The sequence below is a fragment of the Shewanella ulleungensis genome (genome assembly GCF_014648315.1).
Lineage (GTDB): Bacteria > Pseudomonadota > Gammaproteobacteria > Enterobacterales > Shewanellaceae > Shewanella > Shewanella ulleungensis.
On sequence record NZ_BMQW01000015.1, the window covers coordinates 1 to 85,856 of the forward strand.

Sequence of the window (85,856 nt, forward strand, 5' to 3'; positions counted from 1 at the left end):
TTTTTGCCGTTATCTCTGCCACCTCAATGGTTTGATAACACTCACCGGCTTTTGCTTTCGCTGTCTGCCGTGTCAGTGGATGCGCATTATAGGCAGCTTAAGATTTAGTGCAAGCGCTTTTAAGTAAAAAAACGATCTTTTTACGATCTTTTATTACTTTAGGTACTTAACTACATGATACGCACTATTTACCCCCAAAGTTATCCACAAAAGGCTTATTTTGCTGGAGTTCTATCGAGCATGATAATAAAAAAGGCAGCGTATATACGCTGCCTTTTAATTGGTGAGATGGATTATTAACTTAATTTTCCATGACACTGTTTGTATTTTTGACCTGAACCACATGGACAAGGATCATTACGACCGACTTTTTCACCATCACGAATTACGGTGCGCGGTGCTTCTGGTACTTGCTCTTCTGATCCTGTTAATGATTCAGCTGCTGCGTGCTGATAAGCATGTTGGATTTTTGCTTCTTCATCACGACGACGTTGTTCCATTTCATCAACATCAGATTGAGCTTGCACCTGGACTTTAGACAGTACGCTAATAACATCATTCTTTAATGATTCTAGCATTTGCTGGAATAATTCAAATGATTCACGTTTATATTCCTGTTTAGGGTTCTTTTGAGCATAACCACGTAAGTGGATACCTTGGCGTAAATGGTCCATTGCGGCTAGATGTTCTTTCCACAATCCATCTAAAGTTTGCAGCATTACCGCTTTTTCAAATTGACGCAGTACTTGCGCACCGACCATTTGCTCTTTAACTTGGTAAGCTTCTGTCCATGAACCCAAAATACGTTCACGTAATGTTTCTTCGTGTAAGTCTTCTTCTTTATCTAACCATTCTTGAATAGTGAGTTTAAGATTGAATTCATTACTGAGACGTTGCTCTAAACCTTGAACATCCCACAACTCTTCAAGTGACTGTGGTGGAATATATTGGTCGACGATACCGGCAATAACATCTTGTTCGATATTTTTAATGGTATCTTCAATACTTTCAGCGTCCATTAACTCATTACGTTGTGCATAGACAACTTGACGTTGATCGTTGGCAACATCGTCATATTCTAGAAGTTGCTTACGAATATCAAAGTTACGTGCTTCTACTTTACGTTGAGCATTTTCAATTGCACGCGATACCCAAGGATGCTCAATAGCCTCACCCTCTTCCATACCAAGTTTTTTCATCATACCCGATACGCGGTCTGATGCGAATATACGCATTAAGCTGTCTTCCATCGATAGATAGAAACGTGAAGAACCAGCATCACCTTGGCGGCCTGCACGACCTCGCAACTGATTATCAATACGACGTGACTCGTGACGCTCTGTACCTAGGATGTGTAAACCACCGGCAGCAAGTACTTCGTCGTGACGGATTTTCCAATCAGCTTTAATCTTAGCTTTTTGCTCAGCAGTTGGATTATCTAATGCTTCAATTTCCATGTTCCAGTTACCGCCTAATACGATATCTGTACCACGACCAGCCATGTTTGTTGCAATAGTCACTGCGCCTAAACTACCGGCTTGAGCGACAATTTCAGCTTCTTTTTCATGGAATTTAGCATTCAGTACACTGTGCGGAATTTTAGCCTTTTTCAATAATGAATTAAGCAGTTCAGATTGTTCGATAGATACTGTACCGACTAATACTGGCTGACCACGTTCACGACAGCCTTCGATGTCTTTAATGATGGCTGCATATTTCTCTGGTGCAGTCAGATAGACTAAGTCGGCCATATCGTTACGAACCATAGGTCGGTTAGTTGGTACAACAACTGTGTCTAATCCATAGATATGCTGGAATTCGAATGCTTCGGTATCTGCGGTACCTGTCATACCAGCCAGCTTTTCATACTGACGGAAGTAGTTCTGGAAGGTAATAGACGCTAACGTTTGGTTTTCATTTTGAATATTGACACCTTCTTTAGCTTCAACAGCTTGGTGCAATCCTTCAGACCAACGACGACCAGGCATGGTACGGCCGGTATGTTCATCAACAATAATCACTTCATCGTCTTGAACAATATAGTCGACATCTTTTTCGAATAGTGTGTGTGCACGTAATGCCGCATTCACATGATGTAATAAAGAGATATTAGTGGCTGAGTAAAGCGAATCACCCTCAGCTAACATGCCTTTTTCGATAAGAAGAAGTTCAACTTTCTCTTGCCCACGTTCAGTTAAATGAACTTGCTTACCTTTTTCGTCAATGCTGTAATCGCCCTCACCGATTTCATCTTCGGTGTCTTCTTTATCTTGGCGAATCAAACTTGGAATTAACAAGTTAATTTTAGTGTATAGCTCTGAGCTATCCTCTGCAGCACCTGAAATAATTAATGGTGTACGCGCTTCATCAATTAGAATTGAATCGACTTCGTCAATCAGTGCGTAATGCAGTGGGCGTTGTACGCGCTCTTGCGGTGAAAACGCCATGTTGTCACGAAGGTAATCGAAACCAAACTCGTTGTTAGTACCATAGGTAATATCAGCGTTATAAGCTTCTTTCTTTTCATGTTGACCTAAACCGGCAACGTTAATGCCTACCGTTAAGCCTAAGAATTCAAATAATGGACGGTTGTTTTCAGCATCACGACGCGCTAAGTAATCGTTTACGGTAATAACGTGAACACCTTTACCTGATATTCCGTTGAGGTAAGCTGGTAATGTTGCCGTTAAGGTTTTACCTTCACCGGTTCTCATCTCTGCAATGCGGTTACTGTCTAACACCATACCGCCAAGAAGCTGTACGTCGAAGTGACGCATCTCAAATACACGCTTTGATGCTTCACGTACCACAGCAAATGCTTCGGCCATAATGCTGTCTAAGGTTTCGCCGCCGTCTAAACGCTGACGAAACTCTTCTGTTTTAGCTCTTAACTCTTCATCAGATAGCTTTTCATAGTCAGCCTCTAATGCGTTAATTTGATTTACGATTTTGCCTAGATTTTTCAGGGTGCGGTCGTTGCGACTTCCGAATACTTTTGTCAGTAGTTTGCCTAACATCTTAATCACTTATCTGTTGTAGGTTTGGCTCATTTGAGCGCATTAACCGTTAATATTATTAACTTGCTTTGCGGTAGACGTACTTTTGTGGATCTATTTGCTGCTTACCGCGCAACACTTCGTAATGCACATGGGGGCCGGTTGAACGGCCTGTGCTTCCCATACTGGCAATTTTATCGCCTTTGGCAACCACGTCACCTACGTTTACTGACAGAGATTTATTATGACCATATCGAGTGCGAAGACCATTTCCATGATCTATTTCGACTAACTCGCCATACCCAAGCATGCTTCCTGACCATGTTACAACGCCTGCTGCAGTTGCTGTAACATCCGCCCCTTCTTTACCGGCAAAATCAATGCCTTTATGCATTGTTCGTCGGCCGCTAAAAGGGTCATTTCGTAAACCATAGGGCGAAGATAACCAACCTTTATCGATTGGCCGCCCTGATATATAACGCTCTTCATCTATATGGAGATTAGATGCTACTGTTTCAAGTAGGGATAACTGAACATTATTATTATCAATTCTGGATGCCAGCTTACTCATTTCATCAATAAGCTGACTTAATTCGACGCCATTACCTATTTCGCTTAAACCACCGAGTCCAACTTCAGCTGAGAAATCAAATTGATCATCAAGAAGGTTATTTTGCGCAACTTGTTGGCCGAGGGCTTCAAGTCGGGTAATTTTGGCTTGCATCTTCGCCACGTGAGCAACAAGTGCTGCTAATTGGGTTTCCGTTGCGGTTTTGAGTTCAATCACTTGTTGTGTTTGCTGTTGACGTAATTGTTTGTTTTCATCAACTTTAGCTTGTTGGCTAGCAAAACGGTCAGTGTTGTATTGATATATTCCTGTGCCTGTGGCCATAAGAATAATAGGTAGGAGTAACCACCGTTTGCTAGGTTGCCAACGAGTTACGCCATTTCGACCTTGAATAAAAACTGTTACACTCATAGCCTAATTCAGCCATCTTATTATCATATGAAAAAGCCCCCTCAAGATCTCAGCAATTTGGTCCATTTGTCTGGGAGACTGCCTGAACTTGCCGAGAAAGCAGAACTACTCAATAATCTGAATCAATATGTAAAACAGACATTAAATGGTCCTGTAGCAGAGCAGCTTAAAGTTGCTAATCTCCGCCAGGGTGTTCTTGTTATTGAAACTACATCTGCAGCATGGGCTGCAAGAATAAACTTTCAAAAGCAGAAGCTATTGCAACAGCTTCAAATTGACACACTTCCGATGCTTACCGCTATTGAGGTTAAAGTCAATCCTGGGCTCGCATTAGTTAAACCACAAGTTAGCACAAATCAAAACGTTATTAGTACAACTGCAGCACAACATATTGAAGCATTAGCGGAACATGTCGATGGTACGCTAGGTGAAAAACTAAAACGGCTGGCTGCATTAGCCAGCCGTAATAGGCAATCTTAACGATTAAGCGTGCGCGAGCGCACCCGGAACCATGAAGCTAACGGGAACATCAGCCTCTTTGTCAAAGCTCACTAACTCCCAAGCATCTTGCTGGGCAAGAAGTGCACGTACGAGTTGGTTGTTTAACGCATGACCGGTTTTATAAGCAACAAACTCACCGACGATAGCATGACCTGCGACATACAAATCACCAAATGCATCGAGAATTTTGTGCTTAACGAATTCGTCTTCATAACGCAGACCATCAGGGTTTAATACACGATATTCGTCAAGTACAACGGCATTTTCCATGCTGCCACCTAGCGCAAGATTATTTGCACGTAGGTATTCAATATCACGCATAAAACCAAATGTTCTGGCACGACTAATGTCTTTAACAAACGCTGAAGTTGAAAAATCCATAATCATGTGTTGTTGACTACGAGCAATCTCTGGGTGAGCAAAGTCAATTTTAAAATTAACTCTAAAACCTTTAAAAGGTTTTAATTCAGCCCATTTATCACCATCTTCAACACGCACGGGTTTGGTAATTTTCAGGTATTTTTTCGGCGCCGCTTGTTCTTTGATACCTGCGCTTTGCAGTAAGAACACAAACGGACTTGCACTGCCATCCATAATCGGGATTTCTGGTGCATCGACTTCGATAATTGCATTATCAATGCCTAAGCCGGCAAGTGCCGCAAACAAATGCTCAATAGTTGATATTCTAATACCAGCATCGTTTACTAAGGCTGTACACATAGTGGTTTCACGCACCATATCTGCCTTGGCTGGAATAGACACAGCTGGGCTTAGATCAGTACGCTTAAGTACAATCCCTGTATTTACTGGTGCGGGCATAATGCATAGAGTCACTTTATTGCCAGAATGCAATCCGACTCCAGTGCTCTTCACCATTTTTTGAACAGTTCTTTGAAAAATCATTCAGTAACCCGTAAATATCAATATTAAACAAATAGTTGCAAAAATAGCCTTAGACTATCATGCAGAGCTGGTATGACATGCTACCATAAGTTTGGATTTTCACAAAAAAATCACTAACCCAGGAGCAAATCCGTGAACCGGCTTGCAAAATAACCTTTATTACAACAACGTACTCATTAATCACGCAAAAACATCACGTTTTATCCGAGTTTTAGTCAGCCTGCTTACGTAAAAATGCTGGAATATCAAGATAATCAGCATCAGGACGTTGAGATGGTTGTGGCTGTGGAACCGCGTTGCCTTTTGGTGCCGCATAGCTAGTTTGAGGAACAACTTCTTCAACTGGCTCTGGACGAGGCTCAATGGCTACTGGCTCTGGACGTGCAACTTGTTTAGAAACCAATTGAATGTCTGGCTTTTTCTCTGCGCCAATACCAGTAGCAACAACAGTAACACGTAACTCGTCACTCATTTCAGGATCAATCACGGCACCAACAACTACAGTAGCATTGTCTGATGCGTAAGCTTTTACGTGGTTACCCACAGTTTCAAGCTCTTCGATTGTTATATCCATACCTGCAGTAATGTTAACTAATACGCCGCGCGCACCAGCTAGATCAATATCTTCAAGTAATGGGCTGGCAACTGCAGCTTCTGCAGCTTCTTCAGCGCGATCATCACCACGTGCAACACCGGTACCCATCATGGCATTACCCATTTCAGACATAACAGTTTTCACATCGGCGAAATCGACGTTAATTAGACCTGGGCGCGTAATTAGCTCTGCGATACCTTGAACTGCACCGAGTAATACATTGTTAGCTGCAGCAAATGCATCAAGCAATGAAGTACCACGGCCAAGTACTTTAAGCAGCTTTTCATTTGGGATCGTAATTAACGAATCCACATGTTTAGCTAGCTCGGCAATACCAAGTTCTGCATAGGCCATACGCTTTTTACCTTCAAAAGGAAAAGGCTTGGTCACCACAGCAACAGTTAAAATACCTTCTTCGCGAGCAATTTCTGCAACAACAGGCGCGGCACCTGTACCTGTTCCACCGCCCATACCTGCAGCGATAAAGATCATATCCGACCCTTTAATTGCAGCACGAATATTTTCGCGATCTTCTTCAGCAGCTTGACGACCCACATCTGGATTTGCACCAGCACCTAGGCCTTTAGTCACATCCCGTCCAAGCTGGATTGTAGAACCCGCGCTTGATTTACGTAGTGCTTGAGCATCTGTATTTGTGACGATAAATTCAACACCTTCGATGCTGTGTTTTACCATATGTTCGACAGCGTTTCCGCCGCCACCACCGACGCCGATGACCTTAATCACCGCTTCGTCTGAATGAGTGTCCATGATCTCAAACATTGTCTGATCTCCGTATGTCTGCGTTATTAAAATTCACCTTTAAACCAACTTTTGACCCGATTCAAAAAGCTGGTAACCCCTTGACGCTCTGGTCGCTCGAACTGACGTTCGATGACTCGCCTAGCGCCATAATGAAGCAAGCCTATTCCTGTAGAGTAAATAGGTTGATCCACATATTCGTATAACCCTTTTACAGGCAACGGTGATGCCACACGAACTGGCATACCAAATGTTGCCTCAGCAATGTCAACTGCACCTGATATTGAGGACGTGCCTCCGGTGAGTACAATGCCTGCTGCAATTTGGTCTTCTAAACCACTGTCTTGCAGCTGCTTAAGCACGAGCTCAAACAATTCTTGGTATCTTGGCTCAACAACTTCAGCCAATGTATGCCTAGACATACTGCGCGAAGGACGGCCGCCTACTGACGGTACTTCAATGCTATCTTCGCGACTCACAGTTGAACTTCTTGCACTGGCAAATTGCACTTTAATTTGCTCAGCATGAGTTAACGGTGTTCTAAATATTTTAGCAATATCACTAGTCACTTGGTTACCCGCGACAGGGATAACTGCACAATGACGTAATGCGCCGTTGGTATATACAGCAATATCGGTCGTTCCACCACCAATATCGACGATACATACGCCTAAATCTTTCTCATCGTTAGTCAGTACAGAGTCTGCTGACGCAATCCCTGAAAACACTAAATCGTCGACTTTTAAACCACAGCGTTCAACACTTTTAGTTATGTTTTTGGCCATATCGTTGGCGCATGTCACGATGTGCGCTTTGGCTTCCATACGCATACCAGACATACCAATAGGGCTTTTAATGCCATCTTGCACATCGATTGAGTACTCTTGCGGCAACACATGTAAAATACGGCGCTCTGTGGGTATTTTTACCGAACGAGCGGTATGAATCACATTGTCAACGTCTTCTTGAGTCACTTCTTCGTCGTTAATCGACACCATGCCATTTTCGTTTTGACAAGCAATGTGCTTACCCGAAATACTTAAATACACTGACGACACTTGGCAATCTGCCATTAACTCCGCTTGATCTAATGCACGTTGTACGCTGCGCACAATAGAATCGAGATCGTTAACACCACCTTTATCCATACCACGTGAAGGATGGTTACCTAAACCAATGACACTAATCTCACCATCAGGTAATACTTCACCAATGATCACTGCGACCTTGGATGTCCCTATATCTAGCCCCACGATGAGGTTTCTTTCCTGATTTTTGGTCATTTATTGTCGACTCTCTGTTTTGAATCACCCCAGCCTACAGCAAACCCGGTATCGTAACGTAAATCAACGGTTGCAACTGGTTTATCACTTTGCTTCAACGTCGGATACACATTAATAAAGCGCTGTATCCGTGACATTTTATCTTCTCGCCCAAGCTCAATCTCAATCCCGTTGGCTAATACCGCATGCCAAGCATGACGAGGACTTAAACGTAAATTGACTAAGGTGAAGCCATTTATTGTTAGTAAATCATTTAACTGTTGAAAACTGGTTAACACCTCTTGTTCAGTGCCTTCTGGACCTGATAATAGAGGTAAATTAGCGTGTTCAGCATGCGCAAGTGCATTAAACACCTCACCATTTACATTCAACCACGCCGTGTTATTCCAATGTGCCACTGCTTGTTGTTCTTGCAGGGTCACTTTAAATTTTGCCGGCCACTCTCGTCTAACTGAAGCATGATAAACCCATGGTAAGGCTTCTAACGCTTTTTGCACATCCAGCACATCTGCGCTAAAGAAACTATTTTGCATTAAGGACTGCAGCGCATTTTTAATCTCGTCATCGGTGGTATAAAGCCTCTCACCTTTAACTGCTACCGCCTCTATGGGCAGAGCATCTGCATCATTAAGCAGGTTATGAAGCTGTATTCCACCCCAAACAACTGTGCCAAGCACACATAGTAAAAACAGTACGCCAGTGCAAAAATACCAATTTACACGTGCTAGATTCTGTTTTAATTGGCGCCCTTTATCGCTCCACGACACCTTAAATCCGCCTCTGACGTTGTTCCGGGGTTAGCCCCAAAAGATCGGCCATTATATCGACCAATCCTTTAGGATTAAAGCTCGATTTTTAAACGCAATAATTGATGAAAAATCAATCATTTCCTTGTTCTTCTTTCTGAGCTTTAAAACCTAATTCGCTAAGGGCTAATTCTTTCGATAACGCCCCTATATTTCCTGCTCCTTGGGTTAAAAGCAAATCACCTTGTTGCAATACATCTGGTAAAACGGCGGCTAACTGATCTGGGCTGGCAACAAAAATGGGATCGATCTGCCCACGCAAGCGAATTGAACGGCACAGCGCTCGCCCATCCGCACCAGGAATGGGTGCTTCACCTGCTGCATAAACATCAAGTAACAGTAAACAATCAACTTGCGATAACACATCGACAAAGTCTTCATATAAATCACGGGTACGGCTATAACGATGCGGTTGATACGCCATAACTAAACGTTTGTCTGGCCATCCAGCACGTGCAGCCTTAATTGTCGCTAAAACTTCACTAGGGTGATGACCATAATCGTCGACTAACATGACATTACCGTTTGGAGTAGCAAACTCACCTAAGTGCTGAAAACGACGACCAATACCTTCAAACTCTGCTAACGCTTGCACAATAGCGCTGTCGTCTATGTCGTCTTCACTTGCTACCGCTATCGCAGCTAAAGCATTCAACACGTTATGCTGCCCGGGTAAATTTAGTACAATGTCTAAGTCATCTTTACCATGGCGCTTTACAGTAAAACTTGATTGATGGCCATTTTGCGCAAAACTCATCGCTTGTACATCGGCATCTTCACTAAAGCCATAAGTCACAACTTGGCGGCCAATACGCGGCATAATTTCACGAATAACATCATCGTCGATACACATAACAGCAACACCATAAAACGGCAAGTTATGTAAAAAATCGACAAAGGTGGTTTTTAACTTTTCAAAGTCGCCACCATAAGTATCCATGTGATCCGCTTCGATATTGGTGATCACACTGACCATAGGCTGCAAGTGCAAAAAGCTTGCATCGCTCTCATCTGCTTCAGCAATCAAGTAACGGCTAGTGCCTAAACGTGCGTTAGTGCCTGCACTGTTTAACAGGCCACCGATGACAAATGTAGGGTCACGTTCTGCCTGACCATACACACTGGCAATTAAACTGGTGGTTGTAGTTTTGCCATGTGTGCCAGCAATAGCCACACCATGACGATAACGCATTAACTCTGCCAGCATTTCAGCACGGCGAACTATCGGAATGCGTAATTCTTTTGCGGCAATAATCTCAGGGTTTTGCTGGTTAATTGCGGTAGATACCACCACCACATCAACTTGCTCAACACTTTGGGCCTGATGGCCAATAATAATTTTTGCACCTAAGCTTTGTAGTCGTTCTGTTACGCTATTAACTGCAATGTCAGAACCACTGATTTGATAACCTTCGTTAACTAATACCTCGGCAATACCACCCATGCCAGCACCACCGATGCCAACAAAATGAATGCGCTTGATCCGTCTCATTTCAGGGATCATGCTACGAAGCTGTGCGTATCTTTCTGTCTTTGTCATTTCAACCCTTTGTTGCAACTGAGGCACAAATATCTGCTACTCGTTGAGTGGCATCTAACACTGCAACGCCTCTTGCTTTTCGGCCCATTTGGGCGAGTTCTTCTCTATGCTCAGCAAACAACTGCAATTTTTCAGCAAGGTTGTCTGCGTTTAAAATCGTTTGCGGTAATAAAAAGCCGGCACCTGCATCAACTAAAACTGATGCATTTACCGTTTGATGGTCGTCTACGGCATGCGGATAAGGCACTAAAATACTTGGAAGCCCCACAGCTGCAAGTTCAGATACTGTTAACGCACCTGAGCGGCAAACAACAACATCGGTCCAGCGGTAAGCGGCCTCCATATCATCAATAAATTCAGCAACATTAACCGTGTCTAATTGACCTAGTTGCTGATAACTTGCTTTAACCGCAGTGTGGTTATTTTTACCCACTTGATGCCATACAGTAATTGAATGATGTTTGCTTAAATGTGCTACCACTGCTGGCATCACATCATTAAGCACTTTGGCGCCTAAACTACCACCGACCACTAAAATGCGTAACGCATCAACTTGCGGTTTTTTGGTTTGTTCACCTAAGGCAATAAGCTCTTGGCGAATAGGGTTTCCGACCACTTCCACATTCGCGACGTTACTGTCAAAAGTATTGGGAAATGCACACAATACTTTTTTAGCAATTTTAGACAGCAACTTGTTAGTCATTCCAGGTATCGCATTTTGTTCATGCAAAACCACTGGCACACCCGATAACTTACCCGCTACACCACCAGGGCCGCTGGCAAATCCACCCATACCTAAAATGACATTAGGCTTAAAATCATCTATCACTGCTTTGGCTTGAATAATCGAGCGCACAATTTTAAACGGTGCAGCTAATTTTCGAATAAGGCCATTTCCACGCACACCTTTAATATCAATAAACTCAATATCAAAACCGTGCTGTGGTACTAAACGCGCCTCCATTCGGTCAGCCGTGCCTAACCAACGTACTTGCCAACCTTTTTCGGCCAAATATTTCGCCACAGCTAGCGCAGGAAAGACATGCCCACCTGTACCGCCGGCCATCACCAAAATACGTGGAGAACGACTTACATTACTATTCATTAACTTGTTCTCCCTTGGACGGCTTGCACCAAACTCAGTCGGCGTTCGTAATCAATTCTGACCAGTAACATCACCGCAGCAGTCATTACCCATAAACTACTGCCACCATAACTAATAAACGGCAGTGTTAACCCTTTAGTTGGCAGCATACCAATACTGGCACCAACGTTAACCACTGTTTGGAAACACACCCAAATACCCACGCCATATGCCACGTAGCTTTCAAATGGACGTTGCATCTTTAAACACAAGTTGCCTAACCTAATCGCACGGATAGCCACAAAAAATAACGCCAATAACACCATAATGATGCCAACAAAACCTAACTCTTCACCAATCACGGCAAAAATAAAGTCAGTATGTGCCTCAGGCAAATAAGCTAACTTTTGAATACTGTTGCCTAAGCCTTGGCCAAACCAATCACCACGGCCATATGCCATTAATGATTGTGTTAATTGATAACCGCTACCAAATGGGTCTTCCCATGGGTCCATAAACGAGGTGACTCGTCGCATACGGTAAGGCTCAAACAATACCAGCAGCACAAATGTTATAACCCCTAACAAAATCAGCGCCATAAAGTCGATGATTCTGGCGCCAGCTAAAAATAATAAGCTGACCGTACACACGAACAATACCACCACGGTACCCAAGTCTGGCTGCAATAGAATTAATAATGCAAATAAACCATATACACCAATAGGTTTAATAAAACCCTTACGGTTTTCGCGTAATTCACCATGACGTCTAACCAAATAGCCCGCCATGTAAACAATAAACACAAACTTCGCCATTTCAGCGACTTGAATACGTATTGGCCCAATAGACAACCAACGTCTTGCGCCGTTTACCGAAGTACCAATAAACAGCACGGCAATGAGCAATACCAGTACGCCTAACATCAGCATGCCACTGTTTTTTTCCCAGTAACTGACATCAAACTTCAGCACAAAAAACGCGATCACAACACAGCCAACTAAATACAATACATGGCGATACATAAAATAAAACGGATCGCCGGTTAGCTTAGTAGCTTCAGGCATAGAAGCCGACATAACCATCACAAAACCAAAGCACATCAAGCCGATAATCGCGACTAAAAAACTACGATCATACAGCGGCATTCCCGGCGCGCTGTTGTCAGACAACAATGACGGTAAAGCCCAATTCAAGCCTTGTTTAAACAAGCTGAGTTGCTGCTCGTTATTCGCCATCGGCTAACGACTCCACACATTGCTTAAAATCATCGCCACGAGCCACAAAGCTCTTATACATATCTAAACTGGCACATGCGGGCGACAATAAAACGATATCGCCTGAAGATGCTAACTCAGCAGCTTTAGCAACGGCCTCAGCCATGGTATTAACTGCGATTGAGTCCGCTTTTAACTTGGCAATTTTAGGCCCATCACGACCTAGAGTAATCAGTTGAGTAATGTTGGCCAAAGGCTCAGTAAGCGGACTAAAATCACTGCCTTTGCCGTCACCGCCAGCAATTAAATATAAATCACCAAGGTGTGAGCTTAACCCTTCTAGCGCAGCAACTGTGGCACCTACGTTAGTAGCTTTTGAGTCATTGATATAAGACACACCTTGTTTTATACCCACCAATTCACAGCGATGACTTAACCCAACAAAATGCTTTGCCACATCAACCATCGACTCTTTATCGACACCACAGGCATACGCAAGTGACATTGCCGCAAGTAAGTTGGCGTGGTTGTGACTGCCAATCAGTGACACTTCATTTAAATTAACAATCTCGCTGTCACCGTGAAAAATTTTACCGTCACTTAATCCCCAGGCATCACCTTCTGGCACACCAAGGCAAAAATGATTTTGATTCATTGGTTCTAATGGATAAGTGAGCTCATCATCTAAGTTGTACATCACAAATCGACTTTGTGGATACAAACGTAACTTAGCTTCGCGATACGAGTTTAAGTCACTGTAGCGATCCATATGATCTTCACTAATGTTCAAACAAGTCGCGGCAATACAATTTAACGAATGCGTGGTTTCCAGTTGAAAACTCGACAACTCAAGCACATAAAATTCAGCATCTTCACTGAGTAAATCCAATGCCGGTGTGCCAATATTGCCACCAATAGCGACAGACAAACCGGCTTTTTGTAGCATTTCGTAAACCAGTGTGGTTACGGTAGATTTACCATTTGACCCAGTAATACCGACAACGCAAGGTTTGCGGTCGGCAATTTCACGAGCAAATAACTCTACGTCGCCAATGACTTCAATACCCATGTCCAGTGCGGCACGCACTTCAGGTGTATCAACAGGTACGCCAGGGCTAATAATTATCTGACTAGATTGCACTAAGTAGCGACAATCAAATCCGCCCGCTATCAATTCGATATCAGCAAATTCTCGTGCCAGTGTCTCAGCCCCTGGAGGATTACGACGACTGTCCATCACCAAAGGCTTAATACCTTTAGAAACTAAAAAACGCACGACTGAAAGCCCAGTAGCTCCCAAGCCTAAAACAATGTGCGTGTACTTAGATTGCATAATATCTACCTTAATGATTGCTTAGCGTAGCTTCAAAGTCGCAAGACCCAATAACACTAAAAACAATGAGATAATCCAAAAGCGCACAATAACACGTGGCTCCGGCCATCCTTTTAATTCATAGTGATGATGAATAGGCGCCATACGGAAAATACGCTGACCACGCAACTTGTACGAGCCGACTTGTAAGATTACCGAAACGGTTTCCATTACAAATACGCCACCCATAATCACTAACAAAATCTCTTGACGAACAAGGATCGCGATTACACCTAATGCAGCCCCTAATGCCAATGAGCCTACATCGCCCATAAACACCTGTGCTGGGTAAGTGTTAAACCACAAAAAGCCTAAGCCAGCGCCGACCATTGCGGTACACACAATCACGAGCTCACCGGCTAACGGTAAGTGCGGTAAATGTAAATAACTGGCAAATTGCGCATGACCTGACAAGTAAGCAATTAACGCAAATGCTGCCGCGACCATCACCGTTGGCATAATAGCCAAACCATCTAAACCGTCAGTTAAATTCACCGCATTACTCGCACCAACAATAGTGAAGTAAGCTAATACAATAAACATCAACCCTAGTTGTGGCATCACGTCTTTAAAAAACGGCACGACTAACTGCGTTTCACCACCCATGGTCGATGAACTGTATAAAAATACCGCCACCACAATTGCAGCAATAGATTGCAGTGCATATTTCCAGCGAGCGATAAGACCTTTAGAGTCCTTTTTTACAACCTTACGATAATCATCAATAAAGCCAATTGCGCCAAAACTGCCTAATACAAACAGTGTGACTAATACGTAGCGATTAGATAAATCACCCCATAACAACACACTAATAAAAATGCCTGCAAGGATCAGTATGCCACCCATTGTTGGTGTGCCACGTTTGCTAAAATGCGATTCTGGACCGTCATCACGCACAACCTGACCAATTTGCAGCATTTGCAGACGTTTAATTAAAATCGGCCCCCACCACAAACTAAACACTAATGCAGTCAACAAGCCTAAAATAGCCCGGAACGTTACATACGAAAAAACGTTAAACCCGCTATAAAATTGGGTTAAATACTCGGCTAGATAAACCAGCATCTACACTAACTCCCCACGCCCATAGGCATTCAATAAACTGTCGACAACCCGCTCCATAGCGGCGCTGCGAGAACCTTTAACTAAAATAGTCACATTGCCTTCAACATCTTTGAGGTGTTGTTGTAATGCGACAATCAATTTGTCTTGTGCTGAAAAATGCTCACTACCAAATGCCTCACTGGTATGGCTCGAAAGTTTGCCGCAACAAAATAAACCCTCTATTGCTGCATTTTTCGCCTGCAATCCAACGCTGGCATGCAAAGGGGCAGCATTGTCGCCTAATTCGCCCAAATCTCCCAGCACTAAACAACGATAACCATCACGTTGTTGCAACCAATTGATCGCAGCACTAACTGAAGTTGGATTTGCGTTATAACTGTCATCAATTAACAGCATTCGCCCGAGCTTATGCGGTTGCATACGCCCTTTAACCGGTTGCAGTAATGCAAAACCTTGTGCGATAACAGATAAAGGAATATTAAGCGCTAAACACATAGATGCGGCAGCTAATGCATTACTCACTTGATGTAATCCAGCCAACGGTAATTGCACTGCAGCTTGCTGACCATTGAAGGTCAACATAAACTGACAACAGCCATTCTCGTCAGCTTGAATATCAATCGCTTTTACCTCAGCTTCAGTCTCCGGCTGACATGAAAAACGCAACTGATGATGATCTTGCGAGCGCTGCACCATGTAAGAAGCATATTTATCATCAGCATTAATAATCGCAGTGCCATTATTAACTAGGTGATTAAATATTTCTGATTTGGCTTCGGCTACACCATCGAGCGAACCAAAGCCTTCTAAGTGTGCACTACCAATATTATTCACTAATGCCACTTGCGGTTGCACTAAGGAAGAGGTGTAATCTATTTCACCACGATGATTGGCACCTAATTCAAACACGCCATATTCATCGCCTTGAGTTAAGCGCAATAACGTTAACGGTACGCCGATTTCATTATTAAAATTACCTGCAGTAAATAACACTTGGTGTTGTTGCGATAAAATAGTGGCAACCATTTCTTTCACGCTGGTTTTACCGTTAGAGCCAGTCAATGCCAAGCTAATTGGGTTAACGTGTCGACGCACAAGCGCGCCAATATTACCCATGGCTTTTTGAGTATTGGCAACCACAATTTGCGCAATATCAAACGGCAAAACATGATCAACCAACAATGCAGCAGCACCATTATCTATAGCAGTTTTGGCAAAATCATGGCCATCGAAACGCTCGCCTTTTAAAGCTACAAATAAACACTTTGCTTCAACTTTACGACTATCGGTACTTACCGCTGCAATGTCATGATCACTAGCGAAATCAACACCGTGTAATGTGCCCTGCAAGTGCTTAGCTATTTGCGTTAAAGATAAACTAATCATAATGCGTCCTTAGACAAAGCAAGTGCTAAAGCGCGTTCATCATAATCGATACGTTGGCCTGCAACTTCTTGGTAGGTTTCATGCCCTTTACCAGCAAGCAATACAATGTCATCTGCTTGTGCTAATGCCACTACACGAGTAATAGCTTCAATACGATCAACATGAGTTAACACATTATTGGGCTGGCTGATGCCTTGTACAATATCGTTGATAATGGTTTGTGGATCTTCACTGCGCGCGTTGTCACTAGTGATCATCACTTTATCTGCATATTGCTCGGCCGCTTGTGCCATTAATGGTCGTTTACCTTTGTCGCGATCACCGCCGCAACCAAACACACACCACAAAGTGCCTTTGCAATGTACACGCAATGCTTTTAATGCTTGCTCAATTGCATCTGGCGTATGAGCATAATCAACCACCAGAGTGGCTTTATTGGCAGCAGAAAAACGCTCCATTCTACCGGCTACTGGCACCACGTTTGGCATCACAGCGAGCATGGCTGTCATCGACATGCCTTGCAAATACAAAGCTGCAATAGCTGCGACTAAATTTGATAAATTAAACGCGCCAAGTAATGGTGATTCGATGCTGGCAGATAAGCGACTCTGGCCATTTAATGCTGGGTAATGCAACACAGCAGTCACGCCTGCATCATGGTATTGCACATCAGTACAATAAAAATCTGCACTGGCTTCGCCTTGAGTACTGAATGACTTAATCTGGCGATTTGCGAGCTCAGCAAACCACTTAGCGCCAGTCGCGTCATCGATGTTAATCACGCCGTGTTGTAAACTAGGGAAATGAAATAATCGTTTTTTAGCTGCTGCATAAGCGTCCATATCACCATGGTAATCAAGGTGATCGCGACTTAAGTTGGTAAAAATAGCAGTTTCAAAAGGTGCAGCCTCTACTCGGCCTTGCACCAAACCATGGCTAGACACTTCCATAGCACACACTTTTACAGCTTGAGCATTAAATTCAGCTAATTGCTTCATTACGGTAATGGCATCAGCCGTTGTATTACCGCTGTCGACTAATTGTCCCCAAACTCCATTCCCTAAAGTGCCCATAACGGCCGCTGGGTGTCCGAGTAAATTAACAATTTGCGCAATGATTTGGCTAACAGACGTTTTACCATTAGTCCCTGTTACGCCAATGAGTGCTAACGAATGAGTATGGGTTGCATAAAATTGGGCAGCTACTGCAGACAACTGTCGGGACAGCTGAAAAAAATACACCAACGGCACTGGGTATTGTTGTAAATCAACCACGCCATGCTGTTCAGGATTATCAGTATGAATCAATATTGCGGCTGCGCCAGCATGAATAGCTTGCGGAATATACTCGCGACCATCCACTTTATAACCTGGCAGTGCCACAAATAATCCACCTTGGCGGACACAGCGGCTGTCTAGCGTTAAGTCGTTAATCGACTCTGAACCAGCGTAATGAAACCACGGTGCTAATAAATCATTTAATAACATCATGCTGCGCTCCTTGCGCAGTGGCTAAATGGATAGCCTCTCGCTCTGAAATTGGCTCAACGTTGAGCATTTGTAATGCTCCAGACATGATCTTTGCAAAAGCAGGCCCCGCGACATCACCGCCATAATATTTGTCACCTTTTGGTTCGTTAATCACCACCGAAATTGCTAAGCGAGGATTATGAACTGGCGCAACACCGGCAAATAAGCCAACGTAATCATCACCGTAGCCGCCTGCAACGGCTTTACGACTAGTACCTGTTTTACCCGCTACTGGATAACCGTCAATATGGGCTTTTCTAGCGGTACCACCCACTTCTGTCACACCCACTAACATTTGCATGACATCTTTAGCAACCTGAGTAGAAATGACTTGTTCGCCTTTAGGCGCTTGCTTGAGTTTTAGAATAGAGACAGGATACAACACACCGCCACTGCCTAACGTGGCATACATACGCGCAATTTGCAGTGGTGTCGCGGTAAAGCCATAACCAAATGATAAAGTGGCACGTTCAAAGTCAGACCAACGATTACGGTCATGAATAAGCCCAGCACTTTCGCCAGTTAAGTTGATACCAGAATAATTACCCAGCCCCATTGACTGATAGGTGCCTAATAGCTGTTGCACCGGCATAGAAAGCGCGAGTTTACTGATGCCTACGTTACTTGATTTAACTAGGATTTTTGCCAGTGACATATCACCGTAGTTGTTAGAGTCGCGCACTTGGCGACCACCAATACGCATCCAACCTGGCGAAGTTTGAATAAGCTCATTAGACTTAACCGTACCAGCCTCTAATGCCGCGGCAACCACAAACGGTTTTACAGTAGAGCCAGGCTCAAACGTGTCAGTTAATGCGCGATTACGCATACGATGAGTTTGTAAATTGTCACGAGAGTTAGGGTTATAAGAGGGAGTATTTGCCATAGCTAACACTTCGCCAGTGTGCACGTCTATCACCACAACTGAGCCCGATGTCGCTTGGTACATCTCTGTGGCGCGTTTGAGTTCACGATATGCCAATTGTTGAATACGTTGATCAATACTTAATACAAGGTCATTCGAGCTTTCGCCCTCTTGCACCATATCTAAACGTTCAACTACGCTACCGTCGCGTGACTTACGCACTTTTTGTTTCGATGGTGTGCCTGTCAGCCAGGTATTGTAGGTATTTTCGATACCTTCAATACCCACATCATCGATATTAGTAATACCGATTAACTGAGCAGCAATTTCACCACTTGGATAATAACGACGTGACTCTGATTTAAGATAAATCCCGCCAATTTTAAGCTGTTCAATATAATCAGCTACAGCAGGAGTGACTTGGCGCTTTAAATAAACGAAACGTTTTCGAGGATTGCCTTTTACTTTACTAACCAACTCATCGACAGGCTCTTGCAATACATCCGCTAGCGCTTGCCAGCGACGCATATCTTTAAATGCATCTTGGTCGTGAGCATGCTTAGGATCAGCCCACACCGCACGCACAGGAACACTTACGGCGAGCATATCGCCGTTACGATCGGTAATTAATCCCCGTTGAACTTGATTACTGGTGGTACGCAAGGTGCGCATATCACTTTCGTGACGCAGCTTGTCAGGTTCAATAATTTGAATATAAGCTGCTCGAGCAATCAGGCTGCAAAATAATAGCAAAACAAACCCCACCACAACGTATAAACGCCATGGAATCAGTTCGTGATTTAATTTTCGTTTTGCTTGTCTCGCCATAATCCCTATGCTCACTGAACTCGAATGATGATTTCTTCTTTTGGAAGCGGCCGTGCCATATTGAGTTCTTTTGTTGCCATTCGCGTCACACGGCTGTGTTCAGACTGCGATTGCTCTTCTAATAATAAGTTGCGCCATTCAATATCTAATCGATCTTGCTCTTGCAGCAAATGATCCCACTGCGAGATTAATTGTCGTGTTACATGGCTGGTATACACCACCACAATGCCATTAGAAACGACTAACAATCCCAGCAGCACAATCCACTTGTGGCGCCAAAGATCTTGCAACACAATTCGAGGTAAACTTAATGTCGATTGGCTCACATTAACCTCAAAGACTAATAATCCAAGCGCTCAGCAACTCGTAAAACCGAGCTGCGGGCACGAGGATTTTGTTCTAATTCTGCTACAGAAGGCTTCATCGCCTTACCAACGGCTTTTAACTTTCGCGACTTATTAATTTCAGCTTCTGTAATTGGTAATCCGTGTGGCACGCTTTCACCTTGACTATGGCGACGAATAAAGCGCTTAACCATACGGTCTTCTAACGAGTGAAAACTAATCACCGATAAGCGGCCCTGTGGCGCTAATACGGTTAGTGCACCTTCAAGCGCTTGATCAATCTGCTCTAATTCGCTATTGATATAAATACGAATCGCTTGAAAAACACGCGTCGCGGGGTGTTTATTACGTTCTTTATTTTTCGTAATTCGCGCGATTAAATCGGCTAAATCTTTAGTCCGTAAAAACGGTGTTTTTTCACGGTCGGCAGCAATACAACGGGCAATATGACGAGAGTTTTTCTCTTCGCCATAGGTTTTAAATACCCATGCCATGTCTTCAATTTCAGCGCGCGCAATCCACTGAGCAGCCGTTTGACCTTGGCTGTTGTCCATTCGCATGTCTAATGGGCCGTCACGTAAAAAACTAAACCCACGCTCGGCATCATCTAACTGCGGCGACGACACGCCTAAATCTAATAACACACCATTAATTTTACCGGTCAGCCCTAACTCATCAACGTATTGCGCTAATTGACCAAAACCGCCATGTACGATTTGAAAACGCGGATCATCAGAAAATTGTTTTGCAGCTTCAATGGCTTGAGGGTCGCGATCGATCGCAATTAAACGACCGTTTTCGCCCAAATGGCTCAATACATGACGAGAATGTCCACCACGACCAAACGTGCCATCAATATAGATGCCATCACGTTGGATATTGAGACCGTCAACTGTCTCATTCAGTAATACAGATAAATGGGCAAACTCTTGGCTCATTGGGTTCTTCTAACCTTTTGGTCTCTATAGTGAAAAGTTCACCAGGCGTTCATTGCTGGCTAAATCTTGGCTGTGGATTAGCGTATTACCGTCATCCATTTGTTGCTGCCAAGCTGACTCTTCCCATAGTTCAAATTTATTCAGTAAGCCCACCAGCATGGTTTTCTTTTCTAAGCTGGCAAAACTTCGTAAAGCCGGCGGAATAACAATGCGTCCGTGGCTGTCTAGTTCACAATCTTGGGCATGACCTAGTAATTTTCGTTTAAAGGAGCGTTCAAGTGGAACGGTATCTGAGAGCAATTTAAGCTTTGCTTCGATTTGTTCCCATTCGTGTAATGGATAAATCAACAAACAGGCAGATTCAATATCAACAGTGATAATCACAGTACCGGCATGCTCTACACGCAACGCGTCACGGTATCTCGCAGGAATTGCGATCCGTCCTTTAGCGTCCATATTGATAGCACTGGCACCCCGAAACACGCTATGACACCTCTTTTGTTAGCATTTGATCCACAATGATCCACTTTTTCCCACAAATGCTAAGTTTAGGGACTCTATGCAAGTGTTGTCAAGGGATGGACAGATATATTAAATCCAGACCCCAAGCGGGTTAGCAGCAAATTAATCTCAAACGGGATGAATGACAAAACCAGCGGTTAAAAACAGCTTAAAATCAGGGTAAATGAGTTAAACCAGACACATAACGGTCATTTTATCGGCTGAAACCCGGTGACGATCTTTTCATTAACATCTCTTAATAGAGTTAATAATCCACCTTTTGGTTGAGTTTGCACCGCAATCGATGCGAATTAATCGGAATTAAAACTCACAAATTGTCGATCTTGATCATTATTTAGCGTTAAAAAAACACTCTCATCTTCATTTGCACGGCAACTATTATGTTAAATGGCCATACTTTACGCCTTACCATCGTTGGTTTGCGCTTTTATTACATTACCTGGCCGCCAATGACAGCATGATTAATGTCAGGGGTATACATAGTATTCTTGAACATCGATTTCATTCACGGCGATGCACTAGCATCGACACCAAAACGTTCCTATTACCCCCAATGACTTATCCAATAACGGCACCACGACAACGTGATCCAAATACAATTTATTTGCTATAAGGGCAGGCATTTTATCAATTCACCTCGCAATCACAGTTAATTATCCTTAATGCCGACATGGGGTTACTGCTTACACTTGTCACTCAACAACAGGCTAAAAAAGTTGCACTTAGCGCTCAGATAGAAGTAAGTGCTAATAGCAGCACTTAATTATTTGAGCAACACACTCCCAGCGGCTTAAACCCTAAGTGGTTAACCGTGCGACAAATAAACTATGCTGATATAAATCAAAGTAGCTGGTATGTCTGAGCGCTCAGAAGAAAAGAGACTATACGCCACGCGTAATGGTGTCTATGTGATAGGAGGTTGCATTTTTAAGGACTAAATACGCGACAATACTTATAAAAACAGACTCACGTTAATGATATGAATATACACAGGACGTTAATCAAAATGAAATATGATTAAATTTTGGCCTAACGGTGCCGATAACAAGTTATAGTTAACGAAGTATCTACCTTATTTATCGGCTCAGGAGGACGTGACATGAGTATCGACAGCATTTATGCCATGTTAGCCAGACCCGTGCGCGCGGTTAGCGAGAGACGAAGAATTGTTGAACAAGTTCGAGGCACCAGTGCCATTAGTGCCGACAGCCATGAAGCACCGCAATCACAATTACCCCCTCACATTACTCATAAAACGGTTGTTACCAAAAAAACTTTTGTGCGCAAAGAGCGCCGCTCAAAATTACGCACCATAGATGACAAAAAGAATTTAGGCAGTCGATTGAGAAGGATGAATACTGACGAGCGCTTTTCCACTCGTGGAGAATCCGCCAGCCAGCATATTGATATCGAAGTATAATCTCAAAGTGTAATCATTATTGCGGAGGGCTATTAGGGCTTACTTGCGACACCGCCTTTTTCCAGCCCGCGTAAATATCTGCTCTGTGGTCATGGTCCATAGATGAGATGAATTCACGCTCAGTAGATAACATGGCTTTCAACTGATCAGTAGACTCCCACACCCCAACCGCTAAACCGGCTAAAAATGCAGCGCCCATTGCTGTCGTTTCGGTCACTAACGGTCGAATCACTTTCGCCCCTGTAATATCGGCTTGAAATTGCATTAAGAAATCATTAGCCACCGCACCACCATCGACACGGATTTCGGTTAATGGCACATCCGAGTCTTTACTCATCGCATCCAATACATCACGAGATTGATATGCAATGGCTTCTAACGCTGCACGTATTATATGATTACGATTAGCACCACGGGTAAGCCCAATAATTGCACCACGGGCATCTGCATCCCAGTAAGGAGCTCCTAATCCAACAAACGCAGGGACTAAATACACCCCATTGGTGTCATCCACTTTTTCAGCAAAATATTGGGTATCGCAAGCATCAGCAATTAAACCTAACTCATCGCGCAGCCATTGAATTACCGCTCCGCCCATAAAGACCGAACCTTCCAATGCGTAATTAATCTTAGCGTCAGCACCAATAGCGACTGTAGTTAACAATCCATGTGTCGACTCCACCGCTTTCTCACCAGTATTCATCAATAAAAAACACCCAGTACCATAGGTGTTTTTAGCCATACCGGGCTCTATACAAAGCTGACCAAATAACGCAGATTGTTGGTCGCCGGCCATGCCCGCTACCGGCACACGGTTACCAGCAAGTTCGGTATAACCATAGATGGCGCATGATGGCTTAATGTCTGGCAGCATGACTCGAGGAATATCAAACAACTCTAGTAGTTCCTGATCCCACTCCTGGGTGTGGATATTAAAGAGCATGGTGCGTGATGCATTCGTCGGCTCGGTGACATGCACTTCACCTTGGGTAAGTTTCCATACAAGCCATGTATCAACCGTACCAAACAGCAAATCACCGGCTTCTGCGAGTTCACGTGCACCTGCAACATTGTCTAAAACCCATTTGATTTTTGAAGCTGAAAAATACGGATCTAATACCAACCCAGTTTTTTGGCGAACCATCTCTTCAGCGCCTTGCGCTTTAAGTTGTTGGCAAATCTCTTGGCTACGTCTGCATTGCCATACAACAGCATTATATATTGGTTTACCTGTGTGCTTGTTCCATACAATGGTGGTTTCACGTTGGTTAGTAATACCAATGGCAGCCACATCATGACGGCTAATGCCAGCACGCGTTAACACTTCAACTAATACTGAGCTTTGCGATGACCAAATCTCCATCGGATCATGCTCAACCCATCCTGCTTGAGGATAATGTTGAGTAAATTCTCTATGCGCAACAGCAACAATATTCGCTTGGTGATCAAACACAATCGCACGTGAACTGGTTGTACCCTGATCTAACGCGACAATGTATTTTTTAGCAACCATCTGATTTCCTATATCATTTCGACATGATTATTTTTATATGATTTATCTGCTTAATAAGCCAATAGCACATCCTACATCGACATATAAATTTAATGCAAGTAATAGTCTGTGTTTCACAATAATTACAAATTCCTTATGCTAGCACTCTTTGTTAACAAGCTATCATTAATGAAATCTTTGTTTGGCCGCATTAACGTTATGATCATAGTATAAAAAAGCCCCGCAAATGCGAGGCTTAGAATGCTGCGTTAGGTACCCAATCGACCTGAAGGTGCATGTTTAAAAGCATCTTCAGGTTTATTGGGTATAAATACAATTTACATCTTATAGCTTAGCTGTATACCGGTTAACCATACATCACCTGTCGCTTCACCGTTGAAATCGATTGATGCGAGGCCAAGTAGATCTTGAGATTCGCTAATCGGTGCATCACCGTGCATACGAATATAAGTAACGCCAAGATCGACACTCAAGTTTTCAGACACTTGGTATCCAGTACCCATACTAAACCAGAAACGGTCTGTGTCTGGGATAGTCGTCGTACGGTGTTCATCATCTACGGCTGTTTTATCAAGTGCAAAACCTGCGCGTAACGTCCACTGTTCGTTTACGTTATAGGTCGTACCAATTGCATAGCGCCAGCTATCTTTAAAGTTTTCTTCTTTAACAATGTCAGACTCGATATCACCCGTCGGTTTAACATCTCCAGGAAAGTAAGCTACTAGTCGCTCAAATGTGCTCCACTCTGTCCAATTGATGCTGGCATGCATTGCCCAGTTTTCTGTTAGCTGGTGATAAGAAGCCAGTTCAGCAAAAGCAGGCAGTTCGATAGGCAGATAGCCATCAATACTAATATCTTGTCCGCCGTCATATACCACACCAGAAACTGTGCCATCTAAATCTAGGTCAACACCACTGTGATAAGCCACACCAATACGGTTGCTTGAATTGATTTGCCAACTCGCGCCGGCTTTCCAACCATAGCCAATGTCGTCGCCTTCCATTGATTTAAGTTCAGTGCCTGCTGCGGGTAAGCTTGCTGATATGCTGGCTGGCACATTAGGGTTAGCACTAATGGCACCAATCCAAGCTGGTGCTGTGGCGCTAACTTCACCTTCACCATAAACCATACGAAGACCTGCACCCACGGTAAACTCATCATCTATGCGATACGCGATGTTAGGGTTAAATTCAACGGTAGTAATTGATGTGTGGCTGCCAAAAATAGCCGCTGCACTTGTCGTGTCGGTTTCGGTTGCTAAACCATAGTTTGAATTAAGTGCAAGACCCCAAGTCCAATGATCATTCAATTGGTTAGAGTAATAAAAGTTAGGTACTAATGCATTATCAGCAACATCAATTTCATCTGCATTGATCACAACGGCATCAGAACCTAACAAAGGAGATGTTACACTTACGTCGCCTAACACATCGACATTTGGCATCACGTAAATACCACCAGCAGAAAGCTGGCGACCTTCGAGATAGGCTAACATTGCAGGGTTACGCGCTTGAGTTGACGCATTGTCTGCTATGGCAGCTTCACCTGCATACGCTCGGCCTAAACCGGTAGCTGAAGATTCTGCAAGTTGAAAACCTGCTGCGTTTACTTGAGTTGTTGCCCCAAATACAATGGCGCTGATCGCCAATGTTAACACTGTTTTTTTCATTTTCATTCTCTGTGTTTAAGATCCATACTGCTTAAATCGGCCTAATAGAGCAAAAGCTCGACTTAAATGAGGGCACTAAGTGTACGGATCCAAAACCGCTTTGCAACAGGGACAACTCTGTCTAACCGAGTGAATGCTATAAATTAAAACTGTGATCTAACGCAATGTTTTTAGTTTGTATGAGCCAGTAACAACATCAAAAGATAAATAGCTGTACGCTCAAATACTTCTGCAAATAGAAAAAAACCAACTTGTCTATTTAAAACAGAATATTACATCAAAAAAAATAGTACGCGAGTTAGCTTTAATTCCTTTATTTAGCCACTTATTTTCACGCGTTAATGAATAATTAGGCTACTTTCAAACATAAATAAATTTACAAATAAAAATAAAAAAACCTCTCTTTGCTAGCAAAAAGAGGTTTTACAACACAGAGTTAGCACTTTTAACGATGTCGCAATGTAATAATGACTAAGCGTCAACGTTATATAAATTCATCAAAGATAAATCGCTTATGCATACCACTGTGGAATTTGTGCTTCATAATCACTGATGTGTTGCTCAAATGATAAGGTTAAGCCAATCGCGTCAAGACCATTAAGCAGCTTATGCCTGGCAGATTCAACCAAGCTAAAGTTAAATACCGCACCAGAAGGTGAAGTTACAGTTAAGGCTTGTAAATCTACGGTAATTTGTGCGCCTTCATTTGCTGCAACTTCATCGATTAATTGCTGCACTTGCTCAGCAGGTAACTTAACTGGCAATAAACCATTATTGATTGAGTTTCCGTAAAAAATATCAGCAAATGTTGGGGCTATAATCACTCTTAGCCCAAAATCTGCTAACGCCCAAGGTGCATGTTCGCGTGATGAGCCGCAACCAAAGTTCTCTTGAGCCAACAAAATTGACGCGCCTTTATAGCGTGGTTTATTTAAAGCGAAGTCTGGATTAGGTTGATCGCCTGCATCATCTAAATAACGCCAGTCATGGAATAAATGCACTCCAAAACCATCACGGGTCACTTTCGACAAAAATTGCTTCGGAATAATTTGATCCGTATCGATATTGGCACTGTCGATGGCTACCGCTAAACCGGTATGGGCAGTAAATGCTTGCATGTATATCTCCTATCTCGGTTTAGTATGGTTGACGAATATCAACAAAGTGACCAGCAATGGCTGCAGCTGCAGCCATTGCTGGACTGACTAAATGTGTGCGACTGCCACGACCTTGACGACCTTCAAAGTTACGGTTACTAGTTGATGCACAGCGGTCTCCCGCTTCTAAGCGGTCATCGTTCATTGCTAAACACATAGAGCAGCCCGGTAAGCGCCATTCAAAACCGGCTTCAATAAAGATTTTATCTAAACCTTCGGCTTCGGCTTGAAGTTTTACCTGGCCAGATCCTGGTACCACAATCGCCACAACACCTTCTGCCACCTTGCGGTTTTTGGCATGTACAGCTGCAGAGCGTAAATCTTCAATACGTGAATTAGTACAAGACCCAATAAACACCTTATTAATGCTGATATCTGTCATTTTGGTACCTGGCGTTAAGCCAATGTACTCTAATGCTTTAATCATGCTGGTACGGTTAGTCATATTCGGTTCATCTTGCGGGTTAGGCACTACGGCATCAATGGCCACAACTTGACCAGGATTAGTACCCCAGGTTAATTGTGGTGCAATGTCATTGGCATCTAATACAACTTCGGCATCAAAAACGGCATCAGCATCCGTTTTAAGTTCAGACCATGCAGCAACCGCTTGCTCCCACACTGCATCTTTCGGTGCAAACTCACGGCCTTTTAAGTAATTAAAAGTGGTTTGATCAGGCGCGACCATACCGGCTTTTGCGCCCATTTCGATAGCCATGTTGCACAGGGTCATGCGGCCTTCCATGGTTAGGGCTTCAATAGCTTCACCACAAAATTCAACCACGTAACCTGTACCGCCATCCATACCTAGCTTACCGATAATCGCTAATACGATATCTTTCGCTGTAACGCCATCTGTCACCTTACCACGTACTTCTACCTTCATGGTCTTGGCTTTTAATTGGCGTAAGGTTTGCGTTGCTAATACATGCTCAACTTCTGATGTGCCAATACCAAATGCTAATGCGCCAAATGCGCCATGAGTAGCTGTGTGCGAATCACCACATACAATCACAGTACCCGGTAAAGTAATACCAAGTTCAGGCCCCATAACATGGACAATACCCTGGTTCGGATGATGAATGTCGTATAAACGCACACCAAACTCTTTACAGTTTTGCGCTAAGGTTTCAACTTGAGTACGGGCCATTGGGCTTAACGCATCTAAACTTGCACTGCGCGTTGAGGTGTTATGATCCATAGTTGCAAAGGTTTTTTGCGGCGCACGTAATTGACGCCCCGCCACTTTTAAACCACTAAAGGCTTGAGGTGAAGTCACTTCATGTACTAAATGACGGTCAACGTACACAATTGGCGCTTCGCCTTCTGGGCTCGCCACAATATGCGCGTCCCACACTTTTTCGTATAAGGTTTTACCTGTTACCTGGGTCATTACACACCTTCCTGAATTGCTTGAGCGATATAATCGCCCATTTGTGCTGTCGACTTAGCTTCGCTTCGCTTATCTGCTGTTAACAGCTCACCAGTTAAATAACCACTTGATAATGCTTTGGTGACTGCACGCTCAATCGCGCTGGCAGCATCTTCTTGCTTTAAACTGTGACGTAACATTAATGCCGCTGATAAAATTTGCGCGACGGGATTAGCAATGCCTTGGCCCGCTATATCTGGCGCACTGCCGCCTGCGGGCTCAAATAAACCAAAACCTGTGCTATTCATGCTAGCTGATGATAATAACCCCATTGAGCCGGTTAACATGGCGATTTCATCAGATAAAATATCACCAAATAAGTTTGAACATAACATCACGTCAAACTCGTCTGGACGACGTAATAGCTGCATGGTCGCATTATCAATATAGATATGTTCTAAGGTCACATCAGGAAAATCTTTAGCGACCTCTTCAACCACTTGACGCCATAATACTGAGCAGGCTAATACGTTAGCTTTGTCTACCGAGGTAACCTTGTTTTTACGGCCACGGGCGGCTTCGAAGGCAATACGGGCAATACGGCTGATCTCGCGACGACTATAACGCATGGTATCAAACGCTTCTTCGTCATCCCCCTCACCTTGACGACCTTTGGGCTTGCCAAAGTAAATACCACCGGTTAACTCACGCACACACAACACATCAAACCCACGGGCTGATATGTCGCTGCGCAGTGGTGACATGTGCTCTAACCCATCGTGTAATTTTGCTGGGCGTAAATTACAAAATAGCTCAAAGTGGCCACGTAATGGCAATAATGCACCGCGTTCAGGTTGATCATTTGGCGGTAAATGCTCCCATTTAGGGCCGCCTACACTACCAAATAAAATGGCATCGGCAGCTTCACAACCTTTTAAAGTCGCATCAGGTAAAGGACAACCATGATTATCAATGGCAATACCGCCAACATCATATTCGGTGTAGTTAATCTCTAATCCAAAACGTGTTTCTACCGCACTTAACACTTTACGTGCTTCGGCCATCACTTCAGGACCAATACCATCACCCGACAAAACTGCTATTTGATAACTCATACGCCACCTAACTCCCTTTCTTTATGTATCTGCTGCTTAAAATCAGCCACTTTATCTGCGCGATACACTAAATTCATCACATGCACTAATGCGTGTGCTGAAGCTTCAACGACGTCAGTGGCTAAACCCACACCATGGAACATTTGTTCATTGTATTTTGCGGTAATATCAACCTGACCTAGCGCATTTTGGCCTTCGCCTTTCGCGCCTAACTTGTAATTAGTAATATTGATTTTACGTTCAGTTGCACGAGCAATAGCATTATATGCCGCATCAACAGGGCCATTACCTGTTGCAGCCTCAGTAATATCTTTACCATCTACAGCAATACGAACGGTTGCAGTTGCGACACCTTCAGTTGAGTCAGAATGTACCATCATATGCTGAAGCGCATACTTATCGTCATCTTGCGCTTGCGACTCCATAAAGACCAATGCTTCTAAATCATAATCAAACACTTGGCCTTTTTTATCAGCTAAGGTTAAAAACTGCTCATATAAGCTGTCCATATCATAATCAGTAGGCAAATAGCCCATTTCTTCCATACGGTGCTTAATCACATGACGACCAGAACGAGATGTCATGTTCAAATTATTGCGGTTTAAACCAATACTTTCTGGCGTCATAATTTCATAAGTATTTTTAGCTTTTAGCATACCGTCCTGGTGAATACCCGACGAATGTGAAAATGCATTGGTACCGACAATCGCTTTATTTGCTTGAATAGGCATATTGCACAGCTGACTGACTAACGACGATGTACGATGAATCTCTTTAGCATTAATACCGCAATCCAAATCAAGCAACCCTTTACGGGTTGCAAGTATCATCGCGATTTCTTCTAATGAACAGTTACCAGCACGCTCGCCGATACCATTAATGGTACATTCAATTTGGCGCGCGCCCATTTCAACTGCGGCTATAGAGTTAGCTACAGACAAACCTAAATCATCATGGCAATGTACTGAAATCACAGCTTGATCGATATTTGGCACGCGGTTGAATAAGGTTTGAATAATGCCACCAAACTCACTTGGCACTGTATAGCCGACAGTATCAGGAATGTTAATGGTACGAGCACCGGCCTTAATTGCAGCTTCAACCATACGGCATAAATTATCAATTGGAGTACGGCCAGCATCTTCACATGAAAACTCAACATCGTCAGTAAAGCGTCGGGCATATTTAACGGCACCAACAGCCATATCTAACACGTCATCAAACGAGCGCTTCAATTTACTTTCGACATGAATTGTCGAGGTAGAAATAAAAGTATGAATACGGAACTGATCAGTAACAGATAAAGCTTGTGCAGCTGCATCAATGTCTTTTTCTAATGCACGAGATAAGGCACACACACGACTATTTTTAATGGTTTTGGCAATGGTCTGTACCGAGAGAAAATCCCCCGGAGACGACACAGGAAAACCGACTTCCATCACATCAACGCCCAAACGCTCAAGAGCCAACGCAATTTGTAGCTTTTCTTTTACCGTTAAACTGGCTGCTAAGGCTTGTTCACCATCACGTAAGGTAGTATCAAAAATTATGACTCTGTTGGACATCGAAGTTCTCCATCGACCATCTTGTATGTATTTCACCTAACTGCAAACATCACAACAGGCTCGTTTCAAAAGGGCTATAAACAAAAAACCCCGCGGCTATTAGCGCGGGGTTTGTGTATGCTGAATAATTTATCTCGCATGTAACACAAAGGACTCCGCGCAGTCTATGCGAGAGAGGAGAAGGAGTCCGAGTAAAATCGATTGTGTATTCATGGTTTTAGTATTCACTTTAAATAGATTTATATTCGCATTACGTCATGCTTAGGTAAATAAATATTCTGTATAAACTTTTCTATAGCTAATATTTAACGCGAGCAGGCTCTGCTGTCAACCCTAAATTACTCAACTTGAGAAAGATTACGGCGTACTAGTACCTCATTACACTCAATCCATGCAATTTCACCACGGCTCAGTAAGGTTATTTTTATTATAGGAACCTAAATGGGCTAGATCAAAATTTGTGAACTTAAGTGGCTGCATCCTATATATATTTATGTACCTCCGCTTAAAAAATCGTATACTTCGAGCATTATTATTTGAGCAGATGTAAACGATGACGCGACTGAAAGAAGCTAATAAATATAAATTAAATTGCATTATGAGCTTTATGTTTAGTTTATTGCTTTTTATCGTTGCCACACCAGCGTTATCCCTGCCTTCACAAGAGCTGCTTCTAAGTGATGACATAATCCAAAAAACTCAGTTACTCAACGTAAGTGAGCAATTGGATGTGATTAATAGTATTAATTCGCAAAAATCAGAAGACGCCAGGACACTCATAGAAGCACTGGAGCGACTACAGAGCACTCAATCCTTTAGCAACGTAGAAACCCTTCGTTTAAGCTTATTACGCTGTTTTAATTTACTTGAATTTGGTGAGTTCAATCAGGCAATCACGCTTGCGAAGCAAGGAGAGCTCAATGCTCGAGAGCTAAAATACGATATCGCTAGGCCTTATTTTATTCAGTGTGAAGCTTCTGCCCATCAAAGCCTCGGCAACACCTTACAAGAACAACTTCAATCAGAAGAAGCATTACGCTTAGCCAGACGCTATTCTGAAAAACAAGCCATGGTAAATGGTCTGTATTTGCGCAGTAGACAAAATACAAACTTAGAAAACTATAACCAATCGATTGAAGATTTGCGCTTGGCATTGGATATTTTTGATGAAGCACAAGGCCAATTTCAACAGTGGTATTTACTGCCAAAGTCTTATTTGAAAGCAGAGATATCGAACGTCTTTTTTTCACTAGGTGACTTTAAAGAAGCTCTCCACTTTTCGGAAACAGCCTATAGTGGTGTATCTTCTTTCGGTAAAATAAAGCCGATAGTTACAATAAACCTCGCATTGATTTATATCTCTTTAGACGATAAAGCGAAGGTACTGCACTACATTAATAAAATAGAAGCCGCTAACTACAAAATAGATTCTGAGAGAGATATAGCTAACCAACAAGCATTGCTTGCTATTATACATTTATATATTGGCGATTATGACATTGCCGAAAAGAAAGCTTCAACCAGCATTACTATATTCACTAAATATCAAGAACCCATATATGTCATGCGCATCAAACGGACCTTAGCCAAGATCTATTTCGCGCAAAACAAAGATAGCCAAGCATTATCATTACTCAATGAAATTATTGAACAAGCTAGCGAACTCAAGCAATTCTCTGACCTTGAAGAATTTAATCAAATCATCAGTGAATATTATGCAACAAAAAACCAGTTTGAATTGGCTTATCAATTTCAGATACAACGCTTTGATGCCGCTAAGCAAGCCACTGCCAAACTCAATAATGCTCACTTTGTCCAGTATCAGGCCCGTTTAGCAGAACAAAACACACCCCCACCAATCGAAGACGAATTAACTACAAATATCAATCAAAACCTCGCGATTACCGCGTTGATTATTTTGTTGCTATCAATTGGTCTAGTGTTCTTTTTGACCAAAAAACCACAAGCAGTATTAACCGACACTAAAGAAGAAACGCAACAACAGCGAATTGACAACATACTGCTCAACGCTAAACAAGGCCATTATCAAATGAGCATGCTGCTGGTTAATATTAATCATATCCGCCAGGTGGATATACCTTATGTTGAGCAACAGTTTCAATTAGCATTAAGAGAACAAGATGAGCTATTTCGTCATAGCTTAGATGAGTTAATTATTTTGTTACCTCACACATCATCGACTGGAGCTGTCAGAGTCATGCATCAGATAGAACAGATACTCAGTAATTGGAAAACTGACGTTAAAACCAGTATTGGTCTCGCCAGCTTACAACAGTTAGACACATTTGAGGTGTTGATGAAAAGAGCGGTTTTAAATCAATTGAGTAAAATGAAACCACAAGACACGAAAGTAATTTAACTGGTACCACGCAAAAGGCTAGGCATTAGCCTTTTGTTAAATAATCGCTGATCTCATCTAAAAACTCTCCGCCAAATCGGTCTAGCTTTATTTGCCCAACACCATTTACCGCAAGCATTTCACCTGGACTGGTAGGCAACATGGCCGACATTTCAGCCAGCGTAGCATCGTTAAAGACTAAATACGGTGGAATATCGTGTTGTTCAGCTAACTCCCGGCGTAATAGTTTTAATCGTGCAAATAATTTACGATCGTATTGCTGTACTGCGCGCGTATTCGGTTTACGCTTAACATCAAGTAACTGGATCCGCGGCTCAGCTAACATCAAGGTCATTTCTGCTTTCAAAATCGTTCGCGCGGCTGGATTTAAACGAATACTTGAACCTCGAGTAATATCCTGACTCGCCAAACCTAAGTGAATTAACTGCCTCAAGACACTTAACCAATGTTCTGTCGATTTATCTGCTCCAATACCCCAAGTGGTTAACTTGTCATGGCCTCGATCAACAACATTCGCAGCTTTAGATCCTCTAAGTACATCTATTACGTGATGAATGCCAAAGCGTTGTTGTAAACGATAAATACACGACAATACCTTTTGAGCATCTTCAGTGCCATCGTATCGCTTAGGCGGGTCTAAACAGATATCACAGTTACCGCAAGGTTCAGATGCTACTTCATCAAAGTAATGCAACAATACCTGTCGACGACAGGTTTGTGCTTCAGCAAAAGCAGCCATAGTGTGTAACTTATGAAACTCAACTTGCTGCTGTGGGCCAGGCTCTGATTGCTCAATCAAATGTCTTACCCGGCCAATATCGGCAGGATCAAACAACATGTACGCTTCCGCTTCTAGCCCATCTCGTCCCGCTCGGCCAGTTTCTTGATAGTAAGCTTCAATGCTTTTAGGGATATCGTAATGCACCACAAAGCGCACATTCGATTTGTTAATCCCCATACCAAAAGCCACCGTAGCAACAACTATATCAACTTGATCTTTTAAAAATTTATCTTGTACATCAGCGCGGTCGTCTTGGCTCATACCCGCATGATACGCCTGAGCATTAAAACCTTGCAATCGCAGGCGTTCAGCAACCTCATCAACACGGCGGCGACTACTGCAATATACAATACCGCTAGCACCATTTTGTATAGTGACAAACTGACGCAACTGGTTAGCTGCATTTAACTTTTCAGCCACGGTATAACGAATATTTGGACGGTCAAAACTCGATAATAGGGTATAAGGAGCAATATTTAAGCGCTCACAAATACTGAGTCGTGTCGCTTGATCTGCTGTGGCAGTTAATGCCATTAGTGGGATATACGGAAAATACGCTTTTAACTGCCCAAGAGCGGCATATTCAGGCCTAAAGTCATGCCCCCACTGACTAATACAATGAGCCTCATCGACCGCAAACATTGAAAGGTCAACCGATTGCAAACGTTCAATAAAATCTGGTCTTAATAAACGTTCAGGCGAGACATATAACAGTTTTATCTCACCAGAATGCAGTTTCCGAAGCACTTCAGCACTTTGCTCACGCGGTAATGATGAATTGAGATAAGCAGCAGCAACACCGCTTTGCAATAAGCTGTCGACTTGGTCTTTCATTAACGAAATCAGAGGTGATACAACAATCGTCACACCCGGTAATACTAACGCCGGTAACTGGTAGCACATGCTCTTACCACCACCAGTAGGCATAATCACTAAGGTATCTTGACCTTGTAAACTGTGTTCAATGACTTCTCGCTGCCCTTCACGAAAGGCACGATAACCAAATACCTGCTGTAAACTGGCCGATAACATATCCTGCTCAGAAGCAGTATCAAGAGTTAGGCTTGGTGTCGAAGTCAGATTATCCATTCACACTATAATGTCATTTAAAGGATGGTCATTTTAAAGCACTCAGCCACAGATGTCTTGAAGCAAAGTGCAATTGACACATTTAACATACCGATGATGATTGAGTATTGAACACTTTAGCGTTAGATTAAATACTCTATGCGCGTTGAAAATAAATACAAAAATAATAAACACGACAAGGATTGCTCATGAGCTCACCGATTCAAGATCAAGCACTGCAACAAGTTGCAGAGATTTTTGATAAACATGTTCCATTCCATAATTTACTCGGATTAGACATTAAGCATTACGACATCAATGGGGTTGAGGTCGTAATTAAAATGAAACCAGAACTCATTGGTAATATTCATCAAAACATTCTACATGGTGGCGTTACCGCAACATTACTGGATGTGGTTGGGGGCCTAACAGCATTTGCAGGCCTAGTTGCCAGCCGTGACGACTGGACAATCGAAGAGCTACAGCAACGCTTAACTACGTTGGGTACCATTGATATGCGCGTTGATTTTTTACGCCCAGGTCGCGGAGAAATATTTACTGGTACCGGCACGGTTATTAGAGCAGGTAATAGAGTATCGGTTTGCCGAATGGAATTGCACAATGAATTAGGTACTCATATTGCTTTTGGTACAGGTACTTACATGGTCGGTTAATTTAACATCGGCAATGTATCAACCTATTTGCCACGTTAAACTTACAACGAGCCGATAAAACAAATCGCTTAATCACTTGTGTCATCAATGGGGGCGACCTACAATCGCCCCCTCGTTTGTTGTTGCCATTGTTGACTCACTATGCCTGATTTAGAATACCGTAAAGGGGTTTTCCTCGCAATTTGCGCTTACACCATTTGGGGTGTCGCCCCTTTATATTTCAAACTATTACATCAAGTTCCAGCCACTGACATTTTAATGCACCGCGTTATATGGTCATTTCTGTTTATGATTATTTTAATGCAATTTATTGGTGGCTTCAGTCGCTTACGCCTCATCCTTAAACAGCCCAAACAACTGCTCATATTACTGACGACATCGATATTAATCGCAGCAAACTGGCTTATTTTTATCTGGGCAGTTAATAACGACCATATGCTTGATGCAAGCTTAGGTTATTTTATTAATCCATTGTTTAACGTATTGCTAGGAATGGTGTTTCTCGGCGAACGCTTACGAAAATTACAATGGGTTGCGGTTACATTGGCGAGTGTGGGTGTAATGGTGCAGTTGATCTCGTTTGGTTCAATTCCGTTAGTGTCATTGGCCCTTGCTGCAAGCTTTGGTTTTTATGGTTTACTGCGCAAAAAAGTCAATATTGATGCAAAATCTGGCTTACTGGTTGAAACTGCCATTTTATTACCCATTGCACTGGGCTACTTATTGATAACGTTAGACAGTTCACCTGTCAGCATGTTAACCAACAGCCTTAACCTCAATTTACTGTTAGTGGCCGCGGGTATTGTTACTACCATCCCACTTTTATGTTTTGCAGGTGCTGCTGTCAGAATTCCATTTTCTATTTTGGGCTTCTTCCAATACATTGGCCCAAGCATCATGTTCATTCTTGCTGTAAAACTGTTTAATGAACCTTTTGACATTGAAAAGGGCATCACTTTTTGTTTTATCTGGGGTGCACTGGTGATATTTATTAGTGACATGGTGCTGCAACGCCAGCGCCGTCATGTGGCCACTAAAAAAGCTGCCGTGGTGAAGGTTTAATCAATAGGCTCTTTGGTCATTGCGCTAGCATGCAGCTTGGCTAGCGCTTCATCTGCATCGCTTACGCTAACCAAAATTACTCTATCTTGGCTAATTGGCAACAGGATCACTTCTTTAGGTTCGGTTACCGACAACAAGGCTTTTACGCCATTGTTTAATGAAAACCAACCCAGAGAATACCCTGGCAACCCCAAACCATTTGTACGCCATTTTGTCGCGTATTCAGGCTCTTTAATCAGGTTAACAACGCGCGCTTGTGCAAAATCAACTTGGTTAATATCTATTGTATTCGAATACAACGGAATATTTACCTGCAACTGCTTGTTATCCCACGAAACGGTACTGCTAAACGATTGATATAAAATAAATACAAACAAGGCCATTAGCGGCAACATAATACCTAAAGTAAGATATTTAGCGTTACTAGGAATAGGCTTCACAAAAATAAATATCGTTAACGCAAGCAAACCTAATAATACTGCAACAAAGCTGTTTATCGCCCCAGAATCGAGCGGAGTTAACGCGATTAAATCCATATGCCCTCCTCAGTAAAGCTCATATTATATCGCTAATATTCATTTCTTTTGCCCATAAAAAATACCGGATTAACCGGCATTTTTTTATGGTGCGTATTAATTATAAATCTAGTGCAAGAATTTTTGAACGACGCTGATAGTTGTACAATTGTTTTTTCTTGTTTGGCAACTCTTCAACATCAACAATATTGAAGCCGTGCTCTAAAAACCAATGGATACTGCGAGTCGTTAATGCAAACAAACGCGAATAACCACGTACTCGTGCCTGGCCAATAATGTTATTCAACAAAATGCTACCTCGATCGGCATCGCGATAATCAGGATGCACCACCAAACAAGCAAACTCACCGGCATTATCTTCTTCAAATGGATATAGCGCAGCACAACCAATGACTAAATTATCGCGCTCGACTAACATAAACTGCTCAATTTCCATTTCAAGCTGCTCACGAGAACGGCGCACTAAAATGCCTTGCTCTTCTAGTGGGCGGATAAGATTTAAAATACCACCAATATCGCTAATCGTGGCACGGCGTAAACGCTCTGCACTTTGCGTTACAATTTGAGTACCGATACCTTCGCGAGAAAACAGCTCTTGCAGTAATGCGCCATCGTCTAAATAGCTCACTAAATGGCAACGGGGTACTCCACGACGACACGCTTCGACACTGGCCTTTAAAAACGCCATTGTTCCAATGGTAGTATGATCATCGGCAGGCATGGTTTTAAGCATTTCTTCGATGTCATCAGGCATAAGCTCAGCAATCACCTCGCCATTTTTACCGATAAGACCGTTAGTATCACTAAAACCAATAATCTTGTCGGCTTTAAGCTTAATGGCTACTTGGGTAGCAACCTCTTCAGCTGTTAAGTTGAAGCTTTCGCCCGTAACAGAAGCTGCTATCGGCCCCATTAGTACAATACCGTTGTTATCGAGCTGGCGACGTAACCCCTGTGCATCGATACGACGCACCTTACCGCTCAAACAAAAATCAACACCATCATCGACACCTAGTGGTTGTGCAATAACAAAATTACCACTGACTACGTTAATTTGTGCGTTTTGCATTGGCGTATTGCCTAAGCTCATCGACAACCTTGCAGTAATATCAAACTGTGTGGCACCGGCAACCTGCTTAATGATTTTTAAGCTGTCTTCGTCCGTAATACGCACACCATTATGATAAACAGGTTCAATACCTGCCGCTTTTAATCCTGCATCAATTTGCGGTCTCGCGCCGTAAACTAATACCACTTCAATCCCGAGTGAATGCAACAAAGCAACATCATTTAAAATGCCACGAAATTGCGGATGCGCTAATGCTTCGCCACCTAACATGACGACAAAAGTTTTACCTCTATGGGCATTAACATAAGGAGCAGAATGACGAAATCCATCAACCAGTTCAGTGGTTCTCACAGGCAAATTCACCTCGGTAATTAGTTTGGTGTTAGTCATACTTGCAACCATTAGTGCAGTTGCAAGCCAGAATGTAGTATAGCACAACGATGGTATTGCATTTTAATTCACTTTTAAAGCATTTTATTTCACATAAAACAAAAAATAGTTTGTCCATTAAGTGTGAAAAAATCATTACAGCCATAAAGTTAGTTTCACTTAATAGACTATCTTACTTTACGCACTTTTTATCACTCAAACAGCATAATTTGTTCAGTATAGCTTACTTTTCTTTAGGTATAAAAAAAGCCCCTATTAAGGGGCTTTTTTAAGATTCAAAAATCAATTACTTGATTTTAGCTTCTTTGTAGATAACGTGCTGACGAATTACTGGATCAAATTTCTTGATTTCCATTTTCTCAGGCATGTTACGCTTGTTCTTTTCAGTAGTGTAGAAGTGACCAGTTTTAGCAGTAGATACTAATTTGATCTTCTCACGATTACCTTTAGATTTAGCCATTTTCTATTATACCTTCTCGCCACGGGCACGAAGTTCAGCAACAACAACTTCAATACCTTTCTTGTCGATAATACGGATACCTTTAGTAGATACACGTAATTGTACGAAACGCTTTTCTTCTTCTAACCAAAAACGGTGGTTTTGTAGGTTAGGTAAAAAACGACGACGAGTCGCGTTTTTTGCGTGCGAACGGTTGTTACCAACCATTGGCTTCTTGCCAGTTACTTGGCATACTCTTGACATGTCAATCTTCTCCAAAACAAATTTTTAACGCTCGAGCATTAATGTGCCTCGTATGGCCGTCGCCCGAGGCACAAAGAGGGCGCATTTTATACACGATTGACCATATAAGATCAAGCAGTGTTTATACAATCCACCCTCGCTCGGCAAAGGAGACTATCTCCTGATCACCTACAACCATATGATCTAACAAAGAAACATCTATGGTTGCCAATGCATTTTTTATTCGCTCAGTTATTCGCCGATCAGCCTGACTTGGCTCTGCAATGCCAGACGGGTGATTGTGACACACTATCACTGCTGCTGCTTTTTTCTCCAACACAAGGCTAATAACCTCGCGAGGATAAACAGAAGCGGAATCGATGGTGCCACGAAATAATTCTACAAATTGAATGACTCTATGTTGGGTATCCAACAATAGTAAGGCGAACACTTCATAGGATCGGTCTGCCAATTGTCTCATTAAATAGTCCCGAGTTAAATCAGGATTTGTCAAAATTTGCCCTCTTTGTAGATTTTCATGGGCAATTCGCTTAGAAATTTCGGCCGCAGCCTGTAATTGAGCATATTTTACCGGTCCAACTCCGGCTAATTTACACACTTGGCTCTTCGATGCACTTAACAAACTGCGTAAACCGCCAAACTGATTGATCATTTCGCGAGCCAAATCCACAGCGTTTTGACCTGCAAGGCCATTTCGTAAAATCACAGCTAATAATTCAGCATCAGACAAATGCCCTGCTCCATTTAATAATAACTTTTCTCGCGGTCCTTCTCCTTGAGGCCAATCTTTTATACCCATGTATGCTCCTTGTTATCTTTGAGACGCCATACCCTCGACGAATTCAACCAAGTTGCATAAATTCGTTACTACTACGCCAATACTGAATTGATGTGTTTTTTCAAAAACACTCTTTAAATGATGTCACCCTCTGAATTCGTGATGCTCTGTTAAATCAGTTACACAGTATGGTCGATATTTTTGAGATTGGATCCACGCAACTTGTCATAGGTTTGTGATATTGTTAGCCGCAATTAGGGTTAAGTCGGATAATGCACAATATGCTGACAAATAAAAAAGTATTACTCGGAATTGGTGGCGGTATTGCCGCATATAAAAGTGCGGACTTGATCCGTCGATTAAAAGAACGTGGCGCAGACGTGCGAGTCATCATGACCCAAAGCGCAATGGAGTTTATCACCCCACTAACCATTCAAGCGCTTTCAGGCCATCCTGTTGCCTCTGATTTGCTTGATCCTGCAGCTGAAGCCGCAATGGGACATATCGAACTGGCGCGTTGGGCAGACGTCGTATTACTTGCTCCAGCTACGGCAAACTTAATGGCACGCATTAATGCTGGCATGGCAGACGAACTACTCACCACTACATGTTTAGCCACTAGCGCGCCAATTATTGTGTGCCCTGCCATGAACCAACAGATGTATCAAAACATCGCTACCCAAGAAAATATGGCAAATCTAGCCCGTAAAGGCTTAATTATTTGGCAACCCGCATCTGGTAATCAAGCCTGCGGTGAAGTCGGCCCTGGCCGCATGCAAGAGCCCGTCGCCATAGCAGAGCAACTGGTTCAATTTTTTGGACCAAAGTCTTTACAAGGGCACAAATTATTACTCACAGCAGGGCCAACCCGCGAAGCTATCGACCCAGTGCGTTATATATCCAACCACAGCTCAGGTAAAATGGGCTTTGCTCTGGCACAAGCCGCTGCAGAAATGGGCGCAGAAGTGACACTCGTCTCAGGGCCCGTCAGCCTTGCCACACCAGTAGGCGTTAAGCGCATTAATGTTGAATCTGCACAGCAAATGCTCGATGCCGTAATACAACAAGTTGAACAACATGATATTTTTATTGGTTGCGCCGCTGTAGCAGATTATCGAATTGCTGATGTGGCCGAACAAAAAATTAAAAAATCAGCCGAAGAAATGCAGCTTGCGCTGGTGCGTAATCCTGATATCTTAGCCACGGTAGCTCAGCACACAACACGACCTTTCACCGTCGGCTTTGCCGCTGAAACTAACGACGTAGAGCAATACGCTCGTGGTAAACTACAGCGTAAAAAGCTGGATATGATTGCCGCTAACGATGTCTCTATTCAAGGCTTAGGCTTTAATGCCGATAGCAATGCACTACAAGTATTTTGGCAAGACGGCAGCCAACAACTGCCTGCAACAGACAAACTAACACTGGCGCGCCAATTACTCACATTGATAGAACAACAACTAAAAAAATCATGAAAACACCCATTGAACTAAAAATTCTCGACTCGCGTATTGGCAGTGAATTTCCACTACCAGCTTATGCTACTGCCGGTAGTGCAGGCATGGACTTACGTGCAATGACAGACACAGCAATGGTCATTGAACCTGGCCAAACAGTGTTAATTCCAACAGGTATCGCCATTCACGTTGCCGACCCAAGTCTGGCAGCGGTCATTTTACCGCGTTCAGGTATGGGCCATAAAAATGGCATTGTGCTGGGTAATTTGGTCGGTTTAATCGACTCTGATTACCAAGGACAACTCATGGTGTCTTGTTGGAACAGAAGTGATAAACCATTCACACTCGACATTGGCGATCGTTTAGCCCAATTGATGTTTGTCCCTGTCGTACAAGCCCAATTTACACTAGTGGATGAGTTTAATAGCTCAGATCGTGGAGAAGGCGGATTTGGTCACTCAGGTACCAAATAACCTTTTCAAGTAGTCACTGAGCCAAGGAACACATAATGGCTGAAAGCCCAAAAATAAACCGTCGCGAACATATATTACAATGCTTAGCGCAAATGCTTGAGACCAGCCCAGGTCAACGGATAACAACCGCTAAGCTCGCTGCTGAAGTGGGTGTGTCCGAAGCCGCTCTTTATCGACATTTTCCAAGTAAAGCGCGTATGTTTGAAGGTCTGATTGAGTTTATTGAAGACGCGATTCTGTCGCGGTTAAATATCATCATGGACGAAGAAAAAAACACTATGACCCGCTGCCAGTTAGTATTACAGCTATTGTTGGTATTTTCTGAACGCAACCCTGGTATTTCTCGTGTGTTAAACGGAGATGCACTGCTAGGTGAAAATGAGCGTTTGCGCAGTCGAATCGACGTGCTATTTGCTAAAATAGAAACCCAAATAAAACAAATTTTACGTGAAAAAACCTTACGTGAAGGCGTAGGCTTTAATATTGACGAAGCCATACTTGCTAATCTGTTGCTAGCGTTTGCCGAAGGCAGGATTTCACAATTTGTCCGCAGCGAATTTAAACAAAAACCCACTCAACATTTTGATGAACAATGGACTTTCATTCAACAGCAGTTATTAAGAAGCTAGCTATTTTTTAGTTCTCTATTTCTACGTATCGAGTCCTTGTTTGACATTTGAGCAGATCGACATATGCTAATATTTCTGGTGCCAGCATGTTGACAAGGACTCGTTATGAAAAAAATTATTCTATTTTTAGTTATTTCTCTACTCTGCTATTCCAATCAATCTATCGCTCAAGCCACGAACTTTAAAGCGGCATCAACTCCATTAGCACAATGCGATAGCGCAGAATGCCATAATCGTTTTTTACAATATAAGAGGTATGCTAAAAAAGGATACTCTGACGCAATGTCAGTATTGGCAGAATTTTATTATGTTGGCTATGGCACAAAACCTAACACAAGCAGAGCATTAAAGTGGTACCGTAAAGCCGCTAAATTCGACTCACCACAAGCCCAATACAAAGCCGGTATCATTTATCTCAGTGAAGGCGAGTATCAAGATATTGAAAAGGGATTAGACTATCTTGCGCAAGCGGGAAAAAGTAATATCGCCCAGGCATCGCATCTGCTAGGGCTTATATACTGGGAAGGCGAGTTAGTCCCACAAGACCTTAATAAAGTATCTTCTCACCTGACTCTCGCCTATGAAAAACAATATCCAGATACCACAGACTTTGTTGAAATCCATAAAAATGAAGCGCCTTTTAATGACATTTATAAAGTTGAAATTATCGAAAGCACACTGAATACTCCTCAAGGCGAAATGGAACAAATATCGGTTGTTTCGCCAAACCTTGAAGAAGTGTTCGATTATCACTTAGAACTTATGGACACTTTTTTACCTGACGCAGCAAAGGGCACAGGGTCAAATATTGCTGGTAGAACGTGTGATGAACGCATTGAATGCGACACTCAATCTAATAGGCATCGTATACAAGACTTCTTGATGATTATGTGGTTTTAGTTGCCTTTAATTGATACAAAAACGACACGGTAAGTCTTGTTTAAGCTTACCAATTAACTTTTATAAGTACTTAAACTGATTAATTTTATCACTTTTCTAACTTACTGATGTTGCCCACCCTCCTTAGATAAAATACAATATAGTTACATTTTTAACATTTATTACACGGACTGTATTCATGCTGCGCATTTTATACCTCACTTGCTGTTTGCTCATTTTATTTACTACCCACACCTTTGCCTCCCCATCAATTAAAGACTTTAGTGCTGACTCAGAATTCTCTGAAGTTAAAATATCTCCTGACGGTAAACACCTTGGTGTAATCCTAATTGAAGATGAAAAACGCACATTATTGATCTTAAACCTTGAATCAATGAAGCCGACTTATGCGGTAAAATTCAACGGCGATGAAGAGGTTGGCCGCTACTATTGGGTCAATGACGAGCGGATAGTATTACAAAAACTCTATAAACACGCCCAACGTGAAGTGTCAGACTATTATGGTGAACTACTGGCTGTAAATTATGATGGCAGCAAATCGAAATACTTGTTTGGTTATAATGGCGGAACATCAACTGGTACCAGTATTTCAAATAACGAAGCTATCCGTGCAAGTGCATTTGTTTTAGATACCCTAAAAGATGATGACAAATACATTTATGTCATGGCTTACCCTTGGAATAGACAAAATTATGCATATACCCTTGTATATCGCGTCAACGTCTATTCAGGCAAACGTAAACGCCTTACCACTTCACCGATTGCCAATGCGGGTTTTCTCGTTGATAACAAAGAAGAGGTACGTTTTAGCTTTGCCACAGACAAGAAAAATAATGATCAGCTGTTTTACTATGAAAATGGTGAATGGGTTGACGCTGAAAGAATTAGAGGCGGACTCACCGATTTCTACCCGCTTTCGTTCACCGAAGACAACAAATCAATTTACGCTTTGGCAAATGGTGAGGGTACAACTCGCGCAATTTATGAAGTCGAACTCGCCACTGCTAAGCATAAAAAAATCATTCAGCACGACGTTGTCGATCCATTGATGACATGGGTAAGCGACCAAACAAACGCCCTTTATGCAGTCGAGTTTGAAAATGGCTACCCTGAGTATCGCTTTGTCGACACTGAAAGTGATAAAGCCAAAGCCCTACGACAGTTAATGGATGCAATTCCAGATCACCGCATTCGTATTGTTAGCGAAACCGTCGATGGCGACACGCTTATTGTGATGGCAATGAATGATAGAAACTCAGGTGACTATTACTTATTTGACCGTAAAAAACTTAAACTCAAATTCTTATTTGCTGAAAACGCAAAGCTAGACCCTAGCGAAATGTCAGAAGTACGCCCAATTAGCTTTACAAACCGTGATGGCGTGACCATTCATGGTTACTTAACGCTACCCGTCGGCATGAAAGAGCATAAAAACATGCCGCTTGTGGTTAATCCTCATGGCGGCCCACATGGCCCGCGTGACTTATGGGTATTTAACTCAGAAAACCAACTGTTAGCACAAAATGGAATTGCCGTTTTACAAGTTAACTTCCGTGGTTCTGGTGGATACGGTACAGCATTTGAAGAATCGGGCTACTTAGCATGGGGCAGTAAAATTCAATATGACATAATTGATGCGACTCAATATGTTATTGACCAAGGCTATGCCGACAAAAACAGAGTGTGTATTTCGGGTGGCAGCTTTGGAGGATATTCAGCACTCATGAGCCCAATGTTAGCACCAGATATGTTTAAATGCGCTGTAGGTGTTGCTGGTGTGTATGATTTAGAGCAAATGTATAGAACGGGCGATGTACCTGAATCATATAGTGGTGGGGCATACTTAGAAGAAGTGTTAGGCACTGATATTCAACGTCTTCGTGCCATGTCACCGACTCACAACGTTAATAAGCTAAAAGCCAAAGTGCTATTAATTCATGGTGAAGAAGATGAACGCGCACCGATAGAGCAATATGAAGCAATGGCAAAAGCGCTGGAGCAAGCTAACTACCCTTTCCAAAAAGAGATTTGGAGAAAAGAAGGCCATGGTTTCTTTAACGCCGAAAACCGTGAAAAATATTATGACATCATGCTTAAGTTCATCAAAGAGAACTTAAACGTAAAGTAGTTATTGCTTAAGCGTTACACCATTAAAAGCCGATATCTGAATAGGGTCGGCTTTTTTATTGGCTGCGGTATTAATTTACAGCAAATCGCGCTATTCTCCTTTTCCCCTATGGGGTAGCCAAGTGGGTGTTAATCTACACTCATACAAACAGTGATATCGAGTCGTTGGAGGATATATGGCACTCAGTGAAGCCGCAATTAAAGTACAAGCAGCGCTAAAAGATCGTGGGTTAGAAACCCCAATGCTGCCAAAAACTTCCACACCTGAAGAACGTAAAGTTAAAATTGAACACCATATGCGTGAAATTTTGACCTTAATGTCACTCGACTTAACCGACGACAGCTTGGCTGATACACCACGTCGTATCGCAAAAATGTATGTTGACGAAATTTTCTCGGGGCTTGATTACGAAAACTTCCCTAAGATCACGGTCATTGAAAATAAAATGGGTGTGGATGAAATGGTGCGAGTACAAGACATCAGTCTTACCAGCACTTGCGAGCACCATTTAGTCACCATCGATGGCTTCGCAACGGTAGCCTATTTACCACGCACAAAAATTATTGGTTTGTCTAAAATTAACCGTATCGTGCGCTTCTTTTCCCAACGTCCGCAAGTGCAAGAACGCCTAACTCAACAAGTGTTAGTGGCACTGCAAACCTTACTTGAAACGAAAGACGTGGCGGTAAAAATGGATGCGGTACATTACTGTGTTAAATCTCGTGGCGTCATGGACTCAACCAGCTCGACGACCACGACAGCGCTTGGCGGTATTTTTAAATCGAACCCGGCTACCCGCGCTGAGTTTTTACATCAAGTAAAATAGCGTACACGGATTACGGTAAAAAAGTGTAATAAAAAGCTGCATCAATATGACTATTGTGCAGCTTTTTTGATTTTCCAGCATCAGCGAATCAGTTTGTCTAACTAAATAACCTGAGTTCAGGCTAAATACCATATTGCTCACGGTAAGCGCTGACGCTAGCAAGCTCAGCTTCCATGCCTGGTTTTTCAGACAAGTAACTAATTAAATCAGCAAGCTTAATAATCGACACAATCTGACAACCAAAGTCACGCTCAACTTCTTGAATCGCCGACAACTCGCCCTTGCCTTTTTCTTGGCGATCCAATGCAATTAATACGCCTGCAAGTTGAGCATTGTGGGCATTAATAATTTCCATCGACTCACGGATCGCAGTACCAGCGGTTATTACATCATCCACCAGCATCACTTTACCTTTAAGCTCGCTGCCAACTAAGCTACCACCTTCACCGTGGGTTTTAGCTTCTTTACGGTTAAAGCAGTAAGGAATATCCACATCGTGATGATCGCACAAGGCAACGGCAGTCGTCGTCGCAATCGGAATACCTTTATAAGCTGGGCCGAACAATAAGTCGAACTCAATGCCCGAATCCATTAACGCTGCAGCATAAAAGCGGCCTAAACGCGCTAAGTCTTTACCCGTATTAAATAAACCAGCATTAAAAAAGTACGGGCTCGTACGGCCAGATTTAAGGGTAAACTCACCAAAGCGTAATACTTGGCGGGCTAATGCAAACTCAATAAATTCGCGTTGATAGGCTTTCACGATTATTCCTCTTTCATCAAATTTTAGATTAATACCAATTCCAGCAATTATCTGGTCATTCAGCGGGAGTTCTGTGTCTTCTAGGCAAGTAATAGAATTGTAGGCATAGTTGCTCTCGGCAACTGCTCCTGCGTTGCTCTACCTCCTGCGTCCATGCAGTCGTCGGCAACCGCTCCTGCGTTGCTCTACCTCCTGCATCCATGCAGTCGTACCTCAAAATGCTATTAAGCAGTATAGAAGGCACAGAAACCCGCCTTGCAGGAGACACTCAGACTTTCCATTTCTTTGTTGCATCGCCTTAAAAGGGAATAACCATTCTTTCAACAATGCGCCTCAAACTGAAAAGTCTGAGTGGCTCTGATTGGTCACATAATTAATGGAAATGGCATAAAAAAAGGACCGTAATCGGTCCTCATTTTCAACAGCATATTAACTTAATGCGGCTTTTTGCACATCGACGATTTCGCGAATACTGTTTTTAGCCAGACCAAGTAGTTCAATCAATTCTTCATGACTGAATGGTTCGCCTTCTGCAGTACCTTGAATTTCAATAATCTTACCGGTTTCTGTCATCACAACGTTCATGTCAGTTTCAGCAGCGCTGTCTTCAATGTATTCTAAATCACTGATCGCTTCGCCTTTGTAAATACCCACACTCACAGCAGCAATTAAAAACTTAAGTGGGTTGGCTTTAATAATACCTTTACCACGAGCCCAGTTCAGGGCATCAACCAATGCAACACAAGCACCAGTAATTGCCGCAGTACGTGTACCGCCATCAGCTTGAATAACATCACAATCAATAACAATCGTATTTTCACCTAACAGCTTCATATCCACTGCTGCACGTAACGAGCGACCAATTAAACGCTGAATTTCTTGAGTACGACCAGATTGCTTACCACGAGCAGCTTCACGGTCCATACGGCTGTGTGTTGAACGCGGTAACATGCCATATTCAGCCGTTACCCAACCTTGACCTTGGCCTTTAAGAAAACGTGGCACACCTTCAGTAAAGCTGGCAGTACATAATACTTTTGTGTCGCCAAACTCAACTAAAACAGAGCCTTCAGCATGTGCAGTAAAAGAACGCGTAATAGTAATAGGGCGAGTTTGAGCTGGTGTACGGTTACTTGGGCGCATGAAAAGTCCTGTAGTCGAATTCATATCAGATTTGAGCGCATATTATAGAGCTTCACGCCGTTAGATGCCATGGTAAGCAACGATAAGCCACAAATCTATCGACTAATCCTTTAATCCGGCCCATTAAAACGGCTATAATCGACTCACATTCGCGTAAAACATAACAGGACACTTCATGATCCAAAGCATGACAGCCTACGCTCGTATAGAGCACAAAGCACAATGGGGCACCGCCTCATGGGAAATCCGTTCAGTCAACCAGCGCTACCTAGAAACATACCTGCGCCTACCTGAGCAGTTTCGAAGCTTTGAACCTGTCTTACGCGATCGCCTACGTAAACGTTTAAATCGCGGCAAAGTCGAAGTCAATCTACGTTATGAATTAGCCGACAACAGCAGTAACGAATTACAACTTAACCAGGCACTGGCAAAGCAATTATTAAGTGCTGCCAACTGGTTAAAAGAAGAAGCAGGACAAGGCGAATTAAGCCTCACTGACGTGTTACGCTGGCCAGGCGTACTTGCTTCTGCCGAGCAAGACATGGACAGTATTGGCGCAGAGCTAATGACAGCATTTGACAGCGCAATCGATCAGTTTATCGAAGCACGTGGCCGTGAAGGTGAAGCGATTAAAGACATGCTACTGACTCGTTTAGACGGGGTAATGGAGCAGGTTAATATTGTGCGCGAACACATGCCAACCGTCATGCAGTACCAACGCGACAAACTCACCAACCGTTTAGCCGATATTGCCGGTGAACTCGACCCTGCCCGTATCGAACAAGAAATGGTACTCCTAGCGCAAAAGCAAGATGTCGCCGAAGAAATGGACCGCCTTGAAGCTCACGTTGCAGAAGCCCGCCGTATCCTTAAAAAAGGTGGCAGCGAAGGTCGCCGCCTAGACTTTATGATGCAAGAGTTTAACCGCGAGTCAAACACCTTAGCGTCAAAATCAATCAGTGCGGAGATCACTTCAGCAGCGGTTGAATTAAAAGTATTGATTGAGCAAATGCGCGAGCAGATCCAAAACGTTGAATAAGCTTTGATGCAATGGATTTTAAGTCACTAATAATAAACCCAGCATCTGCTGGGTTTATTATTTTTAGGGCTCAATAGACAAACACTAATTAGTACGCAAGGCCGTTGATTACACTGTAATTAGTCACACGTGTACTCACTTGAAACATTAAGCTTCCATAAAGACTCTACATCTACTATTAAGCCATCGCTCTCATCAACCAAGGCTTTTACATGACCAACCCTTACTCAGCTACACAATGGTTACAGTTAAGTATGCAGAAGCAAACCCGCGTTTATCGACGCAATTAACCATTATAGAAAGTTCAATAACTGCCAACGTTGGTAATTAGTAGCTTGCAACGACAAAGCTATCGGTAAGATGTTGTTCAACGCCTGCCAATAAATAACGCTGTTTGTTTAAAAATAGCCTTCGCCAGCCTTACGAGCTTGTGCTGAATAGATGTTAATCAGTATGTAACCTTGTTCACGTTTTAAACATTTTTCAAGTTGCTAATTCAATAGCTTGAATTAAGTCACTAACCGCAAATACGTTGTGAGATACCTTCAGAAGGTCAAAAAATAAAATTACAACCTACATGGGGAATACACGATGTTTTATATACACATGCTGCTGTTATTAGCGGTGATATTTGTTGGTATCCGCCATGGCGGTATCGCGTTTGGTTTGTTGGGCGGTTTGGGTGTGTCGGTGCTTGCATTTGTGTTTGGTATTGCACCTGGCTCTCCCCCTATCAGTGTAATGTTGATCATTCTTGCTGTGGTTGCGGCCTCTGCAACGCTAGAAGCCACTGGCGGCTTAAATCTGTTGGTAAAATTTGCTGAAAAACTATTACGTAAACATCCTGAACATATCGTGTTTCTAGGTCCTTTATGTACTTATTCTTTAACGGTATTGGTGGGTACAGGTCATTCGGTTTACCCACTTCTGCCGGTTATTTACGATGTTTCATACAAAAAAGGCATTCGCCCTGAACGCCCATTAGCTATGGCAACTGTGGCGTCGCAAATGGGCATAACTGCCAGCCCAATTGCGGCCGCGGCGGCGGTAGTATTAGCAACTGCGGTTGATAACAACCTTGATATCAGCTTAATCGATGTACTTATGGTAACGATTCCTGCCACCTTAATTGGTTTGCTTGTTGCCTGTACCTGGAGCTTAAAACGCGGTAAAGATTTAGACAAAGATGAAGAGTTTCAAGCACGGTTAGCGGATAAAGATTTTCGTGAAGCGTTAATCGATCCGCAAGATGACAATGCCGAAACACCTGCTGCACAATCAACGGCTAAAAAAGGCTTAATGGTATTTTTACTGGGTATTCTTGCAGTGATTATTGTGGCTATGTTCAGCAAGCAAATGCTGCCTGCGGGAGTAAGCATGTCGGTTGCGATTCAATTTATGATGCTGTCTGTCGGTGGTGTCATTTTACTCGCTACCAATATTTCGCCTAAAAAGATTGCCACCAGCAATGTATTTACTGCGGGTATGACCGCGGTCATCATCATTTTTGGTATTGCATGGATGAGTGACACCATTATTGAGCACCATAAAAGCTATTTAGTCAGCGCAGTGAGCGACATTGTCAGCGTGTACCCATGGACATTTGCAATCGCGATGTTTGTATCGTCAATCTTCTTAAAAAGTCAGGCGGCAGTATTAACCATTATGTTGCCTCTTGGGTTTTCGTTAGGCATCCCAGCACCAGTATTGATTGGTGTACTGCCAGCGTGTTATGCCTACTTCTTCTTCCCATTCTACCCAAGTGATTTAGCGGCAATCAGTTTTGACAGAACCGGTACCACTCACATTGGTAAGTATGTGCTTAACCACAGCTTTATCATTCCAGGCTTTATCGGCGTCATCACCGCAACATTTGTGGGTTACTTTATATCGATGGCGATTAACTAGCCCGAGCTAGTGCTTTGGCTTTGAGGTAATGACTAAAGTGATAAACCGCTAGCGAATTGACCCAAATAAGTCACTCGCATCAATAAAAATGGCAGCCAACGTGGCTGCCATTTTTGTTTTTAATCATTGAGAACCTAAAGGCCGAAGAGCTAAAAAACTAAAATTATCTGATGAATTATCGACAGGTTCATGGAGTAATCCGTCCACAATATCGCTCTCTGCAACACGCCGTAAACCTTTCCATGGAGGCTTGGAGACAAGATCTTGCCTGATCAATCGCAAAAGCGAATATATCCAGGCTCGAACAAATCTGCCTCAAAGCAATATTGAATTTAATGTCAAACATCATCAAAAAAATTAAGCCATTGAGTGTTAGTTTGAATCAAAAAAACTAAAAATGTCATTTATCACTTTGAATATAAATAGGGTTGTCATATTCGGTCATGTTATTTATATACTTACAAAAACCACTTGTCGTATTTTGTGTCTCAAACTCTAAAAAATGAGGTTTTACAGACTCACTTTCATCATTTGGAATAACATAATATGAACTAATTGATTTTATTGGTGAGTATATCTTTTTTTCATATTTGAAGATGACATACTCCAAATATTCCGCACTACTCAATCCTGTTTTAAACTCCCCCCTAATTACTGGCACCCTGTAATCTATTCCATCGCACCGAGCATGTATAACAGCAATTAACTCCAAATCATTTGATGCCTGGCGGTTTATCATTACTTCAACTGAACCTTCAGAGGGGGAATGTAATAAATACTCTTGGTCAGTCCACTCAGATAATCTGAACTCATTTGCATTTAGTGAAAATGAAGTTAAAAAAACTATAAAAAAACAGAGGCTTTTATTAAAAGACATCTTTAAATACCTTCCTTTTTAATAAATCAGTTAAATTATCATGACGCTCGCTGTAACTTGTTGTCTTACTGTTAATGACCTTAGTAATACTATCCGTAACCATTCGATTTGCCCCTATATCTGCTTTTTTATAAAGCTGATGTTCAAGCCAGAATATTAGAGCTGATCTTACTGCAAATTTGGGTTGTAATAATAAATCAGGGGTTGCGACAAAATCGACACTTGCATTCCACAAGTTATTATGTTTCGTTTTCATTGAAATATAATTGGATTTCCCGGTTAATTGAAGCATACCTCTATATATCCAACCGTCACTAGCGATGCTATTTTTGCGTTAAACGCGTTGTAAAAGGCCTAAAGCGTCTAGATTGGTGTCTTGGTTATCAGCGGTTCGCCAACCACACCGTCCTCTGCAACACGCCGTAAACCCATCCATGGGGACTTGACGAAAACATCCTGTTTTCAACAGTTGCCTATGCCAATATGGCTGGCTTTGATGGAATCAAATAATTTTAAACAACGGTAATACCACAACGTTGTAGGAAATCGAAAGTGTCATCATAAAACTCAGACAGCCTTGTTTTATCAGAGTCATCTCCACTAGGAACAAAAATAACCATCCCTTGCCTCGCTCTAGTCAGCAGCACTCGGTAAGCATTCTCTAAATAAATTTGAGTTTGTTCTTGTTGGCGCTTTTCCCATTTACTTCCGCGAAATCGCCAATGTTCTTTCCCAGTAGGTTTAAATCGAAAATCACCGTCCCAAGCAACTAGACACCAGTCTAACTCTAAACCTTGAACATCAAACTCAGTCGCAATATCTTCCAAGAAGTGAGATGAGCGAATATCCTCCGGTGGCCCTAGAAACCAATCTTTGGGCTCAATTTTGTTTTTTACAAAAATACCTTCCGCTTTCAAACGTATTGCATTGGATGAAGCAAGCATGCCAATACTTTCATTAGCTCGACTCTGCGACTTTATCCACTTCTTTGCAGTGTCTAAATCTCGAGTCACTTTAATAGGATATAAGTGCGAGAACGTAGTGAATAATTTCCAAGCTAATACGCTATCACCATCAATCAAATAATGAATAAAACTTGATAGTTTTTCCGCCCTGAATGACCGCATCGAAGTTGCTAAATGCAAACACGGTAAGACTGTTCCTTTTGATAAATGGCTAGCGGTTAAATTTGATGCAACATATTCCCCATTTAGTAAATCTGCAGAGTAATAGGCATCCCAATGACTAATTTTTCGTCTAGCGCATTAAGCCAACCTAACAACCCCACCTCTCCGGTATTAATTTCTTGCCCTCCACCAACCAGAGCAATAATTACGGCCCAATCTTCGTGACGGTCCATGACTTCAATTAGATATTCGGGTTCTGATTTATTAAAGCCTATTTGATTGCGTTTTGTTTGCATGAACTTACTAGTTTGCTCTTTATTCCAAGCTCTTTGTGCCTCATCAAATATTGCGACCTGTTCAGGCGGAACCGCACCGGATAAAGAATCGTCCCTAAACTTATGAATATTTTGAATAAACTGCTCTGTCTGTCGTCGACAAGATGCCAGTGTATCAGCAATTCTTACTTTTCGATCACGAGCTAAGGCCTCTTGTAACACCGACACTAAAGGGCCATTGCCACTCAAGAATACTGAATACTCTTTCTCTTTTGGGTTTGAATGAGTACTCGCAATATTTAATCCAACAAGTGTTTTACCCGCACCAGGGACACCGGTGACAAAACAAATCACTTTGCATTTTCTTTCACGGGCGTCGTGTATTAGCTGCAATAATTGCTGACTTGTTTGGCTGATATTTTGAGTATCCGCTTCACTTTTAGCAATATCCTCAACGTTATGTTGGGCATAAAGAGCTTGTGCAGCTTCGATGATTGTTGGAGTCGGTAAGTAACCAGATGCAGCCCATTGGTTAGCATCAAACTCAACCTGCTTTAAAGATGTTGTTATTTGATTAATTACATTAAGTATCTGACCTGAATGAATAGCAACCGGAGAAGCTACGTTATCAAATGCAAAGTCTAATTTAAATAATGCTTGCAGGGGGGTTGGTTTAGCTAAGTTCGTAGCAATTAAAATGGGTACGATAAACTTATCATGACTGCCACTATGAAAGTTTTTTAGATCGAGTGCATAACCATGTGCTTGCCTTAAATCGGCATGATTAATTTGTTGTGCACCAACTTTGAACTCGATAACAAAGATGACGCCTTTCACCACAAGAACAACATCAGCACGTCGTCCCATTCTTGGGATCATAAACTCAAAAAAGATATGTGTATTATCAGCACTACATAATTTCAGTTCTCTTTTGAGTATATCTATTTCAGCCCCCCACGCTCTGGATTGCTGATGCTGTAGTTGCTGAGTATGAGCCGCGGATATTTCACCACTTATAGACAAGGCGTTAGTAACTAAAAACTGTTCGAGAGGTGCGGAATAAAATGCTCTGTTAAACATATTTATTCCTTGAACTTAAAATCAAGAAGTTGCTTAGGAGGTAACTCCAAAGCCTCTGCTAGTTTGACAATATTGATCAAACTAACATTTCTTTTCCCTCTTTCGATTCCACTGATATATGTCCGATCTAAATCAGCTTTTAGCGCAAGTTGTTCTTGTGATAATCCCTTTGAAACCCTTAAATTTTTAAAGTAGGTACCAAATGAAACTAGTATCAGATCTTCCATGAAAAATCCTATAAAAAGGTTTTCATGATGATGCAAACATGTAGACAATGAGTCTACGGACTATAAGTCACATATCAAGATTTAACTAACACCAACAACACATACCTTGTGCTTCTACCGCCCGCACTGGTTTTGACCAAACATTGCTGCTCTACAAGCTGGGCTAAATGTCGGGTGGCAGTGGCCCGACTGACTTTGGCGACTTTTTGATATTGGCTACTGCTGATGCCATCGCTAAAGTCACCATCGAGTAATCTATTAAGCACTTTAACTTGTTCTGTTGTTAACGATGGGGTGAGCGAGCGTCGATCGACACGAATCCAGAATTGGGTTTTAGCAGTAGTTTGCTCAATGCTATTGAGCGTGTGTTGAATAGCGTCATTTAAGGTGTCTAAAAACCACAGCAGCCAAGGTGTGATATCTAAGCCACCTTGCTGGGTAGACTCTAATATTGCGTAATAGGCTTTGCGTCGTTCAAGAATACTAACTGACATGGCGTAAAAATGAATCGAGCGATGTTCAGCTTGCGCTAATGCTAAGTCGGTGAGCAAACGGGTGATACGTCCATTACCATCATCAAGCGGATGCAAGGTGACAAACCACAAATGAGTGATGGCTGCTCGTACTAGCGGATCAAGGTCTGCCTGTTTTCGTGATTGATTAAACCACTCAATAAACTGCGTTAAACTTTGGTCTAGCGTATCTCGAGGAGGCGCTTCAAAATGGAGCGTCGGTTTGTCTAAACGCCCCGATACCACCTGCATAGGCTCATCGCCGCGTAACTTACCGCCAATAACAGGATTAAACACGGCTTGGTTACTCGGAAACAACAGAGCATGCCAATCTAAAATACGCGTTAGGCTAAGTGGCTGTTGCCAGTTTTGTAGCGCATCTAAGGTGATATCAGCTAAACCATCTGTTTGTGCAGTAGTGGGATAAGGGTTTTCTTCACTCACCCCAAGCTTATTCGCCAAAGAGGAACGTACAGAAAATGCGTTAAGCGTTTCTCCTTCAATAGCACTTGAATGAACGATATTGGCCAGCATGGTATCGAGTGTCCATTGACTAGCGGATTCAGAACCTATTTTACCCAGCAGCAAACCCTGGTTAAATTGAATTTGCCTCAATAGTGCACTTATACGAGCATTATCCCATACAAAGTCAGGCCATTCTTGTTGTTGCCAAATCCACATATTAACCTCTGTTTAGCTGACTTAAATACTGCATTGATGCACACACCAACCTATTCTACTCACCATATGAGGCAAATAGCAATTTATTCACCTCACCACATGAGACGAATAGGATAGTTAATTACCTCATGACGCCTACTAGCAAGCTCGATAACACCTTGGCTGGCATTTCGGTATAATCGTTTACTGATTCAATAACCTTCAATTTTTATCACTCAATGCGACTGTAATTAATGATATCCAAGCAGACTGAACTATCGACATCAGCACAAGCCGATATGCCCAAACCCACTATGACGAGTAAGCAGGATAATAAAGTATTTATTATCGGTTTGCCGCGTACCGGCACAACCAGTGTGAGTGTGGCCTTGCTTGAGCAAGGGTTAACGGTTGCCCACCAGGCCTTTACTAAGCAGGCGTTTATGTTGGCCGATGCGGTGTCTGATGCGCCGTGCTTTAGTGATTACCAACAATTAGATAGGTTATTTCCCAATGCTAAATTTGTCTATTTAGATAGGCCGCTAGATAAGTGGTTACCGTCGATGCAAATGTTACTGGGCAGAATGCTAGTACATTTAGATAAAGACAAGGGCCGTTTTCATCCAATAATGAAGCGCAGCTTTAATCATTGCTTTGATATATGGCAGGTTGAAGATGTGTTTGATGAAGCGCATTTAACGGCCTGTTATCAGCGCCACCAGCAGCAAGTGTTTAGCTACTTTGCAGATCGTGATGACTTTCTTGCTCTCGACATTAGTGTTGATAGCAGTTTAGCGCTGTTAATGGCGTTTATTGGGTTAAACGATGCACTAGCAAAGTTGAAGCAGCCAAGCGAAGAATTACCGCAGCTAAGCTTTCCACAATTAACCTTTCCACAACTAAATATGGGCCGCAATGTTGCCAGTTGGGATGAGTATAAACACCCCAATAAGATCAGCGCGAATGCCTCTGGCCCAGACAAGCGAAAGTTTTTTGATTACCGCCTCGATTAATGCCGCGACTTATTCTTTATCTTGTTCTTTATTTTTAGCGCGCTTTTTCTTCGCGACGGTTAACCAATCTAAGCTGACGCCCGAAATAGCATTAAAGCCACGGATACGAAAAATAAGGGTGAGCAGTTCAGGCCTTGGACGCGCTTTAGGCTCTACAGAGCGCGGAATAAACCACAATGCCACCAGCGATCGCATGATGGTCGATATCATAAACACCAAAAATATTGGGTTGGTTAACCAAGCATTTAAACCTGTCCAGATTAAAAATGCTTCTGCATACGAGGCAATCACGCCTCCTAGCATCGCACCAATAAACACAAAACCGGCACTCAATGCCGCCTGTAATGCAGCGTAAGTAGCAAAGTCACTGCGAAAAGGGCGAATATCATAAAGATAATTTGCAGTACTTAAGGTGAAGCCGCTCCAGGCTAAACCGGAGAAGGCTTGAATAGCTAAAATATACAAATAGTTATCAGAAAATAGCCACAATAATGGCAAACTAGGAATAAGGCAGCTGGTAATCATCATCACTAACCGATTGCCGTATAAGTCGCTAAAACGCCCCCAAAAACGCAAGGTAATAAATTGCGTAAAAATAGAAGCGACACTCGATAATACAAACTCGAAGTAGGTAAAGTGCAAGTCTTCGAGCATATACACGGCAAAAAACGGTGCCGAAATAGCGACCATGCACTGCATACCGGCAACAAATAAACTGTAATGGCGGAAGGTTTTGTCTTTCCAAGCCTGGCGAAAGTTATATAAGGTTTGAGTAAACACCCCAGATACTTTAGCTGCTCGCGGCTCGGGGTCGTGCATTTGCAATAGCAGCCAGGCTGAAGCAAAGCGACCCATTGCAGCAATCGAAAACAGTAAGCTAAAGCCTAACCAGGCCATCTGTATCGAGTCGGTTAAGGTTAATATGCCGCCGCCAACAAAAAACACACTCAGCGATGCCATCATGGTTAAGCGGGTACGAGACGCAAAAAAAGCACCACGGCGACGCTGAGGTACTATCATGCCCATCCAAGCGCGCCAATGCGGTTGGATTAGGTTGATAAACCCTTGATACAACACTGCCAAACCGATAAACAGCCATACGGCATTATCTGGTCTAAACGCTGCCAGTGCGCCCATGCCTAATACCACACCGGCTTGCAGTGCAGCGCAAACCACAATAAATTGCCGACGACTAAAATGGCTCGCCAACCATACTGACAATAGTTGCGCTAATGAGCCAAACAATTGCGGCAAGCCTGTTACCCAACCCATTTGGCCTAAACTGGCACCTAAAAAAATCGCATAAGCATTAAAGAAGTTATCACTAGTGGCGGTCATCGTTGACGAGGCAACCGCCTCTTGCTGGCTGCGGCGTAGGGTGCATCGAAGCCACGACAGTCTGTCACGACTGCGCGAACAAGGCTTATTGTTCGATGTTGAATACTCTGAAGACATAAGGTCTTGATGCAGGTCCTTGATAAAATACGAAGCAAAATTATGGCTGATAAATATCGAGCTCACAATCTATATCGTTCAGATAAACATCTATTCTGATACTCGATTAACATAAACGTTCAACGGGTAAAGTCAGGTGAATGGTAAGCTGATTAACTCGTATAAACCAATAATTAGCTTGACTAAAATGAAACAAAAAATTTACATTAGTAAAATAATGAGTGCTATGGAAAGTGCTTTGATCCTTAAAGCGAGTATTGTCGCTTTGTTGTTCAGCTCAATAACACCTTGTGTTATATCCTTCCGTAACATCTTCATTTATTGCAATGTTCCATTTATCTAATGCTTAAGGCACATAAATATGTGCTGAAGTGTTTACCTTTTCTCAAAAAGCAAAAATAAAATGAAAATACCTTTAATAATCGGCTGTTTGATTTTAGCGGGATGTCAATCCACCCCATACGCAATGATTGATGGTAGCCAGAGTAAAATTTCTGATGCTGACAATTACAATGTTGAAATTGTCGCCATTGATGGCGCCTTTCAGTCCGGCAAACTCACCAAAAATATTAAGCCGGGTTATCACACCGTACATTTAAGCACCACAGGTCCATTACGCAGCAGAAAAGCTATTTCGACCTTGGTTTATCCGCTGGTTGCCAAAGAATGTATTCGGTATGTCGTAACTGCTCAGCACGGCCCAAGTAACAAAGATGCATGGGAAATAAGAGTATTAGATGAGCGGCCAATCCCTGCTTGTACCCCCTCTCCCGTTGAACCAGAGGTTGCAGTGGTTATCCCCGACTATGCCAAACCATCCTCTGAAGTTAGCTGCTTAACCGCTAATGAATTAACCCAGCAAACAACACCAGTGGTGCTGTTAAACTCAGTTGCAGCATGCATTAAATCACAAGATTATGACTCTGCGATTAGTGGCTACTTTTTAGCGGGCGCTTATGCTTACTTTGATACCTTGCGCGTGCCAAATAAGCCGTCACATGAGGTGGTTGAATTAATCAAAAAAGATTCTATTTGGACTTTGTCTGCTCTTGAGCAGCAGAACTTTGAACAAAAGCTAGCTGAGTATTTAGGGTCTGAACAAAAACAAGCAGCGTGTAGCTGGGTTACTACCGTTGGCGAACCCGATTATGTGCCTATGTATATGCAGCAACATCAAGCTGACACAGCTGTAATAACAAATACGACCACAGAATTGTCGACAGAGATTAAAAACACTTTATTTAAAGCGACACTTACAGATTACCTTGGCTGTCCATGATTCTAATTGGCTTACCTGGCGGATCAAATTAAAAAAGCTCAGCCTATAACAGACTGAGCCTTTAACTGTAGGGTAAGCAATTAACAAAACGACACTAATCCTTCAGACTCAGATTGTTCTGGCAGCTTTTGTAACTGTTTTAACAATAATGGATTACCCAATAAATATGCCAGTTCCTGGCGGGTGAAGAGACTCGCGATATTGTGTTGGCACTGGGCCTCTTGCACTTTTACCCGGGTAATCGCTTCTAGCGACTCAACGGCAGAACCGGCTAAACGATGTGGTTTTTTATCAATCACAGCTAAGTGTAACGCCATTAGTTCTGTGTCTTGCAGTAATCTATATAAGGTCCACGGCTCAGCGATAGCATGAATATACTCTGCTCGACGTGCTTGTGAGTCTACACTAAGTTGCGGCGCGCTTACCTCTTCTGGTGTGGCCAAAATACCTACGCTTTTTACCCATACACCAAAGCGCTCTGAACCTGTCATGGCAGAAAGCGGCACAGCAAGCCACAAACCAATTAACGCAGGACTCATCCACGACAACAAAGTAAGCGAATCGAGCACCGCTGCGTACCCTAATAACGCACCAATTAGCATGTGCCAACGATGACGAAAAATGAGGGTTAACCACGGTAAACTGCCGTCGTCACGTCGCTGTGGCGACCAACCACTGTCGCGTCCGGCTAATATAGACATTACAGCACCGCAGTGGATAAGCATCATTATTGGCGCAATCAGTGCCGACAAAATCACTTCAACTATCACACTACACATGGCTTTAATTCTGCCACCTAGCGGTTTTGTCATGCTGCTATTTTTCAATAGCAATATCACCCCTAAAATTTTAGGACCAAATAAGATGCCCATAGTGATATAGAACAACCGTAGCGCACGATCTGAGTCCATAACCGGCCAAGTGGGAAATAGCGAGAATTGATCGGTAAAGTATTCTGGGCGAATAAAGTGTGCCTGTAGAGCCAACATTAACCCCGACAAAATCAGCATTAACCAAAACGGTGATGACAAATACGCCATTATCCCTGTGAGTAAATGCAGCCTACTGACCCAATGCAATCCTTTACTAAACAATATTCGAGTGTGTTGTAGATTACCCTGGCACCAACGACGATCACGCACAGCTAGGTCTACAATCGACGGTGGGCATTCTTCATAAGACCCTGGAAGATCTGCTGCAATCACCACACTCCAACCAGCCCGTCTAATCAAGGCAGCTTCGACAAAATCGTGGCTCATAATATGACCACCAAATGGAGGCTTACCAGCTAAATGTGGTAAACCTGCGGAGCTCATAAATGCCTGAGTACGAATAATGGCATTGTGCCCCCAAAAATTACCCTCTTTATGCGCCCACCACGATAAGCCGGTGCCAATAACTGGCCCATAAATCCGCGCAGCAAACTGTTGTAACCGCGCCATAAGCGTGTTGCCATTAACAAGATAGGGAATGGTTTGGATAAGCCCCGCATCAGGATCGGCCTGCATACGCTGCGCAAGGCTCACAATAGTATGAGTTTCCATTAGGCTGTCGGCGTCTAGCACCAAGAGATGGTCGTACCTTGCGCCCCAGCGTTTACAAAAGTCGGCGACATTACCAGCTTTTCGAGCATCGTTTTTACGTCGACGGCGGTAGTACACGCGGGCATCTTTACTGACTTTATGGCGTAAAATCAAAAAAGCCTGCTCTTCAGCCAAAGCGATATCTGGATCTGTAGTGTCACTTAATATAAACCAGTCAAACGCATGGCCTTCACCAGATGCCGCTAACGCCATCGACATAACCTCAACCGCAGCAAAAATGCGATCGGGTGCTTCATTATAGGTTGGCATTAATATAGCGGTACGAGTATGCAGTTTGATGCTTTCGGCGGTATCTGGTGCAGGCTTTTTGAGAAGCATAATAAAGCCCGCAATACCGCCACTAAATGCCAATGCTATCCAGCAAAAGTTAACCGCAAACAACACCAATACAATGTATTCAAGTGGTGTTACTCCACCCACGTTAAATACCGATACCATTTCATAAATGGCCATAACTGACATAATAAACGCACTACCAACCACCAATAACCGTCGTAATCCGTCTGATTTTACCCCATTGGCAATTACACTTTTACGCGGCATACCGTCGGACAGTGTACGCAAACTCTGCGGTTCCATCGGACTTGGTCGCTCTAATGGCATGGCTGCGCCACCGACCAAGGTAGGCTCGGTTGAGTTAATATCAAACTCAGATTGCATCGTGTTCATGTTTAAAGGGTCCAGCGATAAAGCCAAGTTTCGACATCGCGTGGGCCAGTAAATTTAAGTTCAGCGCGCAATTCTATCAATTCAGCATCTTGTGGGTCCATTTCAAAGGCCAATCGATAGCCATTGGTTTTAGGCTGACGAGATATCACCACATTGGTTATTACCCCTGCAGAACTCTGTACTTGGGCCACAGGGATTTCATCGTTGTTACCTTCTTTAACTTGGTAGTCAATCACAAATAAACGTCGTGGTGTTGCTTTGGCAATATCGGCACGGCCACTGGCAGTACGCGCAACAATCACTGTGCCATCGTCCACCTCTGGCTCATTACCCCAAATTAATCGATAGGTAAAATGAAACTCACTACCTGCGGCGATAGCCTGTTTAGGTTTCCAGTAACTGACAATGTTGTCATGAATTTCAGAATCCGTTGGAATTTCGGTTAACACAACCTCACCCGCGCCCCAATTTCCGACCGGTTCGACCCATAAACTTGGGCGACGTTCGTAGTGAGCTTCAAGATCTTGATACGCTTCAAAACTGCGTTCACGCTGAATTAACCCAAACCCTTGTGGCGAGTTGTCCATAAAGGCGCTCACTTGTAATTGCTTTGGGTTGGCTAACGGACGCCATAAACGTTCACCACGACCATTTAAGATCAGTAGCGCGTCAGAGTCGTGTACTTCGGGTCTAAAGTCATCGGTGTTTTGACGACCATTCATTGAATGTAAAAACATGCTTGTACTAGGTGCTAGACCAACCTTAACTAAGTCTATACGCGGGAATAGGGTTGCTTCTACATCAATATGGGTGTTATCGCCTGGCCTAACAGAAAAACGATATGCGCCAGCAACACTAGGGCTGTCGAGTAACGCGTGCACCACAATAAGATTACTGTCGGTGTTTGGACGCTCTACCCAAAAAGCACGAAATATTGGAAACTCCTCGCCTTCGGGTTCTGCGGTATTTAATGCTAAACCTCTTGAAGACAAACCATAATCACTGCCCTTACCTAATGCACGGAAGTAACTTGCCCCTTGGAATACCATTAACTCATCAAAATACGCTGGGGAATTTAATGGGTAGTGAATGCGTAAACCAGAATAACCAATATCCTCAGTTGGTAAGCGCTGGCTTAATACATCTCCTGCACTAAAGTATTCTGAGTTATAAGCCAAATGAGTCGCTTGCTTACCTTCTACTAAGGCGATTTCAATCAAGTCTTGAAAATAAAATCCTCGATGAAATAACTGCATTTGGTATGGTAAACCTTCGGCTTTCCAAATTGACGCTTCGGGTTTGAAGCGAATATCACGATATTCGTCGTAAGAAATTTTAGCTAAACCTGGTGGGAGCGGATCGGTTAGCGTCACATACGGTTTTTGTGCTAAACGACGGGCAATTTTAACCACAGAGTCTGAATCAAAACTGGCCGTTTTAGCAAAACGGGCTTTGCTCGTTTGTTCTAGGCTAACGGGTGGTAAAACCGTAGGCTGAACCTCGGTGTTAAGCTTTATTGCAATAGGAGAAACGGGATCGACGAGTGGGGTATTGTCTTGTTGTGCGGCAAGGTTAAAACAACCCCCTGCGGTAATGGCTAACAGCAAAGATGTTAGCCCTTTTTTTACAGATAAAGATGAGCCCAAAGTGCGGCAACTCAGTAAGCTAACCATAATAGGCTACCTAAAAAATACAGCGTTAATATGCAAGTTCCAGAGCGGTTATTGCGGCACCATATATCTTGATACACAACCCTATGCTCTATTTCGCGAACGATATCAGAACGCCAAAAAATTGCACAAGTATTCATCAATTAAACCCATTGGCACCTATAACATTTTAATCTAATCATATATCCAAATATCACATCACATTTTGCTTGTATCATTTTGCCTAACGCACTGAAGATAAAGGTTGATTGTAAATAAACCACTTAAAATTAATTGAGCAATAAAAAGCCGACAAATACATATATTGTCGGCTTATATCTCACGGCCCTCTTAGTGGCTCGATGCGTAGGTTAAATAATCAAATCTTTCATGAGTCCTTCTAACACGTCCGCTTGTAGGCTAAGTCGCTCAACCTCTTCGGCTGTTGTGCTAACCATTGCCATCACCTGTATCGAGCTGCTTCTAACAGAGTCGACATCGCTGGCAATATTGTCTGCCACTGTGCCCTGCTCTTCTGCTGCGGCAGCAATCTCCAAACTTCTGTCTGAAATATGCTGATTTTGTCCGGCAATTTCGCTCATGTTTTGGCTTGCACTTGTCATTAGCTGTTCACTCGACTCAGCTTCTTTTACCGTTCTTGCCATTACACTCATCACATTGCGACTATTGGTTTGCAACGTTTCAATGATTTTTTGAATCTCCACCGTCGCGGCTTGAGTTCTGCCAGCCAGGGTTCTGACTTCGTCTGCAACAACAGAGAAACCACGGCCTTGCTCTCCGGCTCTGGCGGCTTCGATTGCCGCATTAAGCGCAAGTAAATTGGTTTGGTCTGAAATAGCATTAATGGTCGAAATCACCTCGCCAATATGAGTAGCACTTGTATCTAACTGCGCCACGGCAGCAGATGCGCCGCGAACTTCACCCGCCAGTTGATTAATCTCTACTAAGGTTTTTTGAATTTGGCTTTGACCCTGCGTGGTTTTAACGGTGGCATGCGATATTTGGGTCGATGACTCTTGAGCGTGGCTAGCCACTTCACGGATAGACACTGCCATTTCTTCAGTTGCACTAGCAAGCGAGTCTATTCGCTCTTGCTGCTCGCTGGCTAATTGAGTATTTTCAGTACTGCGAACCCGTAATTGCGCACTAATTTGTTGAATTAGCGCCACTGCCTCTTGGGTGGTTTTAACCAATAAATGCTCCCGCTCTGACACTAGGTCAACGGTGCGGGCAATCAAATTAAATTCGTTACGCGAAGGCGCATAACCAATACGCGATGCTAAATCGCCTTCTGCCAGTTTGCGCAATGCTTCATAGATATGGAATAAGCCGCCACCAATAAAGGTTTTAATGTAGTACGAGCACATAAACATCAATATCAAGCTAGCCACTATCGCAATGATATGGCCTAAGCCTAAGCCAGCAAGCAGGCTTTGCGAACCCATATAACCAATACTGTAACCTTGGCCTGCAACGGTGGCCGAAATGTCGCTGTGTTGACTAATACTCAAATTGGTATTTTGCAGTACTGTGGCTAATTCGCTAGAGGGGATTTGCGCAGCCGCGGCAAGCTTAGCCACGACATCAACTTGTTGTTGTGACTCAGTAATGCGCTGCGATGACATAACATCAATAAAACAAACACTGATAACAACTATAGCCAATAATGCAGTGAAAAATAACGCAAAAAAGTTCTCTTGCAGCTTAACGTTAATTAAATATTTATCGATCCAACGAAATGCAACGTCTCTCACAATGCTGTCTCCAAAAAAAGGACTTAAGATGGGATAAAAGGACAGCAAGCATAGCTGACAATTCTTGCTTGCATTGTTTAACGCTTTAAAACTGAAAGCTAGATCACGTAAAAATACTTAGTCAACATCAATAAATGAAAAAGCCCTGTTGGTATGAGCAACAGGGCTTTGTAAAATTTTGTATTGCAATGCTTACGCTTTTTTAGCCGCTATTGCAGCTTGCACTTGGTTAACTGCGGTGCCACCTAATACATCACGTTTTTCTAAACACGCTTCAATGGTGAGGTTTGGATACACATCATCGCTTATCACCTTGGCAAATTTTTGTAGTTCAGCAACGGTTAACTCTTCAATTGGCTTTTGCTGGCTAATAGCAAATACCACGACTTCACCTACTACATGGTGCGCTTCACGGAATGGCATACCTTTAGCCACTAAGTAATCGGCTAGCTCAGTCGCGTTAGCGTAACCTTGTTGCGCTGCCACGAGAGCTTGTGGACGATTCACTTTAAGGCCAGACAACACTAATGCTGCCATGTCTAAACAAATCGCCCAGCTGTCGACAACATCAAACAAGCCTTCTTTATCTTCTTGCATGTCTTTGTTGTAAGCTAATGGCAAGGCTTTCATGGTAGTTAAAATACCCATTAAGCTGCCATATACACGGCCGGTTTTACCACGAATAAGCTCTAATGCATCGGGGTTTTTCTTTTGCGGCATTAACGATGAGCCAGAAGTGACTTCATCGGCGAGTGAGATAAAGTTAGCTTCACCAGAGTTAAAGAAGATTAAGTCTTCAGCCATACGGCTTAAATGCATCATGCTGATTGAAGCTGCGCTGCATAATTCAACCACGTGATCACGATCTGACACACTGTCTAAACTATTTAAGGTTGGGCGAGCAAAGTTTAATGCTGACGCTAATACATGGCGATCAATTGGGTAAGCTGTACCAGCAAGTGCGCCAGAACCTAACGGGCATGAATCGGCACGGCTTAATGCATCTTGCAGGCGGCTAATGTCGCGCTCATACATTTCGACATAAGCTAACGCCCAATGACCAAAAGTCACCGGTTGTGCACGTTGTAAATGAGTGTAACCAGGCATTACCGCATCGACTTCTCGCTCGGCTAATGCAATCAGTTCTGCATGTAATGTGCCTAAACGAGCAAGTAATGCTGCACCTTCTTTTTTACACCACAGTTTTAAATCGGTAGCGACTTGGTCGTTACGAGAGCGGCCCGTATGAAGTTTTTTACCTAAATCGCCCACTTTGGCAATCAGCTTTTGTTCAACAAAACTGTGTATATCTTCGGCGCCATTACTGATAATGGCTTGTGGATCGTTACCCACTTCTACTAGTAATTCGTTCAATGCTGCTTTTAAATCAGTACATTCTTTAGCGGTAATAATACCTACGCTAGCTATGGCGTCTGCCCATGCAATAGAACCGACAACATCTTGTTCAAATAAGCGGTAATCCACTGGCAATGAGTCATTAAACAACTTAAAAAGTGCACTGGTTTCGCCCTGAAATCTTCCGCCCCATAACGCCATGTCGGTATCCTCTATTTTGAAAACTGCTTTAAGAACTGGATGTTCAATAATCGATTAAGTAACCTGAGTTCAGGTTTGGTGATATTCACTTTCTTGTAATGGCTCTCAGTTTGCCAAAAGTCATTATAAGAAAGGCGCTTTGCAGCGCCTTTATATCGTTGGCGTAAAATCTATTTAGTGTTTAGCGCGCGAATACGGCTCGCTAAAGAGTACAAACGGATAAAGCCTTCTGCATGTTTTTGATCGTATACGTCATCTTCGCCAAACGTTGCGAAAGACTCTGAATACAAGCTGTTTGGTGAACGCTTTTTAACGGCTGTAGCCTGGCCTTTATACAGCTTAATCACTACATCACCGTTAACTGATTCAGCTAATGATTCAGACGCTGCGATAAGTGATTTACATAAAGGCGTAAACCAACGACCGTCATACACTAGGTGTGACATTTGGCCAGCAATTTGCTCACGCCAAGTACGGCTAGTTTTATCTAAAACCAACTCTTCAATAGCACGAAGACCAGCAAACATTACGGTGCCGCCTGGTGTTTCATAACAACCACGAGATTTCATGCCCACTAAACGGTTTTCAGTAATGTCGATACGACCCACACCGTGCTTACCAGCAATGTCGTTTAGCTTCATGAGTGCAGCATATGGCGATAATGCTTCGTCATTGACATGAGTCACACGGCCATTTTTAATTGCTAACGAGACATATTCAGGTTCGTTTGGTGCATCTTCTGGTGCTACGGTTAATGTCCATACACCTTTAGATGGCTCGTTCCATGGATCTTCTAACTCGCCGCCTTCGTGAGAAATATGCCATGCGTTTGCATCACGGCTATAAATTTTGGTCGCTGATGCGCTGGTTTTGATATCACGCTCAGCAAGGTAAGCCAATAAGTCTTCGCGGCTACGCATTTCCCATTCACGCCAAGGGGCAATCACTTTTAAATCTGGCGCTAATGCGGCAAAACAACCTTCAAAACGAACTTGGTCGTTACCTTTACCGGTACAACCATGACATACCGCGTCGGCGCCAACTTTACGTGCGACTTCAACTTGCGCTTTAGCAATAATAGGACGTGCCATTGACGTACCTAGCAAGTATGTACCTTCGTAAATAGCACCTGTTGCGATAGTTGGGTAAATGTAATCAGCAACAAACTCTTCTTTTAGGTCAACAATATGACACTCTGAAGCACCTGACGCTAAGGCCTTTTCTGTTAAGCCAACAAGCTCTTCTTCGCCTTGGCCTACGTCGGCACAAAATGCGATGATTTCGCAGTCGTCATAGGTTTCTTTTAACCACGGGATAATAGCCGAGGTGTCTAAACCACCCGAATATGCCAATACCACTTTTTTAACGCCGGTTTTTTTCACTGCATTAGACATGTTTAATTCCTAGAATCGATTACGTATATTTTCAATTTAAATAACGCCGCTGGCATTATTGTCTTAATATTTTGACTAACTTAATAAGGTTACCAACACTGCATTTTGTGCATGCATACGGTTTTCTGCTTGATGTAAAATCAATGAACCTTTGCCGTCCATTACATCATCAGTAACTTCAACACCACGATGTGCAGGTAAGCAATGCATAAAGTATTTAGCGCCAGCTTTTGCCATTAACTCACTATTTACTTGGTAAGGAGCAAAACGGGCTTTAATGTCAGCTAACGGTGTTTCATCACCCATCGAAATCCATGTGTCTGTATAAATAGCATCATGGCCTTCAATGGCATTAATGTCAGCACTTAGTGTTAACTTACCACCATTTTTTTGTGCCAGAGCTTGTGCTTCAGTCACAATTAGCGCATCAGGAAATGCGCCTTCTGGGCAAATCACTGTCATGGTCATACCTAAAATCGCTGCACCATAAATCAATGAATGTGTGACGTTATTGCCATCACCGACGTAAGCCAGTTTTGCTTGGCTTACGTCATCAAACTGCTCTGACAGTGTTAAAAAGTCCGCGAGTGCTTGGCATGGATGATACAGATCAGACAATGCGTTAATCACAGGGACGCTTCCGTGCTCAGCAAGTTGCTCAATCGTGGTGTGCGAGTATGTTCTTGCCACAATAGCATCTGCCCAGCATGAAATGTTTGTCGCAAAATCAGCTACCGTTTCGCGTTGCCCTAAAGCACCATTTTGTTGGTCTAAGTATAAGCAGTGACCACCTAATTTATTAATGCCAATGTCAAAGCTGACTCGAGTGCGCAATGATGGCTTTTCAAATAGCATCACAACACTTTTTCCATCTAAGGCACGACGGTACTCAGCTGGGGTATTCTTAATTTTTTTAGCCAGTGCAATAATGGCTAAAAGCTGAGATTGAGTTAACTCTTTTATCGACAATAGGTGCTGCATATACTACTACTCCATTAAGGTTGTATTTGAGTCCCGACGGACCCACCTTTGACTAAGGTTTTTAACTGTTCGGCGTCGCGCCATGAAGCTACTTGCACAGGTTTACCCATCCATTGAGCAACTTCTAATGCGGCTTCTACTTTGACTTTCATGCCTTTCTCAATTACCCCTTGGGCAACAAGATGTTCAATTTCACTTTTGTTTAAGCTGCTAATCAGTTGACCTTTGCCATCTAACACACCAGAAACGTCAGACAATAATACTAAGGTGCCGTTAACTAATTTGGCCAACGCTGTTGCTGCTTGGTCGGCGTTAACGTTTAACATTTCACCTTGGCTAGAAATGGCAATTGAACTGCAAATTGGCATCCAACCTTGGTTTAAAATAAAGTTTAAGTAGGTGGCATCTTTTGGCTCAACTTCGCCGACTAATCCTAAACGTTCATCTTTAATTTTTGCAGTAACAACATTACCGTCGCCGAGACTCATACCTACACTAACAATGCCTGCTTTAGCCGCCGCCGCTTGTAAAATTTTGTTTGAGGTCCCCGCAAGCGCACCAACAACAATAGGAATTTGATCTGCTGGCGTTACACGTAAACCGTCTAACTTAACGGTTTCTTTGCCGTTAGCTGTTAATTGTTCATCAACTAAACAACCACCGCCATGAACTAATAACACCTGCTGACCTGCTGCAATCATTTCTGCAGCAGCAGTCATTAAACGTGCCATTCCCATTTCGCACTGCAATAATGCGCCGCCAACTTTAAGCACTAATACTGATTTTGTAGCCATAATTGTTGTTCCTTTAATCATGTAGTCTGATTACACACCGAAATGGATCTTGATGCACTGTACCCCTTGGCTAGCAGCACCTTTCATTAAATTATCAATTGCACTGGCAACCACTAAATAGCCGCTAGTCGCATCGAACTTCCACCCGAGGTGACAATTAGGTGTGTGCACGACATCATCTACTTTAGGAAACATGTTGTGCTTAACCGTGACAATAGGTGAGCTGTCATAGATGCTATAGGCATTTTCAATATCAGCTTCTGTTGTACCCGGTTTTAGCTGTACTGTAATAGTGGCTAAAATACCGCGTTTAAAGTTGCCTAAATGCGGCGTAAAAATCACTTCCTGACCTAAATGCGTGGCGATTTCAGGTTGGTGACGATGACCTAACACACCGTATGGTGTTAAGCTGACTTCACAAAAATTAGTGTGTAATTGCGCTTTACGGCCCGCACCAGTCACACCACTGACCGCATTAATGACTGGGTACATCTCAGTTAAAAAAGGCTTAAGCGGCTTTAATGCAGTTAATGAAGCTGTAGGGTAACAACCTGCGACTGCAATCATTCTGGTTTTCTTGATTTTTTCAGCATTCCACTCAGCTAAACCATAAACCGCTTCGGCTAATACGTCTGGGTGAGTGTGTTCAAAGCCGTACCATTTAGGGTATTGCGCAACGTCAGCAAAACGGTAAGCACCACTGAGATCAAATACTGCTAAGCCTTTTTTGTAAAACCATGCTGCTAACTCTAAGCTCACTGAATGTTCAGTCGCTAGTACCACGCCATCGGCTTGGTCTACGATTTGTTGTTTTGCTTCATCAGTGAGTGGCGAAAGCGTATAAGCCATATGACTGTATGTAGGGTACAAGTCAGCTAATTTACGGCCTTTGTCTAAACTGTTTTCCGACACATATAAGCCTTGCACAGTTAAGTTACTGTCGGCATTTATCAACGAAGTAATTTGTGCACCTGTGTAGCCACTGGCGCCAATAATTGCGATGCTTTTCATAAGTTTGGTTTCTTAATTGATAGTTATCGAGAGTGTCAGCATAGCCTATTTAGGCAGGAGAAGCCTAAAAAGATCTATCGTCGCGGGAAGTTCGCGTAGATAATTGATATAGTAGATTTAGTGGATTTAGCAGTCAGAAAGCACATATTTATTTTCATTAGTAACGTTCAATTAATGGTGTCGGTTAATGCTGTTTGCTAGACTAACACACAATATTAATTATGCAATATATGTGAATAAGTATTTTACATATATTTTTTTAGGATAGTCTATGAGCACATTACCAGATCTTAAAAGTTGTTTTACACAGCTGATTGCAGCGCCATCTGTTAGCGCTCTCGAAGCTGAAGCCGATATGAGTAACCATGCAGTTATCAACTTGTTGCAAAATTGGTTTAGTGAGCTTGGTTTTGATTGTGAAACCCCAACGGTTGAAGATTCACGCAATAAACAAAATTTAATCGCTCGTATTGGCCAAGGAAAAGGCGGCTTATTACTCGCTGGTCATACCGATACAGTGCCATTTGACGAGGGTCGTTGGAGCCAAAGCCCGTTTGAGATGATTGAAAAAGATAACCGCTGGTACGGCTTAGGTACTTGCGATATGAAAGGCTTTTTTGCTTTAGTGCTTGAGGCACTTAAAGACATGCCACTTGACCAATTCAAACGCCCACTGACTATTTTTGCCAGCGCAGATGAAGAAACTACCATGAGTGGCGCGAAAGCCTTTGCCGACTCAAAGGCTGTTGCACCTGATTATGCAGTTATTGGTGAACCCACCAGCTTAAAGCCTGTCTATATGCATAAAGGCCATTTAGCTCAAGGGATAAGAGTTATTGGGCGCAGTGGTCACTCGTCTGATCCTGCCCGCGGCTTAAATGCCATTGAAGTTATGCATAAAGTAATTAGCCAACTAATGAAGCTAAAGCAGCATTTAAGTGAGAACTACCGTGAAGATGCATTTACGGTGCCTTACCCAACGATGAACTTTGGCCATATACATGGTGGCGATGCGGCTAACCGTATTTGTGGTTGCTGTGATTTACACTTAGATATTCGTCCGTTGCCGGGCATGGAATTAGCAGAACTCGAATTAATGGTGCTGAACTACTTAGCTGACATCAGTAAAGAGTATCCCGGCAGTATTAGTGTCAGTACTTTGTACCCTGGCGCAGAATCGTTTGCAGGAAAAGCTGATAATCCATGGACCAAACTAGTCGCAGAATTGTCAGGCAATGAAGCAGAAGTGGTTAACTACTCAACTGAAGCGCCTTATATTAACAAGCTCGGCTGCCAAACATTAGTACTGGGCCCTGGAAGCATTAATCAGGCCCACCAGCCCGACGAATATATTGGTTTAGAATACTTAACGCCAACAGTCGAGTTGATTAAAAAGATGATTTATCACGCGTGTATTAAATAGCCGTCAAATTTTAGTTAAATGTGAAAGTAAAATGTAATAATTTTACGAAATAAAATTACAAAACACGGTACCAGCGTATTGACCAATTTTACTACGCTGGGTATTGTGATGTGATAGATATTGGCAAAATGGTTCTTTTTTCGGGAGTAAGTATGACAGAGCAAACGGCAGATATGTATGCGTCACTTCGATCAAATGTGGGGCATTTAGGCCAGATATTGGGCGAAACAATGCAAAACCATTTAGGCGACGCATTTTTAGAAAAAGTAGAACAAATTCGTATTTTAGCGAAAAAATCTCGCCAGGGTGACGAAGCATCACGTGATCAAATGTTAGCATTATTAACTGCTTTACCTGACGAAGAACTGGTCCCTTTTGCAAAAGCGTTTAACCAGTTTTTAAACTTAGCCAATATCGCAGAACAATTTCACACTATTAGCCGCAATTGCGACGAATTGGTGTGTGTACCAGATCCAGTAGAACAATTACTTGGACGTATGCTAGATACCGACTTAGATAAAAAAGACGTAATTGCATGCTTAAAAAACTTAGACATTGATTTAGTGTTAACGGCACACCCAACAGAAATTTCTCGACGCACACTGATTCAAAAATATGCGGCTGTAGTAGACTGCTTAACCGAGCAAGAAAACAGCCAGCTAAGCGATCGTGAGCGTCAGCAAAGCACCCTTCGACTACGCCAGCTTATTGCGCAAATTTGGCATACCAATGAAATCCGTAATGAACGCCCAACTCCAGTTGATGAAGCGCGTTGGGGATTAAGCACTATCGAAACATCTTTATGGCAAGCCATTCCTGACTTTTTACGCCAGCTAAACGATCAAGTAGAGCAAAAAACCGGTCAACAATTACCTATTGATGTCTCTCCAGTAAGATTTTCAAGCTGGATGGGCGGCGATCGCGACGGTAACCCTTTTGTGACCTCAACAGTAACTCAAGAAGTACTTGACCGTAACCGTCACGCTGCAGCAAGACTATACCTAAAAGACATTGTGACCCTGCTTGGCGAATTGTCTATGGAGCAGGCGAATGAAGAGTTATCTGCATTAACAGAGCACAGCAAAGAACCGTACCGTGAAGTGCTGCGCAAACTACGTTGCCAATTACGCAACACCATTGATTATCTCAATGCCCGTCTTGAAGGTAAGCATCTAGATGCCGACATCAGTGAACTAATTTGGCACAAAGACGACTTACAAAAGCCGTTAGAACTTCTTTATAAAAGTTTAACCGATTGCGGCATGAAATTAATCGCCAACGGCCTATTGTTAGATATTTTACGTCGCCTAGCCTGTTTTGGTATTCACATGCTGCGTTTAGATATTCGTCAGGATGCATCACGTCACAGCGATGTGATTGCAGAATTGACTCGTTACTTAGGCATGGGTGACTACAACCATTGGGATGAAAACGAGAAACAAGCGTTTTTATTGCGTGAGTTAACAGGTAAACGTCCATTAATTCCTGCCAATTGGAAACCATCTGACGATGTCGCTGAAGTTGTCAGAACCTGTAACCTCGTGGCTAAGCAACCTGCTAATGCATTGGGATCGTATGTTATCTCAATGGCGAGTAAGCCATCAGATGTGCTAACCGTATTATTACTGCTAAAAGAAGCTGGCTGTACTAATCCAATGCGCGTAGTACCGTTATTTGAAACCCTCGCAGACCTTGAAGGCGCTGCAGCATGTATGACTTCTTTGCTAAATATTGATTGGTATCGTGGTTACACCAAAGGCATGCAAGAGGTGATGATTGGCTATTCTGACTCAGCTAAAGATGCCGGCGTAATGGCAGCAGCTTGGGCGCAGTACCGTGCTCAAGAGCAATTAGTTGCTGTGTGTAAAAAAGCCGAAGTGAAATTAATGTTGTTCCATGGTCGTGGAGGCTCAATTGGCCGTGGCGGTGGACCAGCTCATAAAGCGATTTTATCGCAACCACCCGGTTCAGTAGATGGCCGCATCCGCGTCACAGAACAAGGCGAGATGATCCGTTTTAAATTTGGTTTACCAAAATTAGCAGTACAAAGCTTAGCGCTTTATACTTCTGCAGTAATGGAAGCCACATTATTGCCACCGCCTGAGCCTAAAAAAGCATGGCGCGATTGTATGCAACGTATTGCAGAGGAGTCAGTTCAACATTACCGTGGCATTGTGCGCGAAGAACCAGACTTTGTGCCTTACTTCCGCGCTGCGACACCAGAAGTTGAACTAGGAAAGTTGCCATTAGGCAGTCGTCCAGCTAAACGTAAGGTCGACGGTGGGATTGAAAGTTTACGTGCTATTCCATGGATTTTTGCTTGGTCGCAAAACCGTTTAATGTTGCCAGCTTGGCTTGGCGCAGGCGAAGCCTTACAAGACGCGGCAGATCGTGGTGAGCTTGAACTGCTTCGAGAAATGGAAGAGCAATGGCCGTTCTTTGAAACCCGCATCTCAATGCTAGAAATGGTATATACCAAAGCAGAGCCAAATCTCGCAAAATATTATGAGTCGTGCTTAGTAAAACCTGAACTGCACCATTTAGGTGAAAAACTACGCCAACGTCTGCAGCTTGGCATTGATGCCGTATTGTCATTAACTCAAGCAACCGAGTTAATGTCGCATACACCTTGGAATCGCGAATCAGTTAAACTGCGTAACCCATACATTGACCCGCTTAACTTTTTACAAACCGAGCTATTAGCTCGTACCCGTAAAGAAGTTGAGCCGTCTGCATCTGTTCAGCTAGCCCTTATGCTGACGATTGCGGGCGTTGCAGCAGGAATGAGAAACACTGGATGATAACCTTGGCAAAAAGCCTTGGACTTGGTTTGCTTTTACTACTGACTGGCTGCGCCAGTCAGTACAGCATTACTGAGTCTGAAATAGAGCAATACCTTAATAAAGATATGCATTTTGAAGTAAAACAGGGTAACAAGTTAATTGGAGTGTCACTTAAACTCAATGATATGCAGGTCGTATTAGGCGCTAAACCTAATACTATGGCTGTGACAGCCGCGACTATGATCACCGTTAACAACCCATTGATGCCGATACATGCAAAATTAAAAACCACGTTTGAGGCCGTACCTTGGTACGATAGTGAAACAAAGAGTATTTATCTGCGCCAGTTAGACTTAGTCAAAGTAGAGTCGGAGCCTGCTGATATTGAACGTTACATCAGCCAGGCAACGCCACAGTTAATGGGCTTTTTACGCAATTATCTTGAAAACCAGCCTGTGTATACCTTAGACACTCGCGATAGTAATCAAGCGCTAATGGCTAAAATGACCAAAGAAATTGCCGTTCAGCAAGGCAAATTAGTCGTTAAGTTTTAAGTTTTAACGTGGTACAAAAAAGCACCTTAGGGTGCTTTTTTACTTTATTAACCGCTAGTATTCTCTATTAGATATTAAAAGTTTTGCGCAGGCTCAATCACTAAAATACTATTTTGTTGTGGATTTTCAGATTGCTCATAAAGGTCCCATACCAACTTATAATCAAGCTCTAATTCTGTGACATAAAACCCATCTACCGGATAAGTTTTCACAACCCGTGCGCCTTTGATTAAGCCTGACACCATTATCTTGGTATCGCTACTACTCATCGCCCAATCATGTACTGCCGTTTTTGAGTTAAGCTGCAAACCGTATACTTGTTCGGTTAACTCCCTATATGCCAAAATCTTAGAAGATTCCATTGCCATTAATAATTGCTCACTTCGAAGCTCAGCTGGCTGCCGGTCGATAGGAGCATAACCTACTGCAGTTAACACGGGATAAACACTAGGACGATATTGATCAGAACTGCTTGAAAATAAGCTGCAACCCGTAAAAATTAAACAACACGCTATGAGTAATATTCTCATTAATAAAATCGCTCTATGATCGCACAGATGTTAAATGACATAGCATTGAACCGAGTGGTTATAAGCTATTGTGTATCTGAATTTTCATCAGTGGCAGACAAAAATGAACCTGCATCTGCAACTAAATCTTTTGTCGTATAACCAGTAAAATAGTTCATTCCCAACTCTAATGCTGCAACACCAACGCCTATAGGACCAGAATACAACATACTGCCTAATAATTTAGATACAGGGCTAATGTCAGTATTGGTCGATAATTGATAAATTTCAGATAAAATTGGAATATGATTTAAAACATTTACTGAATCAAATAAATCATTTTCATCTAAACCTTCTTCACCAAACGAAAACGAATAGACTTCATCTACTGCGCTTGATTCGGTCGAAGTTTCGGCATTAACAGCATGTGTAATACCTACCGTTGATTGTAATGGATTACTGCCTGATACAGCCGTCGCTACTGCTGAACTTTTTATCATACTGGTTTGTAATGAAGCTAATAACTCTTGTTGCATTTGAGACATCAAGCCATCTGATACAGCTAGAGAAAGTAAACTCTCGTTACCTAAACCAGTTTGTTGAAGCAGTTGATCTTGAAGACTTTCTACAGAAAGGACTTCAATATTTGACAAGCCTGTTAATGTTGAATCTACAGTATCAGCACTCGATGATAATGAACTAAGTAGAGAACCAAAGGTACTTTGTCCGAGTCCGTTTTCAGTAATGGTTTCTGACTGTTCAGTAATGCTTTTCGCAGTACTTGTTACCGTTGTTGCTGCTGTATCTAAAGCATTTATTAAGGACAAAATAATTTCCTAATTAAGGCTCGTGCTTAATGTGCATAAAACACATTGGTTAAGAAGATATATAAATAACATTTTTATATCTCGCCATTGATTTATAAAAATTAACTTTTGCGTACGGTTAAACATTGTAAATTAGTATTGGAATGACCATGTAAAAACTTGATTTATCGTCACAACCACACCTATAAATATCTAATTGTGACCAACGCCTCAATAAAAAACATTTAAGTAAAAATCGATTTTTCACACAACAATGATATTAAGAAAATATCTACAAATATATAATAATCAATACAAAGTAAATATAAGTAAAGATGGGTAAAAACAAGTAAAAACAGGTAAACATCAAGAAGAATGCACTTTTAGCGTAGAATATATAATAAAAATATAGCTAAAATGAAAATACGATAATCTTCAAGATAATAAAAATGAATCAATCAATCTCATTTACTTTACTCTTTTTAACATTCCTTTCTGCATGTTCTACAACAGAAACTGCGGAAATAAAAAGTCCAACAAAAGCAAACACAACAATAAGCGTTGTAGAAGATAGTGAAGAGATTAACAAAGGAGATCCTAGATACCGTCCAGTTAGAGATAACAACATCCAGCAAGCTCCTCAAGTAACAGGTTCGATTTTTAATCCTAATAATATATATAGTATCTATCAAAATAATAATCGTTATGAAGTCGGCGACATGATAATGATTAAACTAAATGAAGAAATGACGTCTAAAAAGTCAATAAGCTATCAAAGGGATAATACAAATGAATTTGCATTATCTCCTGCGATTACCGCTGGTAGCATTAATATCGATAGTGATAATTTAAGCGCTGACTACAGTCAGGAAAAAAGTTTTGATAGCTCATCAGAAAGTAATCAAAACAATTACTTATCGGGTACGATTACCGTTTCTGTTAGAGAGAAACTACCCAACGGCAATTTAATTGTTGCGGGAGAGAAATGGCTAAAATTAAACAAAGGCGACGAATATGTCAGATTTTCTGGCGAAATCAGAGTAACAGATGTTGCGTCAGATCATTCAATAGACTCAAAAATGGTCGGCAATGCAGTGATTGAAGTCAGCGCGAAAGGCGACCAGCAAGATAATCAAGACCCATCTCTTATCAGTAAACTTCTCAACATTTTTGGCTAATCAATGAGCAAGCTGTTATTTATTTTAGTATTCATATTAATGCCACTGACGGCGCACGCTCAGTGGTATATTGGCCAAGCTTCAATGGCTGTTAATAACGATGATTACAACGAGGTCCGTAAAAAAGTAATCAAACAAGCTATTGAAAATGCTTCTTTGCAAGCTAATAGTTTTGTCAAAATTGAGACTACAGTAACTGATGGTATTTTGAGCCAAAGCTCGAGTAATCTTCAATCCGAGCATCAAATCAGTGAGATCAAAATTCTTAACGAGTCATATAAAAATGATATTTTAACGATTAATGTAAAAGTAAACCTAAAATCAGGTCTAAATTGCACTAAAGATCGTTATCTTAAGCAACTTATTATTGCTCAGCTTCCACTTTTGATCCCTGCACAAGCAACTCCAGGTGATGTATTTACCTTACCTTTTCATGCTGTTTCACGGTTTAAAAATGAGCTCATTAATCAACCTAATGTATTTGTTGAAGAAGTAATACCGGAAATGGTATTTAGACCAGAAATAAACATGGATACTCTTGACCTAAAATCGGTCAAAAGTATTTCGCACTCACTTAACAGTCAGTATCAAAGCCAATACTTAGTGTTTGGGTATATACGAGATATTGGATTATTTAATGAAACGGAATCCGGTTTATTGAGTAAAACAACAACACCTAAGCGAAACTTTACCATAAAAGTATTTATGTATGATCGTATCAGTGACAGTATTCTAGTCGAAAATGAATACCATGGTGAAGGCGATTGGAGTTTTGACTCTTTTAGTCGAGTAGACTTGGCTAATAGCTTATTTTGGCGAAGTGATTATGGCAAAACCATTATTGATACCCTATTTAATGCCGCTAAAGACATTAACGAAACCTTAAGTTGCGAAGCCACAAAGGCAACAGTTATTAACAAAGATAATCAATATATTACGATTAATATTGGCACACTACACGGGGTGCAAATAGGTGATAAATTTCAACACATTAAACTTAACAGTATCGCATTAAACAATACTGTTTTGTCTACGCTAATGCCACCCAATGATCCAACGTATTTAAAAGTCATTCAAGTGAGTAATAAGATCAGTTTGTTACAAGTACCGACAGAAGATGACCCAATAGGTATGAAGCAACATCAAATTGATTTATATGACGTTGTCACGACGATACCGCAATCATAGTATTATTTATCACCTCCTATTGCGATGGAACGCACTCGCTATATTTATCCCAATGATCAGAAAACGGAACATTTCCTAATCAATCAGAACCACGTACAATAACTTTGCAATATTGGAGTGCATAATAATCATGGGATAAATGATGCCGTTAATGGATGACGTTGCCACATTAAAAGCACAGCTGGCTGAGTTAATCTCACAGCAAGGTGCGCAACAGGCCGATGTAAATCAACAGTTAGCTAAATTTAGCCAGCAACTTGATGCTTTGGCTCAGCGAGTTCAAGCACAAACTAGCGATGAACAACCAAGTCGCTTTGCTGACGAAAACTTACATGTTCCAGTGCATGAAAGCCGTTCAAACAATTTGAGCACCAGTATCGTTGCCAATAAACCTCAATATTCTTCTTCCGCCTGGGAAGGTCAACCTTCAAGTTCAGCAACACCTATAACAGCACAGCAGTCATCAACAGTAGCAAAGTCATCAGCCAAACAAAGTGCACTGAGTGCTATGGTTTCTCAGCTAGCTGAAGCAATTTGCGAATTTAGCGCATCTGCACTTGCCCCCTTGTCTGGATTAACCGAGCAAGCAAAAAGCTTTTATCAGCATTACCAAGCTAAAGGTTTAGGTCCAGTATTTTTAATGACCGTTGCCGGCATCATTACGCTGACTCTTGGATTTGGTTATCTGTTGCAATTTTCAATTAACAATTGGTTTTCAGAACTGGGTAAAGCGCTGTTAGGTTTAGGTGTAGCAAATAGCATTGTTATTGGCGGAATATTCATTAGACAAAAACGACCGGGCATGGAGGATTTTGGTTCCGGTCTCGTCGGCCTTGGGCTTATTCTTAACTACTTGTGTTTGTATTTCTTAGGGCCGTATTTTAATCTCGTACCCGATGTTGCCTGCTTTGGTTTACTGCTACTCAACACTGCTTTTGGTTATGGCTTATCATTTAAACTCGACACCAAAGTGATAGCAATTATTGCCTTAATTGGTGGTTCGTTAGCACCATTGATGTTACTTGATGGCGGTCAAACACCATTACTGTACTTACCATACTTAATGCTTATTGGCATATGCTCAATGGTACAAAGCCATAAATTAACTTGGCCGATCCTCATAGAAATCACCGCATTACTGCATATAGCTTGTATACAGATACTCGGATTATTTATTCAGTTACCGTTGTCTGCTCTTGATTGGCAAACCGGTTTAGCATTATTGATGATCAATGGGCTATTTTACCTCTATAGCATGGCCAGCTTATTATTTGTCATCAAATCAACATTAACACCAAGACTGCTAGCGATGCCAATCGCACTCATGGTTTTTACACTCTATACCCTAACAGAGTGGAGTGTTTTTGCCGGTGAGCTTTTTGCATTCAATGCATTGTTGTGTGGGTTGTTATATTGGGTAATTAAACGCGATAAAGATGTTGGTACACTAGCCTTGGCTTTTGCCGGAAGCTTTGCCGGTTTTGCCGCACTGTTTTTACTCAGTGTCGAACTGATGGGATTAGTGCTGTTATTAGAGGGACTATTGTTACTGTGGATTGGCTGTAAACAACTATTTAGCCCTATTAGAGCAGAAGCTTATGTATTATTGGTACTAGGCATAATCAGCAGTTTTGCTAACGTATTTGATGTACTAACCCTGCCACATGATGACAATAATGGTTTATTAGGGTATCAAGCATTATTGCTCTTATTGATGGCTCTTACCTGTACAATGACTTTTGCAGCACAAAAGCTTCTTAGCCATCATCAAGCTGATTTAATGACATTTGAACACCTAGCTGTACGATTTATCCGAGAGTTACTTGGAGTGCTTTACACAGTTACCTTATTGCTTTTAAGCTTCTTTGTTACTGAGCAGTATTGGCTTAATACAGTACCATTAATCAGCTTATTACTGCTGTACATGAGTGCTAAACACGCTCTACGCTTTAGCGAAGTATTAGCCTGGTTAATACAAATTCCTCTACTAGGACTAGTGATTGTTGGAATGGTAGATGCCAATAGCTTGAGCTTTGCAGACCAAGCGATGAATGCTAAGTTAGCTCGTATTGAGCTCTTTGTCGGACTGTTACTCGCTTATTATTGGTACAAAAAATATTACGCTGACGCCAAATTAATCCGCTTAGCTTATTACGTTCAGTTAGTGTGTTATTTAGCTTTACCGTTACTCCTATTACCTAAAATCGTGCGTAGCTATCCAGACTATATCTCTATCGGATTATGGGTAAGCAGCCTCATGAGTATAGGATTAACATACTTTGTTAATCACAAGAGCCTTCGCTATGAGTCTCAAATACTAACGGTTTTAGCAGTCATGACTACTGCGGCAATGTGTTTAGCAGAACTATGGCAAGGACTTATCGCATTGCTTCTTGGTTTATTATTTATTGGATTTGTTAGCTGGCGCTATGCTCAGTTATCAAAAAAGTGGCAACAAGCTACTTCGCTACAATGGCATATTGCTCCATACTATATTGCATTGGTGATAGCAGTGTTAAGCCAAACAGTTACTAACCTAATCCACCCATCATGGGCAGTAACAGCATTAATTATCTGCGGATATTTCAGCATTATCACTGAAAGAAACACTCGTATAGGCAGACATTTCAAACAAGCTTTAACGCCAAGTTATAGCTTGGCATACGCCGCAATCTTTATCTGTGCCATTTTACCTGTTACGTTTCACAGCGAATCACAACTAACGTTAAACGTAACTAACTATCTGATTAATTTTGCAGAACTTGGAGTGCTCGCGTTATTAGCTCGATATGTACTAACCGCTAGATTAGGCATTAGAGCACATAGAAAAATAATCTCTTATACTGCACTAAAATGGGCATGGCATGCTTTACTAGTAATAAGTTATTTATTCTGGAGTTACCAATTCGACATAAGCATCGCTGCACCGATGAGTGGAGTGTTGTTGGTGGTACATGCTAGTGTAGTTATGTTTATAAGTTTACGTCCTCAACAAGCAAACCTGGTAAGGCTCGCGGCATTACTATTTGGTTTGGCGTGTATCAAAGTAATTTTTGTAGATATGGCGTCATTTGAATTAATTCAAAAAGTTGTCGCGTTTATTATGATTGGAGTGATTTTGTTAACAGTGGCTTACTTTTATCAAAAAGCAAAAAACAATCAATTACCTGAAAATATTACAGTATAGTATTAAATGTAGCTTGCTTAGCACTTTGATAAGCAAGCTACAATAAACTTACTTGGCGAACCGAGGTATTGACGGGTAATCAACAATAACCGCTTCTTCAAGTAACGCACGACGAAGCATATCGTATGCAATTGCTGTACTCATGCTTCTTACCAGCTGACGAGAACGCTTTGGTAACTGCACCATTTGGCTATATACACCGTATTTAGTTGCTAGCGCTATTGCAACTGTCCCTACAGGTTTGTCATCAGAACCTCCATCTGGCCCTGCAATACCACTAGTGGCTAATGCAAAGTCACTGTCTAAAATACCACGTACACCTTGCGCCATCGCTTCAACAGTAGGAATCGATACTGCACCATGATCATCTAAAATCTGTGGATTAACACCTAACACTTTCACTTTTGACTCATTACTGTATGTCACTAAGCCATGATGTAAGTACGATGAACTGCCGGCAAAATCGATCAATTGACTGGTTATCATGCCTCCAGTACAAGACTCCGCCACACTAAGACTAAAGCCAGACTGATATAATCGATGATGGATCTCTGCAGCTAATGTTGGGCGATTCTCAGCAACAACCGCACTACCTAATAGAACTTTAACCTGCTTTGTTACATCAGGGAGCTGACGAATAGCTTTATCGCCGCGAGCAAATATCTTAATTTCAATGTGTGGCATTGAGGAGCGATAGCCTAACTCAATGCCTGCTGGCATAGTAATCTCAGACAAAGTATCGGCCAAAGATGATTCACCATGACCTATAGTCAATAACTTTTCTAAGGCTGATTTTTCTTGAACACCAAACTCTTCGGTAATAAATGGAATAAACTGCTCGGTGATCATGTGTTTTAATTCAAAAGGTACACCTGGCGTAAAGAATAACCACGCATTATTCAATTTGACTCTAAAGCCGCATGCTGTTCCGACAGGATTATCGACCATAACAGCAGAAGCGGGTAACCAAGCTTGCTTCAAATTACTCTTAGCCATTACTCGATTATTACGGGTAAACCAATCCTCTAAATGTTCACGCCATTGAGCATTTTCGACAAGCTCTTCACCTTTAGCTTTAGCCATGGCTAGCGCAGACATATCATCACTAGTCGGCCCCAAACCACCATTAACAATAATGACATCTGCATACTTACTGCGCTCTTGGAATGCTGCAACAAGGTCATCCATCCGGTCTCCAACAGTGACTCGATGTTGCATCTCAATACCTAACTCCATCAAGGTATTAGCAACCCAAGCAGCATTGGTATCAACTATCTGTCCAGATAGTACTTCTTCACCTGTGCAAATCATTTCTAACTTCATCGTTTTTCCTTATCCCATGCAATTGGCACTTAAGTTAGGCGAGCAATATGTTATTGGCAAGAAAATAGATCGAATTAGTAGGAAATTTGCTAATAAGTAGCTGAATGAATTACAACAACTCAACAGTATTGTCTCAAAATAGTTAAATTAGATCGTTTAGTTAATGCCCCATATCGAGCTATTAGCAACATATGTGGAATCAAAATAATATAATGACCAGGCAAACGATAGCTGTGTGTTCTGAATCAATCGACTAAAAGCCGGAAAATCTTAAAATAACTAAATTGAAAAAAGTGACCTGTAATAATCCAATATAAAAACATACATGATGAACATAGCTGCTATCAAATGCGGCGTTTTTCAAGACATTTGATAGCAAAGGGTATGTAATTTGTTGAGAGCGTGGAGAAACAAATAAACACTTACCATAGCTGTAATATTGTTTAGTGATGCTATTCGAACATAAATAATTTTTATAAGGAATATCATTAATTTCAGATACAAAAAAGCCTCATCGTGAGTTGAGGCTTCGATATCAACAGAGCATATTATGCTTGTAATAGGGGTAAACCGGCGTCTATATGCATGGCATATCACCGCAATCTATTGACGCTCTGCTCAGCTGAACGACGACTACCTTGAGGCTCAAGACAAGTCATCGTAACCTTAAATTTTTTGTCATTTTTAATACGAAAAAGGCCTCTGCATTTCTGCAGAGGCCTTCGTCTTTAGTTGGCGGAGCGGACGGGACTCGAACCCGCGACCCCCGGCGTGACAGGCCGGTATTCTAACCAACTGAACTACCGCTCCTTTAGCAAGTTGCTTACGCAGGATGCTAAATGCTTTTTAAGTCGCTAGTATGTCATAACTAGGAGACTTGCTCTTTCGAGCATCTCTTAACGAGATAATTAGGCGTCTGGAAATGAAATGGGATC

Annotated in this window: 70 protein-coding genes and 1 tRNA gene; 21 read left to right on the forward strand and 50 right to left on the reverse strand. The window is 42.3% G+C overall.

What is annotated here, in order from left to right; genetic code table 11:
- Nucleotides 1-296 precede the first annotated feature (296 nt).
- Nucleotides 297-3,017, reverse strand: coding sequence for a preprotein translocase subunit SecA (gene secA / locus IEY40_RS18770; RefSeq protein ID WP_188958949.1), 2,721 nt, complete (start codon nucleotides 3,015-3,017; stop codon nucleotides 297-299).
- Nucleotides 3,018-3,075: 58 nt separating this feature from the next.
- A complete protein-coding gene (locus IEY40_RS18775) occupies nucleotides 3,076-3,975 on the reverse strand; it encodes a M23 family metallopeptidase (RefSeq protein WP_188958951.1) in 900 nt (299 codons plus the stop codon).
- A 27-nt stretch (nucleotides 3,976-4,002) separates the two neighbouring features.
- Between IEY40_RS18775 and IEY40_RS18780 the strand changes: the two genes are divergently transcribed.
- Nucleotides 4,003-4,455 carry a DUF721 domain-containing protein gene (locus tag IEY40_RS18780; RefSeq protein WP_188958953.1) on the forward strand — a complete coding sequence of 151 codons (453 nt, stop codon included), beginning with the start codon at nucleotides 4,003-4,005 and terminating at the stop codon, nucleotides 4,453-4,455.
- Between the two features lie 3 nt (nucleotides 4,456-4,458).
- Here IEY40_RS18780 and lpxC read toward each other — a convergent pair whose 3' ends face one another.
- The 15 genes from lpxC to mraZ all read right to left on the reverse strand — a co-directional run bounded on the left by lpxC (nucleotide 4,459) and on the right by mraZ (nucleotide 21,473).
- A complete protein-coding gene (gene lpxC / locus IEY40_RS18785) occupies nucleotides 4,459-5,379 on the reverse strand; it encodes a UDP-3-O-acyl-N-acetylglucosamine deacetylase (protein WP_160054524.1) in 921 nt (306 codons plus the stop codon).
- A 211-nt stretch (nucleotides 5,380-5,590) separates the two neighbouring features.
- Nucleotides 5,591-6,757, reverse strand: a complete 1,167-nt coding sequence (ftsZ, locus tag IEY40_RS18790) for a cell division protein FtsZ (protein ID WP_188958956.1) — start codon at nucleotides 6,755-6,757, stop codon at nucleotides 5,591-5,593.
- A 26-nt stretch (nucleotides 6,758-6,783) separates the two neighbouring features.
- Nucleotides 6,784-8,019: a cell division protein FtsA gene (ftsA, locus tag IEY40_RS18795; RefSeq protein WP_101088499.1), complete on the reverse strand. Its 1,236-nt coding sequence runs from the start codon at nucleotides 8,017-8,019 to the stop codon at nucleotides 6,784-6,786.
- Nucleotides 8,016-8,786: a cell division protein FtsQ/DivIB gene (locus IEY40_RS18800; RefSeq protein ID WP_188958958.1), complete on the reverse strand. Its 771-nt coding sequence runs from the start codon at nucleotides 8,784-8,786 to the stop codon at nucleotides 8,016-8,018. Before IEY40_RS18800 ends, ftsA begins: the two co-directional genes overlap by 4 nt.
- Before the next feature lie 112 nt (nucleotides 8,787-8,898).
- On the reverse strand, nucleotides 8,899-10,365 hold the full coding sequence (murC, locus tag IEY40_RS18805) for a UDP-N-acetylmuramate--L-alanine ligase (protein ID WP_188958960.1): 1,467 nt from the start codon (nucleotides 10,363-10,365) through the stop codon (nucleotides 8,899-8,901).
- A 1-nt stretch (nucleotide 10,366) separates the two neighbouring features.
- On the reverse strand, nucleotides 10,367-11,470 hold the full coding sequence (gene murG, locus IEY40_RS18810) for an undecaprenyldiphospho-muramoylpentapeptide beta-N-acetylglucosaminyltransferase (protein ID WP_188958962.1): 1,104 nt from the start codon (nucleotides 11,468-11,470) through the stop codon (nucleotides 10,367-10,369).
- Complete coding sequence (gene ftsW, locus IEY40_RS18815) at nucleotides 11,470-12,684, reverse strand: cell division protein FtsW (protein ID WP_188958964.1); 1,215 nt, start codon at nucleotides 12,682-12,684, stop codon at nucleotides 11,470-11,472. The genes murG and ftsW overlap by 1 nt, the downstream gene beginning before the upstream one ends.
- On the reverse strand, nucleotides 12,674-13,996 hold the full coding sequence (murD, locus tag IEY40_RS18820; RefSeq protein WP_188958966.1) for a UDP-N-acetylmuramoyl-L-alanine--D-glutamate ligase: 1,323 nt from the start codon (nucleotides 13,994-13,996) through the stop codon (nucleotides 12,674-12,676). The genes ftsW and murD overlap by 11 nt, the downstream gene beginning before the upstream one ends.
- 21 nt (nucleotides 13,997-14,017) lie before the next feature.
- Nucleotides 14,018-15,100, reverse strand: coding sequence for a phospho-N-acetylmuramoyl-pentapeptide-transferase (mraY, locus tag IEY40_RS18825; RefSeq protein ID WP_188958968.1), 1,083 nt, complete (start codon nucleotides 15,098-15,100; stop codon nucleotides 14,018-14,020).
- Nucleotides 15,101-16,486: a UDP-N-acetylmuramoyl-tripeptide--D-alanyl-D-alanine ligase gene (locus IEY40_RS18830; protein WP_188958970.1), complete on the reverse strand. Its 1,386-nt coding sequence runs from the start codon at nucleotides 16,484-16,486 to the stop codon at nucleotides 15,101-15,103.
- The gene (gene murE / locus IEY40_RS18835; protein WP_188958972.1) at nucleotides 16,483-17,976 is read right to left on the reverse strand and encodes a UDP-N-acetylmuramoyl-L-alanyl-D-glutamate--2,6-diaminopimelate ligase; all 1,494 of its coding nucleotides are present in this window, start codon (nucleotides 17,974-17,976) and stop codon (nucleotides 16,483-16,485) included. The genes IEY40_RS18830 and murE overlap by 4 nt, the downstream gene beginning before the upstream one ends.
- Nucleotides 17,960-19,708 carry a penicillin-binding transpeptidase domain-containing protein gene (locus IEY40_RS18840; protein WP_188958974.1) on the reverse strand — a complete coding sequence of 583 codons (1,749 nt, stop codon included), beginning with the start codon at nucleotides 19,706-19,708 and terminating at the stop codon, nucleotides 17,960-17,962. The genes murE and IEY40_RS18840 overlap by 17 nt, the downstream gene beginning before the upstream one ends.
- 11 nt (nucleotides 19,709-19,719) lie before the next feature.
- On the reverse strand, nucleotides 19,720-20,034 hold the full coding sequence (gene ftsL, locus IEY40_RS18845) for a cell division protein FtsL (protein WP_188958977.1): 315 nt from the start codon (nucleotides 20,032-20,034) through the stop codon (nucleotides 19,720-19,722).
- A gap of 14 nt (nucleotides 20,035-20,048) precedes the next feature.
- Nucleotides 20,049-20,990 carry a 16S rRNA (cytosine(1402)-N(4))-methyltransferase RsmH gene (gene rsmH, locus IEY40_RS18850; RefSeq protein WP_188958979.1) on the reverse strand — a complete coding sequence of 314 codons (942 nt, stop codon included), beginning with the start codon at nucleotides 20,988-20,990 and terminating at the stop codon, nucleotides 20,049-20,051.
- A 24-nt stretch (nucleotides 20,991-21,014) separates the two neighbouring features.
- The gene (gene mraZ / locus IEY40_RS18855; protein WP_188958981.1) at nucleotides 21,015-21,473 is read right to left on the reverse strand and encodes a division/cell wall cluster transcriptional repressor MraZ; all 459 of its coding nucleotides are present in this window, start codon (nucleotides 21,471-21,473) and stop codon (nucleotides 21,015-21,017) included.
- Between the two features lie 1,138 nt (nucleotides 21,474-22,611).
- Here mraZ and IEY40_RS18860 point away from each other — a divergent pair.
- Nucleotides 22,612-22,932: a hypothetical protein gene (locus tag IEY40_RS18860; protein ID WP_188958983.1), complete on the forward strand. Its 321-nt coding sequence runs from the start codon at nucleotides 22,612-22,614 to the stop codon at nucleotides 22,930-22,932.
- A gap of 16 nt (nucleotides 22,933-22,948) precedes the next feature.
- Here IEY40_RS18860 and glpK read toward each other — a convergent pair whose 3' ends face one another.
- The 6 genes from glpK to leuA form a co-directional block, all read right to left on the reverse strand.
- The gene (glpK, locus tag IEY40_RS18865; protein ID WP_188958985.1) at nucleotides 22,949-24,445 is read right to left on the reverse strand and encodes a glycerol kinase GlpK; all 1,497 of its coding nucleotides are present in this window, start codon (nucleotides 24,443-24,445) and stop codon (nucleotides 22,949-22,951) included.
- A gap of 317 nt (nucleotides 24,446-24,762) precedes the next feature.
- On the reverse strand, nucleotides 24,763-26,115 hold the full coding sequence (locus IEY40_RS18870) for an outer membrane protein transport protein (RefSeq protein ID WP_188958987.1): 1,353 nt from the start codon (nucleotides 26,113-26,115) through the stop codon (nucleotides 24,763-24,765).
- Nucleotides 26,116-26,627: 512 nt separating this feature from the next.
- Nucleotides 26,628-27,233 carry a 3-isopropylmalate dehydratase small subunit gene (gene leuD, locus IEY40_RS18875; RefSeq protein ID WP_188958989.1) on the reverse strand — a complete coding sequence of 202 codons (606 nt, stop codon included), beginning with the start codon at nucleotides 27,231-27,233 and terminating at the stop codon, nucleotides 26,628-26,630.
- A gap of 19 nt (nucleotides 27,234-27,252) precedes the next feature.
- Nucleotides 27,253-28,665 carry a 3-isopropylmalate dehydratase large subunit gene (leuC, locus tag IEY40_RS18880; protein ID WP_188958991.1) on the reverse strand — a complete coding sequence of 471 codons (1,413 nt, stop codon included), beginning with the start codon at nucleotides 28,663-28,665 and terminating at the stop codon, nucleotides 27,253-27,255.
- Nucleotides 28,665-29,759 (reverse strand): 3-isopropylmalate dehydrogenase, encoded by a 1,095-nt coding sequence (gene leuB / locus IEY40_RS18885; RefSeq protein ID WP_188958993.1) that lies wholly within the window; start codon nucleotides 29,757-29,759, stop codon nucleotides 28,665-28,667. The genes leuC and leuB overlap by 1 nt, the downstream gene beginning before the upstream one ends.
- Nucleotides 29,756-31,324 carry a 2-isopropylmalate synthase gene (leuA, locus tag IEY40_RS18890; protein WP_188958995.1) on the reverse strand — a complete coding sequence of 523 codons (1,569 nt, stop codon included), beginning with the start codon at nucleotides 31,322-31,324 and terminating at the stop codon, nucleotides 29,756-29,758. Before leuA ends, leuB begins: the two co-directional genes overlap by 4 nt.
- A gap of 607 nt (nucleotides 31,325-31,931) precedes the next feature.
- Between leuA and IEY40_RS18895 the strand changes: the two genes are divergently transcribed.
- Nucleotides 31,932-33,704, forward strand: coding sequence for a diguanylate cyclase domain-containing protein (locus IEY40_RS18895; RefSeq protein ID WP_188958999.1), 1,773 nt, complete (start codon nucleotides 31,932-31,934; stop codon nucleotides 33,702-33,704).
- 25 nt (nucleotides 33,705-33,729) lie between these two features.
- Here the strand turns inward: IEY40_RS18895 and recQ are convergent, their stop codons facing one another.
- Nucleotides 33,730-35,574 (reverse strand): DNA helicase RecQ, encoded by a 1,845-nt coding sequence (recQ, locus tag IEY40_RS18900; RefSeq protein WP_188959001.1) that lies wholly within the window; start codon nucleotides 35,572-35,574, stop codon nucleotides 33,730-33,732.
- Between the two features lie 188 nt (nucleotides 35,575-35,762).
- Here recQ and IEY40_RS18905 point away from each other — a divergent pair, with 188 nt between their 5' ends.
- Together IEY40_RS18905 and rarD are read left to right on the forward strand one after the other, a co-directional pair.
- The gene (locus IEY40_RS18905) at nucleotides 35,763-36,227 is read left to right on the forward strand and encodes a thioesterase family protein (RefSeq protein WP_188959003.1); all 465 of its coding nucleotides are present in this window, start codon (nucleotides 35,763-35,765) and stop codon (nucleotides 36,225-36,227) included.
- A gap of 141 nt (nucleotides 36,228-36,368) precedes the next feature.
- Entirely contained in the window at nucleotides 36,369-37,289 is a 921-nt protein-coding gene (gene rarD, locus IEY40_RS18910) for an EamA family transporter RarD (RefSeq protein WP_188959005.1), read from the forward strand.
- Here rarD and IEY40_RS18915 read toward each other — a convergent pair.
- The 5 genes from IEY40_RS18915 to radC all read right to left on the reverse strand — a co-directional run bounded on the left by IEY40_RS18915 (nucleotide 37,286) and on the right by radC (nucleotide 40,786).
- Complete coding sequence (locus tag IEY40_RS18915) at nucleotides 37,286-37,825, reverse strand: PH domain-containing protein (protein WP_188959007.1); 540 nt, start codon at nucleotides 37,823-37,825, stop codon at nucleotides 37,286-37,288. The genes rarD and IEY40_RS18915 overlap by 4 nt on opposite strands.
- A 100-nt stretch (nucleotides 37,826-37,925) precedes the next feature.
- Nucleotides 37,926-39,245 carry an amino-acid N-acetyltransferase gene (argA, locus tag IEY40_RS18920; RefSeq protein ID WP_188959068.1) on the reverse strand — a complete coding sequence of 440 codons (1,320 nt, stop codon included), beginning with the start codon at nucleotides 39,243-39,245 and terminating at the stop codon, nucleotides 37,926-37,928.
- A 325-nt stretch (nucleotides 39,246-39,570) separates the two neighbouring features.
- On the reverse strand, nucleotides 39,571-39,744 hold the full coding sequence (rpmG, locus tag IEY40_RS18925; RefSeq protein WP_160054468.1) for a 50S ribosomal protein L33: 174 nt from the start codon (nucleotides 39,742-39,744) through the stop codon (nucleotides 39,571-39,573).
- Between the two features lie 6 nt (nucleotides 39,745-39,750).
- The gene (gene rpmB, locus IEY40_RS18930; protein ID WP_160054466.1) at nucleotides 39,751-39,987 is read right to left on the reverse strand and encodes a 50S ribosomal protein L28; all 237 of its coding nucleotides are present in this window, start codon (nucleotides 39,985-39,987) and stop codon (nucleotides 39,751-39,753) included.
- Nucleotides 39,988-40,108: 121 nt separating this feature from the next.
- On the reverse strand, nucleotides 40,109-40,786 hold the full coding sequence (gene radC / locus IEY40_RS18935; protein ID WP_188959009.1) for a RadC family protein: 678 nt from the start codon (nucleotides 40,784-40,786) through the stop codon (nucleotides 40,109-40,111).
- 260 nt (nucleotides 40,787-41,046) lie between these two features.
- Between radC and coaBC the strand changes: the two genes are divergently transcribed.
- The 6 genes from coaBC to folE all read left to right on the forward strand — a co-directional run bounded on the left by coaBC (nucleotide 41,047) and on the right by folE (nucleotide 47,178).
- Nucleotides 41,047-42,240, forward strand: a complete 1,194-nt coding sequence (gene coaBC, locus IEY40_RS18940; RefSeq protein WP_428848174.1) for a bifunctional phosphopantothenoylcysteine decarboxylase/phosphopantothenate--cysteine ligase CoaBC — start codon at nucleotides 41,047-41,049, stop codon at nucleotides 42,238-42,240.
- Nucleotides 42,237-42,695 carry a dUTP diphosphatase gene (gene dut, locus IEY40_RS18945; RefSeq protein WP_188959013.1) on the forward strand — a complete coding sequence of 153 codons (459 nt, stop codon included), beginning with the start codon at nucleotides 42,237-42,239 and terminating at the stop codon, nucleotides 42,693-42,695. Before coaBC ends, dut begins: the two co-directional genes overlap by 4 nt.
- A 35-nt stretch (nucleotides 42,696-42,730) precedes the next feature.
- Nucleotides 42,731-43,324, forward strand: coding sequence for a nucleoid occlusion factor SlmA (slmA, locus tag IEY40_RS18950; protein ID WP_188959015.1), 594 nt, complete (start codon nucleotides 42,731-42,733; stop codon nucleotides 43,322-43,324).
- Nucleotides 43,325-43,429: 105 nt separating this feature from the next.
- Nucleotides 43,430-44,224, forward strand: a complete 795-nt coding sequence (locus tag IEY40_RS18955; protein ID WP_188959017.1) for a tetratricopeptide repeat protein — start codon at nucleotides 43,430-43,432, stop codon at nucleotides 44,222-44,224.
- A gap of 178 nt (nucleotides 44,225-44,402) precedes the next feature.
- Nucleotides 44,403-46,352: an alpha/beta hydrolase family protein gene (locus IEY40_RS18960; protein WP_188959019.1), complete on the forward strand. Its 1,950-nt coding sequence runs from the start codon at nucleotides 44,403-44,405 to the stop codon at nucleotides 46,350-46,352.
- 175 nt (nucleotides 46,353-46,527) lie between these two features.
- Nucleotides 46,528-47,178 (forward strand): GTP cyclohydrolase I FolE, encoded by a 651-nt coding sequence (folE, locus tag IEY40_RS18965; protein ID WP_188959021.1) that lies wholly within the window; start codon nucleotides 46,528-46,530, stop codon nucleotides 47,176-47,178.
- A gap of 121 nt (nucleotides 47,179-47,299) precedes the next feature.
- Here folE and pyrE read toward each other — a convergent pair whose 3' ends face one another.
- Together pyrE and rph are read right to left on the reverse strand one after the other, a co-directional pair.
- The gene (gene pyrE, locus IEY40_RS18970; protein WP_101088525.1) at nucleotides 47,300-47,941 is read right to left on the reverse strand and encodes an orotate phosphoribosyltransferase; all 642 of its coding nucleotides are present in this window, start codon (nucleotides 47,939-47,941) and stop codon (nucleotides 47,300-47,302) included.
- Between the two features lie 429 nt (nucleotides 47,942-48,370).
- Nucleotides 48,371-49,084, reverse strand: coding sequence for a ribonuclease PH (gene rph, locus IEY40_RS18975; RefSeq protein ID WP_160054452.1), 714 nt, complete (start codon nucleotides 49,082-49,084; stop codon nucleotides 48,371-48,373).
- A gap of 175 nt (nucleotides 49,085-49,259) precedes the next feature.
- Here rph and IEY40_RS18980 point away from each other — a divergent pair, with 175 nt between their 5' ends.
- Complete coding sequence (locus IEY40_RS18980; protein ID WP_188959023.1) at nucleotides 49,260-50,123, forward strand: YicC/YloC family endoribonuclease; 864 nt, start codon at nucleotides 49,260-49,262, stop codon at nucleotides 50,121-50,123.
- Between the two features lie 591 nt (nucleotides 50,124-50,714).
- Nucleotides 50,715-52,031 carry an anaerobic C4-dicarboxylate transporter gene (locus tag IEY40_RS18985; RefSeq protein WP_188959025.1) on the forward strand — a complete coding sequence of 439 codons (1,317 nt, stop codon included), beginning with the start codon at nucleotides 50,715-50,717 and terminating at the stop codon, nucleotides 52,029-52,031.
- A 400-nt stretch (nucleotides 52,032-52,431) separates the two neighbouring features.
- Here the strand turns inward: IEY40_RS18985 and IEY40_RS18990 are convergent, their stop codons facing one another.
- The 6 genes from IEY40_RS18990 to IEY40_RS19010 form a co-directional block, all read right to left on the reverse strand.
- Nucleotides 52,432-52,908, reverse strand: coding sequence for a hypothetical protein (locus tag IEY40_RS18990; RefSeq protein ID WP_188959028.1), 477 nt, complete (start codon nucleotides 52,906-52,908; stop codon nucleotides 52,432-52,434).
- Nucleotides 52,898-53,200, reverse strand: a complete 303-nt coding sequence (locus tag IEY40_RS18995) for a hypothetical protein (protein WP_188959030.1) — start codon at nucleotides 53,198-53,200, stop codon at nucleotides 52,898-52,900. Before IEY40_RS18995 ends, IEY40_RS18990 begins: the two co-directional genes overlap by 11 nt.
- Nucleotides 53,201-53,420: 220 nt before the next feature.
- On the reverse strand, nucleotides 53,421-54,035 hold the full coding sequence (locus IEY40_RS20265) for a DNA/RNA helicase domain-containing protein (RefSeq protein WP_487250660.1): 615 nt from the start codon (nucleotides 54,033-54,035) through the stop codon (nucleotides 53,421-53,423).
- An 83-nt stretch (nucleotides 54,036-54,118) separates the two neighbouring features.
- Nucleotides 54,119-55,390 carry a DNA/RNA helicase domain-containing protein gene (locus tag IEY40_RS20270; protein ID WP_268244206.1) on the reverse strand — a complete coding sequence of 424 codons (1,272 nt, stop codon included), beginning with the start codon at nucleotides 55,388-55,390 and terminating at the stop codon, nucleotides 54,119-54,121.
- 2 nt (nucleotides 55,391-55,392) lie between these two features.
- A complete protein-coding gene (locus tag IEY40_RS19005; RefSeq protein ID WP_188959032.1) occupies nucleotides 55,393-55,617 on the reverse strand; it encodes a helix-turn-helix domain-containing protein in 225 nt (74 codons plus the stop codon).
- Nucleotides 55,618-55,691: 74 nt separating this feature from the next.
- A complete protein-coding gene (locus IEY40_RS19010) occupies nucleotides 55,692-56,810 on the reverse strand; it encodes a Fic family protein (protein ID WP_188959034.1) in 1,119 nt (372 codons plus the stop codon).
- A gap of 233 nt (nucleotides 56,811-57,043) precedes the next feature.
- Here IEY40_RS19010 and IEY40_RS19015 point away from each other — a divergent pair, with 233 nt between their 5' ends.
- On the forward strand, nucleotides 57,044-57,802 hold the full coding sequence (locus IEY40_RS19015) for a sulfotransferase family protein (protein WP_188959036.1): 759 nt from the start codon (nucleotides 57,044-57,046) through the stop codon (nucleotides 57,800-57,802).
- 9 nt (nucleotides 57,803-57,811) lie between these two features.
- On the opposite strand, the gene IEY40_RS19020 is transcribed toward IEY40_RS19015, so the two are convergent.
- Nucleotides 57,812-59,257 (reverse strand): MFS transporter, encoded by a 1,446-nt coding sequence (locus IEY40_RS19020; RefSeq protein WP_188959038.1) that lies wholly within the window; start codon nucleotides 59,255-59,257, stop codon nucleotides 57,812-57,814.
- A 403-nt stretch (nucleotides 59,258-59,660) separates the two neighbouring features.
- Here IEY40_RS19020 and IEY40_RS19025 point away from each other — a divergent pair, with 403 nt between their 5' ends.
- Nucleotides 59,661-60,536: a hypothetical protein gene (locus IEY40_RS19025; RefSeq protein WP_188959040.1), complete on the forward strand. Its 876-nt coding sequence runs from the start codon at nucleotides 59,661-59,663 to the stop codon at nucleotides 60,534-60,536.
- Nucleotides 60,537-60,616: 80 nt separating this feature from the next.
- On the opposite strand, the gene mdoH is transcribed toward IEY40_RS19025, so the two are convergent.
- The 8 genes from mdoH to argC all read right to left on the reverse strand — a co-directional run bounded on the left by mdoH (nucleotide 60,617) and on the right by argC (nucleotide 71,970).
- Nucleotides 60,617-62,800, reverse strand: a complete 2,184-nt coding sequence (mdoH, locus tag IEY40_RS19030) for a glucans biosynthesis glucosyltransferase MdoH (protein WP_188959070.1) — start codon at nucleotides 62,798-62,800, stop codon at nucleotides 60,617-60,619.
- Between the two features lie 11 nt (nucleotides 62,801-62,811).
- Complete coding sequence (locus IEY40_RS19035) at nucleotides 62,812-64,482, reverse strand: glucan biosynthesis protein G (protein ID WP_229777166.1); 1,671 nt, start codon at nucleotides 64,480-64,482, stop codon at nucleotides 62,812-62,814.
- 347 nt (nucleotides 64,483-64,829) lie between these two features.
- On the reverse strand, nucleotides 64,830-66,233 hold the full coding sequence (locus IEY40_RS19040) for a methyl-accepting chemotaxis protein (protein WP_188959042.1): 1,404 nt from the start codon (nucleotides 66,231-66,233) through the stop codon (nucleotides 64,830-64,832).
- A 192-nt stretch (nucleotides 66,234-66,425) separates the two neighbouring features.
- Nucleotides 66,426-67,790, reverse strand: a complete 1,365-nt coding sequence (gene argH / locus IEY40_RS19045) for an argininosuccinate lyase (RefSeq protein ID WP_188959044.1) — start codon at nucleotides 67,788-67,790, stop codon at nucleotides 66,426-66,428.
- Nucleotides 67,791-67,960: 170 nt separating this feature from the next.
- Entirely contained in the window at nucleotides 67,961-69,184 is a 1,224-nt protein-coding gene (locus IEY40_RS19050) for an argininosuccinate synthase (protein WP_160056651.1), read from the reverse strand.
- Between the two features lie 75 nt (nucleotides 69,185-69,259).
- Nucleotides 69,260-70,165 (reverse strand): ornithine carbamoyltransferase, encoded by a 906-nt coding sequence (locus tag IEY40_RS19055; protein WP_188959045.1) that lies wholly within the window; start codon nucleotides 70,163-70,165, stop codon nucleotides 69,260-69,262.
- A gap of 14 nt (nucleotides 70,166-70,179) precedes the next feature.
- Nucleotides 70,180-70,959 (reverse strand): acetylglutamate kinase, encoded by a 780-nt coding sequence (gene argB, locus IEY40_RS19060; RefSeq protein WP_188959047.1) that lies wholly within the window; start codon nucleotides 70,957-70,959, stop codon nucleotides 70,180-70,182.
- A 30-nt stretch (nucleotides 70,960-70,989) separates the two neighbouring features.
- The gene (gene argC, locus IEY40_RS19065; protein ID WP_188959049.1) at nucleotides 70,990-71,970 is read right to left on the reverse strand and encodes an N-acetyl-gamma-glutamyl-phosphate reductase; all 981 of its coding nucleotides are present in this window, start codon (nucleotides 71,968-71,970) and stop codon (nucleotides 70,990-70,992) included.
- A gap of 271 nt (nucleotides 71,971-72,241) precedes the next feature.
- Here argC and argE point away from each other — a divergent pair, with 271 nt between their 5' ends.
- The 3 genes from argE to IEY40_RS19080 all read left to right on the forward strand — a co-directional run bounded on the left by argE (nucleotide 72,242) and on the right by IEY40_RS19080 (nucleotide 76,730).
- On the forward strand, nucleotides 72,242-73,393 hold the full coding sequence (gene argE / locus IEY40_RS19070; protein WP_188959051.1) for an acetylornithine deacetylase: 1,152 nt from the start codon (nucleotides 72,242-72,244) through the stop codon (nucleotides 73,391-73,393).
- A 152-nt stretch (nucleotides 73,394-73,545) separates the two neighbouring features.
- Nucleotides 73,546-76,194 (forward strand): phosphoenolpyruvate carboxylase, encoded by a 2,649-nt coding sequence (ppc, locus tag IEY40_RS19075; protein ID WP_428848173.1) that lies wholly within the window; start codon nucleotides 73,546-73,548, stop codon nucleotides 76,192-76,194.
- Complete coding sequence (locus IEY40_RS19080; RefSeq protein ID WP_188959055.1) at nucleotides 76,191-76,730, forward strand: YceB family lipoprotein; 540 nt, start codon at nucleotides 76,191-76,193, stop codon at nucleotides 76,728-76,730. The genes ppc and IEY40_RS19080 overlap by 4 nt, the downstream gene beginning before the upstream one ends.
- Nucleotides 76,731-76,804: 74 nt before the next feature.
- On the opposite strand, the gene IEY40_RS19085 is transcribed toward IEY40_RS19080, so the two are convergent.
- On the reverse strand, nucleotides 76,805-77,260 hold the full coding sequence (locus IEY40_RS19085; RefSeq protein WP_188959057.1) for an LPP20 family lipoprotein: 456 nt from the start codon (nucleotides 77,258-77,260) through the stop codon (nucleotides 76,805-76,807).
- 65 nt (nucleotides 77,261-77,325) lie between these two features.
- The gene (locus IEY40_RS19090) at nucleotides 77,326-78,066 is read right to left on the reverse strand and encodes a hypothetical protein (RefSeq protein WP_188959060.1); all 741 of its coding nucleotides are present in this window, start codon (nucleotides 78,064-78,066) and stop codon (nucleotides 77,326-77,328) included.
- A gap of 428 nt (nucleotides 78,067-78,494) precedes the next feature.
- Between IEY40_RS19090 and IEY40_RS19095 the strand changes: the two genes are divergently transcribed.
- The 3 genes from IEY40_RS19095 to IEY40_RS19105 all read left to right on the forward strand — a co-directional run bounded on the left by IEY40_RS19095 (nucleotide 78,495) and on the right by IEY40_RS19105 (nucleotide 83,598).
- Nucleotides 78,495-79,223, forward strand: coding sequence for a flagellar basal body L-ring protein FlgH (locus IEY40_RS19095; RefSeq protein WP_188959062.1), 729 nt, complete (start codon nucleotides 78,495-78,497; stop codon nucleotides 79,221-79,223).
- A gap of 3 nt (nucleotides 79,224-79,226) precedes the next feature.
- On the forward strand, nucleotides 79,227-80,411 hold the full coding sequence (locus IEY40_RS19100; RefSeq protein WP_188959064.1) for a flagellar assembly protein T N-terminal domain-containing protein: 1,185 nt from the start codon (nucleotides 79,227-79,229) through the stop codon (nucleotides 80,409-80,411).
- A 142-nt stretch (nucleotides 80,412-80,553) separates the two neighbouring features.
- Entirely contained in the window at nucleotides 80,554-83,598 is a 3,045-nt protein-coding gene (locus IEY40_RS19105; RefSeq protein ID WP_188959074.1) for a DUF2339 domain-containing protein, read from the forward strand.
- 48 nt (nucleotides 83,599-83,646) lie between these two features.
- Here the strand turns inward: IEY40_RS19105 and IEY40_RS19110 are convergent, their stop codons facing one another.
- Nucleotides 83,647-84,921 carry a CinA family nicotinamide mononucleotide deamidase-related protein gene (locus tag IEY40_RS19110; RefSeq protein WP_188959066.1) on the reverse strand — a complete coding sequence of 425 codons (1,275 nt, stop codon included), beginning with the start codon at nucleotides 84,919-84,921 and terminating at the stop codon, nucleotides 83,647-83,649.
- A gap of 733 nt (nucleotides 84,922-85,654) precedes the next feature.
- Nucleotides 85,655-85,731, reverse strand: a tRNA-Asp gene (locus IEY40_RS19115).
- Nucleotides 85,732-85,856: the final 125 nt, after the last annotated feature.

What these genes read in the sequence shown, in the direction of transcription:
- secA (WP_188958949.1), bottom strand. Translation starts at nt 3,017, where the DNA reads ATGTTAGGCAAACTACTGACAAAAGTATTCGGAAGTCGCAACGACCGC.
- IEY40_RS18775 (WP_188958951.1), bottom strand. Translation starts at nt 3,975, where the DNA reads ATGAGTGTAACAGTTTTTATTCAAGGTCGAAATGGCGTAACTCGTTGG.
- IEY40_RS18780 (WP_188958953.1), top strand. Translation starts at nt 4,003, where the DNA reads ATGAAAAAGCCCCCTCAAGATCTCAGCAATTTGGTCCATTTGTCTGGG.
- lpxC (WP_160054524.1), bottom strand. Translation starts at nt 5,379, where the DNA reads ATGATTTTTCAAAGAACTGTTCAAAAAATGGTGAAGAGCACTGGAGTC.
- ftsZ (WP_188958956.1), bottom strand. Translation starts at nt 6,757, where the DNA reads ATGTTTGAGATCATGGACACTCATTCAGACGAAGCGGTGATTAAGGTC.
- ftsA (WP_101088499.1), bottom strand. Translation starts at nt 8,019, where the DNA reads ATGACCAAAAATCAGGAAAGAAACCTCATCGTGGGGCTAGATATAGGG.
- murC (WP_188958960.1), bottom strand. Translation starts at nt 10,365, where the DNA reads ATGACAAAGACAGAAAGATACGCACAGCTTCGTAGCATGATCCCTGAA.
- murG (WP_188958962.1), bottom strand. Translation starts at nt 11,470, where the DNA reads ATGAATAGTAATGTAAGTCGTTCTCCACGTATTTTGGTGATGGCCGGC.
- ftsW (WP_188958964.1), bottom strand. Translation starts at nt 12,684, where the DNA reads ATGGCGAATAACGAGCAGCAACTCAGCTTGTTTAAACAAGGCTTGAAT.
- murD (WP_188958966.1), bottom strand. Translation starts at nt 13,996, where the DNA reads ATGCAATCTAAGTACACGCACATTGTTTTAGGCTTGGGAGCTACTGGG.
- mraY (WP_188958968.1), bottom strand. Translation starts at nt 15,100, where the DNA reads ATGCTGGTTTATCTAGCCGAGTATTTAACCCAATTTTATAGCGGGTTT.
- IEY40_RS18830 (WP_188958970.1), bottom strand. Translation starts at nt 16,486, where the DNA reads ATGATTAGTTTATCTTTAACGCAAATAGCTAAGCACTTGCAGGGCACA.
- murE (WP_188958972.1), bottom strand. Translation starts at nt 17,976, where the DNA reads ATGATGTTATTAAATGATTTATTAGCACCGTGGTTTCATTACGCTGGT.
- IEY40_RS18840 (WP_188958974.1), bottom strand. Translation starts at nt 19,708, where the DNA reads ATGGCGAGACAAGCAAAACGAAAATTAAATCACGAACTGATTCCATGG.
- rsmH (WP_188958979.1), bottom strand. Translation starts at nt 20,990, where the DNA reads ATGAGCCAAGAGTTTGCCCATTTATCTGTATTACTGAATGAGACAGTT.
- IEY40_RS18860 (WP_188958983.1), top strand. Translation starts at nt 22,612, where the DNA reads ATGAGTATCGACAGCATTTATGCCATGTTAGCCAGACCCGTGCGCGCG.
- glpK (WP_188958985.1), bottom strand. Translation starts at nt 24,445, where the DNA reads ATGGTTGCTAAAAAATACATTGTCGCGTTAGATCAGGGTACAACCAGT.
- IEY40_RS18870 (WP_188958987.1), bottom strand. Translation starts at nt 26,115, where the DNA reads ATGAAAAAAACAGTGTTAACATTGGCGATCAGCGCCATTGTATTTGGG.
- leuD (WP_188958989.1), bottom strand. Translation starts at nt 27,233, where the DNA reads ATGCAAGCATTTACTGCCCATACCGGTTTAGCGGTAGCCATCGACAGT.
- leuC (WP_188958991.1), bottom strand. Translation starts at nt 28,665, where the DNA reads ATGACCCAGGTAACAGGTAAAACCTTATACGAAAAAGTGTGGGACGCG.
- leuB (WP_188958993.1), bottom strand. Translation starts at nt 29,759, where the DNA reads ATGAGTTATCAAATAGCAGTTTTGTCGGGTGATGGTATTGGTCCTGAA.
- leuA (WP_188958995.1), bottom strand. Translation starts at nt 31,324, where the DNA reads ATGTCCAACAGAGTCATAATTTTTGATACTACCTTACGTGATGGTGAA.
- IEY40_RS18895 (WP_188958999.1), top strand. Translation starts at nt 31,932, where the DNA reads ATGTTTAGTTTATTGCTTTTTATCGTTGCCACACCAGCGTTATCCCTG.
- recQ (WP_188959001.1), bottom strand. Translation starts at nt 35,574, where the DNA reads ATGGATAATCTGACTTCGACACCAAGCCTAACTCTTGATACTGCTTCT.
- IEY40_RS18905 (WP_188959003.1), top strand. Translation starts at nt 35,763, where the DNA reads ATGAGCTCACCGATTCAAGATCAAGCACTGCAACAAGTTGCAGAGATT.
- rarD (WP_188959005.1), top strand. Translation starts at nt 36,369, where the DNA reads ATGCCTGATTTAGAATACCGTAAAGGGGTTTTCCTCGCAATTTGCGCT.
- IEY40_RS18915 (WP_188959007.1), bottom strand. Translation starts at nt 37,825, where the DNA reads ATGGATTTAATCGCGTTAACTCCGCTCGATTCTGGGGCGATAAACAGC.
- rpmG (WP_160054468.1), bottom strand. Translation starts at nt 39,744, where the DNA reads ATGGCTAAATCTAAAGGTAATCGTGAGAAGATCAAATTAGTATCTACT.
- rpmB (WP_160054466.1), bottom strand. Translation starts at nt 39,987, where the DNA reads ATGTCAAGAGTATGCCAAGTAACTGGCAAGAAGCCAATGGTTGGTAAC.
- radC (WP_188959009.1), bottom strand. Translation starts at nt 40,786, where the DNA reads ATGGGTATAAAAGATTGGCCTCAAGGAGAAGGACCGCGAGAAAAGTTA.
- coaBC (WP_428848174.1), top strand. Translation starts at nt 41,047, where the DNA reads ATGCTGACAAATAAAAAAGTATTACTCGGAATTGGTGGCGGTATTGCC.
- dut (WP_188959013.1), top strand. Translation starts at nt 42,237, where the DNA reads ATGAAAACACCCATTGAACTAAAAATTCTCGACTCGCGTATTGGCAGT.
- slmA (WP_188959015.1), top strand. Translation starts at nt 42,731, where the DNA reads ATGGCTGAAAGCCCAAAAATAAACCGTCGCGAACATATATTACAATGC.
- IEY40_RS18955 (WP_188959017.1), top strand. Translation starts at nt 43,430, where the DNA reads ATGAAAAAAATTATTCTATTTTTAGTTATTTCTCTACTCTGCTATTCC.
- IEY40_RS18960 (WP_188959019.1), top strand. Translation starts at nt 44,403, where the DNA reads ATGCTGCGCATTTTATACCTCACTTGCTGTTTGCTCATTTTATTTACT.
- folE (WP_188959021.1), top strand. Translation starts at nt 46,528, where the DNA reads ATGGCACTCAGTGAAGCCGCAATTAAAGTACAAGCAGCGCTAAAAGAT.
- rph (WP_160054452.1), bottom strand. Translation starts at nt 49,084, where the DNA reads ATGCGCCCAAGTAACCGTACACCAGCTCAAACTCGCCCTATTACTATT.
- IEY40_RS18980 (WP_188959023.1), top strand. Translation starts at nt 49,260, where the DNA reads ATGATCCAAAGCATGACAGCCTACGCTCGTATAGAGCACAAAGCACAA.
- IEY40_RS18985 (WP_188959025.1), top strand. Translation starts at nt 50,715, where the DNA reads ATGTTTTATATACACATGCTGCTGTTATTAGCGGTGATATTTGTTGGT.
- IEY40_RS18990 (WP_188959028.1), bottom strand. Translation starts at nt 52,908, where the DNA reads ATGTCTTTTAATAAAAGCCTCTGTTTTTTTATAGTTTTTTTAACTTCA.
- IEY40_RS18995 (WP_188959030.1), bottom strand. Translation starts at nt 53,200, where the DNA reads ATGCTTCAATTAACCGGGAAATCCAATTATATTTCAATGAAAACGAAA.
- IEY40_RS20265 (WP_487250660.1), bottom strand. Translation starts at nt 54,035, where the DNA reads ATGCGGTCATTCAGGGCGGAAAAACTATCAAGTTTTATTCATTATTTG.
- IEY40_RS20270 (WP_268244206.1), bottom strand. Translation starts at nt 55,390, where the DNA reads ATGTTTAACAGAGCATTTTATTCCGCACCTCTCGAACAGTTTTTAGTT.
- IEY40_RS19005 (WP_188959032.1), bottom strand. Translation starts at nt 55,617, where the DNA reads ATGGAAGATCTGATACTAGTTTCATTTGGTACCTACTTTAAAAATTTA.
- IEY40_RS19010 (WP_188959034.1), bottom strand. Translation starts at nt 56,810, where the DNA reads ATGTGGATTTGGCAACAACAAGAATGGCCTGACTTTGTATGGGATAAT.
- IEY40_RS19015 (WP_188959036.1), top strand. Translation starts at nt 57,044, where the DNA reads ATGATATCCAAGCAGACTGAACTATCGACATCAGCACAAGCCGATATG.
- IEY40_RS19020 (WP_188959038.1), bottom strand. Translation starts at nt 59,257, where the DNA reads ATGTCTTCAGAGTATTCAACATCGAACAATAAGCCTTGTTCGCGCAGT.
- IEY40_RS19025 (WP_188959040.1), top strand. Translation starts at nt 59,661, where the DNA reads ATGAAAATACCTTTAATAATCGGCTGTTTGATTTTAGCGGGATGTCAA.
- mdoH (WP_188959070.1), bottom strand. Translation starts at nt 62,800, where the DNA reads ATGCAATCTGAGTTTGATATTAACTCAACCGAGCCTACCTTGGTCGGT.
- IEY40_RS19035 (WP_229777166.1), bottom strand. Translation starts at nt 64,482, where the DNA reads ATGGTTAGCTTACTGAGTTGCCGCACTTTGGGCTCATCTTTATCTGTA.
- argH (WP_188959044.1), bottom strand. Translation starts at nt 67,790, where the DNA reads ATGGCGTTATGGGGCGGAAGATTTCAGGGCGAAACCAGTGCACTTTTT.
- IEY40_RS19050 (WP_160056651.1), bottom strand. Translation starts at nt 69,184, where the DNA reads ATGTCTAATGCAGTGAAAAAAACCGGCGTTAAAAAAGTGGTATTGGCA.
- IEY40_RS19055 (WP_188959045.1), bottom strand. Translation starts at nt 70,165, where the DNA reads ATGCAGCACCTATTGTCGATAAAAGAGTTAACTCAATCTCAGCTTTTA.
- argB (WP_188959047.1), bottom strand. Translation starts at nt 70,959, where the DNA reads ATGGCTACAAAATCAGTATTAGTGCTTAAAGTTGGCGGCGCATTATTG.
- argC (WP_188959049.1), bottom strand. Translation starts at nt 71,970, where the DNA reads ATGAAAAGCATCGCAATTATTGGCGCCAGTGGCTACACAGGTGCACAA.
- argE (WP_188959051.1), top strand. Translation starts at nt 72,242, where the DNA reads ATGAGCACATTACCAGATCTTAAAAGTTGTTTTACACAGCTGATTGCA.
- ppc (WP_428848173.1), top strand. Translation starts at nt 73,546, where the DNA reads ATGACAGAGCAAACGGCAGATATGTATGCGTCACTTCGATCAAATGTG.
- IEY40_RS19080 (WP_188959055.1), top strand. Translation starts at nt 76,191, where the DNA reads ATGATAACCTTGGCAAAAAGCCTTGGACTTGGTTTGCTTTTACTACTG.
- IEY40_RS19085 (WP_188959057.1), bottom strand. Translation starts at nt 77,260, where the DNA reads ATGAGAATATTACTCATAGCGTGTTGTTTAATTTTTACGGGTTGCAGC.
- IEY40_RS19095 (WP_188959062.1), top strand. Translation starts at nt 78,495, where the DNA reads ATGAATCAATCAATCTCATTTACTTTACTCTTTTTAACATTCCTTTCT.
- IEY40_RS19100 (WP_188959064.1), top strand. Translation starts at nt 79,227, where the DNA reads ATGAGCAAGCTGTTATTTATTTTAGTATTCATATTAATGCCACTGACG.
- IEY40_RS19105 (WP_188959074.1), top strand. Translation starts at nt 80,554, where the DNA reads ATGCCGTTAATGGATGACGTTGCCACATTAAAAGCACAGCTGGCTGAG.
- IEY40_RS19110 (WP_188959066.1), bottom strand. Translation starts at nt 84,921, where the DNA reads ATGAAGTTAGAAATGATTTGCACAGGTGAAGAAGTACTATCTGGACAG.